General features: G+C 41.1%; 108 protein-coding genes, 5 tRNA genes and 1 pseudogene. 45 read left to right on the top strand and 69 right to left on the bottom strand.

Annotated elements, in window-relative coordinates; all coding sequences use genetic code 11:
- Window positions 1-148, top strand: a 148-nt coding sequence (locus tag FTT91_RS06810) for a transposase domain-containing protein (protein ID WP_180169179.1), incomplete at its 5' end; no start/stop codon positions are given.
- Between the two features lie 107 nt (window positions 149-255).
- Entirely contained in the window at window positions 256-438 is a 183-nt protein-coding gene (locus FTT91_RS06815) for a hypothetical protein (RefSeq protein WP_104851833.1), read from the top strand.
- A gap of 638 nt (window positions 439-1076) precedes the next feature.
- On the opposite strand, the gene FTT91_RS06820 is transcribed toward FTT91_RS06815, so the two are convergent.
- The 3 genes from FTT91_RS06820 to FTT91_RS06830 all read right to left on the bottom strand — a co-directional run bounded on the left by FTT91_RS06820 (window position 1077) and on the right by FTT91_RS06830 (window position 2218).
- Entirely contained in the window at window positions 1077-1376 is a 300-nt protein-coding gene (locus tag FTT91_RS06820) for a hypothetical protein (protein WP_104851831.1), read from the bottom strand.
- Between the two features lie 483 nt (window positions 1377-1859).
- A tRNA-Ile gene (locus tag FTT91_RS06825) sits at window positions 1860-1936 on the bottom strand.
- 138 nt (window positions 1937-2074) lie between these two features.
- A complete protein-coding gene (locus FTT91_RS06830; protein WP_180169180.1) occupies window positions 2075-2218 on the bottom strand; it encodes a hypothetical protein in 144 nt (47 codons plus the stop codon).
- A 306-nt stretch (window positions 2219-2524) separates the two neighbouring features.
- Here FTT91_RS06830 and FTT91_RS06835 point away from each other — a divergent pair, with 306 nt between their 5' ends.
- Window positions 2525-3103 (top strand): 1-acyl-sn-glycerol-3-phosphate acyltransferase, encoded by a 579-nt coding sequence (locus FTT91_RS06835; protein WP_104851825.1) that lies wholly within the window; start codon window positions 2525-2527, stop codon window positions 3101-3103.
- A gap of 99 nt (window positions 3104-3202) precedes the next feature.
- Window positions 3203-3952 carry a YebC/PmpR family DNA-binding transcriptional regulator gene (locus tag FTT91_RS06840; protein WP_070155957.1) on the top strand — a complete coding sequence of 250 codons (750 nt, stop codon included), beginning with the start codon at window positions 3203-3205 and terminating at the stop codon, window positions 3950-3952.
- Between the two features lie 85 nt (window positions 3953-4037).
- On the opposite strand, the gene FTT91_RS06845 is transcribed toward FTT91_RS06840, so the two are convergent.
- Window positions 4038-4508 carry an Lrp/AsnC family transcriptional regulator gene (locus tag FTT91_RS06845; protein WP_004971430.1) on the bottom strand — a complete coding sequence of 157 codons (471 nt, stop codon included), beginning with the start codon at window positions 4506-4508 and terminating at the stop codon, window positions 4038-4040.
- A gap of 488 nt (window positions 4509-4996) precedes the next feature.
- Between FTT91_RS06845 and FTT91_RS14665 the strand changes: the two genes are divergently transcribed.
- Both FTT91_RS14665 and FTT91_RS14670 read left to right on the top strand, forming a co-directional pair.
- Complete coding sequence (locus tag FTT91_RS14665; protein WP_218952015.1) at window positions 4997-5554, top strand: hypothetical protein; 558 nt, start codon at window positions 4997-4999, stop codon at window positions 5552-5554.
- Window positions 5555-5559: 5 nt separating this feature from the next.
- A complete protein-coding gene (locus FTT91_RS14670) occupies window positions 5560-6054 on the top strand; it encodes a hypothetical protein (protein ID WP_218952017.1) in 495 nt (164 codons plus the stop codon).
- A gap of 79 nt (window positions 6055-6133) precedes the next feature.
- Here FTT91_RS14670 and FTT91_RS06855 read toward each other — a convergent pair whose 3' ends face one another.
- Window positions 6134-6898, bottom strand: coding sequence for a glutathione S-transferase family protein (locus FTT91_RS06855; RefSeq protein WP_180044092.1), 765 nt, complete (start codon window positions 6896-6898; stop codon window positions 6134-6136).
- Window positions 6899-7166: 268 nt separating this feature from the next.
- Here FTT91_RS06855 and ychF point away from each other — a divergent pair, with 268 nt between their 5' ends.
- Entirely contained in the window at window positions 7167-8258 is a 1092-nt protein-coding gene (gene ychF, locus FTT91_RS06860) for a redox-regulated ATPase YchF (protein ID WP_004971435.1), read from the top strand.
- Window positions 8259-8385: 127 nt separating this feature from the next.
- Here ychF and FTT91_RS06865 read toward each other — a convergent pair whose 3' ends face one another.
- Entirely contained in the window at window positions 8386-8877 is a 492-nt protein-coding gene (locus tag FTT91_RS06865; RefSeq protein WP_026438320.1) for a hypothetical protein, read from the bottom strand.
- Between the two features lie 119 nt (window positions 8878-8996).
- On the opposite strand from FTT91_RS06865, the gene FTT91_RS06870 reads away from it, so the two are divergent.
- The 5 genes from FTT91_RS06870 (at window position 8997) to dapC (ending at window position 15361) form a co-directional block, all read left to right on the top strand.
- On the top strand, window positions 8997-9734 hold the full coding sequence (locus tag FTT91_RS06870) for an AzlC family ABC transporter permease (protein ID WP_171062558.1): 738 nt from the start codon (window positions 8997-8999) through the stop codon (window positions 9732-9734).
- On the top strand, window positions 9731-10078 hold the full coding sequence (gene ygaH, locus FTT91_RS06875) for an L-valine transporter subunit YgaH (protein ID WP_004971441.1): 348 nt from the start codon (window positions 9731-9733) through the stop codon (window positions 10076-10078). Before FTT91_RS06870 ends, ygaH begins: the two co-directional genes overlap by 4 nt.
- A 181-nt stretch (window positions 10079-10259) precedes the next feature.
- Complete coding sequence (purT, locus tag FTT91_RS06880) at window positions 10260-11477, top strand: formate-dependent phosphoribosylglycinamide formyltransferase (protein WP_179988445.1); 1218 nt, start codon at window positions 10260-10262, stop codon at window positions 11475-11477.
- A 27-nt stretch (window positions 11478-11504) separates the two neighbouring features.
- Window positions 11505-14171, top strand: a complete 2667-nt coding sequence (gene glnD / locus FTT91_RS06885) for a [protein-PII] uridylyltransferase (RefSeq protein WP_178865516.1) — start codon at window positions 11505-11507, stop codon at window positions 14169-14171.
- 20 nt (window positions 14172-14191) lie between these two features.
- Window positions 14192-15361, top strand: coding sequence for a succinyldiaminopimelate transaminase (gene dapC, locus FTT91_RS06890; RefSeq protein WP_104851821.1), 1170 nt, complete (start codon window positions 14192-14194; stop codon window positions 15359-15361).
- A gap of 371 nt (window positions 15362-15732) precedes the next feature.
- On the opposite strand, the gene FTT91_RS06895 is transcribed toward dapC, so the two are convergent.
- Together FTT91_RS06895 and msrB are read right to left on the bottom strand one after the other, a co-directional pair.
- A complete protein-coding gene (locus FTT91_RS06895; protein WP_180169181.1) occupies window positions 15733-16212 on the bottom strand; it encodes a glutathione peroxidase in 480 nt (159 codons plus the stop codon).
- Window positions 16209-16628 carry a peptide-methionine (R)-S-oxide reductase MsrB gene (gene msrB, locus FTT91_RS06900; RefSeq protein ID WP_180160688.1) on the bottom strand — a complete coding sequence of 140 codons (420 nt, stop codon included), beginning with the start codon at window positions 16626-16628 and terminating at the stop codon, window positions 16209-16211. Before msrB ends, FTT91_RS06895 begins: the two co-directional genes overlap by 4 nt.
- Before the next feature lie 153 nt (window positions 16629-16781).
- Between msrB and FTT91_RS06905 the strand changes: the two genes are divergently transcribed.
- Window positions 16782-18017 carry a pyridoxal phosphate-dependent aminotransferase gene (locus FTT91_RS06905; protein ID WP_004971448.1) on the top strand — a complete coding sequence of 412 codons (1236 nt, stop codon included), beginning with the start codon at window positions 16782-16784 and terminating at the stop codon, window positions 18015-18017.
- A gap of 208 nt (window positions 18018-18225) precedes the next feature.
- Entirely contained in the window at window positions 18226-18957 is a 732-nt protein-coding gene (gene gloB, locus FTT91_RS06910) for a hydroxyacylglutathione hydrolase (protein WP_180169182.1), read from the top strand.
- A gap of 41 nt (window positions 18958-18998) precedes the next feature.
- Here gloB and FTT91_RS06915 read toward each other — a convergent pair whose 3' ends face one another.
- Complete coding sequence (locus tag FTT91_RS06915) at window positions 18999-19271, bottom strand: hypothetical protein (protein WP_104851819.1); 273 nt, start codon at window positions 19269-19271, stop codon at window positions 18999-19001.
- Window positions 19272-19691: 420 nt separating this feature from the next.
- Here FTT91_RS06915 and FTT91_RS06920 point away from each other — a divergent pair, with 420 nt between their 5' ends.
- Window positions 19692-19895: a hypothetical protein gene (locus FTT91_RS06920; protein WP_004971452.1), complete on the top strand. Its 204-nt coding sequence runs from the start codon at window positions 19692-19694 to the stop codon at window positions 19893-19895.
- 244 nt (window positions 19896-20139) lie between these two features.
- On the opposite strand, the gene FTT91_RS06925 is transcribed toward FTT91_RS06920, so the two are convergent.
- The 5 genes from FTT91_RS06925 to FTT91_RS06945 form a co-directional block, all read right to left on the bottom strand.
- A tRNA-Leu gene (locus FTT91_RS06925) sits at window positions 20140-20224 on the bottom strand.
- 36 nt (window positions 20225-20260) lie between these two features.
- Window positions 20261-20334 (bottom strand) — tRNA-Trp (locus tag FTT91_RS06930).
- A gap of 33 nt (window positions 20335-20367) precedes the next feature.
- A tRNA-Leu gene (locus FTT91_RS06935) sits at window positions 20368-20452 on the bottom strand.
- A 117-nt stretch (window positions 20453-20569) separates the two neighbouring features.
- On the bottom strand, window positions 20570-21421 hold the full coding sequence (locus tag FTT91_RS06940) for a protein kinase (RefSeq protein WP_004971453.1): 852 nt from the start codon (window positions 21419-21421) through the stop codon (window positions 20570-20572).
- Entirely contained in the window at window positions 21411-22940 is a 1530-nt protein-coding gene (locus FTT91_RS06945) for a DUF3336 domain-containing protein (protein ID WP_180169183.1), read from the bottom strand. Before FTT91_RS06945 ends, FTT91_RS06940 begins: the two co-directional genes overlap by 11 nt.
- A 185-nt stretch (window positions 22941-23125) precedes the next feature.
- On the opposite strand from FTT91_RS06945, the gene FTT91_RS06950 reads away from it, so the two are divergent.
- A complete protein-coding gene (locus FTT91_RS06950; protein WP_096902520.1) occupies window positions 23126-23998 on the top strand; it encodes an ATP-binding protein in 873 nt (290 codons plus the stop codon).
- Window positions 23999-24074: 76 nt separating this feature from the next.
- Here FTT91_RS06950 and FTT91_RS06955 read toward each other — a convergent pair whose 3' ends face one another.
- The gene (locus tag FTT91_RS06955) at window positions 24075-24386 is read right to left on the bottom strand and encodes a hypothetical protein (RefSeq protein ID WP_004971456.1); all 312 of its coding nucleotides are present in this window, start codon (window positions 24384-24386) and stop codon (window positions 24075-24077) included.
- A 353-nt stretch (window positions 24387-24739) separates the two neighbouring features.
- Between FTT91_RS06955 and FTT91_RS06960 the strand changes: the two genes are divergently transcribed.
- Window positions 24740-24997, top strand: coding sequence for an EexN family lipoprotein (locus FTT91_RS06960; protein ID WP_004971457.1), 258 nt, complete (start codon window positions 24740-24742; stop codon window positions 24995-24997).
- Window positions 24998-25092: 95 nt separating this feature from the next.
- Here the strand turns inward: FTT91_RS06960 and tsaD are convergent, their stop codons facing one another.
- Window positions 25093-26109 carry a tRNA (adenosine(37)-N6)-threonylcarbamoyltransferase complex transferase subunit TsaD gene (gene tsaD, locus FTT91_RS06965; protein WP_004971458.1) on the bottom strand — a complete coding sequence of 339 codons (1017 nt, stop codon included), beginning with the start codon at window positions 26107-26109 and terminating at the stop codon, window positions 25093-25095.
- Window positions 26110-26255: 146 nt separating this feature from the next.
- On the opposite strand from tsaD, the gene rpsU reads away from it, so the two are divergent.
- Window positions 26256-26471 carry a 30S ribosomal protein S21 gene (rpsU, locus tag FTT91_RS06970; protein WP_001136722.1) on the top strand — a complete coding sequence of 72 codons (216 nt, stop codon included), beginning with the start codon at window positions 26256-26258 and terminating at the stop codon, window positions 26469-26471.
- A gap of 31 nt (window positions 26472-26502) precedes the next feature.
- Window positions 26503-26949 (top strand): GatB/YqeY domain-containing protein, encoded by a 447-nt coding sequence (locus tag FTT91_RS06975; RefSeq protein ID WP_096902523.1) that lies wholly within the window; start codon window positions 26503-26505, stop codon window positions 26947-26949.
- 153 nt (window positions 26950-27102) lie between these two features.
- Here FTT91_RS06975 and FTT91_RS06980 read toward each other — a convergent pair whose 3' ends face one another.
- The 14 genes from FTT91_RS06980 to FTT91_RS07045 form a co-directional block, all read right to left on the bottom strand.
- Window positions 27103-27465: a hypothetical protein gene (locus tag FTT91_RS06980; RefSeq protein WP_180169184.1), complete on the bottom strand. Its 363-nt coding sequence runs from the start codon at window positions 27463-27465 to the stop codon at window positions 27103-27105.
- Window positions 27466-27525: 60 nt separating this feature from the next.
- The gene (locus tag FTT91_RS06985) at window positions 27526-27900 is read right to left on the bottom strand and encodes a GFA family protein (protein ID WP_096902524.1); all 375 of its coding nucleotides are present in this window, start codon (window positions 27898-27900) and stop codon (window positions 27526-27528) included.
- A gap of 48 nt (window positions 27901-27948) precedes the next feature.
- Window positions 27949-29385: a M48 family metalloprotease gene (locus FTT91_RS06990; protein ID WP_180169185.1), complete on the bottom strand. Its 1437-nt coding sequence runs from the start codon at window positions 29383-29385 to the stop codon at window positions 27949-27951.
- Between the two features lie 105 nt (window positions 29386-29490).
- Window positions 29491-30465: a D-glycerate dehydrogenase gene (locus tag FTT91_RS06995; protein WP_180169186.1), complete on the bottom strand. Its 975-nt coding sequence runs from the start codon at window positions 30463-30465 to the stop codon at window positions 29491-29493.
- Window positions 30466-30528: 63 nt separating this feature from the next.
- The gene (locus tag FTT91_RS07000; protein ID WP_004971470.1) at window positions 30529-31179 is read right to left on the bottom strand and encodes a hypothetical protein; all 651 of its coding nucleotides are present in this window, start codon (window positions 31177-31179) and stop codon (window positions 30529-30531) included.
- Window positions 31180-31349: 170 nt separating this feature from the next.
- Entirely contained in the window at window positions 31350-33239 is a 1890-nt protein-coding gene (locus tag FTT91_RS07005) for a M48 family metalloprotease (protein ID WP_131261361.1), read from the bottom strand.
- A gap of 96 nt (window positions 33240-33335) precedes the next feature.
- The gene (gene purF, locus FTT91_RS07010; RefSeq protein WP_096902526.1) at window positions 33336-34874 is read right to left on the bottom strand and encodes an amidophosphoribosyltransferase; all 1539 of its coding nucleotides are present in this window, start codon (window positions 34872-34874) and stop codon (window positions 33336-33338) included.
- 25 nt (window positions 34875-34899) lie between these two features.
- Window positions 34900-35481, bottom strand: a complete 582-nt coding sequence (locus FTT91_RS07015; protein WP_178865528.1) for a CvpA family protein — start codon at window positions 35479-35481, stop codon at window positions 34900-34902.
- 3 nt (window positions 35482-35484) lie between these two features.
- On the bottom strand, window positions 35485-36486 hold the full coding sequence (locus tag FTT91_RS07020) for a quinone-dependent dihydroorotate dehydrogenase (protein WP_180169187.1): 1002 nt from the start codon (window positions 36484-36486) through the stop codon (window positions 35485-35487).
- A gap of 111 nt (window positions 36487-36597) precedes the next feature.
- Window positions 36598-37077, bottom strand: coding sequence for a type II secretion system protein GspM (gspM, locus tag FTT91_RS07025; RefSeq protein ID WP_178865531.1), 480 nt, complete (start codon window positions 37075-37077; stop codon window positions 36598-36600).
- The gene (gene gspL / locus FTT91_RS07030) at window positions 37077-38216 is read right to left on the bottom strand and encodes a type II secretion system protein GspL (protein WP_180169188.1); all 1140 of its coding nucleotides are present in this window, start codon (window positions 38214-38216) and stop codon (window positions 37077-37079) included. The genes gspM and gspL overlap by 1 nt, the downstream gene beginning before the upstream one ends.
- Window positions 38217-38262: 46 nt before the next feature.
- Window positions 38263-38718: a histidine phosphatase family protein gene (locus tag FTT91_RS07035; protein WP_004971483.1), complete on the bottom strand. Its 456-nt coding sequence runs from the start codon at window positions 38716-38718 to the stop codon at window positions 38263-38265.
- A gap of 155 nt (window positions 38719-38873) precedes the next feature.
- Window positions 38874-39947 carry an NAD(P)H-dependent glycerol-3-phosphate dehydrogenase gene (locus FTT91_RS07040; RefSeq protein ID WP_004971486.1) on the bottom strand — a complete coding sequence of 358 codons (1074 nt, stop codon included), beginning with the start codon at window positions 39945-39947 and terminating at the stop codon, window positions 38874-38876.
- A 26-nt stretch (window positions 39948-39973) separates the two neighbouring features.
- Complete coding sequence (locus FTT91_RS07045; protein ID WP_096902531.1) at window positions 39974-40549, bottom strand: nitroreductase; 576 nt, start codon at window positions 40547-40549, stop codon at window positions 39974-39976.
- A gap of 380 nt (window positions 40550-40929) precedes the next feature.
- Between FTT91_RS07045 and FTT91_RS07050 the strand changes: the two genes are divergently transcribed.
- Window positions 40930-41307: a hypothetical protein gene (locus FTT91_RS07050; protein ID WP_180169189.1), complete on the top strand. Its 378-nt coding sequence runs from the start codon at window positions 40930-40932 to the stop codon at window positions 41305-41307.
- A 109-nt stretch (window positions 41308-41416) separates the two neighbouring features.
- Here the strand turns inward: FTT91_RS07050 and rhlB are convergent, their stop codons facing one another.
- Window positions 41417-42568, bottom strand: coding sequence for an ATP-dependent RNA helicase RhlB (rhlB, locus tag FTT91_RS07055; protein ID WP_004971493.1), 1152 nt, complete (start codon window positions 42566-42568; stop codon window positions 41417-41419).
- A 110-nt stretch (window positions 42569-42678) separates the two neighbouring features.
- Window positions 42679-42891, bottom strand: a complete 213-nt coding sequence (locus FTT91_RS07060) for a cold-shock protein (protein ID WP_004648643.1) — start codon at window positions 42889-42891, stop codon at window positions 42679-42681.
- Window positions 42892-43368: 477 nt separating this feature from the next.
- On the opposite strand from FTT91_RS07060, the gene FTT91_RS07065 reads away from it, so the two are divergent.
- The 5 genes from FTT91_RS07065 (at window position 43369) to FTT91_RS07085 (ending at window position 46231) form a co-directional block, all read left to right on the top strand.
- Window positions 43369-43626 (top strand): sulfurtransferase TusA family protein, encoded by a 258-nt coding sequence (locus tag FTT91_RS07065; protein WP_179996549.1) that lies wholly within the window; start codon window positions 43369-43371, stop codon window positions 43624-43626.
- Between the two features lie 162 nt (window positions 43627-43788).
- Complete coding sequence (rpoH, locus tag FTT91_RS07070; protein ID WP_004971496.1) at window positions 43789-44658, top strand: RNA polymerase sigma factor RpoH; 870 nt, start codon at window positions 43789-43791, stop codon at window positions 44656-44658.
- 171 nt (window positions 44659-44829) lie between these two features.
- Window positions 44830-45195 carry a DUF423 domain-containing protein gene (locus FTT91_RS07075; protein WP_180169190.1) on the top strand — a complete coding sequence of 122 codons (366 nt, stop codon included), beginning with the start codon at window positions 44830-44832 and terminating at the stop codon, window positions 45193-45195.
- A gap of 42 nt (window positions 45196-45237) precedes the next feature.
- A complete protein-coding gene (gene thiS, locus FTT91_RS07080) occupies window positions 45238-45435 on the top strand; it encodes a sulfur carrier protein ThiS (protein WP_104851805.1) in 198 nt (65 codons plus the stop codon).
- A gap of 13 nt (window positions 45436-45448) precedes the next feature.
- Entirely contained in the window at window positions 45449-46231 is a 783-nt protein-coding gene (locus FTT91_RS07085) for a thiazole synthase (protein ID WP_004971502.1), read from the top strand.
- Between the two features lie 99 nt (window positions 46232-46330).
- Here the strand turns inward: FTT91_RS07085 and FTT91_RS07090 are convergent, their stop codons facing one another.
- Window positions 46331-46942, bottom strand: coding sequence for a glutathione binding-like protein (locus FTT91_RS07090; protein ID WP_096902535.1), 612 nt, complete (start codon window positions 46940-46942; stop codon window positions 46331-46333).
- Window positions 46943-47160: 218 nt separating this feature from the next.
- On the opposite strand from FTT91_RS07090, the gene FTT91_RS07095 reads away from it, so the two are divergent.
- On the top strand, window positions 47161-48612 hold the full coding sequence (locus FTT91_RS07095) for a SulP family inorganic anion transporter (protein ID WP_131261344.1): 1452 nt from the start codon (window positions 47161-47163) through the stop codon (window positions 48610-48612).
- Window positions 48613-48797: 185 nt separating this feature from the next.
- Window positions 48798-49514, top strand: a complete 717-nt coding sequence (gene trmB / locus FTT91_RS07100) for a tRNA (guanosine(46)-N7)-methyltransferase TrmB (RefSeq protein ID WP_180169191.1) — start codon at window positions 48798-48800, stop codon at window positions 49512-49514.
- A 70-nt stretch (window positions 49515-49584) separates the two neighbouring features.
- Here trmB and FTT91_RS07105 read toward each other — a convergent pair whose 3' ends face one another.
- From FTT91_RS07105 to FTT91_RS07130, 6 genes are all read right to left on the bottom strand, one after another.
- Window positions 49585-50361 (bottom strand): Rossmann-like and DUF2520 domain-containing protein, encoded by a 777-nt coding sequence (locus tag FTT91_RS07105; RefSeq protein ID WP_179996942.1) that lies wholly within the window; start codon window positions 50359-50361, stop codon window positions 49585-49587.
- A gap of 104 nt (window positions 50362-50465) precedes the next feature.
- On the bottom strand, window positions 50466-51263 hold the full coding sequence (locus FTT91_RS07110) for a thioesterase family protein (protein WP_180169192.1): 798 nt from the start codon (window positions 51261-51263) through the stop codon (window positions 50466-50468).
- Window positions 51264-51344: 81 nt separating this feature from the next.
- Entirely contained in the window at window positions 51345-52031 is a 687-nt protein-coding gene (locus FTT91_RS07115; RefSeq protein ID WP_180169193.1) for a class I SAM-dependent methyltransferase, read from the bottom strand.
- A gap of 60 nt (window positions 52032-52091) precedes the next feature.
- Window positions 52092-53084, bottom strand: coding sequence for a biotin synthase BioB (bioB, locus tag FTT91_RS07120; protein ID WP_180169194.1), 993 nt, complete (start codon window positions 53082-53084; stop codon window positions 52092-52094).
- A 191-nt stretch (window positions 53085-53275) separates the two neighbouring features.
- The gene (locus FTT91_RS07125; protein ID WP_180169195.1) at window positions 53276-54964 is read right to left on the bottom strand and encodes an AMP-binding protein; all 1689 of its coding nucleotides are present in this window, start codon (window positions 54962-54964) and stop codon (window positions 53276-53278) included.
- 83 nt (window positions 54965-55047) lie between these two features.
- Entirely contained in the window at window positions 55048-55674 is a 627-nt protein-coding gene (locus FTT91_RS07130) for a TetR/AcrR family transcriptional regulator (protein WP_004971526.1), read from the bottom strand.
- 148 nt (window positions 55675-55822) lie between these two features.
- Between FTT91_RS07130 and FTT91_RS07135 the strand changes: the two genes are divergently transcribed.
- The 7 genes from FTT91_RS07135 to FTT91_RS07165 all read left to right on the top strand — a co-directional run bounded on the left by FTT91_RS07135 (window position 55823) and on the right by FTT91_RS07165 (window position 63794).
- Window positions 55823-56995 carry an isovaleryl-CoA dehydrogenase gene (locus FTT91_RS07135; protein ID WP_004971528.1) on the top strand — a complete coding sequence of 391 codons (1173 nt, stop codon included), beginning with the start codon at window positions 55823-55825 and terminating at the stop codon, window positions 56993-56995.
- A gap of 33 nt (window positions 56996-57028) precedes the next feature.
- Window positions 57029-58630 carry a carboxyl transferase domain-containing protein gene (locus FTT91_RS07140; RefSeq protein ID WP_131261348.1) on the top strand — a complete coding sequence of 534 codons (1602 nt, stop codon included), beginning with the start codon at window positions 57029-57031 and terminating at the stop codon, window positions 58628-58630.
- An 11-nt stretch (window positions 58631-58641) separates the two neighbouring features.
- Window positions 58642-59439: an enoyl-CoA hydratase/isomerase family protein gene (locus tag FTT91_RS07145; protein WP_180169196.1), complete on the top strand. Its 798-nt coding sequence runs from the start codon at window positions 58642-58644 to the stop codon at window positions 59437-59439.
- A 15-nt stretch (window positions 59440-59454) separates the two neighbouring features.
- Window positions 59455-61449 carry an acetyl/propionyl/methylcrotonyl-CoA carboxylase subunit alpha gene (locus FTT91_RS07150; RefSeq protein ID WP_180169197.1) on the top strand — a complete coding sequence of 665 codons (1995 nt, stop codon included), beginning with the start codon at window positions 59455-59457 and terminating at the stop codon, window positions 61447-61449.
- Window positions 61446-62348, top strand: coding sequence for a hydroxymethylglutaryl-CoA lyase (locus FTT91_RS07155; RefSeq protein WP_178318497.1), 903 nt, complete (start codon window positions 61446-61448; stop codon window positions 62346-62348). Before FTT91_RS07150 ends, FTT91_RS07155 begins: the two co-directional genes overlap by 4 nt.
- A 99-nt stretch (window positions 62349-62447) precedes the next feature.
- Window positions 62448-63152: a CoA transferase subunit A gene (locus FTT91_RS07160; protein ID WP_004971542.1), complete on the top strand. Its 705-nt coding sequence runs from the start codon at window positions 62448-62450 to the stop codon at window positions 63150-63152.
- 3 nt (window positions 63153-63155) lie between these two features.
- Complete coding sequence (locus tag FTT91_RS07165) at window positions 63156-63794, top strand: CoA transferase subunit B (RefSeq protein WP_004971544.1); 639 nt, start codon at window positions 63156-63158, stop codon at window positions 63792-63794.
- A gap of 270 nt (window positions 63795-64064) precedes the next feature.
- Here the strand turns inward: FTT91_RS07165 and FTT91_RS07170 are convergent, their stop codons facing one another.
- From FTT91_RS07170 to FTT91_RS07185, 4 genes are all read right to left on the bottom strand, one after another.
- On the bottom strand, window positions 64065-65549 hold the full coding sequence (locus tag FTT91_RS07170; protein ID WP_178318494.1) for an OmpA family protein: 1485 nt from the start codon (window positions 65547-65549) through the stop codon (window positions 64065-64067).
- 231 nt (window positions 65550-65780) lie between these two features.
- A complete protein-coding gene (locus FTT91_RS07175; RefSeq protein WP_004971548.1) occupies window positions 65781-67016 on the bottom strand; it encodes a dihydroorotase in 1236 nt (411 codons plus the stop codon).
- A gap of 10 nt (window positions 67017-67026) precedes the next feature.
- The gene (locus tag FTT91_RS07180) at window positions 67027-68043 is read right to left on the bottom strand and encodes an aspartate carbamoyltransferase catalytic subunit (RefSeq protein WP_004971550.1); all 1017 of its coding nucleotides are present in this window, start codon (window positions 68041-68043) and stop codon (window positions 67027-67029) included.
- Between the two features lie 305 nt (window positions 68044-68348).
- Entirely contained in the window at window positions 68349-68774 is a 426-nt protein-coding gene (locus tag FTT91_RS07185; RefSeq protein ID WP_180169198.1) for a hypothetical protein, read from the bottom strand.
- A gap of 327 nt (window positions 68775-69101) precedes the next feature.
- Between FTT91_RS07185 and rlmKL the strand changes: the two genes are divergently transcribed.
- Window positions 69102-71306, top strand: coding sequence for a bifunctional 23S rRNA (guanine(2069)-N(7))-methyltransferase RlmK/23S rRNA (guanine(2445)-N(2))-methyltransferase RlmL (rlmKL, locus tag FTT91_RS07190; protein ID WP_180169199.1), 2205 nt, complete (start codon window positions 69102-69104; stop codon window positions 71304-71306).
- 73 nt (window positions 71307-71379) lie between these two features.
- On the opposite strand, the gene FTT91_RS07195 is transcribed toward rlmKL, so the two are convergent.
- The 3 genes from FTT91_RS07195 to FTT91_RS07205 all read right to left on the bottom strand — a co-directional run bounded on the left by FTT91_RS07195 (window position 71380) and on the right by FTT91_RS07205 (window position 76205).
- Window positions 71380-72663 carry a DUF945 family protein gene (locus FTT91_RS07195; RefSeq protein WP_180169200.1) on the bottom strand — a complete coding sequence of 428 codons (1284 nt, stop codon included), beginning with the start codon at window positions 72661-72663 and terminating at the stop codon, window positions 71380-71382.
- 228 nt (window positions 72664-72891) lie between these two features.
- A complete protein-coding gene (gene clpB, locus FTT91_RS07200; protein WP_004971561.1) occupies window positions 72892-75471 on the bottom strand; it encodes an ATP-dependent chaperone ClpB in 2580 nt (859 codons plus the stop codon).
- Window positions 75472-75782: 311 nt separating this feature from the next.
- On the bottom strand, window positions 75783-76205 hold the full coding sequence (locus FTT91_RS07205) for an OsmC family protein (RefSeq protein ID WP_004971563.1): 423 nt from the start codon (window positions 76203-76205) through the stop codon (window positions 75783-75785).
- A 148-nt stretch (window positions 76206-76353) separates the two neighbouring features.
- On the opposite strand from FTT91_RS07205, the gene crp reads away from it, so the two are divergent.
- Both crp and FTT91_RS07215 read left to right on the top strand, forming a co-directional pair.
- Complete coding sequence (crp, locus tag FTT91_RS07210; RefSeq protein ID WP_004971566.1) at window positions 76354-77058, top strand: cAMP-activated global transcriptional regulator CRP; 705 nt, start codon at window positions 76354-76356, stop codon at window positions 77056-77058.
- Window positions 77059-77262: 204 nt separating this feature from the next.
- Window positions 77263-78312, top strand: a complete 1050-nt coding sequence (locus tag FTT91_RS07215) for an NADP(H)-dependent aldo-keto reductase (RefSeq protein ID WP_180169201.1) — start codon at window positions 77263-77265, stop codon at window positions 78310-78312.
- A 169-nt stretch (window positions 78313-78481) separates the two neighbouring features.
- Here the strand turns inward: FTT91_RS07215 and FTT91_RS07220 are convergent, their stop codons facing one another.
- The 6 genes from FTT91_RS07220 to FTT91_RS07245 form a co-directional block, all read right to left on the bottom strand.
- Window positions 78482-79264, bottom strand: coding sequence for a M48 family metallopeptidase (locus tag FTT91_RS07220; RefSeq protein ID WP_004971571.1), 783 nt, complete (start codon window positions 79262-79264; stop codon window positions 78482-78484).
- Window positions 79265-79420: 156 nt separating this feature from the next.
- Window positions 79421-79729, bottom strand: coding sequence for a hypothetical protein (locus FTT91_RS07225; protein WP_004971573.1), 309 nt, complete (start codon window positions 79727-79729; stop codon window positions 79421-79423).
- A 238-nt stretch (window positions 79730-79967) separates the two neighbouring features.
- Entirely contained in the window at window positions 79968-81287 is a 1320-nt protein-coding gene (locus tag FTT91_RS07230; RefSeq protein WP_004971574.1) for an adenylosuccinate synthase, read from the bottom strand.
- Between the two features lie 69 nt (window positions 81288-81356).
- Window positions 81357-82523 (bottom strand): ATP phosphoribosyltransferase regulatory subunit, encoded by a 1167-nt coding sequence (locus tag FTT91_RS07235; RefSeq protein ID WP_096901061.1) that lies wholly within the window; start codon window positions 82521-82523, stop codon window positions 81357-81359.
- Window positions 82524-82687: 164 nt separating this feature from the next.
- Entirely contained in the window at window positions 82688-83002 is a 315-nt protein-coding gene (locus FTT91_RS07240; protein WP_004971580.1) for a hypothetical protein, read from the bottom strand.
- Window positions 83003-83137: 135 nt separating this feature from the next.
- On the bottom strand, window positions 83138-84172 hold the full coding sequence (locus tag FTT91_RS07245; protein WP_180169202.1) for a type I glyceraldehyde-3-phosphate dehydrogenase: 1035 nt from the start codon (window positions 84170-84172) through the stop codon (window positions 83138-83140).
- Between the two features lie 462 nt (window positions 84173-84634).
- Between FTT91_RS07245 and alaS the strand changes: the two genes are divergently transcribed.
- The 3 genes from alaS to csrA all read left to right on the top strand — a co-directional run bounded on the left by alaS (window position 84635) and on the right by csrA (window position 89181).
- Window positions 84635-87328: an alanine--tRNA ligase gene (alaS, locus tag FTT91_RS07250; protein WP_180169203.1), complete on the top strand. Its 2694-nt coding sequence runs from the start codon at window positions 84635-84637 to the stop codon at window positions 87326-87328.
- Between the two features lie 65 nt (window positions 87329-87393).
- A complete protein-coding gene (locus FTT91_RS07255) occupies window positions 87394-88674 on the top strand; it encodes an aspartate kinase (RefSeq protein ID WP_004971586.1) in 1281 nt (426 codons plus the stop codon).
- A 252-nt stretch (window positions 88675-88926) separates the two neighbouring features.
- Window positions 88927-89181, top strand: coding sequence for a carbon storage regulator CsrA (gene csrA, locus FTT91_RS07260; protein ID WP_004971589.1), 255 nt, complete (start codon window positions 88927-88929; stop codon window positions 89179-89181).
- A gap of 138 nt (window positions 89182-89319) precedes the next feature.
- On the opposite strand, the gene rnhB is transcribed toward csrA, so the two are convergent.
- Both rnhB and FTT91_RS07270 read right to left on the bottom strand, forming a co-directional pair.
- Window positions 89320-89901 (bottom strand): ribonuclease HII, encoded by a 582-nt coding sequence (gene rnhB / locus FTT91_RS07265; protein ID WP_004971591.1) that lies wholly within the window; start codon window positions 89899-89901, stop codon window positions 89320-89322.
- Between the two features lie 93 nt (window positions 89902-89994).
- On the bottom strand, window positions 89995-90381 hold the full coding sequence (locus FTT91_RS07270; protein ID WP_004971594.1) for a hypothetical protein: 387 nt from the start codon (window positions 90379-90381) through the stop codon (window positions 89995-89997).
- Between the two features lie 526 nt (window positions 90382-90907).
- On the opposite strand from FTT91_RS07270, the gene FTT91_RS07275 reads away from it, so the two are divergent.
- Complete coding sequence (locus FTT91_RS07275) at window positions 90908-91462, top strand: cytochrome b (RefSeq protein WP_180169204.1); 555 nt, start codon at window positions 90908-90910, stop codon at window positions 91460-91462.
- Between the two features lie 106 nt (window positions 91463-91568).
- Here the strand turns inward: FTT91_RS07275 and FTT91_RS07280 are convergent, their stop codons facing one another.
- From FTT91_RS07280 to efp, 11 genes and pseudogenes are all read right to left on the bottom strand, one after another.
- A complete protein-coding gene (locus FTT91_RS07280; RefSeq protein WP_180169205.1) occupies window positions 91569-92570 on the bottom strand; it encodes an adenosine deaminase in 1002 nt (333 codons plus the stop codon).
- A 97-nt stretch (window positions 92571-92667) separates the two neighbouring features.
- A complete protein-coding gene (locus tag FTT91_RS07285; protein WP_004971599.1) occupies window positions 92668-93990 on the bottom strand; it encodes an NCS2 family permease in 1323 nt (440 codons plus the stop codon).
- 418 nt (window positions 93991-94408) lie between these two features.
- Window positions 94409-94588: a hypothetical protein gene (locus tag FTT91_RS07290; protein ID WP_004971601.1), complete on the bottom strand. Its 180-nt coding sequence runs from the start codon at window positions 94586-94588 to the stop codon at window positions 94409-94411.
- 116 nt (window positions 94589-94704) lie between these two features.
- Window positions 94705-95344, bottom strand: a pseudogene (locus FTT91_RS07295) (ABC transporter permease).
- A 123-nt stretch (window positions 95345-95467) separates the two neighbouring features.
- A tRNA-Val gene (locus tag FTT91_RS07300) sits at window positions 95468-95544 on the bottom strand.
- 32 nt (window positions 95545-95576) lie between these two features.
- Window positions 95577-97604, bottom strand: a complete 2028-nt coding sequence (locus FTT91_RS07305) for a DUF3488 and transglutaminase-like domain-containing protein (protein ID WP_180169206.1) — start codon at window positions 97602-97604, stop codon at window positions 95577-95579.
- Between the two features lie 5 nt (window positions 97605-97609).
- Window positions 97610-98518 carry a DUF58 domain-containing protein gene (locus FTT91_RS07310; protein WP_154320866.1) on the bottom strand — a complete coding sequence of 303 codons (909 nt, stop codon included), beginning with the start codon at window positions 98516-98518 and terminating at the stop codon, window positions 97610-97612.
- Between the two features lie 7 nt (window positions 98519-98525).
- A complete protein-coding gene (locus FTT91_RS07315; protein WP_096901148.1) occupies window positions 98526-99485 on the bottom strand; it encodes a MoxR family ATPase in 960 nt (319 codons plus the stop codon).
- A gap of 155 nt (window positions 99486-99640) precedes the next feature.
- Window positions 99641-99946, bottom strand: a complete 306-nt coding sequence (locus FTT91_RS07320) for a YbdD/YjiX family protein (RefSeq protein WP_171324790.1) — start codon at window positions 99944-99946, stop codon at window positions 99641-99643.
- Window positions 99947-99956: 10 nt separating this feature from the next.
- The gene (locus FTT91_RS07325) at window positions 99957-102056 is read right to left on the bottom strand and encodes a carbon starvation CstA family protein (RefSeq protein WP_180169207.1); all 2100 of its coding nucleotides are present in this window, start codon (window positions 102054-102056) and stop codon (window positions 99957-99959) included.
- Window positions 102057-102322: 266 nt separating this feature from the next.
- Window positions 102323-102892, bottom strand: a complete 570-nt coding sequence (gene efp, locus FTT91_RS07330) for an elongation factor P (RefSeq protein WP_004971615.1) — start codon at window positions 102890-102892, stop codon at window positions 102323-102325.
- Window positions 102893-103204: 312 nt separating this feature from the next.
- Here efp and epmB point away from each other — a divergent pair, with 312 nt between their 5' ends.
- From epmB to FTT91_RS07345, 3 genes are read left to right on the top strand one after another with little or no spacing between them, the layout of a single operon-like run.
- Window positions 103205-104221: an EF-P beta-lysylation protein EpmB gene (gene epmB, locus FTT91_RS07335; protein ID WP_096901068.1), complete on the top strand. Its 1017-nt coding sequence runs from the start codon at window positions 103205-103207 to the stop codon at window positions 104219-104221.
- Window positions 104222-104235: 14 nt separating this feature from the next.
- Window positions 104236-105981: a hypothetical protein gene (locus tag FTT91_RS07340; RefSeq protein ID WP_004971620.1), complete on the top strand. Its 1746-nt coding sequence runs from the start codon at window positions 104236-104238 to the stop codon at window positions 105979-105981.
- On the top strand, window positions 105963-108086 hold the full coding sequence (locus FTT91_RS07345; protein WP_154320867.1) for an EAL domain-containing protein: 2124 nt from the start codon (window positions 105963-105965) through the stop codon (window positions 108084-108086). Before FTT91_RS07340 ends, FTT91_RS07345 begins: the two co-directional genes overlap by 19 nt.
- Before the next feature lie 86 nt (window positions 108087-108172).
- Here FTT91_RS07345 and rpmE read toward each other — a convergent pair whose 3' ends face one another.
- The 4 genes from rpmE to FTT91_RS07365 form a co-directional block, all read right to left on the bottom strand.
- Window positions 108173-108397: a 50S ribosomal protein L31 gene (gene rpmE / locus FTT91_RS07350; RefSeq protein WP_004971624.1), complete on the bottom strand. Its 225-nt coding sequence runs from the start codon at window positions 108395-108397 to the stop codon at window positions 108173-108175.
- 203 nt (window positions 108398-108600) lie between these two features.
- The gene (locus FTT91_RS07355; protein ID WP_171062555.1) at window positions 108601-109599 is read right to left on the bottom strand and encodes a bile acid:sodium symporter family protein; all 999 of its coding nucleotides are present in this window, start codon (window positions 109597-109599) and stop codon (window positions 108601-108603) included.
- Window positions 109600-109789: 190 nt separating this feature from the next.
- Entirely contained in the window at window positions 109790-110191 is a 402-nt protein-coding gene (gloA, locus tag FTT91_RS07360; RefSeq protein WP_004971627.1) for a lactoylglutathione lyase, read from the bottom strand.
- 1 nt (window position 110192) lies between these two features.
- Window positions 110193-112391, bottom strand: a complete 2199-nt coding sequence (locus FTT91_RS07365) for an MFS transporter (protein ID WP_096901072.1) — start codon at window positions 112389-112391, stop codon at window positions 110193-110195.
- A 194-nt stretch (window positions 112392-112585) separates the two neighbouring features.
- Here FTT91_RS07365 and FTT91_RS07370 point away from each other — a divergent pair, with 194 nt between their 5' ends.
- On the top strand, window positions 112586-115279 hold the full coding sequence (locus FTT91_RS07370; RefSeq protein WP_131261142.1) for a Lon protease family protein: 2694 nt from the start codon (window positions 112586-112588) through the stop codon (window positions 115277-115279).
- Window positions 115280-115343 lie beyond the last annotated feature (64 nt).

Genomic DNA, 115343 nt, shown 5'->3' on the forward strand with positions numbered 1-115343 from the left:
AAACATCATGACGTTAATCCAGTCAGCAAAGCTGAATGGCTTGGATCCGTATGCCTATTTAAGTGATGTGCTGAAAAGGTTACCGACACACAAAGTGACCCAAATTGAAGAATTGCTGCCGCACTGCAGGAAACCTAAATCGAATTAAAAAATAGGTATGGGATTCAGCGGACGCTTACATTTAAACCAACTCTAATATCATACATCCTATAGTATTGTTGATTTAGCTTCTACACCATGAACTAGGAGAAACTCATGTCGAATCCTTTAGACCCAGAAAATGATTGGAAAAATAAAATTGCAGATCAAATACTTGACGATTTAATCGAGATTGCCAAGCTTGAAGGTATGACTATTAAAAAAATGAAAGCAGATCAAAATGGTATTTTCTATGTGGAAGAGGAAATATCAATTGACGACTTACTCAAGCAATTTTGAACTCTGCTCATTGAAACGATATAAAGCGCTTGAATTTTATATTTAAAAGCTTAACCAAATTGTATCACCTGTAGATGCGTACATAGCTTCAGCAGTTTCTTTCAACACATCACTCTCATCCGTTTCCATTGATAGTTCATCACATGCAGGATACCTACTATCACTTGTGGAAGAAAAGCTGGATTGAACAATAGACCCATCTTGCATAAATCTAGTTCTATCTTACCTTAAAAGCTGTACACCACGGTAGCTAGCACGCATTTGATTTAATGCTTGAAGACGTCTTTCATTTGTAGTCATTATTACCTTTCTCGACATTAATTTTTTCCTTGATTTTTATCTGAAATTAAGATTAATAATTTATGACATAAATTAAAATTGAGTAATGATCCCACAATACTTCATTAAAATCACCGCGATCAAATAAAAATAAAACAATGTCTTAAAAATCAATCCTCTAAAAACTCCATGACATCTTTACCAGTTCTGACGATTTTCATAGGAGGTTGATTAGTTGCGTTTAGTATAGACCTGAGATCGTCACACTTTATTATTTCATCTTACTAATTTTTGCTGCGGATTTAGCGAATATTTTCGCATTATCTTTATAAACAATCCAATCTACTATAATATCTATCTCACTTTACAAATTTTTCAAGATCTTGCTCTTCAGCACTCTGGTACGAAGACGAACTATTAATTAAAGAATGCCCTCTTCTGAGTGCCAATTCTTTATTAATTTCTTGCTCAGCTATACTGGTCTCACCGTGATTTTTTATGTATTCAGCTCGTTTTTGTATAAATGCTCGCTCACGCTCTCGAACGTTGGAATTCACCGCTGTATTTTCTACTGGGCGAGTAGCTACATAATTATAGCTAATCACTCCGCAAAGTACGATTAAAAAGAAACTGAGTTGCTTCTTTACACTTCTACTCACAAATAATCCTTTAATATTCAGTCAATACTGAAGTTATCATATGCTCATGAGGATGAATTTAAAAACTATAGCGTATGACACTACAAAAGTTCATTACTCAGCTCTAAGGTTAAAATCTTTAAATTCATCAGCATTGCTAGCAAATTCAGCAAAAAAGTTATTCCATCCAAATACTGAATCTCCTGCTTGTATGTTAAGAGAAAATTCTACTTTTAGATCCTTTTATTTTTAGGGGGTATTACTGGGTATCTTTGATTTGTTTGATGTTATCTAAAGCCGTTCTTTTCATAGCAGAATCTCTTGTATCCGAGTAATGCAGAAAGAGTATCGGATACAAGATTGGATACACAAGAGGGCCAAATAAAGCTGTGCATAGCCAAACATAGTTGTGCAAAAAGCAGAAATAAAAAACCCATGAATCATTATAATTCATGGGTTTATATATTAAATCATTACAAAACTGTGCATATGATTACAAAAAACTGGTGGGCCCAGACAGACTTGAACTGTCGACCAACGGATTATGAGTCCGCTGCTCTAACCGACTGAGCTATAGGCCCTATAATTGAATTTGTTATATTTCAACAAGTTCAAGCGCAAAGAATACTAGCGAAGATTTTTTAAAAACACAAGCCATTTTCAGAAATTGCTGTATAGATAGTCAGCAGACGAATTTGATTATTATTGAAATATAAAAACTACACCTTCACTTTCCGAAACATTGCCCGATGGAACTTTAAACGCTTCTCTTTACGCACTTCTAAAAACAACTCAAACATTGACCATACCAAGACCAATAACAACACAGTCAATGCCACAAGAAAAGTCGTCAAATAAGCCACTTTAGTATCCTTCCATGATGCGTGGAATAGTGAAATGATGAATAGAATCATAGCTAATTACGACCAAAGTCTAATGATTTACAAATCATTTGAATAGTGCATTTTTGCTCAATTTAAGACTTAATTTCTCTCAATTCATATATTTTTAATATTAAAAACAAAGTATTTAGAGTTAAAACCAATAAAAGATATAACGCTATATCAACTGCATCACTTGAGATTGCTATATTTCAAACAATTTTCTGTTGACTCTTATATAAAACAAGCAGAAATTATGCATTTCCAGATTCATCAGCTGTTACATCTATGTTGAAAAAATTTATAGGCGAATCCGCATTCAAACTTGCAGGATGGCAATATCAGGTAGAACCCAACGTCCTCGAAAACAAACAAGTGATCGTCGGTTTTGAACACACCTCAATGATGGATGCAATCCTCTCGCTTGCTCTGTTCCAAATTTATGATATTAAAATCCATACTTTAATCAAAAAAGAGCTTTTTAAAGGGCCACTTAAACCTATTTTAGAAAAAGTCGGCGGTATTCCAGTAGACCGTAAATCTAACAAAGATATTGTGTCGCAAATGGTCGAACTTTTTGATCAAAATGAACATTTCAATTTGGTCATCGCACCCGAAGCAACTCGCGCAAAAACAGGTGAAGCCCGCAAGCCAATTCGTACAGGTTTTTGGCATATTGCCAAAGCAGCCAATGTGCCTATCGTTTTAATGTATGCCAACTCACAAACCAAACAAGGTGGGATTTTTGGCAAAATCTATCCGACAGATTTAGATCACGATATGGCACTTATCCAACAATTATATAAAGAACAAGTGGGCTTAGATATTGTCATTCCTGAGCCCAAAACAACTCAAAGCAACACTTAAAAAACCTAAAACTCTGCCCTTTATCTAAAAAAAGGGCTTATGTTAGAATGGGCGCAATTTTGATAGGCATACTGCCAATCTGTAAGGAGCATAGTTCGCATGGCGGGTCATTCCAAGTGGGCCAACATTAAGCATCGTAAAGCCAAACAAGATGCTAGTCGTGGTAAGTTGTTTACCAAATTTATTCGTGAATTAACAACTGCTGCAAAGCTCGGCGGTCCAGATGCGGCAAGTAACCCTCGTTTACGTGCTGTTGTGGAAAAAGCACTTTCAGTTAACATGACACGTGACGTCATTAACCGTGCCATCCAGCGTGGTGCAGGCGGTGAAGATAACGACGATCTTAAAGAAGTAACCTATGAAGGTTATGGTGTAGGTGGTGTTGCGGTTATTGTAGAAACCATGACAGACAACTTAAACCGCACCGTGCCAGATGTACGTCACTGTTTCTCTAAAACTGACGGTAACTTAGGCACCAATGGTTCTGTAGCATTCCTATTCACCAAACGTGGTGAAATTTCATTTGAAGATTCATCTTTAGAAGATCAAGTGATGGAAGTGGCTTTAGAAGCTGGCGCAGAAGATATTGAAGTGTCTGAAGATGGCATTTTGGTTATTACTACGCCAGAAGCTTTTGGTATAGTTCAAGATGCGCTAACAGCAGCAGGTTTGAAATCTGACAATGCTGAAGTGGTTATGAGTCCATCGACCAAAGCAGAAATTACAGACATCGATCAAGCGAAAAAAATTATGAAAATGATTGATATGCTTGAAGATTTAGATGATGTTCAAAACGTATATACCAACGTTGAATTCTCTGATGAAGTTTTAGCACAATTAGACGCATAATCGGTCTAACTGCAATTCCTAAAAACGCACGTTCTCGTGCGTTTTTTTATAGATCCAGTCAAAATAATTCTAAGATTCTAATAAATTAAACTTTATTTAATAAACCATGACAGTTTAAAACATCATATTCTTTAATCACAAAGCTAGAATGCAAACCTGCCACATGCTCAATTTTACCAATCCGTTTTAATAAAATTTCGCTGTAATTTTCCATATCTCGTGCCACAACCTCTACAATAAAATCTGCAGTCTGTCCCGTCACCAAAAATGCACGTATCACTTCAGGAATACTTTCCAATTCATCCAAAAATTTAGCAAAAATATCGGTATCGTGTTTGCTCAAAGACACCTGCAACAACACATGCAAACTAAAGCCCAGTTTTTGATAATTAATTTCACGCTTTAAACCTGAAATAATTTTATGATCGATCAGACTTTTAATACGGCGATGCACCGAACTTACCGACAGATTAACCCGCTCGGAAAGTTCATTCAAATTGACATCTTCATTGCTTAAAATTTCTAAAATATGCTTATCGTAGCGATCTAATTCCATTTTCAAGCACTCAATCTAATCTGATAAAATTTAAACTCATGCTGCCATTATACTTAAATTATTTTGCAGACTAAGCATCTTTATCGAAAATTATTTTCCATTATTAAAGCAAAATGTTTATGATTCAACAGATCACCGCTTATCGTTTTGAGCAACTTAACAGACAAACGGAACAGCTTTCTAATTTATTGATTTTCAAATTTTTAAATTTAAAAAACTCAACAAAACAACGATTCTACTCATAAATTTTCACAATCCCGACCGTCTATCTTTTACAAGTGTATAGAAATGTATTAAAACAGATGCGCTCGACAATAAGCACAATGCAGCACAACAAAACCAATAAAAATACAAGGAATCGTCATGGCTTTTAAATCTCTAAGCTTGCTGAAAATAAAATTAGCTCTGTATTTACCATAGAAACTCAGACCAGCTCTTTATTCGATGGACTCTTAAGTGGTGGCTCTTTAAGCAATACCTTTTCTGGTTTGCTTGGCAGCCTGACTGGTTCGACCTCGACCACACCTACCTTAGATTCTTTATTAAAAAGTTTACTCTCTGGCAGCAGCTTAGATAGTTCTAGCCTAACCAATCTAATTAGCCAATTTTCAAGCTCAAATACCAACTTAGATATCACCAGCTTAATTAGCAAACTGACACAATCCAATAGTGGTAGCTTCGATATTGCTTCCATCACCAACTTACTCAGCGGCATGATTGGCAGCAATGCAGGTGATTTAGATATTACGAAACTCACCCAATTAGTGAATGGATTAATCTGTGGCAATACAGGTAATCTTGACATTGCTCAAATTACTCAATTGGTCAGCGGTTTGATTTCGGGCAATAGTGACCTCGATATGGCTGCAATCACACAACTGGTTGGTGGTTTAATTGGCGGCAATACTGGCAATTTAGACGGCATGGATATCGCAGCGATTGCTGAATTGGTAGGCGGGTTAATGCAAGGCAATGGTGATCTTGATATTGCACAAATTGCTCAACTGGTTAGTGGTTTGATTGCGGCAACATCGGTGGAGGTTTAGGCGGCATGGATATCGCGGTCATTGCAGAACTTGTAGGTGGCTTAATCCAAGGTAATGGCGATCTTGATATTGCAGAAATTGCGCAATTGGCAAGCGGCTTAATTGGCGGTAACATCGGTGGTGATTTAGGTGGTCTAGATATCGCTGCTCTAGAACCAATTCTTGCGTTGCTTAATCCTGAAGGTCAGCTTGCAAGTGACTTTGATCTAGGTGGTTTATTAAATAATCTGACTGGAGATACAACTGGTGGTTTCAGCTTAGATGACTTAAGTGATGACTTTGACAACTTAATTTTTGGTTCAGATTTTAACATCAGCGACTTACTGCAAGGTGCGTCATCTACAACCAGTTCAGAGATCAATATTGATAGCTTAGTCCCTGCATTAGGCGATGCATTTGGCAATTTAACTGGTGGCACATCAGACACTCAATTTGATTTAGCTACCCTGCCAAATTTGGTACAGACTTTTGATTTGAATAACTTAAATTCTTTGTTCTAATCCTTGGTTTTAGGTTTTTATACATCAGTATCCAAAAAATACGCGCAGATTGCGCGTATTTTATCTGAGGCGATAACATTTAAATACCGCGCCAATCTACACGTGCATTACGCTCAGTTTGATAAATACGAGAAACATATTGCCCTAAAGGTAAATCCAGCAAATATTTTTTATAATCTTTAAATTCTTCAGAAATCACTTCATCATGTTCTTTTTCCCACGGCGTTCCAGAAATTTCCAAAATAGGTGCAAGCATCGAACACACTGAAATATCGGCCAAACCTAAACGCTCACCCACAAAATAACGCCCGTAATTATCAATCAAATGCTGATTTAAAATGACAATTAATTCATCCATCCGCTGTTTGGATTCTGCAACTTTATCTTGATCGAGCTGATAGCCCTTAGACACCAAGGCTTTAATAATTGGCTTGGAATATTTAGAAAATTGACGCAAATAGCCTTTTTCGCCAATTAAAATTTCCAAAGGTTCTTCACTTTCAGATAATGCATGCGCCAACCCCCATCGACGCACATGCTGCCCCAATTCATCAGCCAAAGTATTTATGACCAACGCATGTTTATATTGTTCGGCATCACTGCGTAACAAGGCATGTTCGGGGTAAATATCATCTAGATATAAAGCAATTTGAGTCGAATCTGCTATCCAGCGGTCTTGATCACGTAAAATAGGTAATTTATTTTGCCCTGTTTTTAATTGGGCAAAAGCGCGATGCACACCTGGAATTAAGTTTTGCGCATCATAATCTAACTCTTTATGATCCAATAACCAGCGAGCTTTCTCACAAAAATGAGACAAAGGAAACTGGTATAAGATGCGCATAAAATCTCCATATTTAAAATTTTGATATCCAAAGCAGTATCAATACTGTGCTTGTCATACTTTAGTCATAGCCTCTTATAATTACAATGTACTTTTTATTCAAAATTCAGGCGAAACAGTCAGCAATTCAAAATCAATTCCGAAAAGAAATTCTACGTACAGCATCAAGCACGCTAGATTGGAGAAACATCTGTCCGATGACCTGACTTTATCTGCCCTTTCATGTAAAATCGTGCCTAATTTTTAAATAACACGTTGTGAGTTATTCATGGGTTTTAATTGTGGTATTGTGGGCCTGCCAAACGTTGGTAAATCTACGCTTTTTAATGCTTTAACCAAAGCTGCAATTGCAGCGGAAAACTTCCCGTTCTGTACCATTGAGCCAAATACAGGCATTGTACCTGTGCCAGATTCACGTTTGGACAAATTGGCGGAAATCGTAAATCCGCAACGTGTATTACCCACCACGATGGAATTTGTGGATATTGCAGGTTTGGTTGCAGGTGCATCTAAAGGTGAAGGTTTAGGTAACCAATTCCTTGCCAACATTCGTGAAACTGATGCGATTGCGCATGTAGTTCGTTGCTTTGAAGATGAAAACGTCATTCACGTAAATGGTAAAATTGACCCATTAGATGACATTGCAACCATCAATACCGAACTTGCGTTGGCCGATTTAGAAACGGTGAGCAAAGCCATTACACGCTTAGCAAAATCTGCCAAAGGTGGCGATAAAGAAGCCGTAGCGACCAAAGCCGTTTTAGAAAAAATCCAACCTTTACTGGATGATGGCAAGCCTGCACGTGCAGCCAATTTAGATGACGATGAACGCAAATTGGTTCGTGGTTTTGGTTTATTAACCTTAAAACCAACCATGTATATTGCGAACGTGGCAGAAGATGGCTTTGAAAATAACCCGCACTTAGATGCAGTCAAAAAACTTGCTGCAGAAGAAAATGCGATTGTGGTGCCTTTATGCAACCAAATTGAAGCCGAAATTTCATTACTTGAAGATGAAGACCGTGCAGAATTCCTAGAAGCTCTTGGTATGGAAGAACCAGGGCTGAACGTAGTGATTCGTGCAGGTTATGCGCTGTTAGGTCTGCAAACTTACTTTACTGCAGGCGTACAAGAAGTCCGCGCGTGGACAGTGAAAGTAGGTGCAACTGCACCACAAGCAGCAGGCGTAATTCACACTGACTTTGAAAAAGGCTTTATCCGCGCAGAATGTATTGCTTATGAGGATTTCGTACAATACAACGGCGAAGCAGGTGCAAAAGAAGCAGGTAAATGGCGCTTGGAAGGTAAAACTTATATCGTACAAGACGGTGATGTTTTACACTTCCGTTTTAATGTTTAATTGTTTTTATGTTTAGTTTAAGAACAATGCTTACAGCCGAGCATTGATTCAATAAAAAAACCTCGATGTAAGCATCGAGGTTTTTTTATAGGCGATTCTGCATCACATCAATGCAAAATAATCTCAACTAAGACTGCACCACATTGCCCTTTTGTTTCGGGTCGGTATTACCCAATTCAGGATGCGCCAAAGCATCGGCACATTGTTTTTTATCACGTTCATAATCGGCTTGTTTTTGTGCAAGACTGCTTGAACTGTCAATCGTCGCACGTGCCCAAATTTCCAAACTGGTCAAGGCCTTACGACACAGCGCATATTTCCCTTCCGTTACAGAGTCGGTCATTTTGACATTAATACGCCAGTCGGTACTTAATTTACGGGCAGGTTTGCGGACTTTATCTTCAATTAAGTTACGCTGTTTACGATACACGTACGGCTCAACTTCATTCATTAATTCCCACGCGGCTTGCGCATACACAGTCGCATCATTGGTGAGTTTTGGCGCAGGCTTAATTTCTACTGTTTTTTGCGGGTTGTTGTCATTGCTACACGCTTGCAATAACAGGCTACTGCATAACATTGAAGCAAGCAGGATTACAGGTGTTTTCAATTTCAACATATCGGTTCGCCCATACAAACAATTCGGCATCATGCTAATGAATTCAAGTATAATACACAATCTTCATTTGACCCATCGTTCAACTTTCTCCCACAAGGTGTGTCGTGTCCGTACACAATATTCAAACTGCGCCCGCAGCAAGTTTTTGGCAAGGTGCAAAAGATAGTCAGGCGATTATTTTCACCTATCTGCCTGTTTCTTTTGCTTTTGGTGTTTCTGCAACTCAATTCGGCTTTAGCGCATGGGAAGCCTTATTTTTATCTTGCTCGATGTATGCAGGGGCGAGTCAATTTTTAGTCGTTGCCTTATTGGGCAGTGGAACTTCAATCTGGATGACCGCATTAACGGTAATCGCCTTGGATATTCGACATTTACTTTACGGCCCGGCCTTACAAAACCTGATTCAAGATCGTTTAAACCTAAAAAAAACTGCAATTTGGTCATGGGGTCTGACCGATGAAGTTTTTGCCTCAGGCATGATTAAACTGTCACAGCGCCGTCAGGAATGGTCTGAATCATGGATGCTTGGACTGAGTTTATTTAGTTGGTTGTCTTGGGCATTAGGCTCTTTGTTAGGCGGATTATTTGCCGATCAAGTCACTAAAATGCCACAGTTTTTGCAAGCGGCGCTCGACTTTTTACTGCCCGCTTTATTCCTTAGCTTCTTATTGGCAGCATTTGAAAAGAAACACACCTTTGTCGTGGGAATCACCATTCTAGTATCTGCCGTAGCTTGTTATTTTATTGACTTATCTGCTGCAATTTTTATTGGGATTTCTTCAGGTATTTTGGCGGGATTATTTAAACACTATGTTTTAAAACAACCCGACCCTGAACATACAGGAGCAAAATCATGAGTTTAGAAATTATTTTGGTCGGTATTATGGTCGGTATCGCAAACTTCGCCTCACGTTTTGGGCCATTTTTTGTGATTCAAAAGTTTCAACAAGGCTCACAGCAACGTGGTGCTTTATGGCTTAAAATCGCTTTGGGCAGCATTGGTATAGCCGCAATTAGCTCTATGCTCGTGGTTGCAACCTTGCCACCTTTGCTTGAAACACCCAATAAAAGTTTTGCGATGTTGATTGGCTTTTTAGTGCTGACAGGTTTGTATTTTAAGTTTAAGAAAATCGTACCTGCCACGCTTACCGCAGCCATCACCTATGGTTTAATTTATACTTATGTGCCATTTTCGTTCTAATGTTGCTGAAATTTAGAGGTTGAATCGTCCAAATGATCTATTTCAGGATTCAGCCTTAACTGCTTTAAAGCACTGAATGCAATATAAGTAGATGACAAAATCATGATTTTGTTGCAAACAGGGCTTAACTCATGGAACAGTTCTGCTATGCTAAAAGCCCACTTTAGCAAGGACGATTCACATGAGCGTGACCATTGGTACTCCCCTTCAATCTTCTGCTTTTAAAGTTTTGCTATTGGGTTCAGGGGAACTCGGTAAAGAGGTGGTAATTTCACTGCAACGCTTAGGCGTAGAAGTACATGCCGCCGATCGCTACGACCATGCGCCAGCCATGCAAGTCGCACATTATGCTTATACTTTAAACATGGCAGATGCCACAGAATTAAAACAACTGATTGAAAAAATTCAACCCAATTTAATTGTGCCTGAAATTGAGGCCATTGCGACATCAGTTTTACTTGAAATTGAAGCGCAAAATATTGCAACAGTGATTCCATCTGCCAAAGCGGTAAATTTGACCATGAACCGTGAAGGCATTCGTCGTTTGGCTGCAGAAGAATTAGGTTTGCCGACATCCGCTTATCGCTTTGCCAATTCTCTCGAATCTTTCCGCGCTGCATGTGATGACATTGGTTATCCAAACTTTGTGAAGCCTGTGATGTCATCTTCAGGCAAGGGACAATCGCGTGTCACCTGCTTTGATGAAGTTGATGCAGCTTGGGAATATGCCCAGACTGGCGGGCGCGTCAATCAAGGCACTGTGATTGTTGAATCACAAATTGACTTCGATTTTGAAATTACCTTATTAACCGTACGTGCTAAAAACCCAGAAACTGGTGCGATCGAAACTTCATATTGCGACCCAATTGGTCACCGTCAAGATGCAGGCGACTATGTAGAAAGCTGGCAACCTCAAGCCATGAGTGATGCTGCCTTGACTGAAGCCAAACGAATTGCACACAAAGTGACTACTGCCTTAGGTGGTTGCGGTATTTTTGGTGTAGAGCTGTTTGTGAAAGGCGATAAAGTCTGGTTCAGTGAAGTCTCTCCACGTCCACACGACACAGGTTTGGTGACATTGGCTTCACAATTCCAAAGTGAATTCGAATTACATGCCCGCGCGATTTTAGGCTTACCTGTCAATACCACACGCCATAGCGTTGCAGCCAGTGCAGTGATTTATGCAGGTGTCGATGCAACAAATCTTTCATTTTCTGGCCTGAATCTTGCATTAGCACATCCCGATACAGATTTACGTTTATTTGGCAAACCTGAAGGTTTTGAACGTCGTCGTATGGGCGTTGCCACTGCGCGAGCAGAAACCACAGAGCAAGCGCGTGAGCTAGCTCAGCAGACTGCGGACACTGTTCGTGTTCATTTAAACGAAAATCAAAATTAAGCTCGTCATTGCATAACGGAATTGTCCATGATCATTACATTACCCTTGCTGAATTATGTAAAAAGCAACCATGACATTCAGGCCATTAACCAATGGCGCACCGATGTCGAAAATCAGCTACAACAATGTTTTGAAAATGGACAATCCATTCGTGAAGTGATTTTGGCGCGTTCTAACCTGATTGATGAAGCGCTCACTTTCTTATGGCAACATGCTGAATTAGACAAAACCGATTTAAGCCTATTTGCGGTAGGTGGCTATGGGCGCAAAGAAATGCTGCCCTATTCAGATGTCGATATTATGGTGTTATCGGAAGATGCAATTACAGCAGAACAAGAACAACTTATTTCGACCTTTATTTCATCTTTATGGGATGTTGGCAATTTCAAACCTGCCACCAGCGTGCGGACTATTCAGGACTGTGTGATTCAGGCAACCAGTGATTTAACTGTTGCGACTGCCTTGATTGAAGCGCGTTTAATTACGGGAAATCAGCAGCTTGCCAAATGGCCGCGTCGTATTGTTTCGCAAACTTGGACAGATAAAACTTTTTTTGATGCCAAAATGGAGGAACAAAGCAAGCGTTATGCGCAGCACAATGACACCGAAAGTAATTTAGAACCCGATATTAAAAATGCTCCGGGCGGTATTCGTGACATCAACCAAATTGGCTGGATTGCCAAACGCCATTTTCGGGTCAATCGTATTTACGACTTAGTGCATTTAGGTTTTATTTCAGAGTTTGAATTGGGTGTACTCGAAGAAGCCGAAAGCTTTTTATGGGAAATTCGTCATCATCTCCACCGTTTAACCAAACGTGATGAAAACCGTTTATTGTTTGATTATCAACGAGATATTGCAGCAACTTTTGGCTATGTTCGAGAAGAAGGTAAACCGCAAAATTACCCGATTGAACAATTTATGAAGCGTTATTATCGCTCTGCACAGCAAGTTTCCACTTTAAATGAAATGTTGCTGGCCTATTTTAATGAGTCGGTCATTACCCCGCGTTTGCCTAATTATGAACGTAACATTGAAGAAATTAATGAAAATTTTAAACTGGTCGATGGCAAACTTGCCGTGCAGCACCACAAAATTTTCTCAGAAAAACCAAGCGCAATTTTAGAAATTTTCTATTTATTGGCCAATCGTCCTGAAATTGAAGGAATTCGCGCACGAACACTGCGCCTGCTGACACTTGCAGCCAAGCGTATTGATCAAAGTTTCCGTGATGATACAACGCATCAAGCGCTGTTTATGGCAATTTTGCGCTCACCGCACCGCTTGTATAATACCTTGGTGACTATGAAACGCTTAGGTGTATTAGGCAATTACATCCCCGCTTTTGGTCAAATTACAGGTTTAATGCAATACGACTTATTCCATATTTATACAGTCGATGCGCACATTTTACTATTACTCCGCAATTTAAGCCGCTTCAAAGAACCTGAATTCGCGAAAGATTTTCCTGTGGTCAGTTCGGTATTTCAGCGTTTAGCCCGTCGTGACATTATTTATTTGGCTGCGATTTTCCATGATATTGCTAAAGGTCGTCGTGGTGATCACAGTGAACTTGGTGCGGTAGATGCGATTGAGTTTTGCCGTAAACACGGATTTACTGAACGTGAATGTAACCTTGTGGCATGGTTAGTCAAAAATCACTTGTTGATGTCAGTCACAGCACAGAAAAAAGATATTTCTGACCCCGATGTGGTCAAGGAATTTGCCGAAAAAATGGGAGATATGGAGCATTTAGATTATCTCTATACCTTAACGGTTGCTGATATTAATGCGACTAATCCAACACTCTGGAACTCATGGCGTGCATCCTTAATGCGCCAACTTTATACGCAAGCGCGTGATGTCATTCGCTCAGGACTTGGGCGTCCCGTCGATTATCAAATGCTGATTGAAGACACCAAATTTGCGGCAAGCGAGTTACTGGTTAAAGATTTTGAACTCAGTGCTGTTGAAAAAGTCTGGCAAGAACTGGGCGATGAATACTTTATTAAAGAATCTGCCGATGAAATTGCATGGCATACCCGCGCGATTTTGGAGCATGGCGATAATCCTGCACCATTAGTGCTCATGCGCGCGCACCGAAAATCAGCACAAGACGCAGTACAAATCTTTATTTACACGCAAGACCAACCCAACCTATTTGCCACAACTGTCGCTATTTTAGACCGCATGAACCTTGACGTTCAGGATGCACGAATTATTACTGCGACCAAAGCCTTTAGTTTGGATACTTACGTGGTCTTAGACCGTTTTGGCACACTCTTAACAGACCCTGAACGTGAAGAAATGGTGATTGAGGCTTTAGTGAATGCCTTGAGCCAGTCAGATAAATATCCGGGTCTGATGCAACGCCGCATTCCGCGTCAATTACGTCATTTTGACATTGAAAATACAGTAGAAGTGACTTTCAATGCAGCGCTGAATCAAAACATGGTCGAAATTGCCACACTAGATCATCCCGGGTTACTCGCCAAAATTGGCGGCTTGTTTATGATGCAAGGCTTAGATATTCACTCCGCCAAAATTGCCACCCTGGGCGAACGTGCCGAAGATATTTTCTTCGTCACCAAAAAAGATGGCAACCCAATGACAAAGTCTGAAGCAGATACCTTTGCCATCCAGCTCAAAGCTGCTTTAGATGAGGCCTCTAATCAGGTCTGTGGTCAACATTAACTTCAATTTACGGAACATCCATGAACTCAAGTTTGTCCTTATTACATCCTTACCCTTTTGAAAAGTTAAACAAACTATTTCAGGACGTACAACCTGCAAATTTGCCGTTAATTCCACTGTCTATTGGCGAACCTAAACATCCTGCACCTGAATTTGTCAAACAGGCCATTATTGATAATTTTCAGCATTTATCAACTTATCCGAACAGCAAAGGTCTGCCTGAATTACGTCACAGCATTGCCCATTGGCTGACACAACGCTTTCATTTAAAGCAAGTTAACCCAGACACACAAGTACTCCCCGTTTCAGGTACACGTGAAGCGATTTTTTCCTTTGTACAAGCCTTGATTCGACGTGAAGATGCGCCTTATGTAGTGATGCCCAATCCGTTTTATCAAATTTATGAAGGGGCAACTTTATTGGCAGGTGCTCAACCCTATTTCATCAATTGCACCGAAGACAATAATTACTTGGGTGATTTTGATGCTGTACCTGCAAAAGTCTGGGAAAAAACTGCTTTATTATTTGTCTGTACACCGGGAAATCCAACGGGTGCTGTCCTTTCAAAAGAACAATTTAAAAAGCTGATTGCCCTGTCAGATCAATATAATTTTGTCATTGCATCTGATGAATGTTATTCAGAATTATGGTTTGACCAAGCGCCTACAGGTTTACTGGAAGTCTGTGCCGAACTTGGACGCGATGACTACAAAAACTGCATCGTATTCCATTCTTTGTCTAAACGCTCAAACTTACCCGGCATGCGTTCAGGCTTTGTTGCGGGCGATGCCAACTTATTAAAACCTTATTTGCAATATCGTACCTATCATGGTGCGGCAATGCCTGTACAACATCAATTGGCATCTATTGCAGCTTGGGATGATGAACAGCACGTTGAAGATAATCGTCAACAATATCGCGCCAAGTTTGAATTATTCCAAACGGAACTTGGGCATTTACTGCCATTAAAAAAACCAGATGCAGGTTTTTATTACTGGCTCAAAGTCGACCATGATGAAAATTTTGCCAAAATATTGATGGAAAAAGCCCATATTAAAGTGCTGCCAGGTCGGTATTTATCTCGTGAAACCGCACAAGGTAACCCGGGTGAAAACCATGTTCGCTTAGCTTTGGTTGCAGATTTGGCGCAATGTGAACAAGTAATTCAACGTCTTAAAGCGATTTTATAAGTTAATGATTTCAACTAAATTTAAGGCGATCATCTGATCGCCTTAATCAGGGTCTGTTGACATTTCATAAATGGCTTGCGCTGTAGGCTAAAACTGAGCAGATCAGGCATGAAACGCAAGTAATAGCGAGACTATTGCCAAGTTTCATGACGCAATCTGAGAAAGTTTTAGCCACATGAGCAATAACAAAGCACTGCTTTGTTTGCTGCGCAAGGGGGCGAGCATATTTTTGCTACTATTGCTTTATGAGTCAGTCATTTAGAATGACTAAATTTCCTGTCCCATGCCTTATATCAGCTAAAAAATATGCGTTGTCGCAAATATAGACGAAGTGTCAACAGACCCTAAATTATTTGCACAAGCGCAAGCCTTTATCCTAAAGCCTTTTCAATTTCCGCCTGCAAATCTTCAGGTTTTGTGGTCGGAGCAAAACGGTTCAACACCTTGCCATCTTTGCCAATTAAAAACTTGGTGAAATTCCATTTAATTCCGTTGCCCAAAATACCTTTACTGTTATTGGTCAGGTAACGGAAAATCGCATGTGCTTCAGGCCCTTTCACATCAATTTTGCTAAACATTGGAAAACTGACACCATAGTTTTTTTGGCAGAAGCTCCCAATTTGCTCATTGGAACCTGGATCTTGCCCACCAAACTGATTGCACGGAAAGCCCAAAACTTCCAGACCTTGGTCTTTATATTGTTGGTATAACTTTTCCAAACCCGCAAATTGAGGCGTAAAACCACACTTGCTGGCTGTATTTACAATCAACAAAACCTTCCCTTCATAATCGCTAAAGGCTTTATTTTGTCCATCTAACAACTCAGCTTCAAACTGATAAATGTTGGTCATGGATAATTTCCCTCATCATTTTTTTCTTTTGTTTTGAGTTCTAAAGAAGCCGAATTGACACAATAGCGCAATCCTGTTGGCTGTGGACCATCATCAAAAACATGCCCTAAATGTGCGTCACAATGATGACAAACAATCTCAGTACGCTGCATGCCATGCGAACCATCCTGATGTTCTTCAATCACCCCAGGCTGGATTGGACGATAGAAACTTGGCCAACCGCTACCGCTGTCATATTTTGTTTCAGATGAGAATAGCGCTGTACCGCAACAACGACAGGTATAAATCCCCTCTTGTTTAGTATTCCAATATCTCCCCGTAAAAGCAGGCTCCGTGCCTTTTTGACGTGTAATCCGAAATTCCTCTGGTGATAACTCTCTTTGCCATTCTCGGTCTGTTTTATTGAGTTTTCCCATCACTAACTCCTTTAAATCTTTGACATTCAGTGTCATGCTTCAGTACTTCCATTTTTACGCTAGACCTTGCAAAATATCTAGCTAAATTTCAGCATAGATTGTGATATTTCAGTAATCTATAATTTATTTATCTTCTAATCATTGGATGGAACTATGTCCGTACTAGGTAACACGACTCCGCGCGAAATAAAAAAATCATCAAAACTTGAGCATGTATGCTACGACATTCGCGGACCTGTGTTACGAGCGGCCAATGAAATGGAAGAGGCCGGTCATAAAATTATTAAACTGAATATTGGCAACCCTGCCCCATTCGGTTTTGAAGCGCCACAGGAAATTATTAATGATGTCGCATTGAATTTGCCTAATGCGATTGGTTATACCGACTCCAAAGGGATTTTCCCTGCGCGTAAAGCGATTTGTCAGTACTATCAGCAAAAAGGCATTTTCGATATGCATGTCAATGATGTGTATATAGGCAACGGCGTGTCTGAACTGATTGTTATGGCGATGCAAGGCTTGTTAGACGATGGCGATGAAATGCTGGTACCAATGCCTGACTACCCGCTTTGGACTGCGGCAGTGAATTTATCGGGCGGTACTGCTATTCACTACAAATGTGATGAAGAAAACTTTTGGTATCCAGACATTGCCGATATGGAAAGCAAAATCACGCCAAATACGCGCGGTATTGTCATTATTAACCCGAATAACCCAACGGGTGCGGTTTATCCACGTCATGTGTTGGAACAAATTGTAGCATTGGCAAAAAAATATGACTTAATTTTATTTGCCGATGAGATTTACGACAAAATTATTTATGACGGCATTGAGCATGTTGCGGTTGCAGCTTTAGCGGGTGATCAACTCTGTATCTCATTTAATGGCTTGTCTAAATCGTATCGCATTGCGGGCTTCCGTTCAGGCTGGATGGCGATTACAGGCGATAAATCACGCGCTGCAGACTACATTGAAGGTTTAGACATGTTGGCGTCTATGCGCTTGTGTGCCAACCATCAGGCGCAGTACGCGATTCAAACAGCATTGGGTGGTTATCAGTCTATCAATGACTTGATTCGTCCAGGTGGTCGTTTATACGAACAACGTAACATTGCATGGGAAATGCTGAACGACATTCCTGGCGTGTCTTGTGTCAAACCTGAGGGTGCAATGTATTGCTTCCCGAAACTTGATCCAAACGTCTATCCAATTGAAGATGACGAAAAGTTAATGCTCGATTTACTCAAAGCAGAAAAAGTTTTATTGGTTCAAGGTACAGGTTTTAACTGGCCAACGCCTGATCATTTCCGCGTAGTATTCTTGCCTGCAGAAAATGAATTACGTGAAGCAATGACACGTTTAGGCCGTTTCTTGGCAAAAATCCGCTAAGATCAAACCGAATCTCTGTTTTAAAATGCCGTGTTGATCACGGCATTTTTTATGGATTTGATTTTTATTTCTATTTTATCTTTCACCTATTGTTCATCACCAAGCAGTAACACAGCAAAGCGATACTCAGACACTTAGGGATACACTTTTACACGCCCGCAAAAGCATGCTGTAATAGCCACAAGCGATTAAGTTTCAGGAATTGAGCATGCACTACCAAGTCCATCTTATTGATGCGCAAAAACCATCACAAAACTATATTTGGTTGCTTGAACATTGTGCCAGCAAACAAGTGGTGGTGGTTGACCCTACCGATGCCAAACCTGTTGAAGATTTTTGCCAAAATCATGGTTTAGAGATCGCGCAAATTTGGTTGACGCATTGGCATCAAGATCATATTGGCGGTGTGCCTGAACTCATTGCAGAACGTAATTTACCTGTTTATGGGCCACGTGAAGAATTGAGCAAAATTCCGTTTATCACGCATCCTTTACAAAACCAAGACCATATCAATTTTCATGATTTACAGGTCGATGTTATTGCCGTTCCGGGACATACCTTGGGGCATATTGTGTATTTTATAGATGCGTTGGATGTATTGTTCTGTGGCGACACTTTATTTGCGATGGGCTGTGGGCGTGTTTTTGAAGGTACATATTTGCAAATGTATCAATCTTTAAACCGCTTGGCAGCGCTGCCTCCGCGTACCCGAGTATATTGCACCCATGAATATACATTGGCGAATGCACAATTTGCACTGCATGTAGAACCCGACAATGTTGCCATTCAAGAGCGTTATCAACTAATTGAAAGTTTACGCATGCTTAATAAACCCACTTTGCCAAGCAGCATCGAACTAGAACTGGAAACCAATCCATTTTTAAGAGCCGAAAGTGTCGAAGAATTTCAGAAATTACGTGAACTCAAAGACAACTTTTAAATTGATGCTTTGATCATAAAGCATCTGATATTTCTCTCGGATTATAAAATCTGATTACTGGCAGCAAACTCATCTAATTGAGTTTGCGTCACCACACGCACAGCATTCATTTCATCGACCCGCACCAACAGCAAATTGGACAATGCAGGCTGATAACGGCGTGCGCTGCCAAAAGGCGTATAAGCCACTTTGGATTGCGAGGAAAACAGTAACCAATCTTCATGCCCAAGCATCACAGCAAAAGGCTCTAGCCCTTGATTTTGCATCTGCTTCACTATGTACTCAGCCTGCTGTTGGATTGTTTGTGCAGTCATGTTTATTTTCCAAATCTTCAAACTCAACCATAGTATAAGCTAATGTCCATTTGGTGCCGACATGCTCCACACTGATATGCATTGCGCTAAATTAAAGCTTTGCATGAAAACAATGGAAAATCTTCATGTGTTCATGCTGAAAATAAATACAGTCTAAAACCAAAAATCATTAACAAATTATTTCCAAGTCATCTTTTGGCAATATATCTAAGACCTTAAAATTAATTACGCCACCTCAGTTAAAATAATAAATATCAATAATTTACAAATAAATAATTCTTTTAAGATATTCTAATTGCTTAAAAGGACTTTAGATTTCTAAAAATCAGTGAAAAAAATGTCAAAGAAATACATTTCTGCCCTTTAAAAATTCAAGAAATATCCCTATTAATAATTAAATAAATGGATAGGAGTTCTCTCGTGAAAAAAGTTGTTAAAGCAAAAAATTTAATTGCGTTTCGTATTTGGTTAGAAAAATTAGGTTATTCAGTCAAAAATTTGGCGGATGGTCACGGTTTCACATTTAGCTTTCAAAAAGAATATGGTTTGGTCACTTGCGAGCTTTCTGGTAATGCTTTAGCAATGAAATTAGGCGAGGAATTTGAAGACCATTTAAAAGCATAAGTACTTATACAATATAGATAAGTATGCGATAACGGTTGAACTTGATAGGATGCAAAAATAAAAATTCAAATCGTATTTCATCAACACTTAAAGATGATCTTGCCCATAACCTGTTTATGGGCTTTTTTTTATACTGAACTTTAAATCTTAAAATACATCTAAGCCTTGTCAAAGAGATGCAATGATTTAAAGCTAAAATAACAGGCAATAAAAAAGCAAGGTCATTGCCTTGCTCTTTAATGTATGGTGGGGACGGAGAGACTCGAACTCTCACACCTCGCGGCGCTGGAACCTAAATCCAGTGCGTCTACCAATTTCGCCACGTCCCCAACATCGGGTACCAACTGAGTTGTTGGATTTTAATTTGGCAGAGGATCAAGGATTCGAACCTTGACGAACGGTTTTGGAGACCGTCATGCTACCATTACACCAATCCTCTGTAACTTAAAATCAAGCTGACTTGATATTTAAGTGGTGGGGACGGAGAGACTCGAACTCTCACACCTCGCGGCGCTGGAACCTAAATCCAGTGCGTCTACCAATTTCGCCACGTCCCCGATGGCTGTGTATATTATAGAGATCACTTCCTGATGACAAGCCTTTTTTATAAAAAAGCACAATGACTGTTTAAATAAAAAACAAAAAACTATTTTTTGATTTTTTCTTAAGCATATTCAGCCACTAAGCCATAATTTCAACTCTGCAATACTCGTTGCACGCTGCGAATAGGACTTTGCCAACATGTGATTCAGCAGTGGTAAAAATGCTTGTAGATGCGTAGAAAGTTGGATATGCAATCTTTGACAATGTAAATACGCCCAATCGTGGTAACTATTTGCCTGCAAGCGTTGTTGCGTTAACCATTCATAAAAAATAATGCCTAAAGCATAAATATCACTTTGTGCAGTTTTGAGCTGTCCGTGAAATAATTCTGGTGCCATATAACGTGGCGTTGCAGTCATCCCCTGACATTGAATATCTGCAATTTGCTGTACTTGCTCAAAATCTAACAGTTTGATTTGCCCATCCAACTGCACAATATGTTCAGCTTTTAAGTCAGCATGAATCCAACCTAATTGATGTAATGCTTCCACTGCTTCAAAGACACGCAAAAATATGTGTTTAATCGCTTCTGTATATTCAGGTAAATTACCCATCACAAAAACAGCTTGCGCTTCAGGTAAAATTAAAGCACGTGAATAGACCTGTGAATAATGCGATGAAATGTCATGTGAATTACCCTGCGACTGAATATGAATGGGTGCAGCATCCATCAATTCACATGGCAATAAAAAAGATAAATATGATGATTGCGCGTACTGTTTATAAAAGTTCCATTCTTGTGCAAAACCCTGCTCTACTGTCGCATGAACACCTTGTTGTTGGGCTTTCAGCCAATAAAACTGCCCTTGATGTTCAAAACGATAGATATGCCGACCATATTGCAAACTTTGCGCTTTACTGCGCAGCTCGAACTGCGCAGTATCTAACTGTTGAACATCCAAATTTAAAACATTAAACAACACTTGCGCCAGTGCGCATTTCTGCTGCGACTTCGGTGGATACCTCTATTTGTGGTACATTTAATAACTCTAAGCAATGTTGCAAAGTTTTACCGACACGTGCATGTGTTTCAATTGATGAAATTTTCGGCCAAGTCGCACGCTCGCCTTCACGCTGTAAAATTTTAAATAAATGTGGTTTCGGGTTTTGCAACATATAGCTGTAATGACGCAGGTTATAGCTTCCTACAATATTCACATCACCATAATAGCGTTGATCGACAATGCCATAGCCATGATCTAGCAAACGACGCACTGGCGGTACAGCTCCTGCGCGCTCACGTACAAAATCCATTACCCCACGACTAATGACTTTGCCCTGACGACGAATAATCCGTTCTGGCCAACTCAGCATATCTTTACGATAGCGCTTAATATCATCCTGCATAAAAGGCACTACATGCGGATTGACCTGACTGGCGATGGTGTAATTAATATTATACAAACGCGCCATTTTTTCCTGCGGGAAATCACTACGCACACTGCCATCCACCCAACGGGTTTTACCCATATATGGAGTGTGTTCGCCATCATAGCGTTTGTTGGTTAAACGTACAGGTGGAAATAAAATTGGCACAGCACACGAGGCCAACACCGCACTCCAAACCAATAAATCTGGCGCAGTAAAGCTGTTCATAATGCGTGAGTCTTGCGATGCATCATAAGGCGCAACCGCCACATTAATATGCAAACCTGATTTTTGAAAAGCTTCTTCAAACGTGGTATCGCCCAAGTTTTTGATCAGGAATTTTTTTAAATAATGCACATCGGCAATTCCACCATTACCTTTAAGAATTTCGCGCATTTGTCTAAACTGAAATGCTTCGTGGAAAAATGACTCACCACCCAAAATATGCTGTACTTCTTCAGGTTTTGCGATGCCTAGCATTGCAGTCATTATTGCACCCGCGCTCGAACCCGACAGCACTTTAGGCATTAAATCCTGTTCAAGTAAGGTCTTACAAACACCAGTATGAAACAAACCTAGCGTTGCCCCACCAGAGAACATCAAGGCAGGTTGTCCGTATGCAGTTTGGCATTGCTGAAAAAACTCTATTTTTTCTACTTTGGTTAAAGCCTGACATTCATCTGAAGCGACAAAAGCCAAACTTTTACTGACTTCATCCACATAATCTTCAATAATTTTTTTAGTACCCACATAGGTTGCAGTAAACAACATCGGATGGGCAATATTGGCTATGTCAAAAGTTAAACCTTCACGCAAAATATAAATTAAATCGTGACTGCGTTCGGTGGTGCGATAACGGCGTAATAAATTTAAACGATGCGAGATAATTTCCGCATCAAAATATGGCGAACTGTTGTCATATTTCCATTCTTGCGCACCAGTTTCTTCATCTATACGAATGGCAATACTTTTCCATTCTTCATACGATTCGGCATTTTGAATTTGGCGCTTGAGTTTTTTTATGCGATAGGCTTGATGCGGATTAACATCTTCGGTGAAATCTTTAAATAACATAGCATTCCTCAATCCGTTGGTTTATTCGCAGCACTACGCTTGCCTATGCCTACTATACACAACAATATCTAAAAAATTGTAATACGCGTCAATGACTCGATTCACACTTTGATTGTCAAATCTAGGTCAATTGCGCTAGTCTTAAAGTGTAGCAATCTGATCTGCATTTTTTAAGCTGAATTATCATGGCAAACCTAGATTTACCCGACAACATCTTATTATCACTTTCTCATGTACTCCAACAACTACAGCAAAGTTTACCTGCTTTAAAACAAGAAACCGACTTTTCCGCCATCGCATTCAAATGGCAAGATCGACAATTGATAGCGATTCAACAACCAAGAAAAATTGATTTAGATGATTTAAAAGGCATCGAAAAGCAAAAAGAAAAAGTCATTCAAAACACCTTGCAGTTTTTAAATGGCTTACCTGCCAATGATGTGTTACTTACAGGCTCACGCGGTACGGGAAAATCATCTATTGTACGTGCCCTATTGACCGAGTATGCCAATCAAGGATTACGTTTAATTGAAATTGAACGCGATGATTTGTCTGAATTGCCAGAAATTCAAAAAATCATTCAGCATCGTCCTGAAAAATTTATTGTCTACTGTGATGATTTAGCTTTTAACGCAGAAGATGAAAATTATCGTAGTTTAAAAAGTGTTTTAGATGGTTCATTACAATCAGGTTCCAGTAATTTTATTATTTATGCAACCAGTAACAGACGTCATCTATTACCTGAATTTATGCATGAAAATACACCTGTCACTCGTGTAGATGTACCGCAATATACTGAGTTGCATCCTCAAGAAGCAATTGAAGAGAAAATTTCACTGTCTGATCGCTTTGGTCTATGGCTGTCGTTTTATCCAATGGATCAAAATCTATATTTAGAAATTGTGGAGCATTATTTACACAAAGCCGAAATGCCAATGACTGCCGAAGTACGTGCAGAAGCATTAAGATGGTGTCAGGCACGTGGACAGCGTTCAGGGCGTGCTGCCTATCAATTTTCTAAACACTGGATTGGCTCGCAGCAACTTAAAGCACTTTAAATATTTTAATGGGTTGTTTGCATATAGAAGATAGTCAGCAACCCACTCTATTTAAACGCGCTAAATGACTGAGCGACTACTGACCTTGTTCTGCAGCAATCCGTGCCAATGTGTCTTTATAAAATTCTTCGCCATGCGCCTGCATTTCTGCCACAGTCGGCTCTCCTACATATACTTCTTGCGGTGCTGTCGCTTCAGGTGTGATAGCCGAAGGATGAGTTGCTGCAGTAGTCAAACGAGTCGGTACTTCGACCTGTTGGGCTGTCACTGAACTCGGCTGATTTTCTGTACTATTTATATTTTGCTGTATTGACTCAGCGCCCTCGCAAGCGGTCAATACCATCATCCCCATCACACAAATAATGCAAAATGTATTTTTAAATCGCATGTTTATCTCAATTGGTTTTATATTAAATATCTACCAAAAATCATAGTTTAAAGTTGCAAACACAACAATTGGACAGGATTCACAGATTTAAATACTGCTGTCAGCTACTTTATGGATTTCTATAAATTGTAGGATGAGTGCACAAAAAAATAAAGCAGTTCTATTTGAAACCAATACGTGAAATAAAGTTTGGGATAGAATATGACTATAAAACTTCAAAAAAATTAAAAATATTTATATTGCAATTATTTAATTTTACTTAATAAGATCAACTTTAGTCCATTGTATTATTTTATGAACCCATTATTCGCTTAAGATGCAATCTCTTTAAAACAAACAACGGTTAAAAAATAATGTTTAAATTTAAAAATTTGTTAATTACAGTAAGTTTAATTACAACGCTTACAGCATGTACACAAGTGAAAACGCAAGAGTATTATGCCGAGAACTTAGATGAAGCTAAAAAAGTTTTGCAGAAGTGCGAAGAAATGGCCAATCAAGGTAAATCACTAGAAGGTAAAAAATTAGAAAACTGTACAAATGCAGGGAATGCTGTGATGCAAGGCATGATGAAAGATCTTACCAAAGGTTTAATGGACGCAGTTCGCTAAGTCTTAAGTATTCGTTTCTAATATTAATGTAAAAATTTAGCATATAAAGTCAGAGGCAGATTATTGCCTCTGATTGATTTTATGCTACGAACAACTTAACCCGCAGTTGGATTGGTAAGCTCGGTCATCGGCCAACGTGGTGTAGTCGTAACCGATAAACCATCTTGCTGCCCTGCTTTTAAACGCTGATAGCCCGCAAAAGCAATCATTGCACCATTGTCGGTGCACAATGCAGGTTCTGCATAATAAACCGTTGCACGAATTTTAGCTAAATCTGCTTCTAAACGCTCACGTAACCGAGTATTTGCACTCACCCCACCCGCGATCACCAAGCGTTTTAAACCTGTTTGTTTTAAAGCTTTTACCGATTTTTTCACCAAAGTATCAACAATCGCTTCTTGGAAACTTGCCGCAATATCGGCATCACGGTTTTCATCACCTAACTTTTTCATTTGTACTGAAACCGCAGTTTTTAAACCGCTAAATGAAAATTCTAAGCCTTGGTGCAACATTGGACGTGGAAATTCAAAAGCTTTGGCATCGCCTTGTTCAGCTAGTTTGGCGATATTTGGCCCACCCGGATACGGTAAACCCATCATTTTGGCAACTTTGTCAAAAGCCTCGCCTGCAGCATCATCAATCGACTCGCCTAACAATTCATATTGGCCAATGCCATAAGCTGCCATGAGCTGTGTATGTCCACCCGAAACCAATAAAGCGACAAACGGAAATTCTGGCGGTGTCGCAGACAATAATGGTGCAAGCATGTGCCCTTCCATGTGATGCACCCCAATTGCAGGTTTATTTAAGGCAAAAGCTAAAGTTCGTCCAAATAATGCGCCTGTCATGAGTGCGCCCATTAGCCCCGGCCCACGGGTATAAGCCACTGCATCAATTTCAGATTTTTTGACTTGGCTCTGCTCAAGCAATTGATTGATTAAAGGAATAAGTTTGCGCACATGGTCACGTGAAGCCAGTTCGGGTACCACACCACCATACTCTGCATGCAATTTAATTTGGCTATACAGTACTTGCCCGCGCAAACCTAACTCGCTGTCATACAGTGCAAGTCCTGTTTCATCACAAGATGTTTCTAAGCCTAAAACGATCATTAAATTGCCTATAACCTGTATCAATTCTATTGCGAAACCTATTATAGACTTGTGATATGAGATGTAAATGAGTAAAATACTGACCTTCACTTGTGATCGTGGGCAATTTCGCCCAGATCTTATCCATAACTTAATGAGGATTCTTCATGCCACAAGTTAAATTGAAAGAAGGCGAACCAGTAGACGTAGCTATCCGTCGTTTCAAACGTTCTTGCGAAAAAGCAGGTGTTTTAGCTGACGTACGTAAGCGTGAATTCTACGAAAAACCAACTCAAGAACGTAAGCGCAAAAAAGCTGCTGCTGTTAAACGCTACCAAAAGAAATTGGCGCGTGAATCAGTACGTACTACTCGCCTTTACTAATTAATTTGTGATTGCCTGTCTGGATTAAATGATGACGACTTTAAAAAACCAAATTACTGACGTTTTGAAAGCGACAATGCGCGCCAAAGAAATGGATAAGTTAACGGTAATTCGTAGTCTACAGGCGGCAATTAAGCAAATCGAAGTCGATGAGCGCAAAGAGCTTGACGATGCTCAGGTTCTTGCGGTCATTGAAAAGCAAATTAAACAACGTAAAGAATCGGTTAAAGCCTTTGAAGGCGCTGGCCGAGAAGATTTAGCTAGTAAGGAACAAGCCGAAATTGAGGTGTTATCTCAGTTTCTACCAGAAGCTATGACTGAGGAAGAACTTGATTCCATGATTGCGCAAACCATTGAAGCGCAACAAGCTACTAGCATGAAAGATATGGGTAAGGTGATGAACTCTCTGCGTCCGCTCATAGCCGGGCGCGCCGATCCTGCTCAAGTATCTGCCAAAATTAAAGCCAAATTAAGCTAATTAGCTCACCCCAAATTTGTGCTTCTCCGAACACTGATTTAAATGTCAGATTAAGCCCGCTTTAATCTTTCTATCTAATGCTATTAAGTAAAATGCTAAACCTAGGATGAGATAGATTATCTATTCACCCTTAGACACTTCTGCTTTAACTTTTTACTTTAAATCGCAGTTCACTTGATATTTTTTCAGTAATTGCATTTCTTTAGATGTGCTGACCTGCTGAATCACGTCCTGTTTATTAATATTCTGATAACGACGATCCAAATAGGCACGGTTTTCATCTGCTGCCTGATATAAACGATCAACATAACGACTAACAATGCAGCAAAACTGCTGCTGTTGCTGCGGATTAAAACCCTGCTGTTGTGGGTTTAAGCCTCGTAAAAACTGTCGGGTATCTTGTTTATATTGCGCATTAATTTCTTCAACAGCCAACACATACTGCTCTGCACTCGCAGCATAGACATTTTGCAAGGTCATCCCCAAAGTAAGGCATAAATAAATATATTTTTTCATTTTCAAGTCAGGGTCGTTTCAACTCAAGTTCTATTTTAGCATTGTATATTCGGTGAATAACTATTCACACGACTCAATTGCCAAAAAGTTGGGTTTGTATTGCGCAAATGCTTGCTCACATGGTTCGGGAACTTTGCCTTGAGTCACTGTCCCTAAGCGTAAGCGAATAATATCGGGTAAATCTAGCCGATAAGAATAAATCGGGCTGCCACACTCCTGACAAAATACCCGTGCTTTATTGGGACTATGAAAATATTCTTTTAGATATTTTAAGCCACGCACCACTTCAAAATGTTCGCGTGCCACTGGACTATTCCATCCCATAATACCGCCTTGCGCACGACGGCAATGCTGGCAAAAACATAATATTGTTTTTTCAATTTCGGCATGGTAACGGTAATACACCGCACCACATAAACATTGTCCCTCAATCATTCTTAAACTCCCTTTCTTTATTGTTATGCCACCGTATGTACGCCCGACTTATATTTTTAACTGTCGTTCTCTTTGCATTTCAGTCACACGGTTTTTTATATTTGCCGACATCGCCTGATTGTCTTTGGCTAAACGCTGCGCGTGCAGTAATGATTTAATTGCCTCTTCTTCCCAACCTGACCAATACTGTACTTCTGCACGATACCGTAACACATTTACCGTGCGTAATGCAGAGCTTCGGTCTACATTTGCCGCTTGCTGCATTAAATTCCATGCCGATAAATCACGTGGATTTTTTTGCAAGAAATCCTTCAAAATACTTTCTGCTTGCGTAGTTTGATTTTGACGAATCAAAACCTCGGCCCATTTATAATTCAGCGCACGATTTTCAGGCATAATTCGCGCAGGTGAACCAATTGTTTTGAGCGCTAAATCAATTTTATTTTGCCCTAAATAAATATCAGTTTGAATAAGTGTCAATAAATTATGTAAACGATTGTGACTTTTGGCCTGATCTATACTTTGTTGCGCCAAAACAAAATCGCCTTGCTGGCTATAAAAATAAGCCAAAGCCAAATTCGCCGCAAAATGGTTACGGGTTGCAAATGCTTTAAGCTGCTGTTCTGTCGCCTGCTGCGAAACCACCAAACTATATAACTTTAAAATCTCAAAGTCTTCATCACGCAGCGAGGTTGGCACTGGTGGCAATTGATTGGCACGTAAACGCGCCTCACTCATCCGCTCTGTGGTTAAGGGATGGGTAAACCAAAAGTCAGGTAAGAAGCTCACTCGACTCGTAGTACGGTGCATCACCTCAAAAAAGTCTGCCATGCTTTGTGGGTTATAGCCTGCGCTATACATATATTGCATGCCAATACGGTCTGCTTCACGTTCCTGATTACGGCTATAAGTCAATTGCTGATCCATTAAAGCGGCTTGAGAACCCATCATCACCGCTGCGCCTGCATCACCATCGGCATGTGAGGCAACCAATGCACCAACCACAACTCCAGCCAGTGCCAACAAACCCTGTCCTTTAAATGCCTCTTGGGATCGGCTGTAATGACGTTGCGACACATGGGCAATTTCATGCGCCATCACACCCGCAACTTCATCCATATTGCGGGCAGAATTAATGAGACCTGTGTTTAGCGCAAATAAACCGCCTGGCACAGCAAAAGCATTAATTTGTGGATCATTGATAATGAGTAGCCCAATGGGTTGCCCCAACTGAGTTTGGCTGAGTAGATGCGAAAATGTATTGATTAATTGATCTTCCAACCACGGGTTTTGCGTGACAGGCATTTTACGCTGCACTTCCCGATAGACTTTTTCACCAATACTGCGTTCTTTTTGCTGATCAATTAATCCCACACCACTACCTATTTCAGGCACATTAAATTGTGGTGTGGTGGTTAAATTGGCACTTTGGGTTGTCGCAATACTGGCAAAACTCAAACCGCAAATCAGTAATAGACGTTTCAATGGATGATCTCAAATACATATCTTGCATAATGATTCACTATAACATTGAAAAATGAACGCATTTGCAATGATGTGTTATCAATTTTTACCAAATCATCTTTAACTTTAAAGCGTATAGCATGCAGGATTGACCACATATTGCGGACAACGCCCTTCCAACGCATCAACCAAATTTTTATAGGCCAAATTTGCCATTTTTTTTCGAGTTGCTGCGGTTGCCGAACCAATATGTGGCAAAGTCACGACATTATCTAACTCAAATAATGGCGATTCTTGCAGTGGTTCTTTGTCATAGACATCCAAAGCCGCGGCAAAAATTTTGCCTGCTTCTAAAGTCTGAATAAGTGCCTGCTCATCAATGACTGAACCACGCGAAATATTGACCAAAATTGCATGTGACTGCATTAAATCAAGTTCACGCTGACCAATTAAGGCTTTAGAGTCTGCATTTAAATCGACTGCCAGCACCACAAAATCAGACTGTTGCAGCAATTCATCCAGACTTAAATATTCCGCATTGAATGCCTGCGCCACTTCCATTTTTTCACGACGATTGTGGTACACCACATTCATATTAAAACCATGAAATGCACGCCGTGCGATAGCCGCACCAATATGCCCCAAACCTACAATACCAATGGTTTTACCATAAATATCCTGTCCAAACTGTGCTGCACCCACGGTACGTTTCCATTGCCCTTGTTTAGTCCACCGATCTAAATATGGCACTTGTCGTGCTGCACTCATCAATAAAGTAAAGGCTAAATCTGCTGTGGTTTCAGTCAAGACATGCGGTGTATGGCAAAGACTAATCTTTTGCTGGGTTAAATAATCTACATCATAGTTGTCATAACCGACACTTACACTCGAAATCACTTTGAGTTTAGCCGCAGTATGTAAGTTACTTTGATTAAGCAAGCGCCCTGCACCAATCATGCCATCGGCATCTTGCACATGCTCAAGCAACTGTTGATTCACGTCACCCAACTTCGGGCTGACCTGCACCACCTGATAATCTTGCTCTAGCTTACTTAAAATTTCTGCATCAATTTGACTAAACACTACCACTTTTTTACGCATGATTATCCCTGTTTCGTGTCTACAATTGCTTGTATATGTAGAGTTTTAAATATCTGAATTGACTTAGGCTTTAGGCTGTAACGATGTGATTTGTATCGCATCCCACAGACTTTTTTTCAACAGCGGTTGATCTAACATCTCTTGCAAGCTGGCTAAATGCAAACATTGTTCAGATTTAAAATGTGGTAATTGACCTAAAATCAGCATGTTTTTATCTGTGCTCAAGACATCAACAAAACCTTGCACATAATTTTCTACCCCGATGCCGTCTTGTAATACTTCTAAAGCAAAAGGCCATTGCAATACGTGATATTCGGCCTGTAGCGCATGTTGAATATTACGCCACAATTGTTGCTGTTCCTGACTCAAGGTAGTGCTTTCTACCAAAATGACACAATGTGGCAACTGCAAAGCTTCAATACTAAATGCTTCAATTTGCAGCATGACACGCGCTTCAGGAACAACTTCTGGCGCGGCCGCTTCAACTGTCGTATGTTGCGGAGATGGTTCTTGCTTAGGCTTTTCGTGAATAATCGGCTGTTGTTGTTTTAATTGTTGAGGTACTGCAGCAGGAACAATAATTTCGCTGTGTATTTCAGGTGCAGCTTGGTCGCGCCAAACCGATGATTGTGGCAAAGTTTGAGACACAGCCATTCTGGAAACCCAAATATCGATTCCCAAACTGGCTAAAATGTCACGCTGATGCCCCATCATGTTTATCATCACCCATCTAATTTTTCGCTGCACGTATTTATCACAGAACAACATGCAAGATAGCACCTATTCTACCTAGAAAGGCTGCACAATGCTGTGCTTTCTTTCACCCAATCTGACCTATTCGTATTTTTTCAAAATCTGCTTTAAACACACCTAGTCAATCAGTGTCACACAATCATCAAACTGTTTTGTTTTTGCATTTGCTCGACAATTTCTTCGGTTTTAAAACCTAAACGCCAATAGAGCAACTCCAAAACATCCAATTCATCTTGAGTGATAATACGGTCATTCCACAAACAAATTTCAGCAATGCCTAACACCATCAGTCGATCACGCAGCAGCAAACCTGCCATATCATTTAAAATTTCTGATAAATCAATCGGTTCATCTGAAATTTCTTCATAATCAATCAATTCATCTGCAGTTAAAACACGTTCTAAAATACGTTCACGTACATCTAACTGATTAACACTATTAATTTGCTGCACATGCAATAAAGCATCGATTAAACGTACAATTTGCGGTTTAACTTCGTGTAACGCTGCAGGTGTATGTAAAGGCAGTAAGTTTAATTCAAACTTGATTCGTTCAAGCAGCAAAGCATCTAACAAACCAATTTCACCATCTTCCTGAATGATTTTTGCCAATTTGGTTAAAAACTGCCGTGCGATACTCAGCGGCATACCACCAATATTTTTACATGCTTCATGGAAAATCGAGATATGTACTCGCCCATCCAAATTTAATAAAGCATCTACAATTGCACGGCTGACTTCTGCTTCAGCAGGAATAAATTCACGATATTGGCGAATCATTAAAATAGCAACAATCACCTCACGCGAACCCGTTGACGTTTGTAAGGCACGCTGAATCAACTCTGGGCGCGGCATGTTATTACGAATTTCAGGCTTGAGGGGCTTAATTGCATCATTAATTGCAAAGCTAATTGGCGATAAGCGCAGCAAAGGCAAAGGTTGTGGTGAACTCCACGGCGCATAATATTCAGCATTCATTTCTTCTAACGAACGAAATAGGCTAAACAAAGGCTGATTGCGTAAACGCTTCAAATTTTCTAGCTGTAAGTCTTGTACCAAGGTTGGATCAAGCTCAAAAATACGGGCTTCAATACTTGGATGAATGTTCATCCAGCTTTGCGGACTGAGCGAGTTAGCAAAGCACATGTGGGAAATAGATTCTGAATATTCACTATGAATTTGCGACCCTGCATGATGCACATAAATTCGCAGCAAAGTTTGAATATTGGCATTATTTTGAATCAAACGTTTGGTTTTTAAATCATTTTTAAAGGTACGTCCGCTTAGACTAATATATTTAATTAAGCGGGTAATCAACACGCCCAAGCTACCAAACAACCAGATACCACCACCTACAGCAACAAAAAAAGTCGCTAACTTATGTGGCGGTGCATCACGATGTTGTCCAAAGCCAAGTTTGGCGATGCTACTGCCCCACTTACTAAACGTGGTTAGGCTACTGTAGAGGATTTTAAGCTTGGTATTATCAATGGTTTCACCACTTAAAATATGGTTAAACTCATGGCTGAGTAGTCCATAAAGCTCTTGCTCATCCAAGTTTTGCAAAGCACCCCAAGTCAAAATAATCACAATATCTTTATGACTAAAGCCTGCAGTGAGGGCATTTACCCCAATTTCATCGGGCAATACATATACAGTAGGCGCTGGGATTTGAAAGGTATCGGCCAATTGTTCGGTCAGTTTAAGTGCGGTACTTTCTTCTGGGGTACTTTCGAACTGGGTTAAACGACGCGCACCCAATTGTTTTGCCAAAGAATGACCACCTGAGCGAAAAACGTAAAATTCCAAAATGACGGATACCGTCATAATCAGCACCAAGACCGTAATCCAGTATGGGCTTAGACTGTGCCAATAGATGGATTGGCTTGAATCGACATAATAGACCAACAGACCCAAAACTGTGTTTAAGATAAACAGGGTCAAAGCGACTGCAACCAAACATAAAATTGCAGACCAAATCATATTTTTGTTTTTAATCAAGTAACTACTCACAGACCTCAATGTAAACATCCTGAATTACATTGTATTTGAGCCACCATCATAAATGAAAAAAGCGGGAATTTCCCGCTTTTCTCACTGAGCTGATCAGAAAAAAAATTAACTCTCTTTTACACCAGTTAAGTCTACTGACGCGGCATCAATATTGACATCAATATAACCATCTTTGCCTTTTTTAGCCAAGTCGTTGCGCTTTTGCTCAAGATCATTCAGATAAGCTTCGTCAATTCCGCCAGCTACATACACGCCATCAAATACTGAACAATCGAATTCAGTTAAATGCGGTACTTTATGGGTACGAACGGCTTGTTTTAAATCTTCTAAATCTTGGAAAATTAAACGGTCTGCACCAATAATTTCACGAATTTCTTCGACATTACGGTTAGACGCGATTAATTCATCTTTGGCTGGCATATCAATACCATACACGTTTGGATATTTCACCATTGGCGCTGCAGAAGCAAAGAATACTTTTTTCGCCCCAGCATCACGTGCCATTTGAATAATTTCGTTACAGGTCGTACCACGGACAATCGAGTCATCCACCAACAGTACATTTTTGCCTTTAAACTCAAGCTCTACAGGGTTCAGTTTTTGGCGCACTGATTTTTTACGCAATTGCTGACCTGGCATAATAAAGGTACGTCCGATATAGCGGTTTTTCATAAAACCTTCACGGAATTTAACCCCTAAAGTATTTGCCAATTCTAAAGCTGATGTACGTGATGTATCTGGAATTGGAATAACGACATCAATATCGTGTTGCTCGCCCCACTCTTGGGTAATTTTATGCGCCAGTTTTTCACCCATTTTCAAACGCGCTTTATACACTGAAATACCATCAATGGTCGCATCTGGACGAGCAAAATATACATATTCAAAAATACATGGGCGATATTCAGGTTTAGCGGCACATTGCTGGGTAAATAATTCACCTGCGTCATTAATAAAAATCGCTTCGCCTGGCGCAATATCACGTTCAACTTTAAAGCCAAGTGCAGTAATTGCCACAGATTCTGATGCAATAATATATTCCATGCCCTGTTCAGTTTCACGTGAACCGTAAATCAATGGACGGATACCATTTGGATCACGGAAGCCAACCAAGCCTTGACCTGTAATCATAGCAACAACGCCATAAGCACCCTTACAACGCTCATGCACACGGCTGATCACATGAAAAATATCTTCTGAAGTTGGGTTTAATTTGCCACGTTTTTGCAATTCATGTGCAAATACGTTCAATAACACTTCTGAATCAGAATCGGTGTTCATGTGACGTAAATCTGTTTTAAACAGATCTTCGTGAATTTCTTCGGCATTTGTCAAATTGCCATTGTGTGCCAAAGTAATCCCGTACGGCGAGTTCACATAAAATGGCTGCGCTTCGGCACTGCTAGATGAACCTGCAGTTGGATAACGCACGTGCCCAATACCATAATTACCTTGCAACGCACGCATGTGACGCGTATGGAATACATCACGCACCATACCGTTATCTTTACGCAAGAACAAACGTCCATTGTGGCAAGTTACGATCCCAGCTGCATCCTGTCCACGATGTTGTAACATCGTTAATGCATCAAACAACATTTGGTTAACAGGTGATTTACCAGCTATACCAACAACTCCACACATAGCAACCTCGCAGACCAGCTAGGGATTAATAAAAAGGATTATTCGTTGAGCCATCTGCGCCAGAGCGGTTTTCTTTTGCGTCAGATGCGATGTCGGAAGATGACGCGGCATCTTTCGACTTGATGTGCTGTAAAGCCTCATTGGCAGCGTCTTTGGAGAGTTCTGTTGCCCACGGTGCATACGGCAATAAAGTTTGCACAAATTTAGACTGTTTCCAATAAGGCGAGCTTTCGACCCAAGGACCAATGCCTTGAATGGTAATAAGAACAATGAGTAAGCCTTTCAAGGTACCAAATGCACCGCCTGCCAAACGATTTAATGGGCCAAGTTTCAAGCTCTTTAAAACACCATTTAAAACAGCGGTTACAATCCAGGTCAGTACCACAATCACCAAGACAATAAATGCAAAGGCTGCAATTTTTTGTACCACAGGATCGCTACTGAGTGCTGTCATCGAAGGTGCTAGGACAACTGCATATTTTGCCGCAACAATTAGGGCAAAAATCCATCCTACCAAGTTCGCAAAGGCTTTAATAAATCCTTGTCGCAAACCGTTCAACCCTCCAATAAGCAAGAGAATCAGAATAACGATATCAATGGTATTCATAAGTTATAAGGCGTTCACACAATCTTGAACCAGCTCAGGACCTGCATAGATTAAACCACTATACACCTGAACCAAGCTTGCACCTGCATTTTTTTTGGCAACCGCTTGTTCGCCCGACAAAATGCCACCTACACCAATTAAAGGAATTTCACCTTTCAGTGCTGCTGAAAATGCTGCCAAACATGCAGTACTTTTTTCAAACACAGGCGCACCCGATAAACCACCTGCTTCATCGCCATGCGGCAAGTTTTCTACACCTTCGCGCGACAAAGTGGTATTGGTCACAATCAGACCATCAATTTTGAATTGCAATAATTGTTTGGCAATAAACTGAATATCTTCAGGGTCTAGATCTGGAGCAACTTTTAATACCAACGGCACATAATGTTGATGTTCTTCGGCTAACTCCAACTGACGCTGTTTGAGGGTTTGCAATAACTCAGTCAGCGCATCACCACTTTGCAAACTGCGCAAGTTTTTGGTATTCGGTGATGAAATGTTTACGGTGATATAAGAGGCATAGTTATAGACTTTTTCTAAACAAATCAGATAATCATCTACTGCATTTTCAACTGGCGTATCGGCATTTTTACCAATATTAATCCCCAAAATGCCTTTAAATTTTGCCGCTTTGACGTTTTCAATCAGCTGATCGACCCCATCATTATTAAAACCCATACGGTTAATAATGGCTTTGGCCTGCGGAATGCGGAATAAACGTGGATGCGGATTGCCCACTTGAGGACGTGGCGTAATGGTACCAATTTCAATAAACCCAAAGCCTAAACCAGCCAAGGCATCAATATACGCACCATTTTTGTCTAGACCTGCTGCCAAACCTACTGGATTAGGGAATTCAATTCCCATACACGTCACAGGTTTCGCTACAGTCTTTTGACGCATCAAGCCTATTTTATGGCTCGATTTCAATAGTGATAGTGTCAGCTCATGTGCACGCTCTGGTGCTAAAGAAAATAACAACGGGCGGGCTAGAGAATACAACATATCTGCAAAAGTCTACTGCTTTCTAAGTCGCCATATTATAGGCTTAGCCCAGTCAAAACGCTATGCTTGACATGGGTTTATTTTCCGAGTTTCGGACTTTATTTTTAACCTTTACTGGACTGTCGCTGTTAATTTAATCTGCCCTGCTTCAGAAATTAATTCCATTTTTTCGATACTTAAACCCATTTGCGCCAATTGGGTTAAAAAATTTGCCAACACAGCATAATTGGCATGACTCGCCACCAGTAGCATCTTGTCACCACTTTGCTGCGAAGCAACCGATAAACCCTGTTGCTGAGCCACACGCTGAATTTTATCGGCTGCACTGAGTTGTGCATCATTGGCAGGTTTCATGGTGACTGCATGACTTTGCATCACCACCACCAAATCTTTAAGGTCATTTACCCGTTTTTGCTGTTTTTCGGCTGCGGCATGCATATACCACAACGCAGAACCCACCGCAGCAACGATCACAAAGATTGTGGTAAATACCACCAAAACACGCTCACGTGTATTTAAACGATCTAAATAATCTTGCACCAGTTCAATACGTTGATCGAACCAAGTCGACATTTTTTCCATGGCTTTCATTATTGTATTTTCACCAATCCTACTGCACCTGACGCGCTCGGCTGAATATTACCCAGCTCGACCTTAAAACCCTGCTGATTCAATTGCTGAGTGAGCGCTTGCAAGGTCGCTGCCGAATTAGCATTCAATTCCATGTTCAACATATTGGCATCAAAACTCACACGATTAGCCACAATTTGATTTTGCATCAACACAGGGCCAACACGACTGAGCAATTGCAGCGCTTGAGTATCTGCATTTTTACTCATGCGTAGCTGACTTTCAAACTGGCTTTGAATATTTTGCTCGGTAATACGGCTGTTTGCGCCAAACCAATATTGATATTGTTCTATGGCTTGAACCGCTGTTTGATCTGCTACTTTTTTAAGCTTGCTCCAGCGCAGTGCATCATAGCTAAATTGCACAATTAAAATCCCGAGCAACACTGCTGCACAGGCTTTCCAATAACCTGAAATACCCGTATCTTGCTTGGCTTTTGGCAGCATGTTGAATGGATGCTGTTTGGCTTTCGCCAATGCAGGTACTACATAATGAAAGCTTTCTAACTGCTCTTGTGTTGCAAATGCTTCAATACTTTGTATTTGCTCTGCACTAAAGTTGGTGATTTTATAGTTTCGTTCTGCAGTTTGATAATCTAGATAAAGCGCCAGATCATCAACTGAATAACCTAAAAATTCACTTTGACGTACCAACAAGCGTCCGCAAATATTTCCAATCACCGTTTGCCCTACATCAGGTTGCGGCAAGATTAAAAAGTCAGGTAACAATGCACTGATTTTAACTGGCAACAAACTTAATACATGCAAATAGGTTTCAATACTATGCTTAGCAACTCCCAACACGGTTATTTGCTCAGGTGGCTGAAAATGATGAGCCACCTGCATCGCATCAATTGGCAATACGGTATATTCTTCTAATAAATACTTCACACCATCGGTACCCAATTGTTTATATTGGGCTTTAGGTAAAGTTTGTTGCATAATTTGCACATCACGGCTTGGGAAAAACACCACAGCATCTTTTCCTTGAAAAGATTGCAATGCCTGAATCAAGGCATCAAGATTATCTGCCTGTGTCCAGTGTTCCCCATTTGACCATTGCCAAACCCCATTGGCTTCTGGCATCCATAAATACAGCATTATTATCGTTCTACCGTTGAATTGTATTTAACTTTATACATTTATTTTATGCGTTTGGAATAAAACTTTTGATTTGGGTTGAAAGTCCCGCAGCAATTACTGCCTGCTCATAAATACGTGCTTCTGCCAAATGATAGGGATGGAAAGATTCTGAAGTCAAAATTTCTGCCATGTGTGCCACCACATTCATGTGACACACCACCGCAATTGACTCATACGGCAATTGTGACAACCATTCCACCGCAACTTTTGCATCATCTTCAGGTTTAATGGTATTGCAGACCACCACAGGCACATCTTTAAAATATTGCTGCAAATGTGCCAAGGTTTCTTGTGCACGCAATAAAGGACTAACCACAAACACATCGGGCTGAATGATATTTTTTAAATAGTCTGCCGTTTCTTGTGCTTGTATATGACCACGCTCAGTCAAAGGACGCTGATGATCATTGCCCATAATCGCAGGAGCGGCTTCACCATGACGAACAAGAGTCAGTTGCATAGAATTTCCTTATAGGATGATACACATTAAGTTGTGTCAATTTAACTCAAATTATGCGCTCAGTATAACCTGAGAATATGACAATTCAGTTCACCAAACTGTCATATTCCATGCAAGTTTTTACCTACTGTGGCGCTGTTTTTATGGATGTAAAACTAAACTTGATGATGCGGCAAGACAAATTCCACATCACTACGATGTCCATTCTTCATTAAAGACAGCGCAATGTTCATGGGTGGCGCACCTTCAAAAATCACTTCATAAAGCGCACAAGTAATTGGCATATACACATCTAATTCATTCGAGCGCGCCCGCACTTGTACAATGGTATTAATCCCTTCGGCTGTTTGCCCCAATTCTTCTGTGGCTTGTTCCAAAGTTTTACCTTTACCCAGTGCATAACCCACTTGATAGTTACGACTCAATGGACTGCTACATGTTGCAAACAAGTCACCGACACCAGACAACCCTAAGAAGGTCAATGGATTTGCACCAAGCTTAACCGCAAAACGACTCATTTCTGCCAATGCACGGGTTAAAATCATACTCTTGGTATTTTCACCCACGTTATAAGCGGCTGCCATGCCCATCGCCACAGCATAAATATTTTTCAGCGCACCGCCTAATTCCACACCATTCACATCATCGCTGGCAAAAACACGGAATAACGCACTGTGTAAAGCTTGCTGCACCGCATAACGCACCAATTCAGAATGACTGGCAATAACCGTACCTGCAGGCTGCCCCGCCACAATTTCTTTGGCAAGGTTCGGGCCAGACAATACACCATACGGCACTTCTGGCAATTCTTCACGGATAATATCGCTCATAAAACTAAAGGTTTTGGCTTCAATACCCTTGGTTAAAGACACCACTGCTTGTGCGCTAATAAAAGGTTTAATTTGGCGCAACACATCACGGAAAGAATGACTTGGAATAGCCACTAAAATAATGTCACGGTCACGAACTGCAGTTTCCAAATCTGAAACGGCTCTTAAACCCTGCTCCAACTGAAAATCTGGCAAATAACGTCGATTAATATGCGTTTCATTAATTTCTTTGGCAGTCGCTTCATCACGAATCCAAATCATCGTGTCGCAGCCATTACGCACTGCTGTATTGGCCATTGCTGTACCAAAACTGCCACCACCTAGCACTGTAATGCGTAACGCAGTTTTTCGATCTATTGCAACAGGTTCAACCAAATCGGCAAAATTTAACTCTGACATTATTGTTATATCCTAAAAATAAAGACTTATGCGTTCCAATAACGAACATAAGCTTGCGTATCCAACTCAGCGCGTGCAGGAATGGCTTTAGCCGCTGTTCCCACATAAATAATGCCTGAAATTAAATCATCTGCATTTAAGTTTAAAGCTTGTTTCAGCAAGTTCGACTCAACGACTGCCCCACTACGCCACATACTGGCAAAGCCCTGCGCCTGCAAAGACAGTAAAAAGTTCTGTACCGCAGCGCCTGTACTTAAAGTCTGCTCAAAACGTGGCACTTTTGGATGATCCTGAAATTGTGTTAACGCCAACACTAAAAGTGGCGCACGAAATGGATGCTGTTTCACTCGCTCCAACTGAACCGCATCGGTTTCGCCCATGTCTGCCAAGGCTTGAGAAAGTAACTCACCAAATGCTGCACGTTGCTCGGCAGTAATCACCACAAAGCGCGTAGGTTTTAAACGATGATGATCTGGTGCGGTTAAAGCTGCCTGAAAAGCCATTTCTAGCTGCTCAGTATTTGGTGCAGGTTCAACTAACTGCCCCGTAGACTGACGTTGATGAATATTTTGATGAACGATTTCTACCGCTGTATCCGTCATTGACTTATATAACTATTTCAAAAAGCTCGGTTAAGATTAGCATAAACTCAAAAAATTGCGCTATTTCCGTATGCTTATTTGCAAGATTCTGATTAGGGTCTATATGTCTGCACTTTTAAGATGAACCTGCTCAGCACATCTAAACAATGATGCTTTGACGCATTCATCTATAGCTTAAGAGCATGAAAATACATTATGGATTGGGTTTGATGTGTATAAATGAATGACGAATTATCAACACAGCCTATACAGTGTCTACATCTAAAACCATCCAGATTATGTTCAACTAGATCAAATTGTTATTTTCAATCTCTACACATTTGAATTGAAATATCATCAACAAACAATACGCGCTACAGCGTTTTAGCCCCGAGGTAGATATGAAAAAAATAGTCGCCTTTTCTAGCCTTGCCGTTTTTGCACTTTTAACCGCATGTGCCACCACGCCAAATAATTCTCTTGTCATTCAAAAAGAAAACAACCTATATGAAGTCACAGGTTTAGGTAAAAGTAATATTATTGCCAAAAATAATGCAATTACAGCTGCCAATAAAACCTGTGGTACTCGTGCCGCTCCAGTCTTGGTTGATGAAAAAACATCTTATAACGGCGCACTCAAAGGTGTAGTCGATGAGCAAACGGGACAAATGATTCAGGCGGCAGCAACTGTTTTAGGTACAATTGCGGGACGTAATACTGATATTGCCCGTGATGATGATTATCAAACTGTGCTGACCTTTAGATGTCAGGCAAAGTAAATTATTACAGCACGACATAAGAAGCAAATACAAAAAAGTCGCTCCACTGAGAGCGACTTTTAAACTAAGAACAGCAGGATTTAAACTAAAAAATAGCTTAAATGAGTAATTAGCAATAACCATCTAAACGTGTTAATGGCAATTTTTGACCAATGGCTTTTTCAATTTCTGGTAAATAGAACGCATCATCTTCCGACAAGAAGCTAATACTCACACCACGTGTACCTGCACGACCTGTACGACCAATACGGTGCACATAATCATCTGACTGTTCAGGCAAAGTGAAATTCACCACATGCGAAACACCATCGACATGAATACCACGCCCTGCAACGTCTGTTGCAATCATGATGTTATGTTTGCCATTTTTAAACTGATCCAGCATTTTTAAGCGTTTGTCTTGGGCAATTTCACCTGACAACATCACCACTTTATAGCCATCACGCTTTAAATGATCATAAAGCTTACGCACCTGATCACGCCGATTGGCAAAAATCATGACTTTTTCAATCGGCTCATCACGTAAAATTTCTTCAAGCAATTTGTATTTATCGGTTTTGGCAACCATATATACCCGTTGCTCAACATCGGCATTGGTTTTCTTTTCAGGTTCAATTTCGACTGTAACAGGTTCAAATAACCACTGTTGAGCCAAGTTCAACACATCATAACTAAAAGTTGCCGAGAACATTAACGTCTGACGCTGTTCCTTACGCGGTGAATAACGCACAATACGTTTTACCGATGGAATAAAGCCCATATCCAGCAAGCGGTCTGCTTCATCAATCACTAAAAACTCAATCTGATCTAGCCAAACTTCTTTTTGTTCTACAAAATCAATCAAGCGCCCTGGTGTCGCAACAATAATATCGACAAAGTTTTTATTGAGTTGTGACTTTTGCTTATCAAAATCTACACCACCCAACAAAGTCACCACATTTAAGTCGGTAAATTTGGTTAAGTCTTTTGCATCACTTTCGATTTGCAAAGCCAATTCACGCGTAGGCGCTAAAACCAATGCACGTGGTTCACCACGATAACGCTGTCCTTGAATTGGGTTATTCAATAAATCGTTGATCACACTAATTAAAAAGGCAGCAGTTTTTCCTGTACCTGTTTGCGCACGACCAATGGCATCATGTCCAGCCAAAGTAAATTTTAAAACCTTTTGCTGAATTGGCGTCATTTCCTTGAAACCCAAGGCATCAATAGCCTGTTTCAATTGCGGATGTAAATTTAAGGTTTCAAAACCAGATGACATAAATATGTGCTCGAACTTATACAGACAAAAAACTGACCTATTATAAACAGAAATACAAATAAAAAACGCCCCAATCAGGATTGGAGCGTTTTTTTAGAATAATCGAATGATTAGTCTAATGGCTGTACTTCTTCAGCTTGGAAGCCTTTTTGGCCTTTTACTACGCTGAATTCAACACGTTGGCCGTCACGAAGTGAACGGTGGCCGTCACCTTGGATCGCACGGAAGTGAACGAATACATCGTCGCCGCCATTGCGTTGGATAAAGCCAAAGCCTTTAGTGTCGTTGAACCATTTAACTACGCCTTGTTCACGAGCTGTCATAAGTTAATCCTCATTGATTAAAAAGAAGGACCACCCGGTGTTGCAAACAGCAGAGCAAACAAAGTTTAAAAATATTTTTATTTCTAAGCTTGTAATCATTCTGTATAACTATTAACAAAATCCCGGTTACATCCATTTGTAATAGGGCGACAAACAACGATTGTCTATCTAAAATCCTAAATACGCATCGAGCTTAACACGGCTTTATGACAATTAATAGATTTTTTTTGATTTATCTTGTTCAGTTTGAAACGAGTTGAACAAATAGAAAATTTTTATTTCTGTTAAGTGACTTAGCACAATTTTGATCTATAAATTTTATTGCAAATATCTCGCAAAATAAGCCAATTCTCTTGCCCTTATGCGCAGTAAGCCGCGCAATGAATAGTCTGGATGCTTCAGATGAAATTTATTTGGGATTTGTGAGCGAATTTGCTAATATGATCATTCTGTTTTTTAAGGCGAATTTTTACTTCAATGCTGTGTGACGCTGAACAACCTATCATAGTGATTGATGCCATGGGACAACCTTGTCCTATGCCTTTATTGATGCTGAAACGTGCCCTTAAACATTCAGATTCTGCACGGTTTTTATTGAAGTCATCTGATCCGCACAGCCAGCAAGATGTGGCGCGTTATTGTCAGTTACATCAATACAGCTGTGAAGCAAGCCAGATTTCGGCAACAGAGTTTCATTATGTGATTGATGTTGCCAAGCCAAAATCATCGCAATAAGTGCATCTATTTGATTGTTCATTTGTTTTAATGACTTAATATTCGCCGCTTATTGCTATAAAGATTTACATATCTACACCAATTTTACTTATTTAAGTAGAATATTGGCATTAAGATAAAGACATCGGTTATTTTACCTACCCAATCCTATAAGGAGATCTCATGAGTGACAGCAGCAATCAGTTGATGCCCCTGTCATTATCTGCACCAGGGGTAAACCTCGGGGCTTATATTAGTACTGTTAACCAAATTCCTATTTTAACGGCTGAACAAGAAAAAGAGTTAGCCGAGCGTTATTATTACGATCAAGATTTAGACGCGGCCAAAATGTTGGTCATGTCGCATTTACGTTTTGTGGTGCATATTGCACGAAGTTATGCGGGCTATGGTTTACCGCAGGGCGATTTAATTCAGGAAGGCAACTTGGGCTTAATGAAAGCCGTGAAACGCTTTGACCCGAATATGGGCGTGCGTTTGGTGTCATTTGCCGTGCATTGGATTAAAGCTGAAATTCACGAATATGTTATTCGTAACTGGCGTATTGTTAAAATTGCCACCACCAAAGCACAGCGTAAATTGTTCTTTAATTTGCGAAGCCTCAAAAAATCTAGCAAGAAACTGACGCTTGAAGAAGCACAATCTATTGCCAATGACTTAAATGTGACTGCAGAACAAGTCTTGGAAATGGAAGGTCGTTTAACGGCTTATGACGCAGCTTTTGAAGCACAGGGCGATGATGACGATGAAGGTTCAACTTATGTTGCACCTGCATTGTATTTGGAAGATAACCGTTACGACCCTGCACGTTTGGTCGAAAACGAAGACTACGAAGAACAAAGCACTTCTGCCCTACATGAAGCCATGGAGCAGTTGGATGATCGTTCACGTAATATTTTGCAGCGTCGCTGGTTAGATGATGATAAATCGACCCTGCATGAATTGGCAGCAGAATATAATGTTTCAGCAGAACGTATTCGTCAGCTCGAAAAAAATGCCATGGAAAAAATTAAAGTGGCAATGTCATCAAACTAAACTGACACTCTCAAGATGAATACAAACACATCGAAAAATAAAATTGGGCAAACTGCCCTTTTTTATTGTCTTGGATTTGTACAACCCACATACGGGCAGGCAATTCTCAGATTTTCCCAAGCTTAAAAATGTGCTAAGGTTAAGCGCAAAATTAAATAGGTCAATTTGCGTATGTGGATTGCAATTTCTGCCTTGAATTTAGCGGTTGCGGTATTACTTGGTGCATTTGGTGCACATGGTTTAAAAGCCCGTGCAACTGAGGTTCAATTGGATTGGTGGCAAACTGCAACAGATTATTTTTTCTATCATGCTCTTGGACTTTTGGCATTAGGCATCTTAGCTAAAGTGATTCCACAACTTCCCATTAAAGCCAGTTTTATTCTAATCCAACTGGGTATTTTATTTTTCTGCGGTTCACTTTATATCATGGCATTTGACATTGTACGCGGCTTGGGCATGATTACCCCAATTGGTGGTGTGCTCATGATTGCGGGCTGGCTGACCTTAGCATGGCAAGCCATGAAATATGCTAAATAAAGCTCAATTGTATTTTGTAATTTTGAAGATGGATTCACGGTCATGCAAATTTATCTGAATGGCGAAACACAACAGACCTCTCACACGACCCTGTTACAACTGATTCAGGCATTAGATTTAGAAGGCAAACGTTTTGCTGTGGAGCAAAACGAAAAAATTATTGCCAAAAGTAAACTTGCCGAAACCCCTATTTGCGATCAAGACCGCATTGAAATTATTCATGCCGTTGGTGGCGGCTAAACTCGGAGCACCCATGCAAGATACCTTTAAAATTGGTTCACGTACCTTTAATTCACGTTTATTGGTGGGTACGGGCAAATATAAAGATTTAACCGAAACAGATTTGGCGATTCAAGCCAGTGGCGCAGAAATTGTCACGGTTGCCATTCGTCGTGTAAACATTGGGCAACATCCAGATCAGCCAAACTTACTTTCCGTAATTCCACCAGAAAAATACACCATTTTGCCAAATACCGCAGGCTGTTTTGATGCCAACAGTGCCGTGCGCACCTGCATGCTGGCGCGTGAATTGCTAGATGGTCACAACCTTGTCAAACTGGAAGTTTTGGGCGATGAAAAAACCCTTTACCCAAATATCACCGAAACTTTAAAAGCTGCACGCACGCTAATTGACGATGGTTTTGAGATCATGGTCTACACTTCCGATGACCCGATTGTGGCGCAAGAATTGGAAAGTATGGGCTGCGTGGCAATTATGCCATTAGGTAGTTTAATTGGTTCAGGCTTAGGTATTCTTAACCCGCATACCATTTCGATTATTAAAGAAAATGCCAAAGTACCTGTATTGGTAGATGCAGGTGTGGGTACTGCCAGTGATGCTGCGATTGCAATGGAATTAGGTTGCGATGGTGTGCTGATGAATACTGCAATTGCAGCAGCACAAAACCCAGTGCTAATGGCATCTGCGATGCGTAAAGCAGTAGAAGCAGGACGTGAAGCTTATTTGGCAGGACGTATGCCACGTAAGCGTATGGCGAATGCCAGCTCACCTGAAACGGGTTATTTCTTTAAATAATCATTAGGGTCTTTTCCAAGTCCGACAACTCAAATAAAAAGACGTTAAGTGTTAACTCAACGTCTTTTTTATTATCTGATTCTGGCAAGTAAAAGCCGATTAAGGAATCAAGCCTTCATCACGCATAGCAATTTGTACCGACTGACGCGCAGCAACTTTATTACGGATTTCAACCACATGGCTATACGGAGTTAAATCATGCTCAATATAGTTTGACCAATTAGTGATAACAAACAAATACGCATCGGCTGGACCAAAGTTATCATCCACCAAATATTCATGGTCTGATGATGCAATCGCTTGATCAATATAAGTCAACAAACGATCAATTTCTGCATAGGCTTTTTCTTTGGCTTCTGCATCTAAAGGCGCGCCAAAAAATACTGCGTAAGCGTCATGTAATTCAGAGTTTAAATAACCCAACCATTCCAAAACTTTAGCACGACCTAAACCAGATGGCGGAATTAAATCCTGTTTAGGGTCTTGCTGCGCTAAAAATGGCAATAGCGCTACGTTTTCCGTCAAAATTAAACCTGGGTTAATTTCTAAAGCAGGTACATAACCTTTAGGGTTAATTTCATAATAATCGGCACCCTTTTCTGTTTTATGGGTTTTTAAATCTACACGCTCAATATCAAAATCGACATTCACTTCATTTAAAATAATATGTGCTGCCAAAGAGCATGCGCCAGGTGAATAATAAAGCTTCATATTTGATCCTTGTTATATAACTATCTCTGTTGTAAATCGCTTGTCACAAACTTGCAAGTGATTGAACCTATAAATTGCAAAAAAGCGAAAATGTCTTAAAAAGCCCTTACGCTTTGACTATCCTGCAAAAGACAGGCTTTTTCAAGTCTGTTTTGCCTGCTTTTTTATCTCTAGATGTTTTAACATACAGCCCTTTAAAGTTTCATGAAATTGAGATTGTGATTAGCCTGAAAAAAGAAGAATGGTTTTCCAATATCCGCACCGATGTTTTGGCAGGTTTAGTGGTAGGTTTGGCATTAATTCCTGAATCAATTGCCTTTTCGGCTATAGCAGGCGTCGATCCGCAAGTCGGCTTATATGCATCGTTCTGTATTGCGGTCACGATTGCTTTTTTTGGTGGGCGTACTGCCATGATTTCTGCCGCGACAGGCGCTATGGCATTACTGATGATTACCCTCGTCAAAGAACATGGTTTGCAATATTTATTGGCTGCAACAGTACTCACAGGGCTGATTCAGGTTATAGCAGGCTATTTTAAAGTTGCCAAACTGATGCGTTTTGTTTCGCAATCGGTAGTTTATGGCTTTGTAAATGCCTTGGCGATTTTAATTTTTGTGGCGCAACTGCCTGAATTATCGAAAATGGATGGCTTAGGCTATTTATTTGTAGGATTAGGTTTAGCGGTAGTCTATCTGTTTCCATACATTCCTAAAATTGGTAAAAGCATTCCCTCGCCTTTGGTCTGCATTATTGTGCTGAGTGTGGTTGCTTTATTACTTGGTGCAGATATGCGTACCGTAAGCGATTTGGGACAATTTCCCGACACGCTGCCTATTTTTCTAGTGCCTGACATTCCACTGAATTTTGAAACTTTATTTATTATTTTTCCTTATGCCATGACCTTAGCCACAGTCGGTTTACTCGAAACCATGATGACCACTACGATTGTCAATGAAGCCACAGGCACAGAAGCAGATCGGCATCAGGAATGTCGTGGTCAGGGTTATGCCAATATTGTGAGTGGCTTTATGGGCGGTATGGCAGGCTGTGCCATGATTGGGCAATCTATTATCAACGTCAGTTCTGGGGCGCGTACACGGCTATCTACACTTACAGCAGGCGTATTTTTGCTGTGCTTGGTGGTTTTTCTCAAAGATTGGTTGGCATATATTCCTATAGCAGCCTTGGTTGCGATTATGATTATGGTGTCATTCACGACTTTTAACTGGGATTCCATCCGTAATTTTAAAAAGCATCCGAAACAAAGCAATATAGTCATGTTAGCTGTGGTGATTGTGGTGTTAGCTACCCATAACCTTGCTTTGGGTGTTTTTGTTGGCGTACTGCTTTCTGCTTTATTTTTGGTGAATAAACTGGAAAGTGAAGTTAAAGTCAGCTCATTTTTATTAGGCGAACATACCCGCCAATATGTGATTTCAGGGCAAATTTTCTTTAGCAGTTCAGAAAAGTTTTATCAGTTTTTTGATTTTTCAGAAGATATTAGCAATGTCACCATCGACTTAACGCATGCACATATTTGGGATATTACCTCTGTAAATATGCTGAATAGCGTGGTGAACAAATTTAAAGCCCAACAAATTAAAGTGCATATTATTGGATTGAATGAGGCCAGTCATACCTTAATTGATCAATACAGTACCCATTCGTAATTATTGTATTAAAATACCGTTGATGATGTTAAATGCTGAATCTTAATGATTCGGCATTTTTTATGCTCAAAAGATGCAGATGTATCGCAATCTTGCACGGCGCTGCGAAAAACAGCGAAAAAATTTGACTTCAATGGCTCAGGACTTAAAATACCGCATTCGAATTTATTAGATTTGCCAAAATTATGTCGAACGATCAATTAGACCAGCACGTTGTCGAGCTGGACAACCTCAACGAGCATCGTGAAATTGTAACGTTCATGCGCCGTTCTTCACCATTGAATACGTCACAACGTAGCGCCTTGGAACAATACGGCGACTTAATTTTGGAATATCCTGTTGGTGATTTACGTCAGCATTTTGAACACCCTGAACGCCCGCTCACTGTAGAAATTGGTTTCGGGATGGGTCGTTCTTTGGTACTTATGGCGCAAGCTAACCCTGAACGTAACTTTGTCGGGATTGAAGTCCATATTCCAGGGATTGCACAGTGCGTTTATGAAGCAGGTACAGCAGGTTTAAGCAACTTACGTGTCTTAGATGCCGATGCAATTCAAGTGCTACGTGAAATGCCAGACAATAGCATTGATACGGTACAGTTATATTTCCCAGACCCATGGCAGAAAAAACGTCACTTCAAACGCCGTTTTGTTGCTCATGAACGCATGGAGTTGGTAGAGCAAAAATTAGTGTTAGGCGGTACGTTCCATGCAGCAACCGACTGGGAACCATATGCAGAATGGATGCTAGATGTATTAGACAACCGTCCACGTTTAGAAAACTTGGCGGGCAAAGGCAATAGCTACCCTCGTCCTGAATGGCGTCCACAAACTAAGTTTGAACGTCGCGGAATTGAAGCAGGTTATAAGATTAATGATTTTATCTTCAAGAAAATTAACTAATTTCTGCTAGAAAAGAATGCTTCCACTGGGAAGCATTTTTTATGTGAACTCGTTTTATCTCATCAAATGGCTAAGATTGATGCCGCTTTAAAATCTGTTGGCTCATCATCGCATAAACTTTGGCAAGTTCATGTTGCTGCCCTACTGCCAATAAGTCCTGATGCATTTTTAAAATATTGTGATCGCCCCGCATGGCAGGCCCTGTTTGCATTTGACGCGGATCATTTTGGGTTGCTTTATGCGCAGTTTCCAAAATAAGAGGATACAGCAAACTAAAATCTACTTGCTGAGCATCGACCACTTGCTTAGCCATGTCATAACAATAATTACTAAAATTACAGGCAAATACCGCAGCCAAATGCAAACTCAAACGCTGTGCTGAAGTATAGGCATAAACCCTTTTGCTTAGGCTATTTGCCAAAGTCATTAAAAGCTGCTGATCTTCAGCAAATGCAGCTTCTATAAATAAAGGCGTTTCTGACCAATCAATTTCACGCTCTAAACTAAAGGTTTGCAAGGGATAAAATACCCCTGAACGTACATGATGCTGTTGCAATACATCTAATTTAGTACTGCCTGAGGTATGCACAATCAACACATGATTTAAATCACGATGAACTTCCTGAATCACCTGTGCAATGCCCTGATCACTCACTGCAATAATCACTAAATCTAGATCTGAATGAAGTTTTTCTACTTCAGCAATCGCTTCTGCGCCAACCTGCGCAGCCAAATGCTGCGCCTTGTCCAGACTACGGCTATAAATTTGCACAATTTGATGCTGTGCGTTTAAAACATGAGCCAAATGATGTGCAACGCGCCCTGCACCAATCAAACTAATTCGCATAATATTTTCAGATAAAATAAGATGAAATAATCTGCACACAGCATGCCAATAAAAAAAGGACGAAGCAATTCGTCCTGATGTTTTTTGTTTGATATCGAATAGATTTAGAATTGACGCAAAGTTAAAATCTGCTCACTACGTCCAAATGGCCCTTGAGTATCATGCAAAACTGCACTCGTTAAGCCAATACCATCTTCACCATATTGTTGTGTTACTTCCAAGCCTAGCCATTCGCCTTGCGGTAAACGGTGTAAATGCATTTGCAAATCTAAATTTGGAAAACCCCAACCCGCATTCGGGTCTAAACGTGGCACTACGCCATTGGCGGTATCCACCATCCCCAATAAACGCACAAAACTAGATGTGCTTTGATTTTCAACCATATCCAATTGGTTTCTTAACCAAACGATGCCCTTACCTGCACGACGATCTAAATGCGCACGGGTTTCAATGCTTTGAATATAGCCGCCCGGCCAACAACGCATGCCATCCCAATCGGGCAAATATTCAGGGTTTTCTATCGGTAAATCTTCCAATCCTGCAATTGCGCGTGTATCTGAGGTTTTCATTTTCCATGCACGCGCCACAATACAGGTTTTTCCTTCAGCACACATTTCCGCTTCAATCAGCTCAATGGTTTTACCCGGTCGAATCATACGGGTGGTGATACTAAATTCACCAAAGGCAATTAAGCCAAAAATATCTAAACCGACCCGACCAATTCGCATATCATCACGCGGCATAAATTGCTCAAGTTCTGCACACAAAATACCCGTTGCAGGTGCCATGTGTTGTTCATGCGGATTCCACGCGCCTTGTGCATGAATGTTGCAACGATAGTACGCAGTACAGCCACCATCGGCATGTTGTTCACGTTTGAGTAAAGTGTAATATGCTGACATTTTCTCTCTTTCCCTGATCTAACTTTTTTGTGCGAATACTTTTACTACAAATACTGCTGATTGAATGATGTTATTGATCAACTATTTCTGCGCAAAAAAACCATAATAATTCATAAGTTGACAATATGTTTTACACTGACGAAAACCCACTTGAGTAAGCAATGCTGCCTGCGCATCTGCCATAATTAAATGAAAATCATCGGCCAGTCGTGCAAGCATTTTTTCCGCTTGAGTCGTAGTTAAACCACAATCCAAAGCCAAATTCTGCATCCAGCGCAGTTCTATATTTTCAGTCTGCTGCATCAGATCATAGCTTAATAAAATCGCTGTAGGTTTTAATGTTTGGTAAATATCTTGAAAAAATAATGTTTTTTCTGCGACTGGCACAAAATGTGCCACCAAAATCGCCAATGCCGCATCAAACTGCAAATTTTCAACCTGCGCTTGTTGGGCAAATTGGTGGGTATCTGCCTGTATAAAACGTACTCGCTCATGCCCTGCCACAGACTGAATGTTTTTTTCTGCCTGCTGTAACATGCTTAAAGATGGGTCGATGGCCGTAAATTGCCACTGTGGATGTTGCTGCAGTAAATACTGCAACTCATAGCCTGTGCCACACCCCACCACTAAAACTTGTGCTGTTTCGGGCAAATGACTACTTAAAATTGCATTGATGTGTTGATGTACCAATTCATATCCGGGAATGAGTTTCCGAATATGACTGTCATAGCCTGCAACCACAGTTGCACTGTGAAAATCTTTTGCCATATCACATGATTCTTCTTTAATTTACTGACATTAAATATCTGAGTCTTTTTCAAGATCTGCTTAAGCCACAGCCATTGCATCTACCGACAATTCCGAAACGGTTGGCTTGGCACGTTCAGGCACTAAGCCTAATTTTTGGAACAATTGTTTGTCTTTGCCTTCGCCTGCGTTTGGTGTGGTCAAAAGCTTTTCACCTGAGAATAACGAGTTCGCACCTGCCATAAATGCCAACGCCTGATCTGAATCAGATAATGATTCACGCCCTGCAGATAAACGAATATAGCTGTTTGGCATGATAATACGTGCAACTGCAGTGGTACGAATCCACTCAATCACATCCAGTTTTTCTACTTCAGCCAATGGTGTACCTTCAATCGGAACTAACATATTGATCGGCACAGATTCAGGATGTAACGGTAAAGTCGCTAATTCATGTAATAAACCAATACGGTCTTGGGTATCTTCACCTAAACCGACAATACCGCCACTACATACTTTCATACCTGTTTGACGCACAATATCCAAAGTGTTTAAGCGATCATCAAAACAGCGGGTACTAATCACATTAGGATAATACTCACGCGATGTGTCTAGGTTATGGTTGTAATAATCTAAGCCTGCATCTTTTAAGCGTTCTGCCTGCGATTGGTTTAACATCCCTAAAGTCATGCAAGTTTCTAAGCCCAGAGCTTTGACTTCACGCACCATTTCCAGAACATAGGGCATATCGCGTTCATGCGGATTACGCCAAGCAGCGCCCATACAAAAACGTGAAGAACCTGATGCTAAAGCTTCTTTGGCTTCCTGAATGACTTTATCCACTGCAATACGTTTTTCAGCTTCAAGCTGTGAATCATAATGCGCAGACTGCGAGCAATATTTACAGTCTTCAGGGCATTTGCCTGTTTTAATAGACAATAAGGTACTGACTTGTACGGCATTGGCAGCAAAATGTTGGCGATGCACACGCTGTGCTTCAAAGACTAAATCCAGAAAAGGCTGTTCATATAACTGCTGAATTTCTTCTCGAGTCCAATCATTGCGTACGGTCATTATTTTCATCCTTGATTATCACGCATCATGCTTAAACTTGTGCCATCTTTTATTAAGCCGAGCATGCGATATATTTTTAGTGTGATTATTCCTGTATAGAGTATCCCTTTATCTCTGCGTGAGAAATAAAGGGTGTGTGCTGACAAAATTAAAAGGTCGATCTTGCAGCAGTAAATAGCTGAAATAATGCCTTAAGCAATTTCCTTTAAATTTAATTCTTCACGCATAAATTCACGTAATTTAAATTTCTGTGCCTTGCCTGAAGCGGTCATTGGAAATTCACTAAAGAAGCGCACATAACGTGGGACTTTATTGTGTGAAATGTGTTCTGCACAGTATTGGCGAATTGCCTCTTCGGTACATTCATGGTGTTCATGCAAAATAATACAGGCACATAGTTCTTCACCATAACGATGATCTGGCACGCCAATTACTTGCACATCGCAGACCGCATCGTGAGTATATAAGAAATCTTCAATTTCTTTCGGGAACAGGTTTTCACCGCCACGAATCACCACATCTTTAATGCGACCTTTGATTTTTACAAAGCCTTCATCATCCATTTCTGCAATGTCGCCTGTGTGCATCCAACGTGCAACATCAATGACTTCTTGGGTTTTGTCATGTTCATCCCAGTAACCCAGCATGACTGAATAACCACGCACACACAATTCTCCTAACTGTCCGCGCGGCACGACTTTGCCTTCTTCATCGACAATTTTTACTTCCAGATGTGGATGTACACGCCCCACCGTACTGACTCGACGTTCCACCGAATCTTCAGTCGAACTTTGTGCGCTCACAGGCGCTGTTTCGGTCATGCCATAACAAATGGTGATTTGCGCCATGTGCATACGGTCGATGACGCGTTGCATAATTTCCTGCGGACACGGACTGCCTGCCATAATGCCTGTGCGCAAGCTAGATAAATTAAATTCATCAAACTGTTCATGCTCTAAAATGGCAATAAACATGGTCGGTACGCCGTAAGCAGCTGTACATTTTTCTTGCTGAATAGCTTTTAAGGTATCGAGCGGGTTAAACACTGCCGATGGATAGACCATGGTTGAACCATGTGTGATACACGCTAAATTGCCCATCACCATACCAAAGCAGTGAAACAGCGGTACGGAAATACAAACACGGTCTTGTGGACTTAAATGAATTGCTTCTCCTACAAAGTAACCATTATTTAAAATGTTGTTGTGGGTCAGCATAGTGCCTTTCGGATTGCCCGTCGTGCCTGAGGTAAATTGAATGTTAATGGTTTCATCGAACTGCAACTCACTGGCAATGTGTTGCAGTTTTTTCAGCATGTGTGTGGTTGGAGCTGTCAATAAATCCTGAAAACGATGCATTCCTGTATGTGCTTGATCATCAATTTTAATCACATGCTTTAAATGCGGTAAACGCTTGGCGTTGAGGACTTTATTGTCTGCCTGACACAGCTCTGGGGCAATTTTCGTTAAGATGTCCGGATAGTTGGTACTTTTAAACTGCGATGCAATTACCAAACCTTTACAGGAAACTTTGTTGAGCACAAATTCCAGTTCATTGCTTTTATAGGCTGGGTTTAAATTCACCAAAATCACCCCTGCCTTAAAGGCTGCGAATTGAGTGATCGTCCATTCCACACAATTCGGAGACCAAATGGCAAGGCGGTCACCTTTTTTAAAACCGAGTTTTAACAAACTACAGGCAAAGGCATTGACCTGTTGCTGTAGTTGCTTATAGGTCAGACGCACATTTTGATGCACGCTTACCAAAGCATCCTGATCTGCATATTGCTGGCAAGCCTGATCAAACTTTTCACCAATGGTCATGCCTAACAAAGGCTGATTACTGGTGCCATAGGCATAACTTAACCGTACTTGTGTCATTGAATCGATCTCCTTGATTCTTTGTAATTCTGTTTTCCATTATGACGACGATTACTTTTTGCCTGTTTTGTGCGTTGTTTTTACTACCCTCCCTGCTGTTTTCGCACTGCATTTACACAAAAGTCGGCAATTTGTTTGACAAAGTAATCTTTATAATTTTGATCAAACATCACATTGCGAGACGGGTTTAAAGGTTCAATCACTACAAAGGTCATGGAGCCAACCACACCTAAAGCAGCAGTGTTCAAATCTTCAAAATCAAACTCACCATTGACTTTTCCTTCAGCCAAAATTTCCTTGATGCTCTGTTTGATCAGTTGTTTACTGCGAAAACGCTCATGTTCCATTTCTGGGTCTACAGGCTCGAACATTAACGAATACGCCAATTGAGGGCTGTTCATCGCACGCTTCACAAAAGTGGTGACAGATTTTTGCAATTTTTGTTTTGCACTTAAATCTGACTTCGCAATGTGGTCCAAAATTTCGACCTCACGACGAATCGCATCCGATAAAACTTCAATCAAAATCTGACTTTTATTTTCAAAGTAGCGATACACCAAACCTGTAGATACGCCTGCGCGTTCTGCAATGGCTTGGATAGACGCTTCTTTAAAGCCCCCATGAGCAATAAGTTCACGAGCAGAATCTAAAATCGCCATGCGATTTTGTTCCATACGTTCCTGCATCAATGATGATCTTTTATAACTCATATCTTATTCTCAACCAGATAAAATGAATTGTAAATCATTTTGTGAATTTTAGTTCACTTTTTTAAATTTTCGATGTATGTTAGAACCTAAGCACAACAACAATGCTTGTTTTAGGAACAACAAATATAACCACAGGATGGATGAACACATGATTTTACAAAGCTTAGACTTCGGCTTAGATGAAACCTTAATCGCCCTGCGCGATTCAATCGCTGCTTTTTGTGCAAAGGAAATTGCACCCATTGCTCAACAGGTTGATCGTGATAACGAATTCCCTGCCCAGCTTTGGAAAAAATTTGGCGATATGGGCTTACTTGGCTTAACCGTGAGTGAAGAATACGGCGGCACTAACTTAGGCTATTTAGCTCACATCATTGCCATGCAAGAAATTTCTCGTGCATCAGCATCCATTGGTTTGTCTTACGGTGCTCATTCTAACCTATGTGTGAACCAAATTAAGCGAAATGGGACAGAAGAACAGAAGCAACGCTATTTACCAAAACTGATTTCAGGCGATTACGTCGGCGCTTTGGCAATGTCTGAACCAAATGCAGGCTCAGACGTGGTTAGCATGAAACTGAAAGCTGAAGATAAAGGCGATCATTACTTGCTCAACGGCTCAAAAATGTGGATTACCAATGGCGGTGATGCCGATGTTTTGGTGGTGTATGCCAAAACTGACTTACAGGCAGGCGCCAAAGGTATGACTGCTTTCTTAATTGAAAAAACCATGTCAGGTTTTAGCCACGGCAGCCATTTAGACAAACTCGGGATGCGCGGCTCAAATACCTATCCATTGTTCTTTGACAATGTTGAAGTACCAAAAGAAAACGTCTTGGGCGGTGTGGGCAATGGTACAAAAGTACTAATGAGTGGACTGGACTATGAACGTGCAGTTTTAAGTGCAGGGCCGCTAGGCATTATGGATGCCTGCATGGATACCGTGATTCCTTATATTCATGAGCGTAAACAGTTTGGTCAGGCATTGGGTGAATTCCAGCTTATGCAAGGCAAAATTGCCGATATGTATTCGACTTGGTTGGCATGTAAAGCACTGGTCTATGCCGTTGGCGCAGAATGTGACAAAGCTGAACACAGCCGTAGTTTACGTAAAGATGCAGCCAGTGCCATTTTATACGCTGCCGAAAAAGCCACATGGATGGCAGGTGAAACCATTCAAACCTTGGGCGGTAATGGCTATATCAATGAGTTCTCTGCAGGACGTTTATGGCGTGATGCCAAACTCTATGAAATTGGTGCGGGTACTTCAGAAATTCGCCGTATGTTGATTGGCCGTGAATTGTTTAACGAAACTGCCTAAAAATAAATCACAAGAATAGACAAGGATGTTGGCATGAATCAATTACAGAGCAAAATTAATATTCGCAGCGACGAGTTTAAAAACAACCAAGCTGCGATGCAAAGCCTAGTCGATGACCTCAGAGAAAAAGTCCAAAAAATTGCTTTGGGTGGTGGCGAAACTGCACGCCAAAAACATTTAGACCGTGGCAAATTACTGCCACGTGAACGGATTGACCACCTGATCGATCCGGGTACTGCATTTATTGAAATTGGTCAGTTGGCCGCTTATCAGGTCTATCAGGATGATGTCCCTGCTGCGGGTGTAGTGGCGGGTGTCGGTCAAGTGAATGGCGTGACCTGCATGATCATTGCCAACGATGCCACAGTAAAAGGTGGAACGTACTATCCACTGACTGTGAAAAAGCATTTACGCGCACAGGAAATTGCCGAACAGAATCACCTGACTTGTATTTATTTGGTCGATTCTGGCGGTGCATATTTGCCGCTACAAGATGAAGTCTTTCCAGACCGTGATCATTTCGGACGCATTTTCTATAACCAAGCGCGTATGTCGAGCATGGGCATTGCCCAAATTGCCGTTGTGATGGGAAGTTGTACCGCAGGCGGTGCGTATGTCCCTGCCATGTCAGATGAAACCATCATTGTGCGTAATCAGGGGACAATTTTCTTGGGCGGCCCACCGCTGGTTAAAGCCGCAACAGGTGAAGTGGTTAGCAGCGAAGACTTGGGTGGTGGCGATGTACACACTCGCCTTTCAGGTGTAGCCGATCATTTGGCAGAAAATGATGAACATGCCTTGGCAATTGCCCGCAACATCGTTGCCAATTTAAATAAAAAGCCAAACCCGCAGCCTGAGCATATAGAAGCACCATTATTCGATGCCTCTGAACTGTATGGCATTGTTCCGACTGACGCGCGTAAACCGTTTGATGTACGTGAAGTGATTGCCCGTATTGTCGATGGTTCACGTTTTGATGAATTTAAAGCGCGCTTTGGCACCACATTAATTACAGGTTTTGCCAAACTATATGGTATGCCTGTCGGGATTATTGCCAACAACGGTATTTTATTTTCCGAGTCGGCACAAAAAGGCGCACACTTTATTGAACTATGCACCCAACGCAACATTCCCCTGTTATTTATTCAAAATATCACAGGCTTCATGGTTGGACGCCAATATGAAAATGAAGGCATTGCCAAAAATGGTGCCAAACTGGTGATGGCGGTTGCCACAGCCAATGTGCCTAAACTGACTTTGGTGATTGGCGGTTCTTTTGGTGCAGGTAACTACGGGATGTGTGGTCGTGCTTATTCACCACGTTTTATGTGGACATGGCCAAACTCACGTATTTCAGTGATGGGTGGCGAACAAGCATCGAGCGTATTGTCTACCTTAAAGCGTGATCAGATTGAAGCCAAAGGTGGTAGCTGGTCTGCAGAAGAAGAAGATCAGTTCAAACAGCCAATTCGTGAACAATACGAACGTCAGGGTCATCCATATTATGCGTCTGCACGCTTATGGGATGATGGTGTGATTGATCCAGCACAGTCGCGTGAAGTTTTGGCATTAAGTTTAGCCGCTGCCCTCAATGCACCCATCCAACCGACCAAATTTGGCGTGTTCCGCATGTAAGAGGTGACAAAATGGATTATCAGTTTTTACAGCTCGAACAGAACAACCAAGTGGCTACGGTTTGGATTAATCGTGCGGAATTGCATAACGCTTTCAATACAGAGGTGATTGAAGAATTACACGCCTGCTTTCAGGCACTGAATAGCCGTGATGATATTCGAGTGGTGATTTTGGCAGGACGCGGCAAAAGCTTTTCTGCAGGTGCAGATTTGAACTGGATGAAACAGGCAGGTCAAGCTTCTACAGCAGAAAATCAAGCCGATGCCCTAAAACTGGCAAAAATGCTGCAAAGTTTAGCGACGTTAAAACAACCGACTATTGCCCGTGTGCATGGTATTGCCTTTGGTGGTGGTATGGGTTTGGCAGCTGCCTGTGATATTTGCGTTGCCAGCACCGATGCCAAGTTTGCGACCTCTGAAGTACGTTTAGGTTTAGCACCATCTACCATTAGCCCTTACGTCATTCGTGCGATTGGCGCACGTCAGGCATCACGTTACTTTTTAACGGCAGAGCGTATTTCTGCAGAACAGGCACAGCAAATTGGTTTAGCGCATGAAGTCACTTCAGCCGAAGACTTAGACAGCAAAATTGATGAAATTGTGCAAGCCTTATTGCTTGGTGGCCCAGAAGCGCAACATGCTTCTAAACAACTGATTCAGATGGTTAATCATCAAGTTTTGACCGAAGATTTACTCCAACAAACTGCACAGCATATTGCACATGTTCGCCAAGGAATTGAGGCGAAAAATGGCTTAAATGCTTTTTTAAATAAACAAAGCCCGGCTTGGATCAAGACCACGGCAGAATAAAAGAAGGATCGCACGATGTTTGAAAAGATTTTAATTGCCAACCGTGGTGAAATTGCCTGCCGTGTAATTCGTACCACAAAAAAACTTGGGATTGCGACTGTCGCGGTGTATTCAGATGCCGATGCGCAATCACAACACGTTAAACTGGCAGACGAAGCCATTTATATTGGTGAATCGCCTGCGGCACAAAGTTATTTGCAAGTTGAACGTATTATTCAGGCAGCCAAAAGCACAGGTGCACAAGCGATTCACCCAGGTTATGGTTTCTTATCTGAAAATGACCAATTCGCACTTGCCTGTAAAGACAACAATATTGTTTTTATTGGCCCGCCAGTTGAAGCCATTTTGGCGATGGGTCTAAAAGCAACCTCTAAAGCCTTGATGGAAAAAGCAGGTGTGCCACTAACTCCGGGCTACCACGGCAGCAATCAAGATGCGGCATTTTTAAAGCAACAAGCCGACAGCATTGGTTATCCTGTGCTCATTAAAGCCAGTGCAGGCGGTGGCGGTAAAGGCATGCGTTTAGTAGAACGCAGTGAAGACTTTCTCAGCTCACTCGCTTCATGTAAAAGTGAAGCACGTTCTAGCTTTGGTAATGAAGATGTGCTGATTGAACGCTATGTGATTCAACCACGTCATATTGAAGTACAGGTTTTTGGCGATACTCACGGCAACTACGTGCATTTGTTTGAACGTGATTGCTCGGTACAACGTCGCCACCAAAAAGTGCTTGAAGAAGCGCCTGCACCAAAAATGCCAGAAGATAAACTCGAAACTATGCGCCAAGCCGCAATTGATGCCGCACGTGCTGTAAATTACGTGGGCGCAGGTACGGTAGAGTTTATTGTCGAGCAAGACGGTACTGCTTATTTCATGGAAATGAATACCCGCTTGCAGGTCGAACACCCCGTCACAGAAATGATTACAGGGCAAGACTTGGTTGAGTGGCAATTGCGAGTTGCTTTTGGTGAGCCATTGCCAAAACAGCAACATGAATTGCAAATTCATGGTCATGCCCTTGAAGCGCGTGTGTATGCCGAAGAACCAGAAAAAGGCTTTATTCCTGCCATTGGTCAAATCAGCTATCTGCATTATCCAGAGCAAAATGATGCCGTACGTGTCGATAGCGGGATTGTCGAAGGTGATGAAATCAGCACCTACTACGACCCAATGATTGCCAAACTGATTGTTTGGGGTAAAAACCGTGAAGCAGCATTAACGCAAATGCACCATGCTTTAGGTCAGTTCCACGTCGATGGTTTAGGCAACAACATTGCATTCTTGGATCGTTTGGTGCTGTGTGATTCCTTTAAACATGCCAATTTGGATACAGGGCTTATTCAACGTGAGGAAGCATTTTTACTTAACGCAAAACCTGAAGTCGCTACAGAAACTGTCGTTGCAGCTGCGTTAATTGATGTACTTTCTCGTATTCAAAACAACAAAGCGGCAAACAACGCGGTTTGGCAAAAAGACCACTTCTGGCGCTTAAATCAGCAAAGCGCCCACACAGTGCAATTACAGTGCAATGACCAAACACTCAAAATCCAGTTAAAACCATGCACTTCTGGTTTTGAGGCTCACTACAATGGGCAAACGCTGAGCGTTCAAGGCGAGCTTTTGGATGCACATCGTCTACAGGTTTGTATCAATGGTCAGCAACAAAAAATAGCATTTAACCAACATGCGCAAGGCATCACCCTGTTCCAAAACGGTCAGCGTCATGTGTTTAGCTATGTACAAGCAAACTTTAACAGCGATGATCAACAAGACAATGCCAACAATCTGACTGCACCAATGCCGGGTGTAATCACCCAAGTTTTGGTGGCAGCCAATGCCCGTGTGAAAAAAGATGATGTACTGATGACACTGGAAGCCATGAAAATTGAATATTCAATTCGTGCGCCTTTCGATGGCATTGTGGCAAGTTCGTACTTCCAAGCGGGCGATCAGGTCAAAGCAGGCGATGAACTGGTTGAATTTGAAGCCTTGACGGAGGAAGTTGCATGACTGAATTTGTCAAAATTGTAGAGGTTGGCCCACGAGATGGTCTGCAAAATGAGAAAACGCCACTCACTTTGGCAGACCGTAAAAACCTGATTTTGGATTTAATGCAAACAGGTTTAAGCAGCATTGAGGTCGGTTCTTGCGTATCGGCCAAATGGGTACCGCAAATGGCAGACAGCGATGTGCTGTTTGCCAGCCTGCCACAAAACCCAAACATTCAATTCAGTTTACTGACCCCAAACTCAAAAGGTTTTGAGTCGGCTTTGGCGGTGGGTTGCAAAGAAGTTGCCGTGTTTACCGCCGCTTCTGAAAGCTTTACCCGAAAAAATATCAACTGTTCAATTGAAGAAAGTTTGGAAAAATTTAGCGATGTCATGCGTCAAGCCAAAGCGCACAACATTCGCGTGCGTGGTTATGTATCTTGTATGGTGGACTGTCCTTATGAAGGCGCAATTGACCCGAAACAAGTCGCAAAAGTCACACAGCAATTATTGGACATGGGCTGCTATGAAGTGTCTTTGGGTGAAACCATTGGTACAGCAACCCCTGACCGTGTGCAAAAAGTCTGGGATGCATGTTTGGCAGAGGTCGATGCCAAAGTTTTAGCAGGTCATTTTCACAATACTTACGGCATGGCGATTGCCAATATTTATCAATCGCTCTTACAAGGCATTCGTGTATTTGATTCATCCATTGCTGGTTTGGGTGGCTGTCCGTATGCCAAAGGTGCATCGGGCAATGTGTCTACCGAAGACTTGTACTATTTACTGTCCAAGATGGGTTTTGAAACAGGTGTGCGGTTAGAACCGCTGATGACAGCTAGTCGTAACATCAGCAATGTCTTACAGCGCAATAATCCATCTCACTATGCCAATGCCTACTGGCAAAAGGTTTGTGCTTAAAACCCATTTCATCCTCAATAACTTTGGAACATAAGCGACAAGGATGACAACAACACAACATGGCAAGTGAATGCCGTGCAGAGAATAAAGAGGTGACAAATGTCCAATAAAGTATATGACAGCGCACAAGCTGCATTAAATGGCGTGGTTCAAGATGGGCATACCTTGGCGGTGGGTGGTTTTGGTTTATGCGGTATTCCTGAAGCCTTGATTGCTGCGTTAAAAGATACAGGTGTGAAACAGCTGACTTGTATTTCTAATAACGCTGGCGTCGATGGTTTTGGTTTAGGCTTATTGCTTGAAACCAAACAAATCAAAAAAATGATTTCATCTTATGTCGGCGAAAATAAAGAATTTGAACGCCAGTTTTTAAGCGGTGAATTGGAAGTTGAACTCACCCCGCAAGGCACACTGGCAGAAAAACTACGCGCAGGCGGTGCAGGTATTCCTGCATTTTTCACCCCAACAGGTGTAGGCACTGTCATTGCAGAAGGCAAAGAAGTCCGTGAATTTAACGGCAAAGATTATATTTTAGAAGAATCTTTGACTGCAGATGTCGCTTTGGTCAAAGCCTACAAAGCAGATAAAGCGGGTAATCTTATTTTCCGTAAAACAGCACAAAACTTTAATCCTGTTTGTGCTATGGCAGGCAAAATCACCATTGCCGAAGTTGAACAAATCGTTGAAATTGGCGATTTAGACCCCGACGAAATCCACTTAGCTGGTATTTATGTGAACCGCATTGTCCTCAATGCAAGCCCAGAAAAACGGATTGAACAAATGACTTTAAAGGCGGAGGCTTAAGACATGGCTTGGACGCGTAATCAAATGGCGCAGCGCGCTGCACAAGAATTAGAAGATGGTTTTTATGTCAATTTAGGCATTGGCTTACCCACACTGGTCGCCAATTATATTCCTGAACATATCAATGTCTGGTTACAGTCCGAAAATGGCTTGCTTGGCATTGGTGAGTTCCCAACTGCCGAAACTGTAGATGCCGACCTGATCAATGCAGGTAAACAAACTGTGACAGCGCGTAAAGGTGCGGCTTTTTTCTCTAGCGCAGATTCCTTTGCCATGATTCGTGGCGGGCATGTCAATATCGCTATTTTAGGGGCAATGGAAGTTTCTGAACAAGGCGATCTTGCCAACTGGATGATTCCTGGCAAGAAAGTTAAAGGTATGGGCGGTGCAATGGATTTGGTTGCAGGCGTACAAAAAGTTGTAGTGCTGATGGAACATTGTGCCAAAGATGGTACGCCTAAAATTGTATCGCAGTGCAGTTTGCCACTCACAGGTAAAGCGGTGGTGCATCGTATCATTACCGACTTAGGCGTGCTTGATATTACTCCACAAGGCGTAAAGTTGATTGAACTTGCACCCGATGTCAGTTTTGATGAAATTCAAAAAGTCACAGGTGTTGCCTTACAAAAAGTCGCAGCTTGATGAATTTATCTCGAGTGAATAACCCTCTCCTTTGCAAGTTTTGATGCACTGCTTTAAAACTTAATACAAGGGAGAGAGTTTATTTTGACTCCTATACTTTTCCACTCAACAAAACCAATAAATCACTGATTTATAAAACGATTCCACTAAACCAAAAATCATTTAAAAAATCACTTTCAATTTCGATATTTGCACAATACTTCGGGATTGATCCACAATAAAAAAGCCTTCACTTTGCAAAGTGAAGGCTTACAAGAAAATAGACCTATTTTAAGATTGAGGCGCCTTTTGCTCTACCACGCCAGCATCTTCCACACTACGCACCGTGCCTGTATCTACATTCAAGACTTCAAACTCAATACGGCGGTTTTTAAATTGACCTTCTGGCGTTGCATTTGCCGCAATCGGCTGCTCTGAACCAAAACCAATGGCTTGCAATTGACCCGGATTTACACCACGTGATACTAAATAATCGACCACTGCTTGCGCACGTTGTTGTGACAAAGTTTTGTTGGCATTGGCATCACCTACGGCATCGGTATGCCCTTTCACGGTTAATTGCACTTGTGGCGCGCGCTGCATCAATACCGCAGCCTGATCTAAAATAGACTTATTGGCTGCTGGAATTTCAGTCGATGCAGAATCAAAATTAATGATTTGCATATTGAGTGCCGTCGCAATATCCAAAGCTTGAATATTGTCAGGATTAATTGCAGCCAAAGCCTGCTCGGCATTGCTAATACTGCTGGTTACAGCCTGATTAACATCGGTTACTGTAGTTTCTGCAGGTTGCTGAGTCACTACAGTCATGTTTTTAGCCAATGGACGAATTTGACTGGCTAAACGCTCTGCATCGGCAGGGTTCGCGGCTTGAATAGACAGTTGATTACCCACCCAGTTTAAATTGACATTCGGTACACCTTTCAGCATTTTTAAAACGCTTGGAATCACGTCCTGATCAATAAATTCTGAATGATAGTTGGCAAAATTTTCTGCACCACAACCTGTTGGATGATTGAAAATTTGCTTCACTTCATTCTGCAGAATTTCCATATAGCTTGGATTATTCAGCAAAATTTGACAGGTCACCAAATTACCATCACTGCCTGTACTGACTTGCAACATTGCAGCCTGATTTGCTGCCACTTGGGTCTGTGTGGTTGCAGGCGCTTGGTTGCGGTCACTACATGCACGGAATAAAAATGCCAATAAACCAATTAAAATAATTAAAGCTAAAATTGGCAATAACCACGAACGGCGTTCTTCTACTGGCTCAGTCACAATGACTTCAGGTGCTTGATGTACGGTTTGGCCCGCAGCATTATTTACCCCCAAAGCAGCCAATAATGCTGTTGCCCACTGCGGTAAAGCCGCCTGAATTGAATCTAAATTGTTTTGCAGTAAATGCTGAATTGCAACTGGGTCAGATGAACCTGCCTGATTTTCCAAAAAGTTTAAACTTGGTGCAATTGAACGATTCAGGGTGTTTTCAATTTCGGTTTGCGGTGCTGTGCCGCTGACCAAATCTAAAAACTGCTGTTTTAAAGATAGATTTGAACCAAATACATCGCCCACACGTGGATTCAGTTGTCGCAGCAGATTGTCAATCAGTTCAGGTCGTGAATTTAAAATAGACAATAAAATGGGATAAAAACTATTTAATGCCTGATTTTTTTCAAGCAAATGCTGGGTTTCCCCTTCCAATACAATGGATGACACACTTTGTTTGAGCAAGTCTATAAAATCTGTTTGCATATATATGCCCTCTTTTTTGTCTTTGTTTTCAAGTTGTTTTTTAGTGTATATGCTTAAAATTTAAACAAATGTAATAAATTGTGGTGTTTTGATTTTGTTGTGAAATTTGAGTCAACGGAATGTAGAGTCTCTTCTTCGATTTTCTATTTGGGGATTGTTAAAATTCAATAAAAAAGCCAGCCGAAGCTGACTCTTATTTAAACTTGAAAATAAAATATCAATCAGAGCATATTAAGCAGTAAAGACGCGTACTGCTTTGCCTTTTACAACTTGATTAATCAAAGGCGTATTTTTGCCTTGTGACACAATCGTTTCTTTGTTCAGTGTCCATTCCACTTCTGGATCAACCAAGACCCAACCCGCTTCCTGTTCCCAACGACTTTGCATTTTTGCCACACGCGCAGGTGCAAGTGTCACTTTTTCTACCCATTCCAATGGACTGAACAGACCTTCCTGAATCAGTTGAATCCCAAATGGAATATAAGTATCAAATGCAGTAAAACCTGACAAAGTATCTGCAAATGGTGCCATTTTTGCAGAGCTATTTAACGGCTCATGATGAGTACAAATCGCATCAATCACACCATCTTTTACACCTTGACGCAGTAATGCTTTGTCTTGCTCTGAGCGCAGTGGCGGACGTACATGCGCTAACGAGTTAAAACCATCAATAATTTGATCGGTTAAATGCAGTTGATGCATCGCAACATCACAAGTGACAGGTAAACCTTTGGCTTTAGCTTGTTGAATCAATTCAACTGATGCACCACAAGACAATAAGCCAAAATGCGCACGTACACCTGTGGCTTCAATCATCAGCAAATATTTGGCAATCGCTACGGTTTCTGCCAAAGTTGGAATCATAGGCAAGCCCTGACGCGATGCAATAAAACCTTCATGCACACAGCCATCTTTAGCAATTTGCGGTTCTTCGGCATAGAACACCACGGTCATGTCCAAACCTGCAGCATATTCCAGTGTGCGAATCACGACATCATCATCTTCAAAAGGTGCATTGGCATTGGACACTGCACTACAGCCGCCTTTTTTCAGTCCCGCCATATTGGCAGGCTGCTTGCCGTTTAAACCTTGAGTTTGTGCACCAATCACTTCTAAATAAATGCCACCATCCAACATGGCTTTTTCGACCAAACCATGAATGAGTGCACCGTTGTCTTGCACGATTGGTTTAGAATCGGGTGGCGTAAATAAGTGCAGAATTCCGTTTTCACGTGCGGCCTTGCCTTCAGATTTGAGCGTGCCATGTTGTTGCTGACCAGGTTCACGTAAACGTGCGCATAAATCGACCATAGTTGGCATGAGCCATTGACCTTGGGCATCTATGCTTTCGCTAATATCTGCACTTTCTGCAACCAACTTGCCATTTTCAAGATATACCGTTTGTACGCGGTCAATTTGCTGGATTGGGTCAAGCACACGTACATTTTCAATTTTTACAATCGCCATGACTTTTTCCTTATACCGCAATCGCGTCAATCAAACCTTGTTCTTGCAATTGACCTTGCATCGCCAAGGCCAATACCGCCATACGTACCGCAATACCGTTGGTTACTTGATTTAAAATCACCGATTGAGGCCCATCGGCAATGCTTGAATCAATTTCGACACCACGGTTCATTGGACCAGGATGCATCACAATACAGTTTGGTTTTGCAAGCGCCAAACGCTCTTTGTTTAAACCGTACATTTTGTAGAATTCGGCTTGTGAGGCAAGTGCTGGCGAATCAATACGTTCATTTTGAATACGCAGGGTGATAATCACGTCGCAATCTTTAATGCCTTCTTCCATTTTGTTAAATAAACGCACGCCTGCGCCATATTCATCAAAACCGTAGGGCAACAAGGTGTTCGGTGCAATCACGCGAATGTCTTTACAGCCCAGTGTTTGCAAGGCAGCCACATCGGAACGCGCCACGCGTGAATGTTTGATATCACCAATAATCGCAACACTTAATTCTTCATAAGGTCGTTGGGTTTCACGGCGAATGGTCAGCATATCCAACATCGCTTGCGTTGGATGTGCATGACGGCCATCACCCGCATTAATAATGGCAACCTTTGGGCAAACCGTTTTAGCAATAAAATGTGCTGCACCTGAAGATGAATGACGCACCACAAAAATGTCAGCAGCCATCGCCTCTAAGTTCCACAAAGTGTCACGCAAAGTTTCACCTTTAGAGGTACTTGAACGGGCAATATCAATATTGAGTACATTGGCAGAAAGACGCTTGGCTGCGGCTTCAAATGTGGTGCGGGTACGAGTAGAGTTTTCGAAGAACAAATTCATCACCGTGCGCCCTTCGAGCAAATTATTGGTGATCAGTTGGTTTTGTTCATTGAAAAAGGACTGTGCTGTGTCCAGAATTTGGGTGAGGGTTTCTTTGGAAAGACCTTCGATGGTTAAAAAGTGTTTTAAATGCCCATCTTTATTCAATTGAATCTGGCTCGGAGTATGCAATGCCGCCAAATGCATGAGAGATTCCTTATACGTTAAGTTAACGCATTATACAGAAATTGATTTGGCAAAGCAGTGTAACTTGGCATGATTTAGTCAAAAGAAACTTATGATTTTAAAAATTAAGTCATGCAGACTCATCTACACTTTCTTTCATGCTTAATACTCTACAAAGCGATGTGAAAGGATGGCATTTATATTTAACTGCTCTGCTAGCCAATCATCTTGATATGAGCTTGATGAACATCTGGTGGGTCAATCTTCGCCTACAACTGCCTACGCAACCTTCAGGCTATGTAGGCATAGTCTGTACAATTCACCGTTTAACGCAATGCCCCTATATAATGATGGGACACCTGCGCCCGATAAATTTCTTCAGCTGTAGGTTCAGTCAAGTCATCTATATTTTCTATATTTTCTATATTTTCTATATTTTCTATATTTTCTATATTTTCTACTGCATCTAATTGCTGCGCTTCAGTCTGTGGCGACGTTATTTCTGCATCAGCATCCATTAAGTTAGCCAATATACTGTTTAAGCGCAGCGCATAACGGCACAATTCCTCATCGTGTGTAGCGAGCGCCAATTGCAGCACAGCACGTGCATAGTCTGAATTTTCAACCAGATACATGACATCAATCACACGTCCACTGACCCGTCTTAATCGCGTATAAATTAAAGTGGCAACTGAAAAAATCTCGTTATTTGCTGTTAAAGCCTGTGCCGTGTTTAAAGTAGCCGTGGTCATTTAAATATTCCCCTTATCGCTTCATTGTTGTTTTGCAGTGTTTGATGCTCATCTGCAAAATGTTCACCATCACAACAATGTATGAGCAAAATACATACCAATCATGTGAATATTCAGGTTTTTATTTTTCCGCAATACAATCACTCAAAATTTTTTAGAGATGTCATTACATCCTCATTGCCTTTTTAGAAAAAAACAGTAAAAAATGCCCTGAAGCTCTTCAAACCTAGACCTTTAAAATTCTGCACGATTCACGCTAAATCACTAAGTTTTCTAGCACAAAATACGGTAAAATAGCCGATTGCTGAATTGCTTTTGGAAATTTTCATGAATTCGAAACCCCGTCTTTCTACATATTGGGTCACCTGTGCAGATGGACTTGAAACCTTATTGCAAGAAGAAATGCAAGGTTTAGGTATTCAAAATATCGAACGTTTACCGGGTCGTTTAATTTTCAAAGGCACACTCGAAAATGCCTATCGTGTCTGCATGTGGTCACGTTTAGCCTCACGTGTCCTTACACCAATTCACACACACGAAATTGAATTTAGTCACGACGCGCGCGATGTAGCCGAAGAGCTTTATGAAGGTGCGCTGAGCTTTGACTGGTCACTGATTTTTGCGCCACAAAGTACTTTTGCAGTGCGTTTGCATATAGAGCGTGACATTAAAGTGAACAGCCAATTTGCGACCTTGCGCGTTAAAGATGGTGTGGTCGATTCATTTATGGATGCAGTGGGCAAACGTCCAAGCATTGACATCAAACAGCCTGAAATTACCTTATACGTGTTGGCAGGTAAAAAAGAACATACATACTGCCTAGATTTATCTGGCGATTCACTGCATAAACGCGGCTATCGTCGTTTTATGACCGATGCCCCAATTAAAGAAAACCTTGCCGCAGCGATTCTGCAAAAAGGTCAATTACAACAAATTCAACCCGACATTATTTTAGACCCAATGTGTGGTTCGGGCACGTTTATTATTGAAGCATTGATGATGCTGACTGACCGTGCACCGGGTTTGGTACGTCGTTTTGGTTTTAACGGTTGGCAAGGTCACGACCATGAATTGTGGATGAGCATTAAAGCAGAAGCGGCAGAACGCCATCAAACTGCATTACAACAGCCCTTGCCAAAATTCTATGCTTTCGATGCCGACTGGGAAGCAGTCAAAGCCACCAAGCAAAATATTATTGCGGCAGGTTTTGAAAGTCTGCTCGATCAGATTCAAATTGAAGAACGTACTTTGGCTGACTGGCCCGACTTTCAAGCCGAAGGTAAAAAGGCCTTTATTGTAACCAACCCACCTTATGGTGAGCGTTTGGGCGATAAAGCCTCGAACCGTGCCTTATATTTGGGTCTGTCTGCCCTCTTGCAAAAGCATTTCCCAAATCAAAAAGCAGCCGTCATTGCAGCCCAAGTTGAACAAGCCGATGTGTTGGCTTTCAATGACCCGCAAATTTTACGTTTGATGAACGGTAAACTGCCAATTTATGTCCGTTTTGGTACGATCAAACCTGCAACATTCGCACGCCCATTCTTAGCAGATTGGCAACCGCAACAGTTTGAACCCATTGAAGGCGCAGAAGATTTCACCAACCGTTTGCAAAAAAACATGCAGAGCCTGAAAAAATGGGCGGTGAAAGAAAATGTGCATTGCCTGCGTTTATACGATGCAGACTTACCTGACTTTAATGTCGCAGTCGATTTATACGGCGACCGTTTGCACGTGCAGGAATATGCGCCGCCGAAAAAAATTGATCCTGAAAAAGCCAAAAAGCGTTTTAACCTTGCCTTACAAGCCATTCGCGCTGTCACAGGTTTAGGGCGCGATGCGGTATTTATTAAAACCCGTGCCCGTCAGGAAGGTAAAAACCAGTACACCAAACAAAGTACCGCCTCGAAGCGTTTTATTGTGCAAGAAGGTCAGGCTAAAATTTTGGTTAACCTCACCGACTACCTAGATACAGGCTTGTTCCTTGACCATCGTCAAATGCGTTTACGTATTGCCAAAGAAGCACGTGGCAAGCACTTCCTGAATTTATACAGTTATACCTCAACTGCAAGTTTACATGCCGCGCTTGGCGGTGCAGCAAGTACCACCAGCGTCGATTTATCCAATACTTATTTGAATTGGTCTAAAGAAAACTTTGTATTGAATGGTTTAACGGTAGACCATGCCGATGAACAACATCAATTCTTTGCCAGTGATTGTTTTGAATGGCTCAAAGAAGGTCATGAACAATATGATCTGATCTTTATTGACCCACCAACTTTCTCAAACTCTAAAAAGTTCTACGGAACATTTGACGTACAACGCGACCACGTTTCTTTAATTAAGCGTGCCATGAACCGCTTAACCACAGGCGGAACGCTGTACTTCTCCAACAACTACCGTGGTTTTGAAATGGATGAAGAAATTGAAGTCATGTTTGATGTGCAGGAAATTAGCCATGAAACCATTGGGCAAGATTTCAAACGCAACACCAAAATCCACCGTGCTTGGAAAATTCAGCACCCGCCTGTTTAAATAAACGATATGGCAATACAACAAAGCCTGTTCATTTGAACAGGCTTTGTTTTATCGTAGATCAGTATCTAGATTATTGACCAGTTAAAAACTTCTTTTCACCATATTGATAATGCATCGACAGTTTAAATTCATCACCATCACGTTGAATTTGCTGATTGCGTTGCATCGCACTGAGTATCTGTTCCAACTCCTGATCAGACATGCTTTTACCTGCAGCATTCATATAATTATTCATAATGGTTTTGACCACTTGCTTGTTAAAACTCACATCGGTTTGCACTTCTAGCAAACTTGGGAACATTTTCGCTAAGCCTTCTACAGTGGTTTGATGCCCTGGCATCACTTTACCAACCAAATCTGCCCGAATACTGCCTGTGCCTAATTTCAACTGATTCTTCTTGGATTCGAACTGAAAGCCCTCATTAATCACAGCCAACAAGGCTTGTTGAACTTCTTTCTCAAAGTTTTCCGCTTCTAGGCATGAGTTGTTTTGTTTTTGCACAATATCAAGAAACGTCTGCATTTTACTGCGCTGCAAGTTTTTAACATCCCAATTCACTTGCAGGTCTTGCATGGCAGGCACATTATTTAAACCTAACTCGGCAATTTTAAATTTCGATTGAATATCTACCGTGCGCTCATGCAGTTGAGTATCCATACGCCAACTGAAGTCTTTCATTTTGCCTGAACCCACTGCTTTTGGGTCTTGACGCTGCATTTCTGCAATACTGAATTGGAAATAGCCCGGCTCTAAAGACTGCGCATTCAAAGCCTGATTGGTTTTAAACTGCATGCCTTTTACTTGAAGATGCCCAAATTGATCCCGTACCGTTAATTGAGGCACATCAAAACTCATATTTACAATTTTCTGCTGCCCCTGACTTTGTTTCGCCTGAAACTCAATCTGCATAGGAGAAAATTTAGCTTCAAGTCCTGCTTCTTTTTTCTCTATAGCAGGTATGCTCAATTTCGTGGTCGATACACCCAACCAATTCACTTGCGTTGTCACATTTAGAGGCTGCTGAAAGAACTCGGAAAATTGTCCCTGCCCTTGTTCCAGATTCATTTTAGAATCAATTTGGTAACCTTTCCATGTCCGCTGAATTTGATCTTGTCCGTGAAACACCAGTTTTTCTTTAGCATTACATGGGTCTGCAATAATGGTCATTTTCCATTTGGCAGTACCTGTTAGAGTCCCCATGTCGTAGTCCGTATATTGGACGCTCACATTGGGTACAGGATTTAAATTTTGTTGATAATGCTCACGCAGGCTCTTATCTGCATATAAATTTCCTGCAGTGACAGCTCCTGCCAACACTGCAACCCCCATTCCACCCCATACTATTTTTGACATAGATTCTGCTCAGAATTTATCTATTCTTATTGAACAATAAATTATAATTAATCTTCTTTAAAAAAGATAATTGTTTTGCAAATAAATCACTTAAATATAATATTCATCACAAAATATTAAAAATAGCTGTCATTTTTTACCAAAAATTTTACTTATGTGACCTAAATTGTCAGTCATAAAAAACCCAGCCGAAGCTGGGTTTCTTAAAAGTTGCTTACACATAGCCAATTAGCTGAGTTTCATTTTTTCAAACAGCAAATGACCATTTTCAGCTTTAATTAAAATCGTATCACCTGCAACAAAGTCACCTGCGAGGATTTTTTGCGCCAATGTGTTTTCCACTTGTTGCTGAATTGCACGTTTCAATGGACGCGCACCGTAGACTGGGTCAAAACCTGCTTCAATCAATTGATCAAATGCAGTATCGTCTATCGACAAGCTCAAGTCGCGTTCGCTTAAACGCGCACGTAAACGATCCAATTGAATATCGGCAATGCCACGAATTTGTGCTTTTTCCAGTGAATGGAACACCACCAACTCATCAATACGGTTAATAAACTCAGGGCGGAAATGTTGTGAAACTGCGGCCATGACCACGGTACGCACTTCTTCACGTGTTGGATTGTCACCCAATTCACGTACTTCGTGTGAACCCAAGTTAGAAGTCATCACAATTACAGTGTTCTTAAAGTCCACCACGCGACCTTGCGAGTCGGTTAGGCGTCCATCATCCAACACCTGCAACAAGATGTTAAATACGTCTGGATGGGCTTTTTCCACCTCATCAAACAGCACCACACTGTACGGTTTACGACGTACTGCTTCGGTTAATACACCACCTTCTTCATAACCGACATAGCCTGGAGGCGCACCGACCAAACGGCTGACCGAGTGTTTTTCCATAAATTCAGACATATCAATCCGAATCATGGCGTCATCGCTGTCAAACAAGAAGTTCGCTAACGCTTTGGTCAATTCTGTTTTACCTACCCCTGTTGGGCCAAGGAACAGGAACGAACCACTTGGACGGTTAGGATCAGACAAACCTGCGCGTGAACGACGTACCGCATTCGACACCGCCACCACAGCTTCATCTTGCCCCACCACACGGTTATGCAAGAAATCTTCCATGTGTAGCAATTTTTCACGTTCACCCTGCAGCATTTTCGATACAGGAATGCCCGTTGCAGCACTCACGACTTCAGCAATTTCATTGTCCGTAACTTTGTTACGCAATAATTTTGGTTCTTCTTTCTCTTCAACCAACTCATCTTGTGCCAGTTGTTTTTCCAACTCAGGAATCACACCGTATTGTAAACGTGACATTTCCGCCAAGTCATTTTCACGCTGCGCTTTTTGCAATGCCATACGTGCCTGATCAAGCTGAGTCTGAATTTGCTTAGTGCCTTCAACCAAGGTTTTTTCCGCTTTCCAAACTTCTTCCAAATCATTGTATTCATTTTGAACTTCAATAATTTGTTTTTCCAGATGTGCAACTTCAGCACGGCTGCCTGCATCTTCATCTTTCTTCACGGCTTCAAGTTGCAGTTTTAATTGAATTAAACGGCGCTCTAATTTATCTAAGGCTTCAGGCTTAGAATCTAGCTCCATTTTAATCCGTGACGCTGCCTCATCCACCAAATCAATTGCCTTGTCGGGAAGTTGACGGTCAGTGATATAACGGTGCGACATTTTAGCGGCGGCAATAATCGCCGAATCTAAAATTTTAACCCCGTGGTGCACTTCGTAGCGTTCTTTCAGACCTCGTAAAATTGCAATGGTGTCTTCTACACTTGGCTCATCGACCAATACTTTTTGGAAACGACGCTCTAAAGCCGCATCTTTTTCAATATATTGACGATACTCATCTAAAGTGGTTGCACCCACACAGCGCAATTCGCCACGCGCCAATGCAGGTTTCAACATATTGCCTGCATCCATGGCACCATCGCCTTTACCTGCACCCACAAGTGTGTGTAATTCATCAATAAATAAGATGACTTCACCTTCTTGTTTCGCCAAGTCTTTTAAGACCGCTTTTAGGCGTTCTTCAAACTCACCGCGATATTTCGCACCTGCCAACAATGAGCCCAAATCTAAAGATAAAACACGTTTACCTTTTAAGCTTTCTGGCACTTCACCATTCACAATACGCTGCGCCAAACCTTCAACAATCGCAGTTTTACCCACACCAGGTTCACCAATGAGTACTGGGTTGTTTTTGGTACGGCGTGACAACACCTGAACGGTACGGCGAATTTCATCATCACGACCAATTACAGGGTCTAGCTTGCCCGCCAACGCACGTTCGGTTAAATCGATGGTATATTTATTGAGTGAGTCACGTTGATCTTCGTGATTATTGCTCATGACTTTTTCATCCCCTCTAATTTTGTCAATCACGCTACGCAAACTATCTGAGGTCACGCCTACACTGTTCAGTAGTGTTTTGGTCGCGCCCACTTCGGTCAAACCCAGCATCAACCAATCGGTTGACAAGAACTCATCACCTGCTTTTTGGGCAAAACTGTCAGCCAAATTCAAGGCTTTAACCGCATCTGGACTTAAGTTGATATCGCCTGTTGGATTGGCCAAAGTCGGTGCATCGGCAATCGCTTGCTGTAATTTGCTTTGCAAATCACGTAGGTTGGCGCCTGCTTGTTGTAATAAACTGACATTGGAGGCTTCTTCGAGCAAAGTCGCCAATAAGTGAATGCCTTCAATGGCAGTATGATCTTTCCCTATCGCAAGAGATTGGGCATCGGATAAAGCTTGCTGTAGTCGGTTGGTAAACTTTTCAAAACGCATTCTTGTTATTCCTCACAACAAATTGTGTACTTGATGGATATATGGGAACGCAGGCGTAAATTTCAATTAAATTTTTTATATATTTTTCAAAATCTTAATTAAAATTAACAGATAGATTTCAGTAATAATATTGGACTGATTAAAGTAAATTTCAAGTTTAGTCTGGTAATTTTTTATTTTAGTTGAGTCATTGACATACACTTGCATATCAATCAATTAAAGGCTTTTGATTGTTATTTATGCCATTTGAAATATTTAGTTACAATGATTGGCAAAATATACCAACCATTGTATGACCTATCAGTCAACGCTTAATCTTGTTCAATAATTTCAAAATCATGGCTAATTTCGACGCCACCATCAGATAGCATTTTACTGGCAGAACAGTACTTTTCTGCTGAAAGTTCAACCGCCTTCGCAACCTGCTTTTCCTTGACAGCCTTGCCTTTGACCACAAAATGCAAATGAATTTTGGTGAACACGGCAGGGATGCTATCGGCACGTTCTGCTTTTAACTGACATTCAACATGCGTCACTTCTTGGCGTGATTTCTTTAAAATAGTCACAATATCGAATGAAGCACAACCACCAAGTCCCATTAAGATTAACTCCATAGGACGTGGACCACGGTTTTCACCGCCATATTCTGCAGATCCATCCATCACTACAGAATGACCACTTTCCGATTTGGCTTCAAAAGCAACGTTCTCTAACCACTGAACACTTGTTTGCATTGCAACTACCTAAAAAAAACTATAAATTGACACGGGTATTTGTACACTAACATAACTTGAGTTGATAAGGAATTTCATCTCTACTGTGTGACAAGTTCAGACTAGGTCTTGTGCGATCTATTATTTATCCATTTTCGGAACCGTTAGCATGACTTCAAACTTTTCACAGCTGAGCACTGATGCATTGTCCCCTGGACAACTGCCTGACTCAGTCAAAGCATTATTAAAACGTGCATACATCAACCGTTATCCAAAACGGACAACTATTGTTGATGCAGGGACTGAATCTAAATCGTTATATTTGATTTTAAAAGGTTCAGTATCAATTATTCTTCGCGAAGATGATGATCGCGAAATTGTTGTGGCATATTTGAATCCAGGCGACTTTTTTGGGGAAATGGGTCTGTTTGAATCGAATCCACAACGTACTGCAGAAGTTCGTACTCGTGATGTCTGTGAAATTGCAGAAATTACTTATGAAAACTTCCACGAACTCAGCAAACAATATCCTGACTTAAGCTATGCCGTTTTTGCACAGCTGGTACGTCGTTTAAAAAATACTACACGTAAGGTAACTGACCTTGCCTTTATAGATGTGTCTGGTCGTATTGCACGTTGCTTGATTGATCTTTCTGCGCAACCAGAAGCCATGATTTTGCCAAACGGTCGTCAAATTCGTATTACACGCCAAGAAATTGGTCGTATTGTCGGCTGTTCACGTGAAATGGTCGGGCGTGTTCTAAAAACACTTGAAGAACAAGGCATGATTGAAACTGATGGTAAAGCCATTCTGATTTTTGATGCTTCTTTGGAGCAAAATGAATCCACTGATGGCAACTTTGATGACGAGTAAACCATCTATATGCTCATTAAAAAAGCAAATCTTCGGATTTGCTTTTTTATTACCAGCTGTTAACTTTTTACCATTTTCAATTATCAAAATACCATTATTGCTGTCACTACAATGAAGTAGCAATTTTAACTGCCACAAGCGGCTCAAAATGGTTTAGCCTCTTATAACATCACTTCATAAATATTATCTTGAGCGAGAGGCAATATGCAATTTAGACCATTGGCAAAGACGGGTATATTAGTTCCAGAAATCTGCTTGGGCACCATGACCTTTGGTGAGCAAAACACGCAATCAGATGCCTTCCAACAGCTGGATTACGCCTTGGAACGTGGCTTGTATTTTTGGGATACCGCAGAGATGTACCCTGTTCCACCCAAAGTAGAAACCCAAGGTGCAACCGAAACCATCATTGGCAATTGGTTACAGCAACGTGGCGGACGTGACAAATTATTTTTAGCCTCTAAAATTGCAGGCCCTTCGCAAGGCGGCAGTCATATTCGAGACGGCAAAACCCGCTTTAACGCAGAGGATATTCATTCTGCACTGGATGGCAATTTAAAACGCCTGCAAACCGACTATATCGACTTATACCAACTGCACTGGCCACAACGCCCAACCAACTTTTTTGGCAAACTTGGTTATGGCAACCAAGAAGCACAAAATACGCAAGAAGTAACCGACCTTGCTGAAACCTTAACCGCGTTGCAACAAGAAATTCAAAAAGGACGGATTCGCTATATAGGTCTGTCGAATGAAACCCCTTGGGGCACCATGAAGTTTTTACACTTAGCAGAACAATTAGGATTAAGTAAATTTGTCAGCGTACAAAATCCATATAACCTGCTGAATCGTACTTATGAAATTGGCATGTCTGAAATCGCCCATTATGAAGGTGTTGGACTACTCGCCTACTCACCTTTGGCTTTTGGTTATTTAACTGGTAAATTCCGTCATGGCGCACGCCCTGCCAATGCACGTGTCACGCTATATTCACGTTTTAGCCGTTACAGTAATCCACAAAGCGAATGGGCAACCGAGCAATACGCCCAACTTGCAGAACAACACGGCTTGAGTTTGACGCAACTGGCGCTGGCATTTATCAAGCAGCAATTTTTTGTGACAAGTACCATTATTGGCGCGACGAATATGGCGCAACTCAAAGAAAATATTGATGCCTTTGACATCACCTTATCAGATGAAATTTTACAAGGCATTGAAGCCATTCATCGTCAACAACCCAATCCAGCGCCCTAATTTTATTTTAAGCACTGCTTTAAAATGAAATTAAAAATATGAACTCAGCAATAACTCATCATTTTTATGCTGTTTAAAGTCAAAAAGTCTTCATAAAAAAAGATGCGCATAAAACCATGCGCATCTTTTTTGTGTTTTATCTTAACCAGTTGAACTGGCTGAGGTCATCTTAACGACGACTTTGGTTATATAGCGCTTGTGCTGCTGGCAAGTTTTTACGCATTGCTTCAATACGCTGACTGTTCGATGGGTGAGTCGATAAGAAGGACGCACCGCCGCCACCTTCAAGCTTGTTCATTTTTTCCCAAAGGGTAATTGCAGCTTGTGGGTTATAACCTGCACGCGCCATCAGCATTAAACCACCCTGATCGGCACGACTTTCCAAATTACGTGAATATGGCAAGCCAATCCCAATTTGGGTACCCAATTGCGCTGCTGCTGCACCCAATTGACCAACGTTATTGCCTGCCGCACTTAAACCTACGTTCAAGGCAATATTGGTTAAAGCCTGTGCACCAATTTTACTTTTCGCGTGTTCTTCTAAAGCATGCACCATTTCATGCCCCATAATTGCGGCAATTTCAGCATCAGTTAAATTCAGTTTATTCACAATACCAGTGTAGAACACCACTTTACCACCAGGTGCGACAAAAGCATTGACTTGATCAGACTTAAGTACCGCCAATTGCCACTGGAAAGGCTGACCTGTTTGGTTCATTTGATTGGCATGTGGAATCAAACGCTGAAACACAGTATTGATACGTTTATACGTGGTGGAGCTTGTGTCTAACTGATTTTTATTGCGTGCGTCTTGCACCATTTCATTATAGCTTTTGGTTGCAGTTGCATTTAAGGTCGCAGTATCTGCACCCGCCATGTCTGCAACAGTCGTACACCCTGAAACTGTGATTGCGCCTGCGGCACATAAACTTAACATCAGTTTTTTGTTCATTATAATAATCTCCGCCTTGCGAGCTATCTTCATACCAATCAATTATATGAAATCAATTCAAGGCTTTAAATCTATAATCACTTCATAATCATATCATTTATGTAAACAACGCCTAAGCTGTGTACAGATTGTATGTCTGAGCGATCAATCACTACCCTAGTAAAGAAATTGATAACACAACCAAAATACTAAACAGAAAACATTTAAACCCAAGTAAATTTTAGACACTACTTCTACTTTTTCTTCCATTTCTGGATTTTTGCGTTTGTAGAGTAGGTAAGCATTTTGAATCAGAATCAGTGGCACCAAAATACAGGCAAAAATAACGCTTAAACCAATAAATGCCTGATACATAATATTCGGATCATGCTTTTGCGATAAAATCAGCATCATGGCAATGGTCGGTGCGCCGCCCATCGCAAACAATAAAGAATAAAAAATCGTACTGGTAATATTTTTATGCATCCTGCATAACCTTAATTAAATTTAATTTTCTAAAGCCATTGTAACAAGCCACCCTGCTCTGCACAGCGCCAGTCATCTGCAACTTTAGTCTTGAAAAAACAACTCACTCAGCATCATCTATAATGTTTCCAAAAATGAGTCGCTATTGAAACTGAAACAACAGCAATAAAAAGCCCCATCATTTAGACAGGGCTGAGTACATCATCAGAGCTTAAATGCTATGCTAAATCACAACGACTTAAGCATCAAATGGATGACGTAATACGATAGTTTCTGCGCGGTCTGGACCTGTAGAAATAATGTCGATTGGACATTCAATTAACTGCTCAAGACGTTTGATGTAGTTCACTGCATTTTCAGGCAATTGTTCTACACTGGTCGCACCCACAGTTGATTCAGACCAACCTGGCATTGTTTCATAAATTGGCTTTAAGTTTTCGTATGCAAGCGCATCAGAAGAACCTACACAACCTGAATCGGTATTTTCATAACCTACGCAGATTTTGATTTCTTCTAAACCGTCCAATACGTCTAACTTGGTCAAGCAGATACCAGACAGTGAGTTTACATCGACTGAACGACGTAAAATTTCGGCATCAAACCAACCACAACGACGTTGACGACCTGTAGAAGCACCGAACTCGTGACCCACAGTACCTAAGTGTTTACCAATCGCATCACCTACGTCATTTGCTGCGTCATACACCAACTCAGTTGGGAATGGGCCTGCACCTACACGTGTGGTATAAGCTTTGGTAATCCCTAAAACGTAGTCTAAATGTAATGGACCTAAGCCTGAACCAGAGCTTACACCGCCCGCAGTTGTATTCGATGAAGTCACATACGGATAAGTACCGTGGTCAACATCAAGTAATGAACCTTGCGCACCTTCAAACATAATGTTGTCACCGTTTTTACGGTAATTATGAATTTCAGTCGTTACATCAACCACTAATGGTGCAATCACTTCACGCCATTGGTCACATAGCGCTAAAACTTCATCTAACTGAACTGCTTCAACACCGTAGTATTGTGTCAATTGGAAGTTGTGATAGTCCAATAATTCAGTCAATTGAGCGCGTAGTGCTTCACCGCCACGAACCAAGTCAGCAACACGAATCGCACGACGTGCAACCTTGTCTTCATAAGCTGGGCCAATACCACGACCTGTTGTACCAATTTTGGCATTACCACGTTTTTTCTCACGTGCTTGGTCAAGTGCAATGTGGTTCGGCAAAATAAGCGGACAGTTTGGTGAAATACGTAAACGCTCTTTCACTGGCACGCCTTCTTGTTCCAAAATACCCATTTCTTTAATGAGTGCTTCAGGAGAAAGTACTACACCATTACCAATTAAGCACAGTACGTTTTCACGTAAAATACCTGATGGAATGAGGTGTAATACAGTTTTCTTACCACCAACCACGAGAGTATGGCCTGCGTTGTGTCCGCCTTGATAACGAACGACTGCCGCCGCCTGATCTGTGAGCAGGTCGACGATCTTACCTTTACCTTCGTCGCCCCATTGGGTACCAAGTACCACAACATTCTTGCCCATAATAGCCTCATTACATCATGCTGTTAAAATTGAAAACCAAGACCTGTAACATGAAACATGCCTTGGCGATTAAATTTTTTCGACTGTCCACTCACCATTTGCAAGAACCAATTGGTGCGTTGCGTATGGAACCGAGTTTAAATCATCATTACCCAACAATTGAATTACACTAAAGCCTTGCGCACGTGTGTTTTGGATAGCCGCGATTAAATCAGGTTGTGAGCCTTTAGGCGCAACAACAACAGACGATGATTCAAAACGACCTGCACTTAATACAAACAAGTCACAAGAGAAACCTGTTGCAGGGCGCGCACGTCCGAAATGCTGACCAATGCCATCATAACGACCGCCTTGTGCCAATGGTGCAGCACGATTTGGCGCATACACTGCATACATTAAACCTGTGTGATAGTGATAAGAACGCAGCTCAACCACATCAATACCAATATGCAAGTTTGGCCAACGTGCCTGAATTTCAGCTTGTGTTGCTTTCACGGCTTCAAACGCTTGCTTAAATTCGGTATTTTCCAACACATCAGCACTTAAATGAGCCTGCAAAGCAGTTAAATCACTGGCATAGCGACCTAAAGCATAAAAATCTGAACCGAAATTTAAATCTTGGGTAAATTCTGCCAATTCAGGCAATGCTTTACGCTGATATAAATCTGACAATTGACGTTCAGTGGCTTTGCTTAATTCTGCTTGTTTAACCAAGCTACGGAACAAGCCGACATGACCCAAGTCTAAATGCACACCTTCTGCCAAACCTGCTTCTTTTAGCAAGCTGAGCATCAGATCAACCATTTCTACATCGGCATCAATGCTGTCTGAACCAAATAACTCTGCACCCAATTGCAATGGTGCACGTGTGGTATTAAAACCTTGTGGTTTGGTATGTAAAACCGTACCTGCATAGCAGTAACGTGCAATGCCATCTACAGGATGTACATGCGCATCAATACGCGCCACTTGGGGTGTCATATCGGCACGCACACCCAGCAAACGACCTGAAAGCTGGTCGATGACTTTAAATGTGGCAAGGTCTAAATCTTGATTCGATTCTGAAAGAGAAGATAGAGATTCAATGTATTCTATGAATGGCGTGTACACCAACTGATAACCTCGAGATGCGAGGAAATCCAGTGACTTACGACGCAAGCTTTCAATCACTTGCGCTTGTTCTGGTAATACATCAGCTACACCATCAGGTAATAACCATGTCTCTGAAATGGGCATGTTGTAAACCTAAATTCTTGTTTGCGCGGAACGAATCCGCATAAAAAAATCGGGAGCACACCCGATTTCTCCTAGTTTAGCATGATACTTTTGCTCATGCACCTGACTTTTTCTGAAATATGCGGTAAAAAATATGAATACACCACATCTTTCAAAGCCGTCATTTAAAAGTCCTGATTTGATTTGACCGCCTTTGCCAATAAACTGACCAACTCAGCATTTTGCATTTCAAGCTGTGCGGTTTTTTGCACAGTTTTATCGAGTGCATCTTGCTGAACCTGCATCTTTTTAGCCAAATCCTGCATGATCTCCAACGTCTTTTTTAGATGCTCTTCTAAATGTAATACTTTTTGCTCGACTTGCTGTTGATGCTGCACATCACTGCTGCTGTCTGCCTGATTTTTAAACTGCAACCAAATCAGAAAAATGACGGCAAGTGCCAGCAAAAAAATAAATCCCCACAATAAAATAATCATCATGCCACTACTCTATTCAAATTTTCTATGCAAACTTTGTTATATCAATCAGTGAATTAACTGTGAATACGAATTATAAAATCTTTCATCACTATTACATGCTTTTTACACTTTGTATATGTCTTAAAAAGTAGCCGCTTACACCGCCCGCTGACTAAAAGATTCACACAAATCTAGTAAACGGTTGGCATAACCCCACTCGTTGTCATACCACGCAAAAACTTTGGCTTGATGACCCACGACCATGGTTTGACTTAAATCGACAATTAAAGAATAAGGTGAATGGTTAAAGTCGCTCGATACCAAAGGCTCATCGGTCACTTGCATAATTTCGGCATAATCATGCGCTGCCGAAGCACACAACACCTGATTCAATTTATGCACCGTAATTGGCGACTGAGAAATAAAAGTTAAATCAATGGCTGCAACATTGATGGTCGGCACACGAATCGAATAACCATCTATCCGATCTGCCATTTTTGGCATGACTTGTTTTAAAGCACCTAGGGCAGAAGAAGTTGTAGGAATAATATTTTGTCCTGATGCACGCGCACGACGTAAATCGCGATGCGCCTGATCCAATACAGTTTGATCGGCTGTGACTGCATGAATTTCAGTCATTAATGCGGTATCAATTCCAAAAGCGTCATCAATAATTTTAACCAGTGGTACTAAAGCCTGCGTGGTGCAAGACACACTGGAAATAATTTGGTCAGTATTTTTGACTTCGTGATGATTGACACCATAAACAATCGCAGCATCTACAGTATCGAATGGTGCAGCGCCAATAATCACACGTTTGGCGCCCACAGTAATATGCTGCGTTGCCGCCTCGCGGGAACGAAACAACCCTGTGCATTCCAATACCACATCTACATTTAAAGCTTGCCACGGCAACTGTGCAGGTTGAGCCTGATTCAACACCTGAACTTTTAATTGCGCCAAACCTGCAGAAATATTCAAAAAAATCTGTTCATTTTCAAGGCTAATTTCCACCTGCCCTTTAAAACGACCATGGGTACTGTCGTATTTAAATAAATGAACCAAGGTTTCTACATCGGCAATGTCATTTATGGCGACGATTTCAAAATGAAAGTCTTTGGGATTTTCAAACCAAGCCCGCAGCACATTGCGCCCGATTCTACCAAAGCCATTGATTGCCACTCGTTGCATGACCGATCCTTTCATAATGAAATCAAAATTTAAGCACAGACTATGTTAATAGATTTTGAGGCCTTACTGAAAAAAATCAGATCAATTCTGCGAATTTTCACGCAATTTGTTGTTTAATTCGGCAAATCAAAAATATCAGCTTTGACTTTCTAGCTTACATTTACGTTTTCTTAAATTTTGTATTCTACTTTATGGCAGTTCGGCATACTCCGTGACCTACAGTAAACGCTTATTTTGAATGTAAATGTTCATCATCTTCTATTGCAAAGATTTATTCTGCGTAATCGCAACCAAGTTTGCGTCAGAATTGTCATCTATTCACACTAAAATGATTGGTGATAATGGCTTTTTCCGTTATAATTTGGCGTTTTTAAAATTTTAAGCCTGCATGACAGCAAAAGAATTATTTTTGTCAGACTGTCTTGCGTTTAGCCCAATCGGAAATTATGGAGTGACTTGGTTGTGAGTACTCGTTTTATGACATCAGCTGAAATTCGTGAAGCATTTTTGCGTTACTTTGAATCGCAAGGGCATACACGTGTCGCATCGAGTTCTCTAGTACCCGCCAATGACCCAACCCTGTTATTTACCAATGCAGGTATGAACCAGTTTAAAGACTGTTTCCTTGGGTTAGAAAAACGTGATTATGTACGTGCTGTATCGTCACAAAAATGTGTGCGTGCAGGCGGTAAACATAACGATTTAGACAATGTGGGTTATACCGCACGTCACCATACTTTCTTTGAAATGTTAGGTAACTTCTCGTTTGGTGATTATTTCAAACGTGATGCAATTAAATTTGCTTGGGAATTTTTAACCAGTGAACAATGGTTAGCGCTACCAAAAGACCGTTTATATGCCACGGTTTACCACACCGATGATGAAGCATTTGACATCTGGAACAAAGAAATTGGTTTAGATGCTTCTCGTATTATCCGTATTGGCGATAACAAAGGCGGCCAATATGCTTCAGACAACTTCTGGGCAATGGGTGATACAGGTCCTTGCGGTCCGTGTTCTGAAATTTTCTATGATCATGGCGATCATATCTGGGGTGGCTTACCAGGCACACCTGAAGAAGATGGCGACCGTTTCATTGAAATTTGGAACAACGTATTCATGCAGTTCAACCGCACTGCAGATGGTGTATTACACCCGCTTCCAGCACCTTCTGTAGATACAGGTATGGGCTTGGAGCGTATTTCTGCAGTATTGCAACATGTGAATTCAAACTACGAAATTGACCTGTTCCAGCACTTACTCAAAAATGCAGCACAGATTATTGGTTTAGACACGACTGCTCTTGAAGTAACTGCACAGCAAACTGGCAAGCCTGTAGACTACCCTGCTTCACTCAAAGTAGTTGCTGACCACGCTCGTTCTTGCTGCTTCCTAATTGCCGATGGCGTGAATCCATCGAATGAAGGTCGTGGTTATGTATTGCGTCGTATTATTCGTCGTGCAGTACGTCACGGCAACAAGCTTGGCGCAACAGGTTCATTCTTCCACAAAATGCTTCAGCCTTTAATTGAAGTAATGGGTCAAGCTTATCCTGAACTTGCAGCAAATCAAGCGCGTATTGAAGCAGCATTACTGAAAGAAGAAGAACAATTTGCCAAAACGCTTGAGCAAGGTTTGAAATTGCTTGAGGGTGAATTGGCACAGCTTAAAGGCTCGGTCATTCCTGGTGAAGTGGTATTTAAACTATATGACACTTACGGCTTCCCAACAGATTTAACGGCAGATATTGCACGTGAACGCGACTTGACCATTGACGAAGCAGGCTTTGAAGTTGAAATGGCAGCGCAACGTCAACGTGCACGCGATGCAGGTAAATTTGCAGTTGACTACAACTCAATTGTAAAAGTTGAAGGTGAAACTCAATTTGATGGCTATGACGCAACGACTGGTCAGGGTCAAATTGTGGCTATTTATAAAGATGGCGAACAAGTCGATGAAGTAGTTGAAGGCGATGAAGCTTTAATCGTACTCAATCAAACCCCGTTCTATGCAGAAAGCGGTGGTCAAATTGGTGATACAGGTCTATTCAAAAACGAAACAGGTATTTTTGAAGTTCAAGACACCAAAAAATCTGGCGGTGCTTTTGTTCATCAAGGTATTGTTACCATGGGCAGTTTAAAAGCTGCGCAAGCGGTGGAAGCGATTGTAAAAGCAGACATCCGCGAAGCTACTGCACGCAACCACTCTGCAACACACTTATTGCACGCTGCCCTACGTCAAGTTTTAGGTGCACACGTACAGCAAAAAGGTTCGTTGGTTGCTTCTGATATTTTACGTTTTGACTTTGCCAATGACCAACCTGTGTCATTTGAACAATTGCAAGAAATTGAGCGTTTGGTAAATGCAGAAGTCATTGCCAATACCGCAGTTTCTACTGAATTACTGGATATTGAAGCAGCCAAAGCCAAAGGCGCAATGATGCTATTTGGTGAAAAGTATGGCGATGAAGTTCGCGTACTTTCTATGGGTTCAATCATTGAAGATAAAAACTTCTCCATTGAACTTTGTGGCGGTATTCACGTGAAACGTACAGGTGATATTGGTCTGTTCAAAATCATCTCTGAAGGTGGTGTTGCAGCTGGTGTACGTCGTATTGAAGCAATTACAGGCAGCAAAGCCGTTGAAGCCGTTCAAAAAACTGAACGCGATATCAACAGCATCAATGCTTTGTTGAAAGCACAAAAAGACCAAACTTTAGAAAAAGTGAATACATTGGTCGATACAGCATCTAGCCTTCAAAAGCAGATTGAACAGCTCAATCAAAAATTAGCGCACTTCCAAGCAGCTGAACTTTTAAGTCAAGTACAAGAACTTGCTGGACGTACCACGCTCATTACCACTGTACAAAATATGGATGCAAAATCACTGCGTAATTTGCACGACGGTGTAAAATCCAAACTCGACCAAGCAGTGATTGTACTTGCAGGTGTAGAAGGCGATAAAGTCAGCTTAATCGCTTCTGTTGCACCAGACTTTACTGCTACGATTAAAGCAGGAGACATCATCAAACACTTGGCTACAGAACTAGGTGGTAAAGGTGGTGGTAAACCTGATTTGGCACAAGGTGGCGCGCCACTTAACGAGAACTTTGCAACGGTGATGGCAGGTTTAACTGCTTGGCTTGCGGCAAAATAATCTCACTTTTTGTGTAACTGACCCTGAGCAGGTAAATTCGGGGTCATGGCTTATATGGAACAACTATGGCACTAATCGTTCAAAAATATGGCGGTACCTCAATGGGTACTCCCGAGCGCATTTTAAATGTTGCTCGTCGTGTGAAGCGCTGGCATGATCATGGCCACAAAGTAGTGGTTGTCGTTTCTGCCATGAGTGGCGAAACCAATCGCCTACTCGCTCTCGCGAAAGCCATTACCGAAACCCCTGATCCGCGTGAATTAGACCAAATGGTGTCTACAGGCGAACAGGTGACGATTTCGATGTTAGCGATGGCGCTGAATTCTATTGGCGTTGCAGCAAAATCACTAACTGGTCGCCAAGTTGGTATTCAAACTGACAGCGCATTTACCAAAGCACGTATTGAAGCGATTAATACTGACGTGTTAACTGAAAACCTAGACGCAGGCCGTGTGATTGTGGTTGCTGGTTTCCAAGGGTTTGATGCTGAAGGTAACACCACGACTTTAGGTCGTGGCGGTTCTGATACTTCTGGCGTTGCACTTGCTGCTGCATTGAAAGCCGATGAATGTCAAATTTACACTGACGTAGATGGCGTTTACACCACAGACCCACGCGTTGCGCCAAAAGCCAAAAAAGTAGATCGTATTTCTTTTGAAGAAATGCTAGAAATGGCTTCTTTAGGTTCTAAAGTATTGCAAATTCGTGCGGTTGAATTTGCAGGTAAATACCAAGTACCTTTACGTGTATTATCAAGTTTTGATAATGACAATGATGGCGCATTCGACGAAGATTTTAAACAAAATGTCGGCACACTCATTACTACTGAATTGGAAGACAACATGGAACAACCTATCATCTCAGGTATCGCGTTTAACCGTGACGAAGCAAAATTAACTATTTTAGGTGTGCCTGACGAGCCAGGTATTGCATCTAAAATCTTGTCACCTATTGGCGCTGCCAATGTTGAAGTCGACATGATCATCCAAAACGTAGAAGAAGATGGTACAACTGACTTTACCTTTACTGTAAACCGTGGCGAACTTGCCAAAGCAAAATCAATCCTTGAAGCAACAGCTAAAGAAATTGGTGCGCGTGAAGTGGCTACACGTGGCGACATCGTGAAAGTATCTATCGTTGGTGTAGGTATGCGTTCACATGCAGGTGTTGCAAGCAAAATGTTTACTGCCCTTGCAGATGAAGGCATTAACATTCTCATGATTTCTACTTCTGAAATTAAAATTTCAGTCATTATTGAAGAAAACTACCTAGAGCTTGCAGTTCGTACTTTACACACTGTATTTGGTCTAGATCGTGAAAGTGGTGAGTCTAGCGCACGCGCTTAATACTCGCCTGTCAGAAAATGTAATTGTCTGACAAATTTTGCGAAAAAGTACAAAAAATTAGAGCCACTATAGTTTTTTTTATAGTGGCTCTGTTATATTGAGCAACATGCTTTCATAAATTTTGGCAGCGCTGTATCTTATAAAATAAATAATGATACGTTCCGTTAAAATTTACTGGTTTTTTTATTTGGTTGTGACTTTTAAATTGCTTTAAAAATCAATGCAGGTTTAGCATTTTGCAAGGAGATAAACATGCTGATTCTGACCCGACGTGTCGGAGAAACATTAATGATTGGGGACCAAGTCAGCGTGACTGTGCTTGGTGTCAAAGGTAACCAAGTTCGTATTGGTGTAAATGCCCCGAAAGAAGTATCGGTTCATCGTGAAGAAATCTATCAACGTATTCAACACGAACGTGCCATGCACGAGCATTTGCAACACTTAGATCAAGATTATCAACCTTCATTTGAAGAAGATAACTACTCGCAAAATGACTTTAATCGTTAAACGATTAAGGTAATTGAATATAAAGCGGCTCATTTGCCGCTTTAAATTTTTCTGCTGAATGCTTTTTAAAAACTTGCCCTGATTCAAATCATGTAAAAGCTATTTTACAGGCAACTCAGCACAAGTTTTGCATGAAAATTACTGTGAGTTTTCCATTAATTCTAAAGCTTTACGCACAGGTGCAAAACTACGTCGATGTGCCGCAATCACGCCATGCTGTGCAATGGCTTCAAAATGTGCTTTGGTTGGATAACCTTTATGTTTGGCAAAACCAAATTGTGGAAATGCTTGATCAAGCAATACCATTTCACGGTCACGCGCCACTTTAGCTAAAATACTGGCTGCCGAAATCTCTGCATGTAATGCATCTCCCCCAACAACGGCATCACAAGACATCGCTAAACCCTGCGGAATTTTATTGCCATCGACTAAGACATGCTCAGGTTGAATAGATAAGGCTTCCACCGCACGACGCATCGCCAATAACGACGCTTGCAAAATATTCAGTTCATCAATTTCGGCTGCAGATGCTTCTGCAATTGCCCAAGCCAAAGCCTTTTCCTGAATTTCAACAAATAACTTTTCACGCTTTTTTTCTGTCAGTTTTTTAGAATCATTTAAACCTTCAATCGGGTTATTCGGATCTAAAATAACTGCCGCAGCGACAACAGAACCCACTAAAGGCCCACGCCCTGCTTCATCTACACCTGCAATTTTCATCATCTTTTTCCAGAAAAAATAGGCTGAAATCTTCAGCCTATCTTACGATGCGAATCAACACGCACCATCTTTAATTTTACAGAATCAGTAAACTTATCTTACTGCTTCTGCCACACATGCATTAATGGTTCTTGATACTGCATTGCTCACAATCGTTGCACGTGCAGCAGGGTCAATTGCTGCAGTGGCTAAATCTACTGCAGTCACGTTTTGTGGTGCTTTTTCACTGACACAACCACAAATTTCCGCTTGAACATTTTGCTTTTGCGTTGGTGTCATAACACGTGTCGCAGTGTGCCATGCAGGAATGTTGTTTAATTCAGTCACACACTTGGCATTAATTGCAATTTTAATCGCCGCCATACCCAATTGTTGAGTTGCTGTCGGTGCAGTTGTCGTTCCTGTAGTAGTACCTGTAGTGGTGGTACATGCAGATAAAACCAAAGCGATAGGTGCCAATACAGCGAGTAGTTTTTTCATGGATATTTCCTGTATTTAATATTCAAGTCATTTGAGTGAAACAATGCCGCTATTGTGCCTAAACTTGTTTGACGAAGGAATAGCTTTTTGCAATTTCTACATTCATGTGCTTAGGCTTAAGGCTAGGGGCTGTTGACAATTTTTCTATGTTTGCGACATGAGAGATATATCTCGCAAGGTTTTTTAGCTGATATAAGGCATGAGGTAGGAAATTTAGTCATTCTAAATGACTGACTCATAACGCAATAGCAGCAAAAAATATGCTTGTCCTGAAAGGCTGTGGCTAAAACTTTCTCAGATTGCGTTATGAAACTTGGCAATAGTCTCGCTATTCCCTGCGTTTCATGTCTGATCTGCTCAGTTTTAGCCTACAGCGCAAACTATTTATGAAATATCAACAGCCCCCTCAAGAACGCTATTTTTTTTTGCAGCGTTGCAGATTTTCAACACTCCGTTGCAGGTGGATACTTTTTTCGCTACATGCTGTTGTTTAGCATGCAAGCACACTATTCGCCTGAAATACAACATGAACAGTTCCACTTCATATTACACCCGTACCGCACAAGTTTTACATTGGCTCATGGCGATTATTTTTATTGCCGCATGGGCAATCGGTTTTTTTAGTGGCAACTTTTTAAGCTATGAAGCCGATGGCAGCTTCAAAGGTGATGTGATTACCCTGCATAAAAATGTCGCCACACCAATTATATTTTTATTGGTAATTCGTTTATTTTGGCGTTATACCCACCCTGCACCGCAACTGCCTAACAGCATGTCACCGTTGATGAAAACATTAGCGCATTTAGGGCATCTAGGGCTGTATTTTATGCTGATTGCGATTCCAATTACGGGCTGTTTGTTTAGCTGGAGTGTGCGTAAACCTGTGCCTGTGCTGTATTTATTTGAAATTCCAGCATTGGTGGATAAAAATCCTGAACTATTAGCGATTGTAAAACCTGTACATACTTATTTGTCATGGTTTGCAGCGGCAATGGTGGTTGAGCATGTGCTTGCAGCACTTAAACATCACTTTATAGATAAAGACGATGTATTGCGTAGTATGACGCAGCAAGGTAAATAATTTGTTTAAAACTTGAATTGAACGCGATTCAAAACACTCGCCCACAAAAAAGCAGCTTAATTAAAGCTGCTTTTTTGTAGTCTAAGCTATCTAAATTCAGTTTAACTCACACCAATGCTTGAATTTGCTCAATCCATTTTTGCTTTTCTTCAGCCGAAATAAATGAAGCTTCAAAAGAATTAACCGCCAATTGTTTTAATTCAGCATTGCTTAAATCTAAAGCTTGGCTAATAGCAACAAAGTTATCATTCATATAACCACCAAAATAAGATGGATCATCTGAATTAACTGTCACTTTAACACCCTGCTGCAATAAACGGCGGATGTTGTGCTGTGCCATATCATCCACTACGCATAGCTTTAAATTACTCAATGGACAGACCGTGAGCGGCATTTTCTCTGCAATTAGACGTTGCATTAATACAGGATCTTCTTCAGAACGCACACCATGATCAATACGGTTTACTTTCAGTAAATCTAATGCTTCCCAAACATATTCGGCTGGCCCTTCTTCGCCTGCATGTGCCACGACTAAAAAGCCTGCTTCACGTGCTTTGGCAAAGACACGTTCAAACTTTGAAGGTGGATGTCCAACTTCGCTTGAGTCCAAACCCACTGCGATAATTTGATCTTTATAAGGCAAAGCCTGTTCAAGTGTGGCAAATGCTGCATCTTCGCTTAAATGACGCAAGAAACACATAATTAAATTTGAACTGATGCCTAATTTTGTTTGCGCATCATCACAAGCACGTTGTAAGCCATTAATCACGGTTGCAAATGCCACACCACGCTCGGTATGGGTTTGCGGATCAAAAAACATTTCGGTATGTACCACACGGTCTTCAACACATTTTTCAAAATATGCCCAAGCCAAATCGTAAAAATCTTGCTCATGCACCAACACTTGTGCGCCTGCATAATAAATATCTAAAAAAGACTGCAAGTTATGAAAGTTATAGGCTTGTTTGACTTCTTCTACGGACTGATAAGGGATGTCAATTTGGTTGCGCTGCGCAATAGCAAACATCAATTCTGGTTCAAAAGTACCTTCAATATGCACATGCAGTTCTGCTTTAGGTAATGCTCGGATTAGCTCAAGTTGATTCATGTTCTGTCCTTTTTGCTATTGAATGGGAGAGTTTCAAAAATTGATCAAAATAAAAAAGGGTGCAAACTGAGTTTACACCCCTTTTCCGTTTAAAATATTAACCGCCAAACATGGCAAATTTTAATGCCCAAAGTGCAGCAATAATCCAAACCATATAAGGTACAGACTTGGCTTTGCCTGTGAGTAGTTTAATCAGCGCATAGCTAATAAAGCCCATGGCAATACCATCGGCAATGGAATAAGTAAATGGCATGAACACGAGGGTTAAGAAGGCAGGCACGGCTTCGGTGATGTCATCCCAATCAATATGCACAATGCCTTGAATCATCAACACACCCACAAATAACAAGGCAGGTGCTGTTGCAAAACCAGGTACCGATTGCGCGAGCGGCGCCAGGAATAAACAGGCAATAAACAACAAGCCAACAATCACTGCGGTTAAACCAGTACGACCACCCGCTGCAACGCCTGCAGATGATTCAATATACGGCGTTGTTGAAGATGTACCCAATGCCGCACCTGCTACAATGGCAGAAGAGTCGGCAAAAAGCGCTTTTTTCAAACGAGGTAATTTGCCATCTTGTAACAAGCCTGCGCGATGTGAAACACCCACTAAAGTGCCTGTAGAGTCAAATAAATCGACCAAGAAAAATACGAAAATTACACCAATTAAACTTGCTGTAAATAGACCTTCAAAGTCCATCTGCATGAAAGTAGGGGCAAGAGATGGAATTTCACCAACCACTCCTTTAAATTCACTTAAACCTAAAGCTGTTGAAATCGCAGTTAGCACCAAAATACTGATGATAATTGCACCACGCACTTTAAAGTGATGCATCACCACCACCATTAAAAACCCCAATAGCGCTAAAAGTACAGTGGGTTGTTTTAAGTCACCTAAGCCCACCAAAGTCGCAGGATTATCGACAATAACACCAGCATTTTTAAGCGCGATTAAAGCAAGGAATAAACCAATACCACCGCCTATGGCTAATTTTAATGACATGGGAATGGCATTGACAATTGCTTCACGGATTTTAAACATGCTAATGGCAATAAAAATAATCCCTGATACAAAAACTGCAGCCAAAGCCGTTTGCCAAGACACTCCCATGCCTAAACACACCGAGTAAGTGAAATAAGCATTTAGCCCCATGCCCGGTGCCAGTGCGATTGGGTAGTTAGCAACAATCCCCATCACTAGGCAGCCAATTGCTGCGGCTAAGCAGGTGGCGACAAAGACAGCTCCATGATCCATTCCTGTTTCAGATAAAATCATTGGATTGACAATAATGATGTAACACATGGTTAAGAAGGTGGTTACACCCGCCAAAATCTCGGTACGGAATGTGGTCTTGTTTTCGCTTAATTTGAATAAGCGCTCAAGCATTCCCGCTGAGGATGGATTAGGAGTCGTCATGACCTAGCCCCTGTAAATAAACTGAATTTGCAGTATGACTGAATTTTAAGTCAGCACTTAAAAGCCTGTGTTAGTTGCAACAATAGATTTGCCCAATGAGCATGTAAAATTACATGAAAAAGATAAACTTAATTCACAATCAAGCATTTGATTTTATCAAAATCAAAAATTCGGAATGCTAAATAAAAAAGCCGCATAAATTTTATGCAGCTTTGTTCATCTTTTTTTTACTTCAGTCACTCTCAAAAGTAATGCCTTTGAGTTGTGATGAAGCAGTTTCAATTGGCAAATTATACCATAGGGATTTTTTAAAAATTCTAGTTTTTTGAATTAAAGATAAAATTTTACGATAAAGTGAAGCACACAAAAGTGTGATGAATAAAGCAATTACCACACATTATGTTAGAAATTTCTACGCTTATTCTGTGACTTGCAAAATCTGTGGTGTAGCCGCTTCTGTTTTTTCTAGCGATAAATTTGCAGATTCAGTCAAAACTCGGTTCAGTTCTGCCTGCTTTCGCGTTTCCTCTTCCAAGTAAACGAGATAACCTAATAAAACGACCAACACCACCAAAACTGGCACAAGAATGTGTTTCATGTCATTTACTTTTATTGAACAATTTTCATACATATTAGCAAAAATTATGCGCGGTGTAACTCTTAATACGCCCCAGTCAAAATTTGTGCTTCAGCGATCAAACTCAATCTATTACATTAAGCCATTGTATGAATGGTATTTTTAAAACGTTTCCAAGATACATAGAAAAATGTTGTTGCAATTGCGATTAACCATAGAAAGGAAGGCCAGACCACATCCAATCCTGCATTTCGGTATAAAATTGCTTGCGCCAATGTTACAAAATGCATTGTCGTTGCAATCAACATGATATTTTGAATAATTTCTGGCATGCTTTCTCGTGGTGTACTTGCCCCCAGACAACATTTGCAAGGGAATCAGAATAAGCATCATCAGCAAACCGAATTGCGGCATCGATTTAGACACGGTTGCCATATATATACCCATTGAGGTTGTTGCAAATAAGGTCAGCAAGGCTCCAAAGAAAAATAACAGCAAACTTCCTTCTATGGGTACCTGTAATGCCCCCTGCACCACTACTTTTAAGCCTAAAAAAGCTGCTAAAAGCACCACAAGGCTCATCGATAAAACCTTTGCCAGCATAATTTCAAAAACCGTGACTAGCATAACCGTTAAATGCTTAATGGTGCCATGTTCTCGCTCACGAATCAGTGCACAAATGAAATGTGGAAAGAGGCTTGAAAGCTCTAGTGCAAAATAAAAACCAATTAGTGCAAAATAAGCCGAAAACTTACATGTGTACACCACTGTGTACATATTTTTAAACTATAAGCGAATTTATGTATCTTTAAGAAAAGCAATAAAAAAGCCCTAAATCGTTATAATTCAGAGCTTTATTACTTATATGAAGTTATGTAACAACATATAATTTTAATGTATTGGTAGGCATATCCAGACTCGAACTGGAGACCTCTACGATGTCAACGTAGCGCTCTAACCAACTGAGCTATACGCCTAAATTGTTTGGCATCATATTCATTTTTGTTTTTTAAGACAAGCCCTTTCTGCGCTTTTCCAACGCATCCGCACAAGTTTTAAGCAAATCATAAAAATACTGCTCAGAAACATGCTCTGTATTTACAGCATACCTGTAGCGTTGATACCACAATCCAAGACTTTTAAAAGCAGCTTGTTCATTCACATCAACTTGTTCCGCCAAGCGCTGCATCCAAACGGTGACCGTTTCTGCGTCTTGTTTTTGTAGTTCAACGGGTAAGGCTTGAGCAAATTTCTGTAAGGCTCGATCTACTGCAGAGATGTGCTGACGTTTTTTCCAAAATATCCAACCCAAATATCCCAGTAACAGCACAGCAATACTCGAAACCAACATCATCACCAATGCATAACTTGAGTTTAGCCCCAAGCGTCCAAACCAATCACGTTGCGATGTTGCATCATAGCCCACGACCTTGCTTTGCCATTGATAACTCGCATAATCACTCCACACCCGTAAAGAACGAATAAAATTAGAATGTTGGTATTGCCACATTTGTGTGTCAGTACCTAAAACGGCTCGATCATCTGCCATTAGGTTTTGCATGCCATCATCTATACGTTGAGGAGCAATGATGGCTGTAGGATCTATGCGCACCCATTGTTGATTGAGCAACACTTCTGTCCAAGCGTGTGCATCTTGCTGTCGTACTTCCCAGCTTTGCCCATCGGGTGCAAGTTCCCCGCCCTGATAGCCCACGACTACACGTGCAGGGACTCCGACATAGCGCATCAGCAAGGCAAAACTTGAGGCATAATGCTCACAAAAGCCTTGCTTGCTCTGAAATAAAAATTCATCGACCCGATTTTGTCCGAGTGTTCCGGGTTTTAAGGTATAACTAAAACCATTATTGCGATACCACTGCAATACATTCTGCACGTAGCGTTCAGGTTGTTGCTGACTTTGGGCAAACAGCTGCAGGGCAAATTGCTGTGCCTTTGGGTCAGATTGCGTCTGTACCTGAACATTTAAACGCTGGCTAAAGCGTCGATAACGCTCGTTCTGTGCATCATCCCCTTGAATACGTGCGGATTCCCCAACCCACTGCAAAGCAATCGGTTGAATCCGACCATTTTGACGCTGTGGCACCATACTCCAATCACGGCGTAATACATAACCGTGTTGATTCGGTACAGATTTTTCCAGCGCCATAATCCACTGTACACGTGGATCTGCTGCAATATATTGATACTGAAAATCGACTTGCTCTGGCTGTAATTGTGCTGCCTGAACGGGTTGTTGATTGCTAAAATTGCTTGTCCATGTGCGACCATCATATTGATCCAGTACCATCGCCCGCCAATATAGTTTTGAACGTGGCGGCAGTTGCTGCATATTCCCCACAATACGAAATGCCAAAGCAGAAGATTGTGATAATTCGGCAATATCGCCTGGTGACATCGTGTCACTAATACCTGTCACGCCTTTGGCATCAGGAATAGGTACATGCCACAATGGCGGTAAACGTGGAAAGAATAAAAACAATAATAAAAAGAATGGCAAAGCGTATGCGATAAACTTGGCGACATTTTTAAGGTCATGCTTTGCATCTTGCCTGCTCGAATGACGCGACGCATAATCTGAAAATGCACTTTTTTGAATCCGATATAACCCAATTAAACAACTGATTAAACATAGAATGACCAACACGGTCATCCACATGCTCTGGCTGTATAAAAATGAACTGGCGCTCACAAAAAGCGCAAAATTAAATAAAATAATCAGGTCGCGCTGAGTATGACTTTCTAAAGCTTTGGCAAACAAAAAGGTGCTTAATAAGGCAACCCCTGCCTCTACACCAATCAGGCTTTTATAACTCAAATAAATGCTGGCTAAGGCACAACAGGTCAATCCATAAGTCCAAACTTTAGAAATACGCGCTGTCTTGTTTTTATAGTGAAGATACAACAGCAACAACATGAGTCCGAAAATGACACTCAATGCCACAGGGCTAAACAGCATGTGAGCAGCCAAAATTAAGATCAGGCTAAGCAGAATAGATTGCTGAATCGAATTGTGCATGATCATCAAGCCTGTGCCAAAAGAATTTTTGCCTGTTTCAACTGCCGCTCGCCTACGCCTTTTTCAAGGGTCGCATGCGGCAAAAACATCGCATAATTCAACTGTTGTTGTTCACATTGTTCAACTAAGCCCATCATCAAACTTAGTTTTTCTTCGTGGGTCGGTGCAGGCATGTGTTCATAGTGAATGTCGATACTCTGTTGATCCTGATATTGTTCAAAAACTTTCACATATAAGCCCTGACCGCGTGCCGCTTGCTTCCACGACACGGCTTGTAAGGAATCGCCCAATTGAAAATCACGCAGCTCACGAAACTCGTCTAAATCGGGTTGAAAGCTGTGTTGATGCTGTTTATTCTCTGCGCTATACATGGCGGCTTTGGGTGCCACCCACGCGGTACGTGACAAATTCAAATAAGTCCACGCACGTACCAAGCCAAAAGGATAAACCGAATAAATGTGTAAATAAGGATAATGAAACTGCCCACGTTGCGCTGCAAAAAATGTCAACACATACTGCTGCTGAGTGTCTTGAATAAGAACCTTTTCTAATTGATGATCGGCTTTAATCCATAAATAGCGTGCCTGCGCGACCTCTTGTTTGAAATGCAATTGTAATTGCAATACTTCACCTACTTGCCCAACTTCGGTGGTCACAATTTCAATCTCTAATTCATGCAGCTGCTTAAAGGTCAAATAAAAACTGATACATAAAATGGCACTGATCAAAAAGCAAAAGCCTAAAATCAGGTTATTGCCATAATTCACGCCTGCAATAAACGTGATCAAAATCAGCACTAAATACAGATAGCCCTGTTGGTAAATAAAAACCAAAATATCTTTTTGTTTTAAGGCCTTGTGTCGATCAAATTTAAAACGTGTCTTGATCCAGTTTTGCCATGCCTGCTTAAACATGCGTGTACTAACTCACTTTAACCTGTTGCATCACATACAAAGTTTCTGCCTCACTCAATCCAATACGATGTGCAGCAACTGCCACAAATACCGCTTGAATATCATCGGCAGTGACAAAACTACGTTGCTCAATTAGAGCATGTGCTTGTGCTGCTTTTTTCAATGCCAAAACACCACGGGTAGATAATCCGTGACGCGCTTTACGGGTTTCTGTGGCTAAGTCGAGTAAGTAATCTAGCGCGGTATCTGACACATAAATTTCCGTGACCAATTGCTGTAAATTTAAAATTTCTGTTTCAGTAAAAATATGGGCCAAACTGGCAATCAGCGCATGTCTGGAGTTTTGTTGCAGCAACATTTTTTCAGCAAAACGCGATGGATAACCCAAAGACAGACGCATTAAAAAACGATCAAGCTGTGATTCTGGCAGCGCATAAGTACCACTTTGAAACAGTGGATTTTGTGTGGCAATCACCCAAAAAGGTTGCGGCAAGCTATAACGCACACCATCCACCGTAACAGCACCTTCCTCCATCGCTTCCAACAAGGCACTTTGGGTTTTAGGTGAACAACGGTTAATTTCATCTGCCAATAAAATTTGGGTAAAAATAGGGCCTTGCTTAAATTCAAATTGATGTTCTTTTTGATTAAACATATTCACGCCAATCACATCACTGGCCAGCATGTCATTGGTAAACTGAATGCGCTGAAATTGCAGACCCGCCAAGTGCGATAAAGCACTCGATAAGGTGGTTTTGCCTAATCCGGGTAAATCTTCAAAAAGCACATGCCCGCCCGCCAACAAACAACTTAACGCCAATTTGGTCTGCTGTTCTTTATCTAAAATAATGGTGTTAATTTCAGTCAAAAAAGCCTGAATTTTACCCGCATAAGATTCAATCTGTGCATTGAGCTGTTGCTGCGCTTGCGTCAGTTGTTGTTTTTGAACTTTTTCTGTACCCCAAATCACAGTAAATCCCCTTATCCCCAATAAAAAACGGCGCATGTTTAAACATACACCGTTTTGCTAAATTTCCAAAGAAATCCTCAAGATATTCTAAACTGCCTAAAAGTAAGGTTTAAACAGCCCGTATCTCTATACATTTCCTTCGTGATACGGGATTAACACGGACACTTTTTCAGACCACCTTTTGCCGATGGGTAACGCGCATCGACACAGTAACGATAAAAAGTCTTCGGATCCATAGCTTCTAAATCTGGATGATGCTTACGCATGTGTTCCAAATAATTCTGATAATCGGGTACACCGACCATTAAACGAAAACTTTGTTGCAAACGCTGCCATAAAGTAGCGATACGCGACCAGTTTTTCGGATTCAGAATCAAATCCTTTTGCGACATGATGGTCATTTTAATGATGTTGTAAATCACCGTTTTACCCTGTTGGGCAAATTTAAGCTTAATCATGTGCTCACTCCTAATGACCACTATTCGGCTGAATCGTTTCAGGATCACGATAAATCGCTTCAGCTTCATGTACAGTTGGTGTTGGACTTGCCAAGGCACGACGAATCACCCCAATGGCAGCGAACAACATCACAAATGCCACAATCATAAAGAAACCACATAACACAGCATTAATTTGATTGGACATGACAATGGTTTGCATTTCAGTCACTGTTTTTGCAGGTGCTAAAATTTCATTGCGTTGAATTGCAGCATTGAAACGATCTGCTTGCGCCAAGAAACCAATTTTGGGATTGTCGTGGAAAATCTTTTGCCAACCTGCAGTCATTGAAGTAATGAACAAGAAAACTGTAGGGATAATCGTCACCCAAACATATTTTTCTTTTTTCATTTTAAACAGAATCACTGTACCTAAAATGAGCGCCATCGCTGCCAAAATTTGGTTACCAATACCAAATAGAGGCCATAAGCTATTAATACCGCCTAAAGGATCGACCACGCCTTGATAGACGAAGAAGCCCCAACCAGCCACCGCAACTGCTGTGCCAAGCAAGTTACCAAAGAAGTTATGTGAATTTTTCACTGCAGGAATAACAATACCTACAGTATCTTGCACCATAAAACGGCAAGCACGTGTGCCTGCATCTACTGCAGTTAAAATAAATAAGGCTTCAAATAAAATGGCAAAGTGATACCAGAATGCCATCATTGAGCGGTTATTAAAAATCTCGGTGATGATATGTGCCATACCAATTGCAAACGTTGGCGCACCACCCGTACGTGACAGAATCGAGCTTTCACCGACTTCTTTTGCCAAAATGGTTAAAGCCTCAGGAGTCACTACAAAGCCTAAATTTCGTACCGCTTCTGCTGCACTTTCCACCATTGTACCTAAAACTGCAGTGGGTGCATTAATGGCAAAGTACACGCCTGGGTCTAGCACCGTGGCACAAATCATTGCCATGATTGCCACGAAAGACTCCATCAACATGCCGCCATAACCAATCATCCGAATGTCTTTTTCGTTATTGACTAGTTTTGGCGTCGTACCTGAAGACACTAAGGCGTGGAAACCTGAAATCGCACCGCAGGCAATGGTAATAAATAAGAATGGGAACAATGAACCCGCAAATACTGGCCCTGTACCATCAATAAAATGGGTCACCGCAGGCATCTTCATTTCAGGCATTGCAAACACAATCCCGACAGCCAAACCCGCTATAACACCAATTTTTAAGAACGTCGATAAATAATCACGTGGCGCCAATAACAACCACACTGGCAAAACTGAAGCAATAAAACCGTAGGCAATTAAACACCACGTTAATTCTGTGCCACTTAAAGTAAATAAAGGCCCCCAGAATGGATGCTGTGCAACATTTTCACCATAAATAATACCCATCATCATCAGGACAAAACCAATAATGGAAACCTCAGCAATTTTCCCCGGACGAATAAAACGCATATAAATGCCCATGAAAATCGCAATTGGGATGGTGGCTGCAATACTAAATACGCCCCACGGACTATTGGTTAAAGCTTTCACGACAACCAAAGCGAGTACGGCAAGAATAATCACCATCACGCCCAGCGCACCCAGCATGACAATCACACCAGCAAATGAACCCAACTCTTGTTTTGCCATTTCTCCCAAAGAACGCCCATCACGACGTGTAGAAATAAACAAAACCAAAAAGTCTTGGACTGCACCTGCCAACACCACCCCGACTAAAAGCCAGATCGTGCCGGGTAAATAACCCATTTGTGCTGCAAGAATAGGCCCAACTAAAGGGCCTGCACCTGCAATCGCGGCAAAGTGGTGACCAAATAACACACTTTTATTGGTGGGCACATAATCTAAACCGTCAGCCAAACGATGTGCGGGCGTTAAGCGTCGCTCATTTAACTCAAATACTTTGGTGGCAATAAATAAACTGTAGAAGCGGTATGCAATGCTATAGACACAGACCGCAGCTAAAACTAACCAGACTGCATTGACGTGTTCGCCTCTACTGACTGCCAATATCCCAAAAGATACTGCACCCAATATAGCGACCAAAAGCCATATAATTTTTGAAGTCAGACCTGACTTCGGTTGAACTGTTTCCATGTCAATCTCTCTTCTTGTTACATTTTTTAAGCGTTACTTTTATTGTCGAGATGTAGCTTTATTTCCTAAATCCTTGGTTGATCCTGCTCCTTTTATTTTGATGTCTGCTGCCCTTACATCCATAGTGTGCGCTACCGTACACTTAAATGGAGCACCAACAGTTTCCTATACTTTTCACCTATTCTTTTACCACATAATCAAATCAACAAAAAAGGGGGATGACGCGAATCATCCCCCTCTTTTACTTATGATTTATCAATAAATCATTATGCGCGTTCTAGGTATTCACCTGTACGTGTATCTACACGAACGCTTTCTTCTTGCTGTACGAATAAAGGAACACGTACCACTGCACCTGTTTCTAATTTCGCTGGTTTACCGCCACCACCAGAAGTATCGCCACGTACACCCGGATCAGTTTCGACAATTTTTAATACCACGAAGTTTGGTGCGTTTACAGTTAAAGGCACACCGTTAAACAACATAATGGTACATTTTTCGTTTGAATCATCTTTTAACCATTTTGCAGCATCGCCCATTGCGGTTTTGTCAGCAGCAATTTGCTCAAAAGATACAGGATCCATGAAGTTCCACATTTCGCCATCGTTGTAGAGGTATTCCATTTCTACTTCTACAATGTCAGCTGCTTCTAGTGAATCACCAGACTTAAATGTTTTTTCTAAAACTTTACCAGAACGAAGGTTACGAAGTTTTACGCGGTTAAACGCTTGACCTTTACCTGGCTTTACATATTCATTTTCCATGATTGAACATGGGTTACCATCAAGCATAACCTTAAGGCCTGACTTGAAATCATTCGTAGAATAATAGGCCATGACTGGCACACTCCAAACTGACTAACTTAACTATTTATGTTACAAAGCAAATGACCAACGCAGCTTTGCGATGCTCGCCATCTTGCAACATCTTTTTTCATCGGACGTATTGTAAATGAGCAAGCCATAACGAAGCAATGAAAATCCACTACCGATCACTTCAAGATATCGGTAAAATCAGCTGTTTTGTAATGATTCTGATTCAAAGCGATTAATCATTCGCGGCATTCACGCTCAATGAACAAAGAATTCATCTACGCTAAATAGATGTGTACTTGGTTCCTTTCACCTCATATTTAAATCTTTTCTGGCATGATCAACTACCTGTACCAAGAACAAAACTGGCAATCTCAACTCAGTGACTTGATCACCGACCCACGCGAATTGTTAAATATTTTAGAGCTGTCTGAACAGCAGTTGCTGTCAGGTGCTTTACTGGCATCCAATCAGTTTAAATTGCGTATCCCGCGTGCATTTGTGGCCAAAATGCAAAAAGGCAATCCACTCGATCCTTTACTGTTACAGGTTCTGCCACATCATTTAGAACTGGAAGATCATCCTGGATTTGTGACCGACCCTTTGGGTGAGGAACAAGCCAATCAACAACCTGGAGTCTTACACAAATATAAATCACGCTTTTTGCTGACCTTGACTGGTGCTTGCGCAGTACATTGTCGTTATTGTTTCCGCAGGCACTTTCCTTATCAGGAAAATCTGCCAAAAACTGAAGACTGGGACAATATCCGTAATTACATTGAAAGCCAGCCCGATATTAATGAAGTGATTTTAAGTGGTGGCGACCCGCTCACTTTGTCAAATCGTAAATTAAATATCTGGATTGAGCGATTGGCGTCTATTCCGCAAATAAAATTTTTGAGAATTCATTCACGAGTTCCGATTGTTATTCCCAACCGTGTCGATGAATCGCTGATTTCCTTACTAAAAAATAGTAGGCTGCGTATTATTCTAGTGGTACACTCGAACCACGCATCAGAATTAGATGACTTTACCTGTTCGCAACTTGCCAAGTTAGTCGAACAAAACATCACCGTTCTGAATCAAGCAGTCTTATTAAATGGGGTCAATAATTCTGCTCAGGTCTTGGTCGATTTAAGCTATCGTCTTTTTGATGCGGGGGTGATGCCTTACTATTTACACGTGTTAGATAAAGTAAAAGGAGCGCATCATTTTGATTTAATGCCGCAAGACATTGATCACATCTATAAAGAGCTTTTAGCGAACTTACCTGGCTATTTAGTTCCTAAACTCGTTAGGGAAATTGCGGGCGAAAAAAACAAGACACCGCTTTTTGGGGTTTCAACTTATTGAGTTAAATAACAATCATGAATATGAATACTTCAGATCTTTTTCTAGTTCCCAGCGAACTAAAGCTGGAGCAATTGAGTTTTTGTCAAAATACGGTTAAAAGCATTCAGGCATGGGCAGCGGATTTATCCATTTTACAATTGGGTGATTCTTCCCAAGCTCTATTTAATGCACTTTTAGAAATTTCAGAACTGAAATGTCAGGAAACATTACGTTTTGACTTAATTCAAGCTATTCATCCGACACTTGAAAATGTGCTTACCAGTCTGGAAAAGCATTTTTTCAACCAGGCTTTGATTAGTAATGACCGCAACGATCATATTATTGAACTCGCGCTGTTATTACGCAGTCATTTCGCCAAAGTCTATATTAATATTTCCCGACGTAGCCACCAACAACTCACCCAACAAAAATTTTCTTTATTTGCCTTTAATTTAAAAAAGAACTTACAAACTGCACGAGTTCTATCTAGCTATTATGCTTTACAACAATTAGCTCTACTGCGCTATCAACAACACATGCTTTATAGCCACGCCTTGCCAAATCAGTGGTTAATTGCACACCAACTTTTAGATACAGCCATTCAACAACATTATTATTTAAATAATATTAATCAGTTACAAGGCACACAACATCAACTGATTAATATTGCTCAAGCCTATGCACAGCTGATTTTATTGGAAATTTTCAATACCCATCAAATTCGACCTGCAGAAATTCAAGGCTTATATCTCTGTAGCTTTGATTGGGCAAAACTGATTCAAGTTTTACCCAAAGAAACGACGCTTTCACGTTATGTGGTCGATGCAAGCAAAGATCATCCACCTATTTACAATACGCACCAAAGCCAAGGTTTTCATGCCAATATTTTTATTGCAACTCAACCCCTACTCGATCATTTAAATGAAGTTCAAGGTCGTAAAGGTGAACATTTATCACGCAATGAAAAGCTATTCTTAACCCCTGCTCTGCATTTCCATTTGCACAATATTTTGACCAATACAGCAGAACGTGTGCATGAGCGTTATGAATATTCGGCACGGATTAAAATTTGCTTTGGTTTGACTGTGGCACATTTTTATCTGTCTAATGGTAAAAACTTCAATGAAACGCTGGCTTTGGGCGATAACTACCAATTCCAGAATGAAAGCCAGTTTATCAATGCCATGCATACCAACTCTACGGTAGATATTAGCGCTGTTAAAACCTTAGACCGTGAAGCCAAACAAATTTACAATGCCGATGTTTTAGATATTAGTGTCAATGGCTATCGTATTAAATGGACGGGTGAAACACCGAAAAACCTTAAAACAGGTGAATTTATTCTGGTTCAGGAAAATAGCCAAAGTCCGTGGCGTGGTGGTGTTATTCGCTGGATTAAACAATCTGCTGAAAAAAGCTTAGAACTTGGCTTGGAAATTTTAACCCAAGATATTTACCCTTGTGCTGTTTTTGTTAAAACAGATCGGCATACAGGACATTATCATCCAGCATTATTGGTACAAAGTACGCAGGTCAATGAAGTCAATACCTCATTGATTTTGCCAAGTCTGCAATTATTACGTGACAAACAAACCGTACAGCTACGTTTAGGTGAAGAAGAACTAAAAGTGTTCTTAATTAAGCCGTTATTGATTACCCAAAGCTTTATGCGCTTTGATTTTGAGTTGTTGAATGACCAACAACAGCCTTTACTTGATGGTTTTATTCAGAAACAAGTGAATGAAGTTAAAAATCACGATTTATGGGAAGCATTAAAGTGAGAAATCCATTATTGTCTAAAAAGCTCAAACGTACCGAAACACGTTTACTCATAATCGATGACAACCAAATACGTTTTAATCAAATTTGTGAACAACTCACTGCAAATGAGCACCGTGTTCAGGCTTATCTATTAGATGACATTAAAAACTTTGAAAAACAATTACATTTAACTTGGGATTTGGTGATCTTTGGTCGTGCTTATGACCTAAAAGTCGATCAGGCACTCACTTTAATTCGTGCATCACAGCAACCAAATTTACCGCTACTTTTGCTCAAACCAGACGATTACGATGCCACGCAATACACCAGTTATGTGCGCAAAGGCATCTATGACATTATCAATTTAGATTACCCCGAACGCTTCTATTTTGGCTTAATTCGCGCACTGTCTTTTAGTCGCTTACAGCAGTCACAAGAACAACTTATGACTGAACTGGAAAATGCACAATCACAAGCTCAGGCGTTGGTCGAAGACAGTAGCAAAGCAGTAGCCATTATTCAGGAAGGAATTCATGCACAAGCCAATGCTGAATATTTACAGCTATTTGGTTTAAAAAGTGAAGATGACCTTATTGGCTTGCCATTATTGGATTTATTGCAACCGCAAGATATTACAGATTTTAAATTCCGCTTTAAGAAAGTCAGTCAAGGACAATTTGAACACGGCCGTTTTGATATTCATAGCCAAAACCCGCTATTAGCAAAACAAAACCCACTCAAAATTGAATTTATTGGAGCAGCTGACGACGCCATACAAATCACCATAGATATTGAAAATACGGCGCAAAATACATCCCCTGCTCAAACGACAGCAGACAAAGCAGCGGCAAAACCAAGCACATACCAATTGGTAAATCGCACTTTAGCCAAACAGCCTTCTAGTGCCAATGCTTTGGTGGTATTTTCTTTGGCGAACTGTCCTGAATCAATTTTCCAAGCCGACTGGCAAACCACAAAAAATTACTTTACCAACATTCAAAATTTTTTAAAAGAACAGACCAATGTACCATTATTTAATGTGAGTAATGGTTTAGTGGTTGGTTTGTTCCAAGCAGAATCGCCTGCAATTTTAGAATCGAAACTGATTGGCTTAAATTCACTCACGAAACCGCAATTACTTACGGTAGATCAACATACTTACCCACTTAATTTGCGTATTGGTTATGTGCCATTCACTCCAGACATTCAAAATGAAAGCAGTTTTGAGCAACTGATTAGCCAAGGTTTTGCCAACGCATTACCACAACAGCAAGAACAACATAACTCAGGTTTAACCTTAGACTTGTCCTTTGGTGAATCTAACTTAAATGTAATTGAATCTGCTGCAGCTGTACCACAATCGTATAGTGAATCTGCGATTATTGCAGCGATACGTCAAAGTCTTGATCGTGGTGAAATTCATCTGAAGTATCAACAACTTTATGATAAGCAAGACACCAATTTATATACCTATGAAGTAACTAGTGGCTTTATTTTCAATAGTGAATGGAAATCACTGACAGGCTTAATAGATTTGGCTGAAGACCCAGAATTATCCATTAAACTGGATCGTTGGATTTTGGTCGAAGCTTGTAAACAATTGCACAACTTCATCACCCAATATCCTGAAGCGAAGCTGATTATCAATTTAAACAAATTTGTTTTATTACAAGACCGCAGCTTCCCTGAGTTTGTGTCTAAACTGATAACGATTATTGGTAGCCGCCTCAGCCATCCATTAATTTTGCAATTCTCTGAAGAAGACATCAGCCAAAACTTAGGTGATGCGCAGAAACAAATCAGTTTATTACGTCAGCACGGCGCTGAAATTTCTCTGCGTGATTTTGGTCATTCGATTTATAGTGAATCTATCTTGAAACAAGTCGATATTCACTACTTGACCTTGCACAGTGCACTGACTGAAAAACTGGCTGCTGATGACTCGACGCAAGAATTACAGGAACAATTGAGCATTTATAGTGAAATTAAACCTGTAGAAGTGTTATTGCGTGACTTAAATGATATGAACCTGTTTGCGAATGCGTGGAATGTCGATGCGCGCTTTATTCAGGGTGATTATTTCCAGAAAAAACTCGATCATTTAATTGATGTGCAAGACCAATAAGGTCTTGTGCATTAGGGTCTATTTGTAGACCCTAAAATTTAAGGCACAAAAAAACGGGCAATTGCCCGTTTTTTTCGTACTGGATATTAACGTTTGATAGAACGTGACATACCAGCAAAACGTTGTTTGAACTTGTCGATACGACCGCCAGTGTCAACGTTCTTTTGCTTACCAGTGTAGAACGGGTGGCATGCAGAACATACGTCAAGATAAAGAGTTTCTTTACCAACTGCTGAACGAGTTTCGATTACGTTACCGCAAGAACAAGTTGCAACTAATTTTTCATATTTTGGGTGAATATCGGCGCGCATCGTCGATTACTCCTAAGATTTAAGAAGGCTTAAGCTGTCATCGCAATTGGTCACTCTCATTAAAAAAATGAGGACATGCTTTAAAAGCAGACCAACACCACAACAGACCATTCTTTTGGCCCACCGAGACGGATACCGTCAGAGCTAAGCACAACAAGTTGGGCAATATTATACGGAATAAAATATTTTAAAGCTAATTATTCTTAGGAATTTAATTCCTGAGGTTCAGTCGAATCGGGCTGCTTTTCGAGATAATTGGCTATCACACCGCACACCATCAACTGAATTTGATGGAAAATCATGATCGGTAAAACAATCATCCCCAACGGCTGCCCAATAAATAAAATTTGCGCCATCGGTACACCACTGGCTAAGGTTTTTTTGGAGCTACAAAAAAATGCGGCAATTTGGTCTTCACGTGCAAAACCCAACCATTGCGGCACAACCCACGCCAACCACATCACAAGGGTCAATAACACGGAACAAGCAATAATCAACAGCAATAAAGTCATACCACTAACTTGATGCCACAATCCTGCTACCACTGCCCCACTAAATGCACCATAAACCACCATCAAAATCGAACCCTGATCAAATACCTTGACCAGCTTTGGTAATTTCAACATCTGAGGAAAAACATAAGGACGTAATAACTGCCCCAAAATAAATGGCACCAATAACAATAAAGTAATTTGAATAATCGAATTTGTCGGGTCAAAACCGTGTTCAGACTGCCCTAAAATAAAGATGCCTACTAAAACTGGGGTAATAAACATCCCAATTAAATTAGAGAATGACGCACTGCAGACTGCGCTGGCAACATTGCCTTTTGCCACTGACGTAAAGGCAATTGAAGATTGCACGGTTGAAGGCAAAAAGCACATGAACAAAAAGCCCCAATACAGCTCCTGCCCGAGCATTGGCACTAGAATTGGCTTTGCCAGCAAACCTAAAATTGGGAATAACGCAAAGGTAAAAGTAAATACCAACGCATGCAATTTCCAATGCATCATGCCCTGAATGACAGCTTCACGTGATAATTTCGCCCCATGCAAAAAGAATAAGATTGCAATGGCAACTGTCGTAATCACACTAAAAACTTCGGCTGCTTGCCCTGACACAGGCACGACACTGGCGAGGATGACCATCACAAACAAAAGAATGGTAAAGCGATCCAATGCCAATAACTTCAACATAAACACATCCTGTATATTCTTTTACTGTTGCAAAAAAGCCCAGCAATTTTTACCTTTCGATAAAGGTATATTACTGAGCAATATTCAAAAAGCGAGCATTTTCAGGCGATGTTCAATATTTTCAAAATGAATACTGAACAACATTCAGTTTATTGCGCCATAAAGGTTTGGTTTTTACTGCTTCACTGATGAAGACTTAGTTATTACGTGCGTTCTGATCTTGCTGAATCAATTCAACTTTATAACCATCTGGGTCTTCAACAAAAGCAATGACAGTTACACCACCTTTCATTGGCCCTGCTTCACGTACCACATTGCCGCCGCGCGCTTTAATTTCTTCACATGCTTTGTAGGCATCGTCTACCGCAATTGCAATATGACCATAACCATTGCCCAAATCATAGCTGTCTGTATCCCAGTTATGCGTCAACTCCAAAACGGTGTGATTTTCTTCATCGCCATAGCCTACAAAAGCAAGGGTAAAACGACCTTCTTCATAATCACGCTTACGCAGCAAAGTCATGCCTAAAACTTCTGTATAAAATTTTAATGATTGCTCTAAATTACCTACACGTAACATGGTATGCAGCATGCGCATGTCATTCATCCTTTTGTTCAATCGGTTTTGCTTGTATGTGTTGATGGTCACGTAACAATTTCGCCACCCACACCACTAAAATTAAAATAGGGATTCCAATTAATGTGGTCATGAGGAAAAAGTTTGGATAACCAATATTGGTCACTATAGTACCTGAATAACCACCTAAAATCTTAGGAGTCAAGGTCATGAGTGAGCTAAAAATTGCATATTGCACAGCAGTAAATGACACACTGGTTAAACTGGATAAAAATGCGATAAAAGCCGCGCCCGCTAAACCTGAAGCCAAGTTATCGACAATAATCGCAAAATATAACCATGCTGTGCTATATGGCTTAATCACCTTGCCCTGAATTTCAACCATATTGTTTGAAGATGATTGAACGATCGGCAAAGGTTGTATATCTACATCCAAAGCATTGCCTTCATGTGTGTTTAAATCGACCTGATAGGTTTGGCTGTGTTGTTGTACAGTTTGCTGTCCATTTAATAATACAGCTTGCAGTTGTTTACTTGGTGAGTCTGCCAAAAGCTGCCCTGCAATCGCTGCCGTAAAAATTCCTTGTGCATCTAGTTTTGCATCAAAATTTTGACCATCTAGCTGCAGTACAATTTTTTGCTGTTCGGTTAAGGCAGGCCCTGCATATTGCCCACGTACGACAATACTGTTGCTGGCTTCATTTTCGCTAATACGATTATCCGAAGTCAGTGGTAAAAACTGGAGTTGTGCAGTTTCAATCTCAGTTTGGTGCAAATACGGCATCGACACTAAACGTGACGGCGTATCGCCCGTTTGGTATTGCGCACGTACCTGAATTTCATCCTGTGTTGCTAAAACCTGACTAGGCACAGCCACTTTCCAATATCCAACTTCATCGGCCTGGGTTTGATATTGTTGCTGCCCCACAGAAACTTGCACATCGCTCAGTTGCTGTCCTGACTTCACCAGACCAATAAAAATAAGATTGGTGGATGATGCCAACACCGCGCCAACAAACATTAATTTCATAATGTTCATACGCTGTGCCAGTAAACCGCCCAAGAAGCCACCCACTAAACTGAAAATGACCCCATAAACCTTAACCGCTTCGGCAATTTGTTCTTTGCTAAAGTTCAAATCCTGATAGAACACATTGGAAATTACACCTGCAATAATGTCTGAAACTCGATAAAAACCAATCAAGAGTAATAACACCAGTGCCAGTTTCATGCCGTAGCGTTTAAAGAAATCTGCAACAGGATGCACCCATGTTTCAAATGCCATCTGTTTATTGACTGCGCCCAATTTGACCAAAATTGTGCCCATGCCTACAGCAGCCGCACCCGATGCAATAAAACGTAAAGCTTCTATAGAAAATAATAAAAATGCATCTTTGAGTTGGAATTGTTGTTTTAAGGCTTCGGTAAAATTACCCGAAAAGACGTAGCACAATACAAAACTGAATACCGCAACAAAAAACACCGTAACCAGACGAAAATAGTCGCGTCGTTGATAATGCTTGCTGACCCGATTCACTTGCGGCTCACGAATCACCAAAGTCGTGATAATGCCAATCAGCATCACCGCAGCCATCGCCAAATAGGTAATTTTCCATGCACTATAAATATAGTTGCCTTTGGCTGTACCTAACGAGGCTGCCAAAAATAAAGCACCTGCCCCTGCGACAATCATCCCAATGCGATAGCCCGCGTTATAGGTCGATGCCAACACGGTTTGCATTTGAGTTTCAGCCAGTTCGATACGGTAAGCATCAATCACAATATCTTGCGTGGCTGCAGAAAAGCCCAGTAATACTGCACCCAATGCCATTTGATATAAATGCGCCTGTCCCAAAGCTGGGTCAGAAAATGCCATCACCGCAATTGCACAAACAATTAAACATTGGGCGATGAGCAGCCATGCCCGACGTCGCCCCAGTTTTTTGGTTAAATAGGGTACGGGTAATTCATCAATTAATGGTGCCCAGACAAATTTAAAGGAATAACCCAAGGCAGCCCAACTAAAGAAAGTGACCGCACTTTTGTCAATGCCTGCTTCGCCCAACCACAAAGATAGACTGGAAAAAATCAGTAAAATTGGAATACCTGCAGAGAAGCCCAAAAACAGCATAATCAGCGCACGACGGTCTAAAAATGCCGTAAATGCAGCTTTCCACCCTGTATTTTGTGCTGAAGTTTGCCCAGTCTGTTGTGTGGTCATTCGATTATTATTTTCTATCAAGTCAAATTGTTGTTATTCAATCGCGGAATAGCTTCTGTTTCAACAGTATTTATGAAATTATCCACAACAGCTTTGTCATTTTGTAGTAAAAATTACGGCTTAGCTTGAATTTTCCGCTTAAACCTGTATACCTTTAAACTTCTAACTGCAATATTTCGTTTTGGATTTCTACAGTGACCCAAAGACTTGATCAAATCACCCCATCAATGACAACCAACACAACAACAGCAGCGCAAGATGAACAACAACCGCTTCTCAGCTCTGCCTTTGAACAAAGCGAAATACAAACGACTTTAGAAAATACACGACTCAAAGCAACACAACTAACCCATATTCCAAATTACGATAACATTCCCGCTTCGACCCGACGCATTAAACCGCTGAATAATTTTTTAGGACAAGATCGGGCACGCGCTTCGGTGGAAGCAGGTATTTCCCTGCCATATTCTGGCTACAATATTTTTGCAGTGGGTACGGCGGGATTGGGCAAACGTACCATGGTCAAGCGTTTGCTGCAGCAACATGCCAAGAGCATGCCCACACCGAATGACTGGGTTTATGTCAATAATTTCAAACACCCGCGCCAACCGATTGCCTTGCAACTGCCTGCAGGTCAAGCGCCTAAATTTCAAAGTTTGTTACATCAAACTTGGCAAACTATTTTAAAGCAACTCGAACGTCGCTTTACCGCAGAAACCTATCACAACCGCATTGAAATGATTCGTCAGCAAGCGGGTGATGAACAGCAACAAGCCTTAATTGAGCTGACCAGTGAAGGTGAAGAACTCGATTTAAAACTGATTGCGCAGGAAGATGAACATTGCTTTGTACCCGTGCATCTGAAAAATGACAAAATGCAGGAAATGTCTAAGGAAGATATTAACGCCTTGGACAGCAAAACCCGTGCAGAAATTGCGTCCAATATTCGTTATATGAATAAAAAACTGGAGCGTTTGGGTTTGCATTTAGGCGATTTAGAAGATGACGCACGTGACAAAGTACAAGACCTGAACCGTGATATTGCCAAACAAGTGGTAATGCCACGCATTGATATTATTCAAAATAAATATCCTAGTGTCGAAGGTTTGACTGAATATTTACAATACTATGCCGAAGATATTATTAATAATGTCGAGTTTGTTTTAGAACAGGAAGAAGATGATTTCCGTCCTGGCACCTTTAGCCGTATTCCTGCGCGCTACCAAGCCAATATTATTGTGACGCACAAACCCAACAGCGGTGTACCTGTTATTTTTGAAGATTTTCCAACCCATTACAATTTATTGGGGCATGTAGAACAACTCACGCAAAACGGCACCATTACCACTGACTTCACCTTAATTCGTGCAGGTAGCTTACATAAAGCCAATGGCGGCTTTTTGATGCTCGAAGCAGAGCAGTTACTGGAACAGCCTTATGCATGGCAAGGACTGAAACGCGCTTTAAAATCGGGGCAATTGAAACTTTCATCTTTGGAACACATGCTAACTTTAACAGGCAGCATTTCAATTGAACCACAAGCCATTCCACTAAATATTAAAGTGATTTTACTGGCAGAGCCTGAAATTTATTATGAAATTTTAGAGCTAGAACCCGAACTTGGCAGCGTGTTTAAAATCCGTGCCGACTTTACCGATACATTACAACGTAATGACGAAAACGAGCAGGCATATATGCAGCTGATTGCCGACTATGTGCAATCTGACAAATTATTACCATTTGACCGTTCTGCTTTGGCAGCTTTACTTACTGACTCAAGTCGTCAAGCTGAAGATCAAAGCTCACTCTCCTTACATGCCCTCACCTTGGGGGATTTAATTCGTGAATCGCATCACCATGCGGCACAGGCGGGCGATAAAACGGTTTCCGAACAGCATATCAATACCGCACTGGATCATCGCAAATATCGCTTAGGCTATTTAAGAGAACTGTACTGGCAAGATTTATCACGCGGTACGCAGTTAATAGAAACTCGCGGACATCGTTTAGGGCAAATTAATGCCCTGTCGGTCATTCACTATGCCGATGTCGAGTTTGGCTTACCTTCGCGCTTAACCGCCTCAGTCTATCAAGGCGGCGGCGATATTTTAGATATTGAACGCAGTGTTGAACTTGGCGGTTCTTTACATGCCAAAGGCGTGTTGTTGATGGCCAGTTTCCTCAAAGCACATTTTGGCCGTGAGCAAATTTTACATTTTTCTGCTGCCCTTGCCTTTGAGCAAAGTTATGGTCAGGTTGATGGTGACAGTGCAACAGTGGCAGAGCTTTCTGCTTTGATTTCTGCAATCAGCCAACTACCTATTGACCAATCTTGGGCCATTACAGGCTCCATGAACCAACTTGGTCAAGTACAGCCAATTGGTGGCGTGAATGCAAAAATTGAAGGTTTCTTTGATGCCTGCAAACTGCAAGGTTTAACTGGCAAGCAAGGCGTGATTATTCCACGTCAAAATATGCAGCACCTTATGTTGCGTAAAGATGTGATTGAAGCGGTAGAACAAGGTCAGTTCCACATTCACGCCATTGATACCATTGACCAAGCCTTAGAAATTTTAATGGCGCGTCCTGTGGGTAAACTCACTAAAAAAGGACGTTACAGTAAAGGTTCAATTTACGCTGCAGTGATGGAACAACTTGAGTATTGGCAAGCCATTGAAGATGGTGCTGAAATTGAAGAAGAGCCAAAGAAAAAGAAAAAGTCCAAGAAAGAAAAGGACAAAAAAGACCCAGAGAAAAAGGACAAAGCGCAAAAAGCCAAGAAAAAACAGAAATCGGCTGAACCATCTGATGCGGCAACTTCTGATGAAGTCACTGCTGAGTCGGCTGAAACTGCTGAACTTGCAACTGAAAGTACTGCGGTAAACTAAGTGCAGTGATTCAAATCAGCTATTCAAGTGAATTCCAGATATAAAAAAAGCGCCAAGGCGCTTT

The organism is Acinetobacter sp. YH12021 (genome assembly GCF_013420145.1).
GTDB lineage: Bacteria > Pseudomonadota > Gammaproteobacteria > Pseudomonadales > Moraxellaceae > Acinetobacter > Acinetobacter towneri.

Excerpts from the sequence above, each read along its gene's own strand:
- FTT91_RS06815 (WP_104851833.1), top strand. The coding sequence starts at position 256 with ATGTCGAATCCTTTAGACCCAGAAAATGATTGGAAAAATAAAATTGCA.
- FTT91_RS06835 (WP_104851825.1), top strand. The coding sequence starts at position 2,525 with ATGTTGAAAAAATTTATAGGCGAATCCGCATTCAAACTTGCAGGATGG.
- FTT91_RS06840 (WP_070155957.1), top strand. The coding sequence starts at position 3,203 with ATGGCGGGTCATTCCAAGTGGGCCAACATTAAGCATCGTAAAGCCAAA.
- FTT91_RS06845 (WP_004971430.1), bottom strand. The coding sequence starts at position 4,508 with ATGGAATTAGATCGCTACGATAAGCATATTTTAGAAATTTTAAGCAAT.
- FTT91_RS14670 (WP_218952017.1), top strand. The coding sequence starts at position 5,560 with ATGGATATCGCGGTCATTGCAGAACTTGTAGGTGGCTTAATCCAAGGT.
- FTT91_RS06855 (WP_180044092.1), bottom strand. The coding sequence starts at position 6,898 with ATGCGCATCTTATACCAGTTTCCTTTGTCTCATTTTTGTGAGAAAGCT.
- ychF (WP_004971435.1), top strand. The coding sequence starts at position 7,167 with ATGGGTTTTAATTGTGGTATTGTGGGCCTGCCAAACGTTGGTAAATCT.
- FTT91_RS06865 (WP_026438320.1), bottom strand. The coding sequence starts at position 8,877 with ATGTTGAAATTGAAAACACCTGTAATCCTGCTTGCTTCAATGTTATGC.
- ygaH (WP_004971441.1), top strand. The coding sequence starts at position 9,731 with ATGAGTTTAGAAATTATTTTGGTCGGTATTATGGTCGGTATCGCAAAC.
- purT (WP_179988445.1), top strand. The coding sequence starts at position 10,260 with ATGAGCGTGACCATTGGTACTCCCCTTCAATCTTCTGCTTTTAAAGTT.
- glnD (WP_178865516.1), top strand. The coding sequence starts at position 11,505 with ATGATCATTACATTACCCTTGCTGAATTATGTAAAAAGCAACCATGAC.
- dapC (WP_104851821.1), top strand. The coding sequence starts at position 14,192 with ATGAACTCAAGTTTGTCCTTATTACATCCTTACCCTTTTGAAAAGTTA.
- FTT91_RS06895 (WP_180169181.1), bottom strand. The coding sequence starts at position 16,212 with ATGACCAACATTTATCAGTTTGAAGCTGAGTTGTTAGATGGACAAAAT.
- msrB (WP_180160688.1), bottom strand. The coding sequence starts at position 16,628 with ATGGGAAAACTCAATAAAACAGACCGAGAATGGCAAAGAGAGTTATCA.
- FTT91_RS06905 (WP_004971448.1), top strand. The coding sequence starts at position 16,782 with ATGTCCGTACTAGGTAACACGACTCCGCGCGAAATAAAAAAATCATCA.
- gloB (WP_180169182.1), top strand. The coding sequence starts at position 18,226 with ATGCACTACCAAGTCCATCTTATTGATGCGCAAAAACCATCACAAAAC.
- FTT91_RS06915 (WP_104851819.1), bottom strand. The coding sequence starts at position 19,271 with ATGACTGCACAAACAATCCAACAGCAGGCTGAGTACATAGTGAAGCAG.
- FTT91_RS06945 (WP_180169183.1), bottom strand. The coding sequence starts at position 22,940 with ATGTTATTTAAAGATTTCACCGAAGATGTTAATCCGCATCAAGCCTAT.
- FTT91_RS06950 (WP_096902520.1), top strand. The coding sequence starts at position 23,126 with ATGGCAAACCTAGATTTACCCGACAACATCTTATTATCACTTTCTCAT.
- FTT91_RS06955 (WP_004971456.1), bottom strand. The coding sequence starts at position 24,386 with ATGCGATTTAAAAATACATTTTGCATTATTTGTGTGATGGGGATGATG.
- FTT91_RS06960 (WP_004971457.1), top strand. The coding sequence starts at position 24,740 with ATGTTTAAATTTAAAAATTTGTTAATTACAGTAAGTTTAATTACAACG.
- tsaD (WP_004971458.1), bottom strand. The coding sequence starts at position 26,109 with ATGATCGTTTTAGGCTTAGAAACATCTTGTGATGAAACAGGACTTGCA.
- rpsU (WP_001136722.1), top strand. The coding sequence starts at position 26,256 with ATGCCACAAGTTAAATTGAAAGAAGGCGAACCAGTAGACGTAGCTATC.
- FTT91_RS06975 (WP_096902523.1), top strand. The coding sequence starts at position 26,503 with ATGACGACTTTAAAAAACCAAATTACTGACGTTTTGAAAGCGACAATG.
- FTT91_RS06980 (WP_180169184.1), bottom strand. The coding sequence starts at position 27,465 with ATGAAAAAATATATTTATTTATGCCTTACTTTGGGGATGACCTTGCAA.
- FTT91_RS06985 (WP_096902524.1), bottom strand. The coding sequence starts at position 27,900 with ATGATTGAGGGACAATGTTTATGTGGTGCGGTGTATTACCGTTACCAT.
- FTT91_RS06995 (WP_180169186.1), bottom strand. The coding sequence starts at position 30,465 with ATGCGTAAAAAAGTGGTAGTGTTTAGTCAAATTGATGCAGAAATTTTA.
- FTT91_RS07000 (WP_004971470.1), bottom strand. The coding sequence starts at position 31,179 with ATGATGGGGCATCAGCGTGACATTTTAGCCAGTTTGGGAATCGATATT.
- purF (WP_096902526.1), bottom strand. The coding sequence starts at position 34,874 with ATGTGTGGAGTTGTTGGTATAGCTGGTAAATCACCTGTTAACCAAATG.
- FTT91_RS07015 (WP_178865528.1), bottom strand. The coding sequence starts at position 35,481 with ATGAATACCATTGATATCGTTATTCTGATTCTCTTGCTTATTGGAGGG.
- FTT91_RS07020 (WP_180169187.1), bottom strand. The coding sequence starts at position 36,486 with ATGTTGTATTCTCTAGCCCGCCCGTTGTTATTTTCTTTAGCACCAGAG.
- gspM (WP_178865531.1), bottom strand. The coding sequence starts at position 37,077 with ATGAAAGCCATGGAAAAAATGTCGACTTGGTTCGATCAACGTATTGAA.
- gspL (WP_180169188.1), bottom strand. The coding sequence starts at position 38,216 with ATGCTGTATTTATGGATGCCAGAAGCCAATGGGGTTTGGCAATGGTCA.
- FTT91_RS07035 (WP_004971483.1), bottom strand. The coding sequence starts at position 38,718 with ATGCAACTGACTCTTGTTCGTCATGGTGAAGCCGCTCCTGCGATTATG.
- FTT91_RS07040 (WP_004971486.1), bottom strand. The coding sequence starts at position 39,947 with ATGTCAGAGTTAAATTTTGCCGATTTGGTTGAACCTGTTGCAATAGAT.
- FTT91_RS07045 (WP_096902531.1), bottom strand. The coding sequence starts at position 40,549 with ATGACGGATACAGCGGTAGAAATCGTTCATCAAAATATTCATCAACGT.
- FTT91_RS07050 (WP_180169189.1), top strand. The coding sequence starts at position 40,930 with ATGAAAAAAATAGTCGCCTTTTCTAGCCTTGCCGTTTTTGCACTTTTA.
- rhlB (WP_004971493.1), bottom strand. The coding sequence starts at position 42,568 with ATGTCATCTGGTTTTGAAACCTTAAATTTACATCCGCAATTGAAACAG.
- FTT91_RS07060 (WP_004648643.1), bottom strand. The coding sequence starts at position 42,891 with ATGACAGCTCGTGAACAAGGCGTAGTTAAATGGTTCAACGACACTAAA.
- FTT91_RS07065 (WP_179996549.1), top strand. The coding sequence starts at position 43,369 with ATGCTGTGTGACGCTGAACAACCTATCATAGTGATTGATGCCATGGGA.
- rpoH (WP_004971496.1), top strand. The coding sequence starts at position 43,789 with ATGAGTGACAGCAGCAATCAGTTGATGCCCCTGTCATTATCTGCACCA.
- FTT91_RS07075 (WP_180169190.1), top strand. The coding sequence starts at position 44,830 with ATGTGGATTGCAATTTCTGCCTTGAATTTAGCGGTTGCGGTATTACTT.
- thiS (WP_104851805.1), top strand. The coding sequence starts at position 45,238 with ATGCAAATTTATCTGAATGGCGAAACACAACAGACCTCTCACACGACC.
- FTT91_RS07085 (WP_004971502.1), top strand. The coding sequence starts at position 45,449 with ATGCAAGATACCTTTAAAATTGGTTCACGTACCTTTAATTCACGTTTA.
- FTT91_RS07090 (WP_096902535.1), bottom strand. The coding sequence starts at position 46,942 with ATGAAGCTTTATTATTCACCTGGCGCATGCTCTTTGGCAGCACATATT.
- trmB (WP_180169191.1), top strand. The coding sequence starts at position 48,798 with ATGTCGAACGATCAATTAGACCAGCACGTTGTCGAGCTGGACAACCTC.
- FTT91_RS07105 (WP_179996942.1), bottom strand. The coding sequence starts at position 50,361 with ATGCGAATTAGTTTGATTGGTGCAGGGCGCGTTGCACATCATTTGGCT.
- FTT91_RS07110 (WP_180169192.1), bottom strand. The coding sequence starts at position 51,263 with ATGTCAGCATATTACACTTTACTCAAACGTGAACAACATGCCGATGGT.
- FTT91_RS07115 (WP_180169193.1), bottom strand. The coding sequence starts at position 52,031 with ATGGCAAAAGATTTTCACAGTGCAACTGTGGTTGCAGGCTATGACAGT.
- bioB (WP_180169194.1), bottom strand. The coding sequence starts at position 53,084 with ATGACCGTACGCAATGATTGGACTCGAGAAGAAATTCAGCAGTTATAT.
- FTT91_RS07125 (WP_180169195.1), bottom strand. The coding sequence starts at position 54,964 with ATGACACAAGTACGGTTAAGTTATGCCTATGGCACCAGTAATCAGCCT.
- FTT91_RS07130 (WP_004971526.1), bottom strand. The coding sequence starts at position 55,674 with ATGAGTTATAAAAGATCATCATTGATGCAGGAACGTATGGAACAAAAT.
- FTT91_RS07135 (WP_004971528.1), top strand. The coding sequence starts at position 55,823 with ATGATTTTACAAAGCTTAGACTTCGGCTTAGATGAAACCTTAATCGCC.
- FTT91_RS07140 (WP_131261348.1), top strand. The coding sequence starts at position 57,029 with ATGAATCAATTACAGAGCAAAATTAATATTCGCAGCGACGAGTTTAAA.
- FTT91_RS07145 (WP_180169196.1), top strand. The coding sequence starts at position 58,642 with ATGGATTATCAGTTTTTACAGCTCGAACAGAACAACCAAGTGGCTACG.
- FTT91_RS07150 (WP_180169197.1), top strand. The coding sequence starts at position 59,455 with ATGTTTGAAAAGATTTTAATTGCCAACCGTGGTGAAATTGCCTGCCGT.
- FTT91_RS07155 (WP_178318497.1), top strand. The coding sequence starts at position 61,446 with ATGACTGAATTTGTCAAAATTGTAGAGGTTGGCCCACGAGATGGTCTG.
- FTT91_RS07160 (WP_004971542.1), top strand. The coding sequence starts at position 62,448 with ATGTCCAATAAAGTATATGACAGCGCACAAGCTGCATTAAATGGCGTG.
- FTT91_RS07165 (WP_004971544.1), top strand. The coding sequence starts at position 63,156 with ATGGCTTGGACGCGTAATCAAATGGCGCAGCGCGCTGCACAAGAATTA.
- FTT91_RS07170 (WP_178318494.1), bottom strand. The coding sequence starts at position 65,549 with ATGCAAACAGATTTTATAGACTTGCTCAAACAAAGTGTGTCATCCATT.
- FTT91_RS07175 (WP_004971548.1), bottom strand. The coding sequence starts at position 67,016 with ATGGCGATTGTAAAAATTGAAAATGTACGTGTGCTTGACCCAATCCAG.
- FTT91_RS07180 (WP_004971550.1), bottom strand. The coding sequence starts at position 68,043 with ATGCATTTGGCGGCATTGCATACTCCGAGCCAGATTCAATTGAATAAA.
- FTT91_RS07185 (WP_180169198.1), bottom strand. The coding sequence starts at position 68,774 with ATGACCACGGCTACTTTAAACACGGCACAGGCTTTAACAGCAAATAAC.
- rlmKL (WP_180169199.1), top strand. The coding sequence starts at position 69,102 with ATGAATTCGAAACCCCGTCTTTCTACATATTGGGTCACCTGTGCAGAT.
- FTT91_RS07195 (WP_180169200.1), bottom strand. The coding sequence starts at position 72,663 with ATGTCAAAAATAGTATGGGGTGGAATGGGGGTTGCAGTGTTGGCAGGA.
- clpB (WP_004971561.1), bottom strand. The coding sequence starts at position 75,471 with ATGCGTTTTGAAAAGTTTACCAACCGACTACAGCAAGCTTTATCCGAT.
- FTT91_RS07205 (WP_004971563.1), bottom strand. The coding sequence starts at position 76,205 with ATGCAAACAAGTGTTCAGTGGTTAGAGAACGTTGCTTTTGAAGCCAAA.
- crp (WP_004971566.1), top strand. The coding sequence starts at position 76,354 with ATGACTTCAAACTTTTCACAGCTGAGCACTGATGCATTGTCCCCTGGA.
- FTT91_RS07215 (WP_180169201.1), top strand. The coding sequence starts at position 77,263 with ATGCAATTTAGACCATTGGCAAAGACGGGTATATTAGTTCCAGAAATC.
- FTT91_RS07220 (WP_004971571.1), bottom strand. The coding sequence starts at position 79,264 with ATGAACAAAAAACTGATGTTAAGTTTATGTGCCGCAGGCGCAATCACA.
- FTT91_RS07225 (WP_004971573.1), bottom strand. The coding sequence starts at position 79,729 with ATGCATAAAAATATTACCAGTACGATTTTTTATTCTTTATTGTTTGCG.
- FTT91_RS07230 (WP_004971574.1), bottom strand. The coding sequence starts at position 81,287 with ATGGGCAAGAATGTTGTGGTACTTGGTACCCAATGGGGCGACGAAGGT.
- FTT91_RS07235 (WP_096901061.1), bottom strand. The coding sequence starts at position 82,523 with ATGCCCATTTCAGAGACATGGTTATTACCTGATGGTGTAGCTGATGTA.
- FTT91_RS07240 (WP_004971580.1), bottom strand. The coding sequence starts at position 83,002 with ATGATGATTATTTTATTGTGGGGATTTATTTTTTTGCTGGCACTTGCC.
- FTT91_RS07245 (WP_180169202.1), bottom strand. The coding sequence starts at position 84,172 with ATGCAACGAGTGGCAATCAATGGCTTTGGTAGAATCGGGCGCAATGTG.
- FTT91_RS07255 (WP_004971586.1), top strand. The coding sequence starts at position 87,394 with ATGGCACTAATCGTTCAAAAATATGGCGGTACCTCAATGGGTACTCCC.
- csrA (WP_004971589.1), top strand. The coding sequence starts at position 88,927 with ATGCTGATTCTGACCCGACGTGTCGGAGAAACATTAATGATTGGGGAC.
- rnhB (WP_004971591.1), bottom strand. The coding sequence starts at position 89,901 with ATGAAAATTGCAGGTGTAGATGAAGCAGGGCGTGGGCCTTTAGTGGGT.
- FTT91_RS07270 (WP_004971594.1), bottom strand. The coding sequence starts at position 90,381 with ATGAAAAAACTACTCGCTGTATTGGCACCTATCGCTTTGGTTTTATCT.
- FTT91_RS07275 (WP_180169204.1), top strand. The coding sequence starts at position 90,908 with ATGAACAGTTCCACTTCATATTACACCCGTACCGCACAAGTTTTACAT.
- FTT91_RS07280 (WP_180169205.1), bottom strand. The coding sequence starts at position 92,570 with ATGAATCAACTTGAGCTAATCCGAGCATTACCTAAAGCAGAACTGCAT.
- FTT91_RS07285 (WP_004971599.1), bottom strand. The coding sequence starts at position 93,990 with ATGACGACTCCTAATCCATCCTCAGCGGGAATGCTTGAGCGCTTATTC.
- FTT91_RS07290 (WP_004971601.1), bottom strand. The coding sequence starts at position 94,588 with ATGAAACACATTCTTGTGCCAGTTTTGGTGGTGTTGGTCGTTTTATTA.
- FTT91_RS07305 (WP_180169206.1), bottom strand. The coding sequence starts at position 97,604 with ATGCACAATTCGATTCAGCAATCTATTCTGCTTAGCCTGATCTTAATT.
- FTT91_RS07310 (WP_154320866.1), bottom strand. The coding sequence starts at position 98,518 with ATGTTTAAGCAGGCATGGCAAAACTGGATCAAGACACGTTTTAAATTT.
- FTT91_RS07320 (WP_171324790.1), bottom strand. The coding sequence starts at position 99,946 with ATGATTAAGCTTAAATTTGCCCAACAGGGTAAAACGGTGATTTACAAC.
- FTT91_RS07325 (WP_180169207.1), bottom strand. The coding sequence starts at position 102,056 with ATGGAAACAGTTCAACCGAAGTCAGGTCTGACTTCAAAAATTATATGG.
- efp (WP_004971615.1), bottom strand. The coding sequence starts at position 102,892 with ATGGCCTATTATTCTACGAATGATTTCAAGTCAGGCCTTAAGGTTATG.
- epmB (WP_096901068.1), top strand. The coding sequence starts at position 103,205 with ATGATCAACTACCTGTACCAAGAACAAAACTGGCAATCTCAACTCAGT.
- FTT91_RS07340 (WP_004971620.1), top strand. The coding sequence starts at position 104,236 with ATGAATATGAATACTTCAGATCTTTTTCTAGTTCCCAGCGAACTAAAG.
- FTT91_RS07345 (WP_154320867.1), top strand. The coding sequence starts at position 105,963 with ATGGGAAGCATTAAAGTGAGAAATCCATTATTGTCTAAAAAGCTCAAA.
- rpmE (WP_004971624.1), bottom strand. The coding sequence starts at position 108,397 with ATGCGCGCCGATATTCACCCAAAATATGAAAAATTAGTTGCAACTTGT.
- gloA (WP_004971627.1), bottom strand. The coding sequence starts at position 110,191 with ATGCGCATGCTGCATACCATGTTACGTGTAGGTAATTTAGAGCAATCA.
- FTT91_RS07365 (WP_096901072.1), bottom strand. The coding sequence starts at position 112,391 with ATGACCACACAACAGACTGGGCAAACTTCAGCACAAAATACAGGGTGG.